Below are 114,403 nucleotides of genomic sequence, written 5' to 3' on the forward strand. Positions count from 1 at the left end.
CAAGGTTGGCACTATCGAATGGCCCCTTACGTAAGGAAACTGAAAGAACATAACATCACACAAAGTATGTCTCGAAAAGGCAACTGTCACGATAATTCTGTCATGGAAAACTTTTTTGGAATCCTGAAATCGGAGTTCCTTTATTTAAACGAATTTGATAGTATTGAACACTTCAAAGAAGAGTTAGAACAATACATCTATTACTACAACCATGTGAGAATTAAATCAAGATTGAACCGGAAAAGTCCAGTAGCTTATCGACTCAGTACCCAAAAAGCTGCTTAAAAAAGTGTCCAACTTTATGGGTCCAGTGCATTAGCCCGAGGAAGCTCACTGGCTCCCCACGAAAAGCGAGGCATATTTCAGGAGCGGTATCCACCGCCGCATCTGCAATAATTGAATTCAATACCCCCCAAAGACTTCATTATACCGCCCTATTTACTTGGTTTATTTCTTTCCAGGCGGTACGCTTATTGGTATACTTAAATTAGTCACCATGCTAATTGAATTTTTGGAGGTTTTATAATGAGTATCCCGAAACCACTTGTACAAGTTAACCAAGTGTTTCTTATCGTATTTGTACTATTAAGCTGGTTAATAAGCCCGCTTTTATTCGTCATCCCTTTAATTGTTGGAATCATCGCACTTGCATTCAGGCGCAACATTATCATGCGAGCATTCACACCTTTCTTAAAAAGGCCGGCTCAAGAATACGTACAAGAAGATGCAGCTCAGCAGCGATTTAATCAGTGGATTGCGACGATTTGTTTAGCTGTGGCCTTTATCAGCTATAGCTTTGGCTTTGAAATCATCATGTACATCATGTCTGGTATGATTGTTCTAGCTGCTGCTCTTGCTCTTTCCGGCTACTGTATTGGCTGTACGATCCGCTATCGTTATATGATGTGGAAATATAATAAAAAGAATAGTCATAGCAGCTGATAACGACAACAGAGCCTCATCTATTAGTTAGATGAGGCTCTGTTTATTATCTAGATACATAAGGATTACCCGTTTCCCAAAAACGCCAAGGATAGTCTTTCGCTTCCCCGCTGTTATCAATTCCAATTCGAGGACCCATCGAGATTTGACTCACTTCTTTTCCTTCCGCAATATATAGCGGCGGTTGAAAGAATGGCTTGCCGTAATCTGCTTTGGTAATATTGAGCGCCTTGGTTAATTTTCCAGGGCCGCTCGTCAAATCTTTGTCCCGTTTCGCTTTCTCTCGCCTTTTGTACATAAGATCAATCCCGCTAACTGGCTCTAAAGCCCTGATCAGTACACCTTCCGGCCGATCGACTCCACCACTTACGACATTAATTAAGCAATGAGTATGCATCACATGGGCATAACAGTGTCCGTTTTCACCAAACATTACTTCTGTTCGCTTTGTCCTCAAATTTTGATAACTATGTGCCGCTTGATCATCCGGCCCTCGGTAAGCTTCCGTTTCAACAATATAGCCTGAACAGATTCCTTCACTTGTTTCGTGTACCAACTGTTTACCTAAAAGCGATTTAGCTAAGTCGAGTGTCGGTTGATCATAAAAAGCGCGCGGTAAAATGGTGTGAGGCATCCTCTCACCTCCTTAGATCTTAAAAGCCTAAGCCTGAATAAAACAGACTTAGGCAAAGGATTACTTCAACTTTACAATTGTTCTGCCTCGTACCTCACCTTTTAAAATGCTTGATAACGTATCAGGCAGCTCATCTAGAGTGATCTCATTAACAATGCCTGCTGTTAAATGATTTGGCTTGTAGTCAGATGCAAGTCTGTCCCAAATCTTCTTGCGTACATCCATTGGACAGAAAACTGAATCGACACCGAGCCAGTTAATCCCTCTTAAGATAAACGGGAAGACGGTCGTCTCTACTTTATTACCGCCAGTCAGTCCGCTTGTAGCTACAGAGCCCCCGTATTTCAGCGTACTTAGAATATGTTCAAGAGTTCTTCCTCCGACTGGGTCAACTGCTGCGGCATACACTTCCTTCCGAAGCGGCTTCCTGTCTTCTGGTGTTAAATCTTCTCTATTTAAGATTTCAACAGCACCTAGCTCACGTAAGTAGCCATGCTCACTTTCTTTCCCAGTACTAGCATGCACTTCATAGCCATTCTTTGTTAAAATATCAACGGCTACACTGCCGACACCGCCTGTAGCACCTGTCACAAGGACTGGCCCAGCTTCAGGCGTGATACCTTGATCTTCAAGCTTTTGGACAGATAAAGCTGCCGTGAATCCAGCTGTACCAAGCACCATTGCTTCTTTTAGTGATAAACCGTCAGGCAAAGGAACAACCCAATCAGCTGGCACCCTAGCAATTTCACTAAAGCCGCCATGATGAGACACGCCTATTTCATAACTAGTGGCTATGACCTCATCCCCCTCTTTAAAACGGTCATCTTTTGATTCGATGACAGTACCTGATAGATCAATCCCTGGAATTAACGGATAGTTCCGGATAATCTGTTTTGGTAAAGTAGCTAGTCCGTCTTTATAGTTTACACTTGAATAAGCGACTTCAATCGTCACTTCTCCTTCACCTAAAAATTCTTCCGTTACCTGCTTGCGCTCAAGCTTTGTTTTTCCGTCTTCAAGATCAATCACAAACGCATCAAATGTACGCATAGCTTATTCCACCTTTCGATTGTATACACTAGATTATGTACTAACTTTTTATATTCACTTTATAAAGTAACATGTTACAGGGCTCTCTTCTATTCATCCGCATCCATAAATTTAGCAAGCTCGACGATCATGGCACCCATTCTCTCTCTTTCGGGCACAATGACTCTTGTCACTTGGGCATTAGTTAACGCTTCAGCTGTCACTTTACCAACTGCAACTGCTAAGACTTTTTTATTGAATTGATTGAGCAGCGTCTCTTCTTTCTTGATAGATTCCGCATACTGAAACAATGCTCTCACTTGCAGAAATGTAGTAAAGCAGACCGCATCAACTTTTCCTTCAACTACTTCTTCATAAAGTGTTTTAACTTCTTCTTCATCAGGAGCAATATGACGATATGGCAAGACTTCAACAACTTCTGCTTCCTCGTTTTCAAAAAATGTACGAAGGTTTGGAGAAGGGATACCATGAAGCTGCACCGCTACTTTACTACCTTTAAATGAAGTAGATTCCATTGCGTGGATCAGTCCATTTGTCGTTCCATCCTCGTCACTAATATCTGCTGTTAACCCAAGCTTTTTTAATGCATTTTTCGTTTTGTAGCCTCTTGCTGCAATCTTCGCATGAGCTAATCGCTCGATTAATTCATCTTTCAAACCAATCTCTTCAGCTAACTCAACGAGCTTCTCTGTCCCTATACCCGTTGTAAGGACAAACCAATCTACTCCTTGATCAATCATTTCTTTTAATTCTGAAACAATTTCCTCTTTCGCAACATACACCGTTCCTTGCATCGGCCGCACGATCACATTCCCGCCCTGTTTTTCAATCAGCGTGCTCATCTCCTCGACTTTACGCGACGCTGTCAATGCAATTGTTTTACCTGCTAATGGTTTCCCCATGTCATCATCCTCCAACTAATAAAATCCGTGTCATCTCCTAGTAAACATATCTATATCGTAGACAAATAGAGGGATTTTGTAAAGATAGTCAGAATTATATAACGATTACTGTTCCTATAAAGCTTCTCCATTTTTGTGTGCATTTCCTTGTGATACAATCATAACTATGGTGGATAATGGTAAACCTAATAAAAAAGGAGTGATCGTATTGAGCACATATTCTTCTCGCAAAGAGGTACCAGAACACGAAAAATGGGATGTTTCCGATATTTACTCTTCTTTAGATGAATGGAGAGAAGATGTAGCAGCCATTGAAGAAATGACAGTAAAGCTTAAAGAGTTTGATGGAAAGATTGAGGATGGACATTCCTTGTACGATTTTTTATCAATGCAGGAAAAACTAAGCTTTCATTTATCTAAAGTGGTCGTCTATGCCAGACTTCAAGTAGATGTTGATACTCGCGATAAGAAGGCTGAATCCTTACTTGATGAAGCGACTCAACTAAGTGTAAAAGCAAGTACTGCAGTCTCTTTTTTCAGACCTTTCATCTTAAGTCTTGATAAGTCCACCCTTCAAGAATACATATCAGAAGTAGAAGGGCTGACTTATTTTGAAGACGATTTAATGGATCTGTATCGCTATAAGCCCCATGTCTTAAGTAAAGAAAAAGAAGAGGTGTTAACTCAGCTCGGCGAAGCCCTGTCCTCTCCTAGTAAAACCTTTGGCATGATTAATAATGCAGATATTAAATTCGGTCTAGTGACAAAAGATGATGGCGAGAAAGTAGAATTAACGCGCGGCATGTATGAAAAACTGCTTAAAAACGAAGACCGCAACAAGCGAAAAGAAGCGTATCATGCGTATTACAAGCCTTATGTGGAGCTGAATAATACAATTGCTTCAACCCTGTCATCAGCCATTAAAACAAATGTCACCGTCTCTAAAATGAAGAATTATCCGTCAGCACTTGAAAAATCACTGTTTGCCGATCAAGTTCCAAAAGAAGTGTATGATAAGCTGATTGAAGCAACGAAAAATCACCTTGCGCCTTACCACCGCTATCAAAAGATTAGAAAAGAAATGCTCGGTGTGGATGAACTCCGTCAGTACGATTTATCCATTCCGCTAGTTAAAGGTGTAGATAAGGATATACCTTACGATGAAGCATATGATTTAATGCTTAAAGCCTTGGCTCCGCTTGGCGAGGAGTATGTAGAGACTTTAGCTGAATTTAAAGACAAACGCTACATTGATGTCCGTGAAACGCCAGGCAAACGTTCAGGCGCTTATAATATGGGGCTGTATGGGGTTCACCCATTCGTACTCCTTAACCATCAAGATAATTTAAACAGCTTATTTACACTCGCCCATGAAATGGGTCACGCAATGCACAGCTACCTGTCAGCGAAGCATCAGCCGCAAATCACAGCCGGCTATACGATCTTCGTCGCCGAAGTTGCATCAACAGTAAATGAAGTGTTACTCATTCATTACTTACTCAACCAATCGACAGACGATAAAACAAGAAAATATTTAGTGAATGATTTTATTGACAAGTTTAAAGGCACGTTCTTCACTCAAGTAATGTTTGCGAACTTCGAAAAGGATACTCACGAGTTAGCAGAAGCCGGCAAGCCGCTTACTGCTGAGGTGTTTAATGAGGTATATGAGCAGTTGTTCCGTGAATACAACGGACCTGATATGGTATTTGATGAGGAAGTAAAATACGGATGGTCTAGAATTCCGCATTTCTACCGCCCATTCTACGTGTATAAGTACGCTACAGGATTCGCAGCGGCTATTCAACTAGCCAACGGTCTCTTAGAAAATAAAGAAGGTGCAAAAGAAGCGTACCTTGAATTCCTGCAAAGCGGAAGTTCTGATTATCCGCTTGAGCTGCTTAAAAAGGCCGGTGTAGATTTAACGACATCTGAGCCAATCGAGAAAGCCTTAGCATTCTTTACGGAGTTAGTCGATGAATTTGAAGGAAAATAGAAAAAGGTTTGCCCGATTTGGGCAAACCTTTTTTTGGTGAGACACGCATAGTTTAGATTGACGCAATTATGTGGTGAAGCGGCGCAATATGAACATGAACAGACGCAATCAGACGCTGCATGGACGCATTTCCTCTGAACCAGCGCATATAGCAGCCGGAGCGACGCATTTACCGACCGAACTGACGCTATATTGCCTTAAATCCGCTCAATAAAGCTCCACAATGAAGCAATCTCTATACCACACTGCACCTCATACTACTTCTCTACTGCTTTTGTTAAAGCTTTAAACCCGGCACGCGTCAATTTGAAATCCTCATCAACATAGCCAGCCTTGCTTAAAGCCATGAGATCTTCCTCTGACATCGTCGCACGCTTTCTTTGTAAGTGCTCATTTAATAAATCAAGCGAATCTGCTTCAAGAAGCTCTTGATCGATTGATGTAGCAAGCTCCTTCATTGGGTCGTGCTTCACAAAATAATTTTTCGTATCTAGCACCACTTGCTGGATCTTCTCACCAGCATTCATTAATTCTTGGCGTAGTCTTGAAATCTCATTATCTTTTTGTTTAATTTTAGAGCGGTATTTTTGCTTTTCTTCATCATCTAATGACGCTTTCGCAAACAGCTCTTCAAGAAGCTCAGTACGATCTAAATCAATTTTCTGCAGCTGTGTAGTCTTTTCTAAAATGTCTTCATCTGTATGTTCATTAGTAAGCTCTGCCGCAGCAGCCGATTGGACTTTCACTTTTGCTGCTTCCTGTTCAATATCAGTCACTGGAACTTTCTCCATAGGACGACTTTGGATAAATCGGTTCACTTGCAGTAATAACCCTACTAAAAACAACATCACAAATAACCTAAATGCAAACGCATTAAATAAGCCAACGATAAATAATAAAACAAATAAAAAGGCCGTAAACCATTCAAACGCTGAAGCTGGCTTTTTAATACTAGAGAATAACGATGGATAGGTCCGTTGATTCATTTAGATCCCCTTCTTTACATAAATCTTTTATCTTATCTAGCTATCCTACGAAAGCTATAGCCAATATCATAGCATATTTTCTTAAAAGTAACCGTGTAATAACTTGTGAGAACCGTAAAAAATGAGTGATTTCCTAGTACCTTTCACACAGAATCTCGCACTCTTTATAGGATTGAGAGCTATTTAATGTAAGTTTATGCTAGAATATTAAAGGATTTAGGCATTTTTTGCTGAACTACATAACTATACTATTTATAAAGGACTGAAGATTATGGCTGAAGACAAAAAAGTAACGTTAAAAATTAATGATAATGGCTCAATACGAGTGACCGGAGATGTTGAACTACTCGACGGGGAGGGTAAGCCTTTTCCTAAAAAACCTGCCTTCTCTCTCTGTATGTGCGGACAATCAAAGTCCCTTCCATTCTGTGACGGCTCTCACAAAACGAATGGCTATCAAAATAAGATCCGCGTACCAGAATAAGAAAAAAGGCTAAGCTCTCATCTTTGGGCTTAGCCTTTTTATTCGTATAGCTCTTTATAAGCAATCACTTTTAACGCAAGTAATTCATCCTCTGTTAAACTCGATTCAAGCTCATTAATGATTTCTTGGTGGCTCGCCTTCCCTCTCTCAACCCGTGACTGCATCTCAAGCAGATCAGTAATGCCGACTTTTCTTATGAGCACTCTAGTCGCTTCTTCTTTCGTTGTAAACGGGAGCGCAGCACGATCTGCCTGCCTAGCTTCTTCTACATAGCGTTGTAAGTCAGGATCGTTTTCGATATATGCCCTTACTTCTTCCAATTGCCCGCTGTTATGTAGTTCTGCCGATAGATCATCAGTGATCTTCTTTGAAGCAATGTTAGTTCCAACATAGTAAACACCATACCCGATTCCACCTAGCAATAAAATGATTACGAGAAAAATGAGTATCCCTTTCTTCATTTGACCCTCCTGTTATCTATACTAATTATCTAGCTTACTTCCAATCGCTCAGGAAATCAATCCTGTAACCTTAACAATAAAGTACTACTCTTCTCTAAGCTATCCTTTATTTTTAGCAATCTAATCTTCAAAAGAAAAAAGGACCAACAAAAGTTGATCCTTAACCCCATAACTTCTCTTTATTTAAAGGAACATACACAGTATTACTTGTTATCGCCTTATGAATGAGAGGTTTCTTAAATTGTTCATCTAATTCCTTATGTACTTTTAAACGTCTTGATTCAGATTGAGCTGCATTCATTTCTTTGATTTCAGACTGTGTCATTTAGGTCATCCCCTTCTAAAAATGATTGATAAATAATTCAATATGATGCTAGATATTCCCTTCTAAAAAAAGAATAAAACCTAAAAATTAACAAAAATAAGACAAGTGCCGTGCACTTGTCTTATTTTTCATCTCTTATAGTTAAAGCTAACTTAGGGTGATCCGTAAAAATACCAGCACAGCCCCATTGAATGTACCTTCTCAGCATATCCTCTTCATTGACTGTATAAGGTCGAATGTGTACACCTGCATCTATAAGTACCCCTGCCTCTTCCTTCAGTAAGAGGGGCGACATATAGTGATACCCTTCTACGCCTAGGGAACGAAGATACGTTAAAGGCTCATGCAGGGCAGCGGTTACGATGGCTGCTGCTTCCATTTCAGGTGCCAATTTCTTAACTTCTTTTATACAAACGTGATCGAAGGATGAGAGAATTACGTGTCTTTCGAGTTGATAGGTCTGAATCATTGGGATGACTTTTTGAATAAGCGATTCACGTTGATTCACATGACCTTTTAATTCTATATTCAATTTAATAAACTTATCACTCGCCCAAACAAGCACTTCTTCTAAGGTAGGAATGGACTCATCTGCATATTGAGTGTCAAACCATGTTCCCGCATCCAGTGTTTTCAGCTGCTCTTTTGTGTGATCTGATACTAGGCCGTACCCCGTGGTCGTTCGATCGAGTGTTTCATCATGAATCACTACCGGTACTAAGTCCTTTGTTAATTGAACATCAAATTCAATTCCATCTGCTCCGATCTCATAAGCTGCCTGAAACGCAGCCATTGTATTTTCTGGATGATCTATTGAAGAGCCACGATGTGCAAAAATTTCACAGGTGTTGTTCATTCAAATCTGCCCCTTCTTTTTCATGTTATGTTCATATTCAAAAGTAGAAAGCAACAGCTCTCTTCAATATTTAAAGAGAGCCGCTGCTTAATCAGTTAATTAGCCGTACGATTATACACATCGATTGCGCGGTTTGTCCCTTCTGCTGCTTGATTTAATGCATCTTCCGGTGAAGTTCCTTGAAGCATAGATTCAAAATTTGTCACCATTTGTTGACGTGATTCAGGGAATACACTTATTAATGCCCCTTGTGTCGCAGTTGATGGAATTGTTTCTTGAAGCTGCTCGATTGGAACACGCAGCTGAGGATACTCGCTGTGTTCTTCTTCTACAATCGGCTGATTATAAGCTTCAGGATTAATCGCAAAATAACCAGTGTTAACATGCCACTCAGCTTGAATTTCAGGCGTTTGTAAATGCTTTAAGAAATCAAATGCAGCCGCTTGTTCTTCTTCTTCAATACCATTGGCCATCCAAATTGAGCCGCCGCCAATAATCACTCCATTACGCTCAATATCATCTGCATGAGGAATGTATGATACACCTACTTCAAAATCAGCATTGTTAATAACATCTTTAGTACCTGCAGACGAATCAAGATACATAGCTACTTGACCTGCTTGGAACGATGCACGAATATCATCCCAGTTTGTACCGAAATAGCCGAATGACCCTTCTTCATTCATATCATTAATCCAATTAAACACTTTTTGTCCTTCTTCTCCATTGAAAAGCGCCTCTGTAGCGTTCCCGGCACGACCATTATCCATATCAACATAATCTGCACCTTGTGTCGCGATCAACTGTTCAAAGAACCATCCGTGGCCAAGAATTGAGAATCCATAACGATCGTCTGTTGTTAATGCAGCCGCTGCTTCTTGGATTTCAGAGAACGTTTGCGGCGGATTTTCAGGATCTAAGCCAGCCTCAATAAATGCATCCTTGTTATAAAATAATGCAGGAGTCGATGAGTTAAACGGCATCGAATAAAGATCACCATCAACCGAGTAATAACTAAGAATATTCTCTTCAAGCTGAGATACATCATAGCCTTCTTTATCAATCCACTCTTGGACAGATGTTATGTATCCACTTTCAATCATGTACTTCGTTCCTACTTCAAATACTTGAACTAGTGCTGGAGCATCACCTGTTCCGCCAACACTGCGGAATTTAGTCAGCAATTCTTCATAAGAACCTTGATATTCCGGCTTGATGAATACTTGATCTTGGGATTCATTATACTGTTTTACAAGTTCATTTAACGTCTCGCCAAGTCCCCCGCCCATGCCGTGCCAGAACTCAATTTCAACCACATCATCACTTGCAGGTTCTCCGATTTCTTCTTCGGTCGGTTGATCGTCAGCATTCACATCATCAGGCTGTGCACCAGCACTCTCTTCACTTGTACCCCCGCAAGCAGCTAATAAAAGCACTAAAACAACTAAGCTAAGCATCCATTTCCAAGTAGATTTCATGTTCATCTCTCCCTCTTATTTGATGGCACCCTCTGTCAGACCTTTTTGTAATTGCTTTTGTCCAATGAACAATAATAATAGAGTTGGAATAATAACGATGACAACTCCTGCCATAACCACCCCCCATTCGGTTGCAACTTCTACGGTTTGCAATTGTTTCAGCCCAATTTGCACCGTACGTTTTGAATCATTCGTTGTGACCAACAGCGGCCATAAATACATGTTCCACGTCGTTAAAAACCCATAAATTCCAAGTGTCACTAAGCTTGTTTTGGAATAAGGAATAACGACTTTATAGAAAAATTGAAAGCGATTCAAGCCTTCAACTTGGGCTGCCTCGTACAATTCATGCGGAATCGTTTTAAAATGCTGTCTTAGTAAAAATGTTCCAAAGGCTAGAGCAAAAAACGGTACGGTTAGACTTAAATAGGAGTTCAACCAGCCAAACGACTGCACCGTTAAGAAGTTCGGAATCATCGCTGCTTCCCAAGGAATCATTAACGTGGAGACAAACAAAATGAAAATGACATTTCTTCCCTTAAAGGGAATGAAAGCAAATACAAAGGCTGCCATCGAACAAACAATCAGCTGTCCGATCATAACGGCTGTTGATACGACAAAGCTGTTTGTTATATATTGCAGTAACGGCACTGTTCGAAAAACACGCTCATAATTCTCGATGAAAAGTTGAGAAGGAATCAGCGAGCGGCTGAGCACCTCTGGGCCCGTCATAAAACTGACTAAAAAAGCATAGACGATCGGAAAGAACAGAACAAAACTACTCGCTATTAATAAGAAATAGCGGAAGGATGCTGTAAATATTTTCACTGGTAATGCACCTTCTTTTCTCCAAACTTAAATTGAATAAGAGTGAGCAGAAAAACGATTGCAAATAAGATGACTGCCTGCGCACTTGCTGTACCAAATTGATAATTAATGAAAGCGTCTTGATAGATTGAGTACACAATCAAGTTCGTTGACTCCGCAGGGCCTCCTCGAGTTAAAATATCAACTTGTCCAAATGACTGAAACGAATTAATAAATGTGATCGTAATGATAAAAAACATCGTCGGCGAAAGCATTGGCAAGGTAATTCGGAACAAACGATAGAAGTATCCCGCACCGTCAATTCTCGCACTCTCGTATAAATGCCGATCAATATTTTGCAGCCCGCCAAGTAAAATCAAAAATGAAAAACCTGTATTCATCCAAACGGTCGTTATCGCAATTGAAATTAAAGCCCATGTCGGATCAAGCAGCCAGGGAATGGAATTGATCCCAAACAGCCCAAGAAAGCTGTTTAATATGCCTACAGTCGGGTGGAACAGAAATAACCAAATAACAGATGAAGCCGCGACACTCATTCCTAAGGTTGAAGAAAATAAAGTCCTAAACAATCCAATCACCTTCATTTTCTCGTTTGCTAGTACGGCCAAAAATAAAGCGAGAATGACACCTGTAGGAACCGTATATAAGACAAACAGGAAGGTCGACATCATACTCTTTTGAAACTGGCTCGACTGAAGAATATATATGTAATTTTCAAGTCCAACGAATAATGCAGCTGTCCCTTGTGCATCTGTTAGAAAAAAGCTTAAATAAATGGTTCGAAGCATCGGATAAAATAAGAAGATTGAAAATAGCACAATGGATGGCAGCAAATAGAGCATCGCTACACGAACATTTTTTGATTCTCTCCACAGAGTGCTTTTTTTCTCCACTCGATATTTCTGTATTTTCTCTCTTACTACTTGTTCTGCTGTATTCACAAAATATGTACCTCCTTGGCCGCTTCGACCTTTTGTGGTGATTGGAGAATCTGTCCATTCCCTGCATCAAATAGGTGTAATTCCTGCTGGGCAAAAGCGACGTTGACCCGATTATTTGCAGGCATCGGCCATTGCCCTGCCCATTTGGCTCGCCATACTTCACCAGCTAAGTGAAACGAGATAATGCTCTCATTACCTAGCACTTCGCTGTTAACAACCTCAACCTCTACTGTTAAATCAGATCCTTTCACAGGCGCGTGACCAATATGCTCTGGCCTTAATCCAAGCTTTACGTGTCTGCCTGCATTTAACTCTTTTGAACTATATCCCACAGGAATAACCAGTTCTCTGTTCCCAACAACCACATTTCCGTGTTTATCCACCACACCGTCTATTAAATTCATTGGCGGAGCACCAATAAACGTCGCAACAAACTCATTGGCTGGATGATTGTAAATATCAAGCGGAGTGCCTACCTGTTGAACCTTTCCGTCTTTTAAAATCATCATCCGGTCACCCATCGTCATCGCCTCGACTTGATCATGTGTGACATAGATCATCGTTGTCCCTAATTTACGTTGAAGCTGTCTGATTTCCAGGCGCATTTGTCCACGAAGCTTTGCATCGAGGTTAGAGAGCGGTTCATCCATTAAACAAATCGGAGCTTGACTCACCACAGCTCTTGCTAATGCAACACGCTGCCTCTGACCTCCTGACAGCTCTCTTGGCTTTCTTTTCAAATAATCCGTTAAACCGAGCAATTCAGCCGCTTCAAGGCACCGTCTCATACGCTCTTCTTTTTTTATTTTCTTCACCTTAAGACCAAATAAGATATTTTCCTCTACACTTAAATGCGGGTAGAGAGCATAGTTTTGAAAGACCATAGAGAGCTCGCGCTTACTCGGATCTAAATGATTCGCTTCCTTCTCACCAAGCATAAGTCTGCCTGCTGAAATTTCTTCTAAACCCGCAATCATGCGTAATAACGTACTCTTCCCGCAGCCAGAAGGTCCAACAAGGATAAAGAATTCTCCTTCTTTAATTTCTACATTAATATCCTCAACTGCAAAAGATTTTTGATCATACGATTTGCATACATTTTCTAACTCAACTTTCCTCATGAATTGCACCCGCCTTTTTATAAAATACAAAAGAGTAACTGCCAGATACTGCTGCTGCACCAGCTTCTAATGCCTCTTCAACTTCTGCCTGATCTCTAATCAATCCCCCAGCAACAATAGGGAATGGCAGTTTCATAGTAAGCTCCTTAATCACTCTCGGCATTAATCCTGGCATCGCCTCGACTGCATCAGGCTTTGTTTTCAAGCATGCTTCAATGGATTTATTCATAGCATGACTATCTATTAAAAAGATGCGCTGTACCGTTTTTAAACCAAGCTTTTTCGCATGATTAATGGCCTGTGTTTTGGTACTAATAATACCGTCTGGCTGAATCACTTCAGCAATGTAGGTCATTCCTTCAATTGTCTGCGGCTGAATACCTGAAATGAGATCAACATGAAGGTATACCTCCTTTTGTTTTTGCTGCAGCTTAAATACTCTTTCAGGCAAATCAAGCATGGTTCCATTTAACAAAAATACGGTTTTAAAAGGTGAACTCATACAATCCTCATGCTTATTCCAATCGGTTAGTGCGGTAATATGGCGCTCCTTAAACATACGTAAGCTCCTTTATCTTTTGATAGAATTCATCAAGCGTTGAATACACATGTGTAGGTCGTTGACGAACCGTGTGCAAATCTTCCTTCTTGCTCACTCCGCTTAATAATAGAACGGTATCCATCCCTACTGCTTGTCCGATCGCAATGTCACTTGTTATCGAATCCCCAACCATGACAGCCTTAGAACGGATACTGCCTGCAAAGTCTAAAAGTACTTGCTGCATCCAGATAGACGGTTTCCCAATGACTTCTGGCTTAATAAAAGGTTTTGGCGACGCACTAGTGTATACGCGAGCTATCGCCCCTGTATCTAAGTACATGCCACTCTCAGCAGGGCAGCATATATCAGGATTTAATAAAATTAAACGCGCTCCTTTTTGCAATAAGAAGAAGCCTTCTTGCAGCTGCTCATAATTTAAATTAGGTGACATACCAAGAACCACAAACACTTCACCAATTGAGGTTTCCCTTGAATGGTCTAGTACATGAATATCCATTTTCCTAATTTCTTCTTTTATCAACTCAGACCCGACGACGTAGATACTTGATGAAGATGGTCTCGCGCTAAAATATCGTTTGATCGCTAAAGTCGGCGTAATCAATTCATCTACTTTAAGCTCCAACCCCATATTTATTAACCTCTCACATAACTCTTCTCTTGGCCTAGCTGGATGATTGGTTAAGAAAAAGACACTTTTTTTATTCCTCCTTAAACATTGAATCACTTCGTTTGCATGAGGAAACAAGGAATTTCCGTTGACTAACGTACCGTCTAAATCAAAGAAAAATAGTTTGTAATCTTTCACAGCAACCTCCAAATAAATATAAAAAACCCAAGATGATGCACATAAGACATACGAGCAGTAGGCCTCATTACGCAACAACTTGGGTTTTCTCAATGTGTTCTCCACCCGCTTGTTTAAGCTATGTAATTTGTTTTCATTTGAATCTCTTACAGCTTTAGAGTACCAGGTTTATATTAAGGAACGATAAACGAGCTGTTAAGTTTTATTAAGCAAATATTAAGATATTTATGAGCCCAGAAGAAAGGAGATATTTTTTGCTCGTATACACCAATGCCTAGTTTGTTTCATAAGATATCGTAGTTTGACAGATAGGAGGCTGCGATATGATTGAGCTTACGATGTCTCATTGGATGTATTTAGCTGGGACACTCTTAATCATTTTAACGATGTTATTTAGGCAAAATGTTGTCGTTCCGGCTATATTGATGACATTTTTAGTAGGATGGATCTTCAGCGGGTCATTATCTATCGGCTTGCAGACCATCTTCCAAGCCAGTTTGATTGCTGCTGGCGAGCTGTTTAATATCTTCTTAATTATTGCAATCATGACTGCTCTCTTGCATGCATTAAAAGATATAGGTGCCGATGAACAAATGATTACCCCATTTCAAAAAGTCATGGTCAATGGTCACATTTCGTTTTGGGTTATTGTTCTAGTTACCTATTCCATTTCATTGTTCTTCTGGCCAACTCCAGCGGTTCCGCTTGTAGGAGCTTTGCTCATTCCTGTGGCAATCCGTGCAGGCCTTCCGCCGATTGGTGCTGCCATCGCGATATCACTCGCGGGCCAAGGGATGGCTCTGTCATCGGATTACATTATTCAAATAGCGCCGATGCTTAGCGCTACAGCTGCTGGTGTTGATATTTCTCTAGTAGCAGACCGGGCGTTTGTTCTTTCCCTTGTAACAGGCGGTATTGCTATTACGACTGCCTACCTGCTGCTTAGAAAGTGGATTAAATCTCCATCAAAAAATCATTTAATTAAATGGGAGAAAATCACTTCAGCATCAACGGAGGAAACGAACCAAACGAGAAAACCTGTCACAAAGAAAAGCATGGTTTTTGCCTTACTCGTACCAGCTTCTTTCTTATTCATCATTGTGTACATGGTCATGGCTAAGTTTTCAGACGTGATTCCATCGATTGAAGGAGGAACCGGCGCGGCCTTAATCGGGGGAACAGCGGCCCTGTTATTACTCGCCTCTACCACTGCTGATAAGGCAAAAACCGCTCTTACAAAAGTAAGTGAACATTTAATTACTGGCTTTGTGTTTGCGTTTAAAGCGATGGGGCCCGTTATTCCGATTGCAGGATTCTTCTTTATCGGAAGCGGTGAACTAGCCGGTAAGATTTTAGGAGTTGGAAACGAGGCGTCTCCATCTTTCTTATTTGATCTTGTGCAAGCAGGTCAACAGCTCATTCCAGAGAGCGCTTTCCTTGCCGGGTTTGCGATATTAATTATTGGAATGATTACAGGTCTTGATGGCTCAGGATTCTCAGGGCTTCCGTTAGTAGGTGCCTTATCAAGTGCACTCGGCCCAACGGTCGGTGTAGATACGGCTACCCTTGCTGCTATTGGTCAAATGGGATCGATCTGGGTCGGAGGAGGAACGCTCATTGCCTGGTCCTCTCTTGTGGCTGTTGCTGGATTTGCCAAGGTGCCAGTGATGGAGCTTGTACGTAAAAGCTTCCTCCCTGTTATGTTGGGGTTAATTGCTGCCACTTTGTTCGGGCTTTGGTTTTTCTAGTAACATGCTAAAAAAGGTCACCATTCTTCAACGAATGATGACCTTTTTTGAATTTACTTTAAATTCTTATATACTTACTTTCCCTTCTACTGTAACAGGCTCATCCTGCCGGTTCTTAACTCTCAGGCTTAAAATGAACCCTGCTCCTAGACAAATCGATGAAAAGAGAAAGGCATATGTAAACCCGCCAAAGTCTTCAATCAGCCATCCCGCGATAACTGGTCCAATAAGCTGACCTACCGCAAAGTAAAAGGTTGCATAACTAAAAGCGACAGGCATATCACTCGGCTTCACTTGATCAAGTGTTGCAGCTTGAACAAGGGTGAATAAACCGGTTAATGTACAGCTTATTAAAATGATATGTGCAGTGAAACCAATAAATGTTGGATAAAAAACAGGGATCATCATCGCAATCAATGTTATAGCCATTGTGAGATTTAATGATTTTTTCCTGCCTATTTTATCAGAAAGATGCCCCCACACCGGCCCCGTAAAAATTGATAGAAATCCGTTTAGTGCCATGAATTGTCCTGCTGTTCTACTTGAGATCCCAGACTCTATCATAAAACTCATCACAAACACCATTTGAATAATATAGGCAACGCCAACGACACCGTAAATAAGACTGACATTGATGACACCTTTGTCTCTATAAATCTCTCGTACATTCACTGTTTTCTCATCTGCTGCTCCTCTTTTGATTACGGGAGGATTTTCAATAAAGAAAGCGATAATGAATATAACGATGATGCCGCATAATGCAAACAATCCCCAAGCATATCTCCAGCCAAACACAGGAAACATCGTACTTATAAAAGGAATAACAATACCGGATAAAAGAATACCTATCCCAACACCGCTTGTCGTTAATCCTATCACTAATCCTCTCTTTAAAGGAAACCATGCTACCAACAATGAAATCAGAGGTGTATAGGTGAAAGCCGTACCGACACCTAAAATGATCATAAAAACGAATGCAACCCAATACCCAGGTGTCATTGCAATCCCGATAAACCCCATGCTGACAAGGATAGTGCCAAAAATGATGGTTCGTTTACTTCCCCATTTTGATGCAGCAACCCCTGAGAACACAACCATACTCACATATCCAAAAGAGATCGCCGTTCCTAATATACCTGCTTCTTTATACGTAATGACCAGCCCTTCCCTCATAAAAGGAAGAATAACTCCAAAAGAAAGCCTGGCAAAAGCAAGAACAACAATCGTAGTAAGCATTCCAATTATTGAATACATCCATATTCTCTTCGTATCCACCTCTGCACCTCCATGATTTTAATACCTACCAGTCAGTATGTTAGTTAGTATATTCAGTTTATTCCTCTTTCTTAACCAGTACAAGGTATTTCTTTCTATTCTCAAAATAAAAACACAAGGAACCGTCCTTTGTATTTTAATGAACTAATTCAGTTATGTAAAAAATCCCTTTGGAGTGAAAACGCATCAAGGGATTAAACGTTAATCTTTATCCATTTTTTGTTCAATGCGGTCAATTCTTTTCTCAAGCGAATCTAGAGAATCATGCAGTTTCTCAAGGGTTATAACCATCTTTTCTTGTGATTCATTCGACCTGTCTAAATGCTTCATCAAATCTATTTCTCTTTGTCTAGAATGCTCTCTATGTTCTTTGTTTTCTTTTCTCATTTCGCGAATCACATAGTAGCCTAACAGAATACAAAGAATAGCCCACACATATTGACTTGTAGCGATTTCATTCGCTATGTTAAAGTCCATTTTTCATCCTCCTTCTACTACTAATGGATGCATATCAAAGAGGAATTGTAACGGCATAATGTCAACGTTCCTTAATTTATTTTATCTTTCATAGTAAGTGTGATGGAGCCATTCGATGGTTTCAAAATAGCTACTTAACAAAAAAAGTACTCAGCAGCTGCCGAGCACTTTTTTCTAGTTTTATAGCTGCTTTCACTCACTGTTCTCGTTTACAGCTTGGATAGCAGCTTGTAGATATGCTTTAAACGCTTCTTCCTTTTGATCGTCTACTTTCTCTTTGATCAAACGTTCAATTCGCTCGAAATTATCAATTAAATGCTGTTTGTCCATTCCATGTTTGACTAATATTCCATTTAACCAAAGCGCATAGTCGACAAAGATCTTTTCTTGTTTCATTTGATAAGCTGTTTCTAAGGAATGAAAGTGGTGTTGATTGTCCTCTCGGCACTTTCTCCGGCCAGCCTCTCCGTACTTTTCTTCAAGTTCAGGATAAGCTTGATAAATCTCTTCTGTAATGGCATCAATAATTGGATGGTATTCAGGATATGGAAAAGGTATCAATCAATCACCACCTCAAACTGCTTTACTTCTGGAATAACAGCAGCAAGCTCTTGGTCTGGATATTTCTTCTCCAGATCATGAATATGTTTAAACTCTGAACTGCGGACCCAGTTTAAATAGTCTTTTTTCGAATCCCATTCAATTTCAACCGTAATTTCTCCATCCCGCTTTGCATTCTGAAGCAGCCTGAAACGTTGAAATCCCGAGGCTTTATCAACCAGGCCAGATCTATTTTTATAAATATCAATTACTTCATCTGCTTTTTCATCTGGAACTTTAAACGTCGAATGGACGATAAACATAGTAAAAACTCCTAACCCATTCTTTATTTTTTGTTCATAGCCTTACATTCCTGAAGTAATGCTTTGAAAGCCTCTTTTGAGTTTTCAATCTGCTCAAGTGACACACTGTACGATAGACGGAAATGTCCCTCCCGGCCAAAGCCAGATCCAGGTACAAGTAAGATATTGAACTTTTCAGCTGCAAGCTTACAGAAAGCTGTATCGTCAGCTAAAGGTGATTTTGGAAAAATGAAGAATCCACCTTTAGGTTCCACAAAATCAAAACCGGCATCTGTTAACACTTCAACCATCGCATTACGTCTTTCTTTATAACCTGCTTGCTCTTGTGTAAGAGTCGGCAATTGACTGATCATACGCTGCACTGTAACGGACGCATTTCCAAATCCTAATGTACGGTTTGCAAATACGAAGGCAGCCATATATTCACCTGCGTCTTCCATGCGGCTGTCAATTGCTAAATAGCCAAGACGTTCACCGGCTAGTCCAAGATCTTTACTGAATGATGATACGTAAAATAATCGGTCAATTGCTTTAAATGGATTTGGCGCATCATAATCATAGATTAATTGACTATATGGATCATCATAAAGGACGTGAATCATCGCTTCATGCTCTGTTTCTTTTTCACGAAGAAGACTGTTAAATGCTTCAAGATCTTCCTGAGTCAAAAGCTGTCCTGTTGGGTTATGCGGGTTGTTTAAGATAACCGCTTTCGTTCTGCCTGTAATATGTTCAGCTAATTTATCTAAATCAATAGTAAAGTCTTCAGCAAGAGGAACATACACTGCCTTACCCTTTGCATTATTTACATAGAACTTGTATTCGACAAAGAACGGTGTAAAAATAATCACTTCATCATCTTCGTTAAGAATACTTCTTAACGCCACATTTAATGCACCTGCTGCACCAGAAGTCATAATCACGGACTCATGGCTTACTCCAATGTCACCGTAACGATCCCCTAAATGTCCAGCTACCTTCTCTCGCGCCTCGACTAGACCTTGGTTAGGAATATAGCTGTGGCCTCCTGAAATAGGGTTATGCGCATAATTTTTTAGAGCTTCGAAATATTCTTTTGGAGGATCAATCACAGGATTCCCTAAGGAGAAATCATAAACCTTATCCGCCCCGTGGATTGCTTTTAAGCGCTGACCTTCTTCAAACATTTTACGAATCCATGAGCTTTGAGTTAAATTTTGCTTAATTTCTTGTGAAATCATTTTGCTTTCCTCCCAGTTCTTAATGATTCAGGTTACAGTTGAGTTGCGTACATCTAAATACTTGGATATGTATTACTCCATTATAACGTTATTATTCGACTTTTTCCATCTGTCATTTTATTCAAAATAAGTCTTCCTTCCTGCAGGAAAACAATAAAAAAAGGTTAATAGAGTAAGTACTCAGTGCATATATTCACTTCTGTGCAGTTCATTATTATTAATACAAGGAGGTTATGCATGATTAAACACGTGTTGTTGATTCTTCTGCTTATTGTTATGTTAGTCAGTCCCATCCAAGTCCACGCTGGATCGTTTGGCGACAAAGGGACTCCAGGCGTTCCGGGCCAGTGGTATATTGGAGAATCACCTGAGAGTATTAATCCGACAAAAGCGCCGCTTATATTTATCCATGGGCTAAACAGCTCCTCTCGCACATGGTGGGAAGGAAATGACATGTATCAAGTCGCTCTGCAAGATGGATATGAAACAGCTTTTGTTGACCTTCACGGAACGGAAGATATGTGGACAAACGGCGCACTGCTTGCTGCGAAGCTGGCTGAAATTCATCAGCATTTCGGCAAAGATCTTGTCTTAGTCACACATAGTAAAGGCGGGATTGATACTCAATCGGCCTTAGTTCATCATGGTGCTCATGCCTATGTTTCAAATGTGATCACATTATCGACCCCGCATTATGGCTCACAGCTGGCTGATTTAGCTTATAGCAGCTGGGCAGGATGGCTAGCCGGCATTATAGGAGGAAGAAATGCAGCAACGAACTCTCTCCAAACGGGATACATGGCATTTTTCAGGAGTGAAACCGACCATCACCCTAACGCCAGAATCAACCCTTTCTTTACACTGGCAGGAACAAGCTGGGGGTCATTCGGTTCATCCCTTTACTGGGGCGGTGTATATTTAAGCTCATACGGTCAAAATGATGGAGCCGTAACAGTAGCTAATTCTAGACTTCCATACTCAAGAGAACTTGCCGTCGGACGCTGGAATCATACAACAGTTAAAGAAGGTCATGCGACATTCACGACATTTAAGCCTTATCTTACATCTGAGAAATCGCTGTTTTCAATGACTGCAAACGAAAACATTCAAAGTAACCAAGAAGCAAGCAGCCAAATTGTACGCGGCGGCCCTCTTCAAGCCTTTGGTAAAACGGATTCCTTTCATATTGAAGAAGACGTCACCTCCGTCACCATTGATTTCTTAAGTGATGAGCACTTTTCTGCTGCTACATTGCACGGACCAAGTGGTGAAGTTATCCCTGCTAATATCTCCTATTCAAATGACGAAATTTTTGAAGGCGCTTACCATCATTTATACAAGCTAAATCAGCCATCACCAGGAGAATGGCATATTCAAACGAATCATGCAAAAGGCAGCGCCTACTTAGTAACAGCATCAATTGACAGCCCTTATGATCAAGCGGTGACACTTGAAATAACAGGTACCGCTAAGCAGAAAATAGCTATTAAAGATAACCTCCAGCCTCCACCGTCCAAGAAAACAACCTATCGTGCAGAAGCAACCTATACAGATAAACACGGCAAACAGAAAAGCCGCAGCGTTCCAGTTACAATCAACTCAGCAGGCGAATTGTCCATTCCTCTAAAGAAAGAAGGCATCTATACGCTTACGATTGACATGGAAAGCGAAACGAAAAAAGGCTACCCTTTCGAGCGAACGTTGATAAAGAGCGTCTATGTGGATCAAAACGGCAAGCTATATGAGTAGAGGATGCTGCTAGTACCCGGTACCTGAAGCAATCATCTATTATATTTTTTCAGCCTCTTTATGGCGTCAGTCAGTAAGGGAATTGCGGGGATTGCTCTAAGGATAGCGCCAGTTGAAATAGTAATTGCGTCAATTTGCAGTTAATGTGCCGATTCAGCAAATATATGGATTAATGTAAAGCTGAATTGTATTAATTCACAGGTTTATTGCGTAAATTCTCATCACACATGAAAGAGCTGTCCACTTCTTAATAGCGGACAGCTCTCTTTATTCATTTAAATACTCTGCAAATCTTGTTTTCACTTTTTCAATTGGAACTGCCAGTCCTCTTGAAGGTTCTTCATCAAACAAACCAGGAACCGTTCTCGCATATACAACTCCAATGACTTCACCAGCTTCTGTCAGTACAGGACTTCCGCTGTGACCTCCATAGATTGGTGCAGAAATTCGTAAAATCTCAAAGCCTTCTTGTTGATCTAAGATTTCTCCTTCATTAACAATTTGCTGCTGGGTAAGCGGGTTTCCGATAACTAGAATTCGCTCATCACGCTCTGCCCCTACATCACTTAACGGCAAATATGGGAGCCCCTCCGCCTCAATTTCAAGCAGCGCTAGATCCAGCCCTTCATCAGAATCAACGATCTCTGCTACATACTGCTCACCAGAAGGTAACGTGACAGCTAATGGTCCTCCGCCATCGACAACATGATCATTAGACACAATAAGACCCTCGCTTGATACGATAAAACCAGTGCCGCGTGACTGCTGGTTCTGGATCAGAACGACTGATTCCATGCTGTTTTGTACCATCTCATCCTCTGAATATTGTTCCGTTCCACGAAGGAGCTTAAGGGAATCTAAACTAAACACATTCAGCCAGATGCTTAGCACATTGACTACTAATAATAAACTGATGCCTATAGCAATCGATCGAATGATAAACTGTTTTCTTTTGCGTTTCTGTTCAAGCAGCTCAGGATCTTCCTCTTCTGCTTCATCAAATAAGAAATCTTCTAGCGGTGGTTCTCCGTAAGGATCTTCCTTAGTATTATTTTCCATTATGTCTTTATCTAATTGATCATTTTTTGTTTCATCTGAATCATCTCGGTGCCTAGACACTATCTCAATAATCCCCCTTACTCTAGCTTCTCTAAATCACTTGTATACACAATCTTCGTTTTAAAAATAGATTCCATTTGCTGGATAAAAACATCTTGATTTTGTGTGAATGTTGCCATCTGATCATAAATCGCAACCGTTTTAAAGCCTCTTGCATAGGCCCCGTATACAGTAAGGAAATTGCAAATATCGGTGCATACACCTACAACATATACTTCACCAACATCCGCTTCAAGTAATTCCTCTTCTAAATTCGTGTTAAAGAATGCGTCATATTCAGGCTTTGGAATATAGAGGACACTCTTATTTTCTTTGTTTTTATCGTACCACGTCCCGAGTTCACCGTACAATTCTTGCCCCTTCGTTCCGATAACATTATGCTTCGGCCATAGTTCAAAATGGGGATCATCTTCTATATGGGCATCCATACAAACGACCACCACGTCTCCCTTTTCAAGAAACAAATCTGCTGTACGGACAATATCAGGCACAATGGTCTGTGCAGGAGTACCGACCGTTAATCCGCCATCATCCGCTACAAAATCATAACTCATATCTACGATTAATAATGCTTTTCTACTCATTTATCATCCAGCCCCTATTTTAAATGTTGATTATAGCCTTGCCTCCCTAGATTCGACAAAACACAATTGTATTCCTGTTTAAGCACACACATTAACGCGTTTTACTGTTATTACATTCGCTGATACATTATAATGAACGACATACTAAACTACATTTGGAGGACTGTTCAGTGAAACCAATAACAATTGAAGAAGTACAGCCTTTGATTAATCAATTTGCTAAGCAGCCCGTATACATACATCTTGAAACAACAAACGGGGCCTATGCGAGTCATTTTGATCAATCTTTTTTCTCAGCTAGTGCTTATATACGAAATGCAAATGTTACATACGAGCATGGAAAAATTATAGGCGAGGGTCCTTTTCGTGCCGGTCTCAAAATTGAAATCGGCTGGGTCTATGCAGAGGGATTGACTCACTTTGAATTAGATCAAGAAGGGCGTCTGCTGTTAGCTGGCCATGGCTTTGACGGAAAACTAGCCGTGGCGCTTGAAATCAGCAAAACACCATTCGAATAATCAGTAAAGGAGTGAATGTCCATGACTACAAGCAATGAAAGACATGTTCTTGTGATTTTTCCTCATCCAGACGATGAAGCGTTTGGAGTGTCAGGAACCATTGCGATGCACACATCTAGCGGAACGCCTGTTACATATGCTTGTTTAACACTAGGAGAAATGGGAAGAAATTTGGGGAATCCTCCTTTTGCCACACGTGAATCTCTGCCCCTTATCCGTAAAGATGAACTGAAAAAGGCTGCGGAAGCTATTGGAATCACTGACCTTAGAATGATGGGGCTGCGTGATAAAACATTAGAGTTTGAAGATGATGATCAAATGGTTCAGTTGGTAAGTGACCTTATTAGTGAATGTAATCCATCTCTTATTATCAGTTTCTATCCGGGATATTCCGTACACCCTGACCATGAAGCGACAGCTAGAGCTGTTGTACGTGCGGTTAAAAAGATGAAAAAAGAAGACCGTCCGACTCTCCACTGTGTCGCCTTCTCAAATGGACATGAAGAACATATTGGCAATGCAGATGTCGTTCACTCGATCAGCCCGTTTGCTAATCAAAAAATGGCTGCTTTAAGAGCACACATCTCACAAACTGCCTGGATGTTAAAAGACCTTGAAGAAACGTTAGTAAACGGAGATCAGCCAGATGCTGCAGTGAAATTTTTCACTGAACAATTTTGGACTGTGGATGTGGATCAATTAGAAGTGTAACTAAAAAAATCATTCTAAAAAAACATGCAGTCCAATTTGACTGCATGTTCTTCTTTAGAATATCCACCAGATGAATACAATAATAACCGTAATGATTGGCAAGATAATTAAGTAAACGAGTGACAGGTTCGTAATACTGCGTTTGCTTCCATACTGTTCATCCTCTTGCTTTGTTAGTGCAAGAGTAATTACTAGAGCTGCGATACATGTGATGATAGCGATTATAAATAAGACCGTCATACTGTGGAACTCCTTTTTTATCAATTCATTCCATTTTATCATTAAATGACTTCTCCATCTAATGAAATCTCTTTCCTAAAAGAATTGCTCATTTATGCATAAGACATGTTAAACTATAAGAACTTTCATTTTAAAGGAGACGTTATTTTGACACAGCCTACCTTATTATTAATTGATGGTTTTAATTTACTGAGCAGAGGATATTTTGCTACGTCTTATGGCAGAAGTGATGATCAGCTTAGTAAAAATAGTGATGGTTTATATACAAACGCACTGCGTGTATTCTTTCAAAAATTAATGAATTTAATTCATGAACATGATGTCACGCATGCTGCAGTAGCATGGGATGTTAAGCGTGAAGATTCGGTTAGACGTCAATATGCTCCGACTTACAAAGAAACACGTAATGACCTCCCTGCCCCGCTGATTGAGCAATATGAAACGTGTACTCGCATCTTAGAAGATATGGGAATATTGCAAGTAACAGTTCCGCCTTATGAAGCCGATGACGCAATCGGAGCTCTTTCCTGTCAATGGTCAAACAGAAACGATGGACGCTGCTTGATTTATAGTAATGACCGCGATCTTCTTCAGCTTTTAGATGAGCGCACGACTCAAATTATCGCAAGTAAAAAGGGAGAAATACTATACACTAATACCCACTTCGAAGAGGAATTTAGCATTACGCCAACTCAGTGGATTGATGTAAAAGCTTTGCTTGGTGATAAGAGTGATAATATTCCGGGCTGTCCTGGGGTCGGAGAGAAGTCCGCTCTTCCGCTTATTCAGCAATATGGATCCGTTGAAGGTGTTTATAATCAATTAGAAACTGGAGAATTTGACCCTGCATATAAACGATATCAGAAGAAGCTGATTGCAGGTAGGGAATCGGCCATCCTCAGTAAAAAACTGGCTACGATTATTTGCGAGATTCCAGACCTTGAAGACACTGATTTTACAACTTATACATTTGAAATGGACCATGAGCGTGTGGAATCTGTTTTCCAATCAGTTGAATTAAAGATCAAACTGCATACAACCTTATTATAATGTCTAAGCTATCCAATTGCTGGGTAGCTTTTTTAAAAGCAATAAAGGAGATGGCATCATGTGGCTGCGCAAACATTGGTGGAAGATTTTATTAGCGACCATCCTTATATTAATAGCATTAATCTTTTGGTTCCTAAGACCATACACGGCAAGTGAAGAGGCATTGTCACTCCTACACTCATCAGAACAAGTCGAAGTGAAAATAGATTCAAACTGGATTGAATTCTCTCCGCGCAAAACAGAGCTTGAAGCTAACGTGATTATGTATCCTGGCGGCCTTGTAGAGCATGAGAGCTACGCCCCTCTTGCTTACTCGCTTGCAGAAGAAGGCTTCCGTACATTTGTGATAAAAATGCCGGTGAATTTAGCTGTTCTTGGTGGGAACAAAGCTCAGGGTGTGATCAAAGATTTAGGCGATGAGCCGGTATTTATCGGCGGGCATTCACTCGGCGGGGTGATGGCCTCAAGATTTGCAGCTGACAATGAGGAAGTATTTAACGGGGTCTTTTTCCTAGCGTCTTATCCTGATGAAAAAGGAAGCCTTACAGATAAACAACTTTCCTCGATTTCATTTATTGCAACAAATGATTCTGTTTTAAATAAAGACCGCTACGATAAGGCTGAAGCATACCTCACTTCTGAACACCTTGAAATCATAATCGAAGGCGGCAACCATGCACAATTTGGATCTTACGGAGCTCAAAAAGGCGACACCCCAGCGTCCATTTCTACAGAAGAACAACTTAAACAAGTACGCGATGCATTATCTAAGTGGATTACTCGTCAATACTAGTAAGAAAAAGCTGAGCTGAGCTCGGCTTTTTAATTTGAAAAAATGATTAAGTTCCTTTATAATACTGAACTTGTGTGAGCCAAATTAACTAAGAAATATTAAATATAAAAGGAGTGGTTCGGTGGTACTCGCAACTCTCACGACTGATGAAGTCAAAGAGCCAGAGGAGCTGCAAAAAGAATTAAATGATTTGGAGTTTCAAATGTTCCGGATGCAAGAGAATTTGAAACAAATTGCTAAACGGTGGCAGGTACTCGGCATCGAGCAGACCAAAGAAGAAAAATGGGTGATTGTGTACATCTTAGATGATGGAGCTCAGTGTAAAATTATGCTCAATGAATGTGACTCTGCCTATAGAGGGGTCTGGGATTTTTCAATTCAAGCCACATATGCAGATGATCATACGATCCACATCGGTGATATAAAAGGGGAAGAAAACAAAGGATATGGTTCGATCTGCATGAATTACTTAAAAAACCATGCCATGGATCAAAATGTACAATACATTACCGGTGATATCGCACAACGCGATTGGGATCATCTTGACAGACTCATCCATTTTTATGAAAAGCATCATTTTGATGTAGAAGTAGATCATGACGACAAATCTGGAGACCTTGTATGGAATCCAGCCTCATAATGATCAGGTGAACAGTACTAACTCCCCGCTTACTGAATATGTTGATTTCCGCTGCAGGCACACGCTTTCCGCGGGCGGTCCGGGAGCTTCCTCGTCACTACGCTCCTGTGGGATCTCCCCTGGCCACGCGCATCCCGCAGGAGTCGGTGCCTTCCGCTACAATCAACGAGCGTCAAAAGAAGTTGATATTTAAACGTATAAATAAGCAGTCTTTTTTCCAAATAATATAAGCATGCTAGCGGTTATAATAGGCGAATAGGAACGCTAGCGTATTCTTGCAATTATCACAACTTCTTTAATGTTTCACCTCAAAATACCCCCTGAGCACCTGGCTCAAATAATCAAGCGGAGTCGTTTCAACCTGTCCATATCCCCTTTGTGTATAAAGGTGAGTTGCATTCGGGAGCTCTCTTTTTAACTGTTTTCTTAATTTCTCGCCCGCCTCATCTGCATCAACTAAAATGTAGACATCTTGGTCTTCAAAAGGTAGGATTTATTGTTCAAGCTTTTCATCGCTCAGGGTCCCATACGTACAAACGATATCAATGGATTCATTTAATACTTTCTTCACTCGTTTGCGGTCATTCGTCCCTTCAACGATCAAAATTTTCTCCTCCATGCTTCTCACACTCCTCAGGGCTTGTGTTATGTGTTATATCTTATTGATATGAGCGTATTATCTATATACTACTTATATTACCCTTCGCAACACGGAATTTATCTCTTTTTACAGTACCATAGTCTTCCTTCTGCTGTCTTTATTCACCACTATCTACCCTATAATAAAAAAGAACCATCCTGACTGAAATCAGAATGGTACGTCCCTTACTTATGGATGTACTGTTTCTAGCATAGCCAGCATGCTAGGAGCAACGCCTTCCTGTGCCTCTTTAGCAGGTAGAAAGACGGTCAATTGAAACAACTCCCCTTCTGCCTCTTTCGCCAAATGATAGATCGTCGTTCGCTCTCCACTAATCTCAACTGATTCCTTTAGGGCATATTGCAGGCCGCTCATTGGCAGGTCTTGAAGGTTTTCAATCTCTCCTTGGGCATGCTCTTCAATAGCACCCTTTAATTTCTCTGCCGAACCTTCATTCTTATGTGGGATAATACGTGTGAAAAAGTCTCCATCATTGTTGAAAACAAGGGCATCTCTGCCTGGCTCTTCACTATGAAGCGTATACCCTTCTAGCACATAGATCCCATATCCAAGTTCGCTGCGGTTAAACTGAGCAACACGCGTTTCTGTCTGCCCTTCTATTTCAAACGTCAATTCTTTTTCGTCTGCTAATTCAATTTCCCCTTCACCATTCTCCGCTTCCTCTGGCGATTCCACGTCGTTTCCGTCTTCATGTTCACCGTTTTCTCCCTGTTCACCATCTGTTTCTTCCTCATCAACCACTTCCTCTTCCACTCCACCCTCTTCATTCTCCTCAACAGGCTGCTCTTCTTGTGAATCTTCTACCGGCTGATTACAAGCTGTGAGCATAACTAAAAAGGAAATAATTAATACCCCGATTAACTTTTTCATTTTTGTGCACCCCTTATATTCTTTATCAATAAGACGCCTGTTAGTGAGTATACGTTTCATCTCAAAAAAAAGAATTGCCCACTTTCGGCAATTCCTCCATTAAAATATAAATGATTTCTTTTTTCTTCTGCCTGTCAATGCATAGCTAATTCCACCTGTAATCAGCCCTAAAAGAGCGCCTCCAACAACTTCTTCAGGCTGATGACCTAAACGTTCTCTTAATTTCACAGAGCGTTTCTCACTTTGTTTCGCATGAGAGTCCCCAGCCATTCGTTCAAGGTCTGCATTCATTTCATTCACTTTAATCGTTAATTCACCTGTTTGGCGTCTAATTCCTTGTGCATCATACATCACAATTAAGCCAAATACAGTGGAAAGAGCAAAATCTACGGATGATACCCCGCGCTCTAGTGCTACATACGTGGCAAGAGCTGTGACCCCTGCAGAGTGAGAGCTTGGCATACCTCCCGTTTCTAACAACGTATCCCACTCCCACTGGTCCGTTTGCATTTTTTTAATAGGAACTTTAAGGCTTTGCGCAAGCCCGATTGTTAACAGCGCAGTCAGCATTGGCCGATTCATCTTCTTCACCTCACGCTTAGCGTTTGATGAGTGAAGTGATTTTATTCTTATGCAAATTAATAATTAAAGATATCTTGAGGGATGGTGAATGAGTCGTTCAGATCAACATTGATACCGATATTTTCAAATGACAAGGTGATCTCATCTAGTTCTTCCACTTTTCTCTGATCAAGCAAAAGCTCAAAAGAATGTTCCGATGAACCGCTGCCCATATAAAGGTACTGAGGATCTAATTTTTCATTATCTGAGCTGAAGCTAAGGATATTAGCCCGTTCAAACTCCTCATTCTCTGACCATTGTGTATCTCCGTAATCAATTGATACATGCGATAAATCATAATGGTAAGAGGCGTCTTCATTCGGAATAAAACTGAACTCAATGTTGTAATGCTGATCCTGATTATAAGATACTTGCTTAATTAAAATGGTCCCATATTCCCCGCTATAAATTTCTGCATCCTTGACACTCTCAAATAATTCTTCATCTGTAGGAAGTTTAACATCTATACGTTCATTACTTATTAAATACATAGAGTTCATTGTAAATGTAAGATCATTAACAGGTTCGCTGTAAGTATCATAACTGATTAAATAGGTATAATTATCTTTCTTCATTCCCACTGAACTGTTTGAATCTCCAGCTCCTGTTAAGTAGCCCCAAAGTGAATCAAGCATTAAGTCTGGGTGCTCCATAAACTTAAATTGCAGATCAAATGATTCAGGATGAGCTCTGATCGAATCAACTTTAACGGATAAATCTCCTATATCCATAACAGATGAACCATTGATTTCATTATATGGAATATCATCATATTGATAATCCACATCCAACGTAATTGATTCGATTTGATGAATGTTTCCTCCCGAATGGACCGTGGTTGGAGTTAATTTGATCTCATCAAGCTCTACAATTTCGATATCCGGTGAAAAATACGGCAGGTAAAACATGGCCACACCATAATACCGCCCGTCTTTATAAACATGGTTGAATCCCGTAAACTCATTGTCTGAGTACACTTCATTATAATATTCAAAATCATGATCATCGAACTCAATCCGGCTTGTTAGTTTAGGGAAATCATGTATGCGTTCTGTGTCATCTGCTAAATCCACACTGTAAAAGAGGAATGAATGATGACTTTTACGAACCCACACCTCTTCTATGCGAAGCGTATCATTCGTATCACCTAACTCCCACTCTGTATCATAGGTTCTCGTCAACCCCAACTCTCTTGCCTTCGTAATACCAGGTGCGGCCTTCTCCATGACTTCGACTAAACCTTCTTCATCAACTTCATTTAAATAAGAATAAATTCTGTCCGTGACTTCTTCCTTATTGTTTTTGTCATCGGTACCAGCTGTTTCGTAACCAAGTGATTGGATATAAGCAAACAAGGTCAGTCCGGCTAATAGAAAGAGGATAATGATCCATTTTTGTTTATTCATATCTCTGTCTATGCCTCTTCTATCAAACGGATACGCTGCTGTTTGATTAGCTCTTTTTCTGTTTGGATTTCTGTTTGAAACTCAATCAAGGAGTCAATTGCTTCATCCACCTTATATTTCATCTTTTCGGTTTGTTTGAGTGAATCATTGATTTTCCCATGGACCATCCAATCAACGATAAAGCCGTCAAAGAAGTAATCAGCGAACGTAAGCATGTCACCGATATGAATGGAATATGAGGCAAACTTTTGTACGTCTTTCATTTCTTCTTCAAAATGGCGGAGCTTTCGCTGAGCTTGATGAATATCGCTTTTAGCATCATTGATCTTGCTATGCTTAATTGCTGTTGATACCATTCCGCCTCCAAACAAATCCCATGTTGACCAGCCCTTTGCACTGTTTAAAGAGGAGATTGCAATCGATAAGGCAGAACTGGCCTGATTACCTGCGCTGATTGCTTCTTTTAATTCGTTTAGAATCAACTTTTTGTTCGCTTCTTCTTCACTTAATTCATCAATTTCAACTGTTAATTTACTATTACTTGATTGAAGCTGCTTTTCTTTCTCATGCATGAGCTGCTCATATTTTTTAATAGGGGCGCCGAGATTGGTCAATTTTTGCTTGATCTCTTCTATTTCCCTCTCAAGGTCTGCTGCTGTCTCCTTAGCTTCTTCATACTTTAGCTGGGCAGCTGCCGCTTCTTGCTGCTCCTTTTCCATCTTTTCAAGCTTCTGACCGGTGATCGTATAAAATAGATTGGAAAACGATAATCCTTCTAATCGCTCAACATCTAGCTGTTCTTTCTTTAATTGATTTTTCAACTGTATGATTTTCGCTTGTTCTTCCCTCAAATAATCTTTTGCCCGCTTTAGATGATCCTCCCATTTTTCCTTTTGACGAATGTTTTCTTTACATGTCTCTAATAATTTCTGATTCATTTGAATATTCCCCCTCACCCTCTTTACGATATCATATCAAAAAATGTTTCAATTTCCTTTTTTTTAAATAGATGTAAATATTTTTAGTGAGTAATTATTTTTTGAAAACACTTAGTATTACAACTTTACTCTGTAGACGCTTTCACGTGTTGCAGTAAATGCTTTAATGAGATAGTATTTGATAGCACATTTGTATAATAGTTAGGAGTATGTCAATGGAAATCGTTCATCAGCTTTCACAGGTACAAGTTTTAAACCAGTTTTGGTTATTATTGTTTTTTATCGTTCCTATGGTGATTATCTCAAGGATGGTTGTTGCAGGATCTAGGTTTTCACCGATTTTAATTATCGTTATTTTCGGTTTGCTTTTAGGATTTTTGTTAGTTGAGGTCAATATTGCAACACCTGGTCTTCCAGAATTCCCGCTTGTTGATTTTATGGCGCGTACGACGATTATCGCTTTGATCGTTTCCTTCTTTGTAGGTGGTCAAGAATTACGTAAGATTCTTGGAAACAAAGAGATGGAAGTGAAGGATATTGTCGTCCCTATGAATGAAGAAGTGGTACTAGGTACAGGCCGTACTCATTTCATCTTCATCCTTCGTTCGTTCTTCTTATTAATTGGGATTGAAGGATTCATGAGAATGTTCTTGCAGCCAGGATCGCTTGATACAGTAGCTGGCTTTTACCCGCTTATTGCGTTTATCGGTTTGATTGCCTCTGTTATTTTAGTCGATAACAAAGCTCAAGTTGGCAATAAGCATATCTACATTCGTAAAGGGCTTCTTGAGACAGCTCTTATTATCATCGTTTTATTTATTTCATTTGCGATTGCCCAAGCAGTACAGCCAATCATTGCCCTGCCGCAAATTTTCTTTGCTATGATGATCTCAGCAGCGATCGGAGCTATTTTTTATAACTGGACATTTGGTCCGACCGTTCGTGCTTTACTATTTGCCGGTATTCCTGTTGTCCTTGCAGCGAACTTCATGGTCGGAGGTTCACGAATTGGGGATGCATTTGCCATTGAAGGTATGAATGCCGTTCTATTCTATGGCTTCTTTGGTCAATTGTTCTGGATGTTTGGCGGTATTGCCCTTGTGATGTTTATTGCTAAAACAGCTCACACACGCAACCTAGCACCAGGAATGGCAGGTTCATTGTCCCACTCAGGTCTGACAGGCGCTTGTACAGCTGGAGACTTTGGTAAGGTGGCGGCTCAACGTGCACCAATTATGATTAATATTCCGTTTTTCGGACATATTTTCGTATTCTCTGTTCTTGCGATTAGTGCAGAACAAGGCTCATTATGGTTCATTCCAACAGCCATTATCGTAACAATTGGTATTGTTTTAACAGCGCTGGCACTTAAAAATTTACGCAATGCAAATGGTGAGGATCGTAAAGAGGTAAAAGCGTTAATGCAATTCTCATTTGGATGGCAGATCTGTGCAGTATTCGGTGGTCTTGCCCTGCTAAGTATGAGTTCAATGTCATTTGAATACGGAGCAATGGCGCAAACTTCAGCTATTTCTCACTTTGGTTTATTTGCAGCGATTCAAGGTGAAATGTTTGGGGTTGAATCTTCACTCCTTATTCCATTCATCTTCTCTATGCCGTTTCTAGTTCACCCTGTCGTGTTCTTTATGTTCGGTAAAGCAATGGAAAATAACGGAGAGATGCCTAAGCTGCCGGTTTATATCATGGCAATCATCGGTTTGATTGGTATCAGTTTCGCTATTTTTGCTCTATAAATAAAATGAAAACAGGTCGTCCACTAGCGGATGACCTGTTTTTTATTAGGATACTTCTTTATATTCTTTTACTAATTGCTGCAGTTTCATCGCCAGTCCCATACTGCCGTCTACTTTTAATTTACCGCTCATAAAGGCCATCGTCGTATTTAAATCATCATTCAACATCTTTATGAATGATTCATCATTCATTTTAAGGGTGACATTAGGCTCTTCTGTGGCCTCTTCTATCATATATGCTTTTCCATCTTTAAATTGCACTTGAATGCTTCCTGACTCCTTTAAATCAAATTGAAATACGCGGTCTTTCTCCTCAGCAATAGGTGCTGGTTCACGGTTCATTTTTTCTACTAATGCTCTTAGCTGCTCTTTAGCGTTCATTTTGAGTTCCCCCTTTTATTTGTTACTCTGACAAAGATTCGACAATGATTGCCGAACTCCTCCCTCAAATAAAAAAAGTTATAAATTCCTCTGCAATATTTTACACATTTTTGCATAATTCGCCTCTTGCTCGTGCATTCTATAAGTAGGAGGCGGTTTTAATGGAGTTTATGAGGATCTTACAATACATCTGTTCATTTGGCGGGGCAAGTTGTTTAATATTCACTTATATTCAAATGGCTCGAAAGAAAGTAAAAAAGCCGCTTCAAAAATGAAGCGGCTTTCAGATTGTTGAGAACTCTATATTTAAGCAAGTGCTTTTTCAATTTTCTTTTTTGTAATCGAGAAATGTGAATCAACCCATTTAACTTGTTTCTTGTCTAAAATAAATAGTTGTGGAGATTCATGCTTCACACCTAGTTCTTCTGAAATTAGATTAGATACAGGTCGTGACTCGATGACTTTAACCATAGCATACGTGTGAGCATTCTCGTTCGAAGAATTTATAAATGATTGAAATTCATCATATGCCTCTGCACTAATAGGACAAGTTGTACTATGCTTCAATAATAAAACAGGACCATCATCTGATTGCTTAAATAAATCATGCCACTCTTGGTCTGTTGTTATTTCTTTCATGCTCATCACTCCTCTTTTTAGTTTGATTCAGAATAATACATTAATGCAATCGCACCAGGTCCGGTGTGAGTGCTGATAATCGGTGAAGTTGGGTAAATGGTGATATCAACTGACTCATTAATTGATTCAACGGATTGCTTTAATTTTGCAGCAAGTGCTTCTGCATCTGCATGAGCAATACCCACTTTTTTTACGACTCTTCCTTTTGTCTCATCAGCAAACGTCTTCGTTAGCGTCTGAATCATCTGCATATGAGTACGTACCTTTGTAACAGGTGTATACACTCCATCCGCTAAAGAAGCAATCGGTTTAATTTTTAGTAAAGAGCCGAGTAATGCCTTCCCACGTCCAATTCTTCCGCCTTTTTTTAAGTACTCTAATGTATCAACCATTATAAATAATGATGTACCCTCACGTACCTTATCAATGGCTTTAATAATCTCCTCTACAGACTTCCCTTCCTTTGCAAGTTCAGCCGCTTTAACTACTTGAAAGGCTAAAGCCTGAGAAATAAATCGTGAATTAACAACGGTTACATCAGCATTACTCATGTCTGCTGCAGTTTGTGCTGCATTCATCGTTCCACTCATACCTTCTGTTATATGAATCGAGATGATCTTCACATCATCACCACTTGCTGCTAAGCGGTTATAGGTTTCTTCAAATACCCCAACTGCAGGCTGTGAACTTTTTGGTAATTCCTCACTCGCTCTCAGTTTATCCATAAATTCAGAAGCTGTTATATCAACCCCGTCTAAAAACGTCTCTTCTCCAAATGTTATCGATAAGGGAACAACCTCTATTCCATGCTTTGCAGCTAGCTCTGCAGGTAAATCACAAGTTGAATCCGTAACAATTTTTATCGTCGTCATATTCACATTCTCCTTTATCTTCCCGTTCGCTTGTCCCATTCCCGAAATGGGCAAAAAACTTCTCTCTAGCCCCTATCATACCACATTTCTGACACCTTATCGGCCCTTAACCATGAATTATCTATGATCAATTAAGTGAATTTTTATTTAAATCACTTCTCTATTGTAAAGCGGATCTCTTGATATGTTATATGATCTCCGAGTGCTTCTTTTATCGGTCGAAGCCTATCTGTTCCGATTTGTTCAGCAGCCTTTTCAATTTCCTTTCGAACCTCTTCTTCCACATAAGTTGGCAGCTTAAGATCGATGCCCTCATCTTTTGATTTAAGAATGTGGTTTAATACCGTTTGTTCGCTCAGCCCTCGCTCTTTTGCAATATCCTCTACCTTCTGACCATCTTGAAACATCTTAATTGTGATGAGGTGGCTTCCTTTTGTTGCTTTCGTGCCTTTAGAACTTGAGCTTAATCTAGTTGCTGTTTCATTAATCATTGTTGTTTTTTGATCCTTAAACGAACTGAGTACATCCAAGAAAGTCTCTCCATACCGCTCAAGTTTTTGTTCGCCCACTCCCTGTATCATGGATAATTCCTCTTTAGTTAATGGAATATATTGACTCATCTGCTTGAGCGTTTTATCAGAGAACACCATATAAGGAGGGATATTTTCTTTTGCTGCAAGATTTTTTCTGCAATCCCGTAATGCTTCAAATACTTCATCATTTTCTTCTGCCTCTTCTTTTTGCAAAGCAACAAATTGATGAACTTGCTTTTCCCCTTTAAGAACAGGCAGAGCTAAATCAGTCAGCTGAAGTGTTGGATACTGTGAACCAGTGGGTTTAATGTATTTCTCGGCTGTTAAATAGTCAATAAACTCTGCCACATACTTTGCCGTATACCCGCTCATAATGCCATAGGTCGGAAGAGTATAAAGCTGCAGCTGTTTTATTTTTTGATTTTCAGAGCCAGCTAATACTTGAGCCACCATCATTTTTCCGAAGCGTTCCCTCATTCGTTTTATACAAGAGAAAACCATTTGTGCCTCTTTCGTTCGGTCCACTTTTTCTCCTTCACGGACACATGATGAGCACCTGCCGCAATCCGCTTTAGACACATCCCCAAAATAGCTTAAGATGTACGTCATTAAGCAGCCTTCCGTATGAATATAAGACGTCATTTGTTGAAGCTTCTCATACTCTTGAGCTTTACGGTCTTCTGTCAGCTCAGATTGTTCAATTAAAAAGGATTGAACACGAATATCTTGAGGGCTGAACAAGAGTACACATTCACTATCTTCTCCGTCTCGTCCGGCACGACCAGCCTCTTGGTAATATGATTCGATTGTACGCGGCATATTGTAGTGGACAACGTACCTGACATTACTTTTATCAATCCCCATCCCAAACGCATTGGTCGCTACCATCACACTTACTTGATCATGCAAAAAAGCTTCTTGATGTCGTGCTCTTTCATTTTCATTCAGTCCACCGTGATACATTGCTGCCTGAATATCGACCTCTTGTAACTTATGATACAGCTGTTCCACTTCTTTACGTGTATTTGCATACATAATCCCGGCTTCGCTTTTATGGGTTTGTACATACTGTTTCACATAACGCCATTTATCTATTCCCTTTAATACCTTTAACGTTAAATTCTCACGATTAAAACCGGTGACAACCGTATTCTCGTTTTGGATGTCTAGATGATTTTGGATGTCTTTTTGTACTGCCTTAGTGGCTGTAGCAGTTAAAGCTAAGACTGGCGGCCTTTGATTAAAATTGTTGAGCCACGCTGAAATCCCTAAATAGCTCGGTCTAAAATCATGCCCCCATTGAGACAAACAATGGGCTTCATCAATAGCTACTAATGAAAGCGGAATTGAAGCTAGCAGTTGTTGGAAGAATGGCTGCACTAATCGTTCGGGCGCAACATACACCAGTTTATACTCACCTGTCTGAATAAGACTGATCCGTTCTTCTTCCTCTTCTCTTGTTAATGTACTATTTAAATATGTAGCTGCTATATCAAGCTGATGAAGGGCATCTACTTGATCTTTCATTAATGATATTAATGGCGAGATCACCAATGTTACTCCTTCAAGAGTAAGCGCTGGAATTTGATAACAAAGAGATTTCCCCCCGCCTGTAGGCATAATCCCAAGCGTATCTTTTTGGGCTAACACCTGTTCAATAATTTGTTGTTGACCATACCTAAAGGAATCATAGCCATAATACGTTTTTAGAATCTGTTCTGCCTCATGCATTTTCTCTATACTCAACAGCCTCTCCCCTTTTCAAATGGATGATAAAAATGAATATTATGGGCACATTATACGTAATAACCATACGTTAGAAAGGTGTGTTCCTGATGAACTTTACGTTAAAACAAAAGAATACCATCGGATTGATTATTGTTGCCTTGATTTATTTAGCTCCTGTCTTGATTATGATTGCAACAAGAGATACATTTCTTCATTCAGTCGAACGTTTCCCGCTTGACTTCTCATTATACTTTGCTGTTTTACTTGGGGCAATCATTGTCAATTACTCTTTAAAATCAATGAAATTTCTTGCTGTGGTGATGCTCGCAGCTGGTGCAGGCCTTGCTGTATATGCTTTTTATTACTTATTGTAATCATTTTTCGAATCGCATTTTATGATGTTTTTTTGAGAAAACAGCTCTTTGGCTATCCTCTTGTTGTTAGGAATGGTATAATTCATACGATTACAGACATTGGAGGCATATAGCTACATGATTACAGTAACAAATGTTGGTCTACAATATGGGGACCGTAAACTATTTGAAGAAGTTAATATTAAATTTACACCTGGTAACTGTTACGGCTTAATTGGTGCGAACGGCGCAGGGAAATCAACGTTCTTGAAAATTTTATCTGGTGAAATTGAACCACAACAAGGCGACGTGCATATGAAGCCTGGCCAGCGTCTCGCTGTGTTAAAGCAGAACCACTTCGAATACGAAGAGTATGAAGTGCTTCAAACAGTTATTATGGGACATGCACGCCTTTACCAAGTGATGCAGGAGAAAGATGCTATTTACATGAAGGAAGATTTTTCTGATGAAGATGGCATTAAAGCAGCGGAGCTTGAAGGTGAATTTGCAGAGTTAAATGGTTGGGAAGCCGAGTCTGAAGCTGCGATCCTACTAAAAGGATTAGGCATTCAAGAAGATCTTCACTCAAAGAAAATGGCTGATCTAACAGGTAGTGAGAAAGTAAAAGTATTACTTGCTCAAACGTTATTTGGTGAGCCCGATGTCCTTTTACTAGATGAGCCGACTAACCACCTTGACTTACAAGCGATTCAGTGGCTAGAAGAATTCTTAATTAACTTTGAGAATACTGTCATTGTTGTTTCCCATGACCGTCACTTCTTAAACAAAGTATGTACTCATATCGCAGACCTTGATTTTGGCAAGATTCAAATTTATGTAGGTAACTACGATTTCTGGTATGAGTCCAGTCAGTTAGCTCTTAAAATGGCTCAAGACCAAAATAAGAAAAAAGAAGAAAAAATTAAAGAGCTTCAAAACTTCGTAGCTAGATTCAGCGCGAATGCTTCTAAATCGAAACAAGCAACGTCACGTAAAAAGCTGCTTGATAAGATCTCTTTAGACGATATTAAACCTTCTTCCCGTAAATATCCATATGTACACTTCCAACCGGAACGTGAAATCGGGAATGATTTGCTTCGTGTTGAAGGATTAACAAAAACAATTGATGGCGAAAAAGTTCTAAACAACGTCAGCTTTACAATGAATAAAGACGATAAGATCGCTTTAGTTGGTACAAATGAAATTGCGAAAACCGTTTTATTCAAAATTTTAGCTGGTGAAATGGAGCCTGACAGCGGTTCGTATAAGTGGGGAGTAACCACCTCTCAAGCTTACTTCCCTAAAGATAACTCCGAATACTTCGAAGGCTGTGACTTAAACCTTGTCAACTGGCTGCGTCAATACTCTCCGGAAGACGATAGTGAAACATTCTTACGCGGCTTCCTTGGAAGAATGTTGTTCTCTGGTGAGGAAGTATTGAAAAAAGCAAGCGTGCTTTCAGGGGGAGAAAAAGTTCGTTGTATGCTGTCTAAAATGATGTTAAGCGGTGCAAATGTATTGCTGTTAGATGAGCCTACTAACCACTTAGATCTTGAATCAATTACAGCTGTAAATAATGGCTTAATTGCCTTCAAAGGCTCCATGATCTTCTCGAGTCATGACCATCAATTTAATGAATCCATTGCTAACCGTATTATTGAACTTACGGAAGATGGCTTAATTGATAAGCAAATGACTTACAATGAATTCCTTGAATACAAAAAGTAATAAGTTAAGCCGCTAGTTATTCACTAGCGGCTTTTTTATATTGAATTATTTTGTGTTTTTAATTCATTACGTGAAATTATAATTGAATCAGCCCGATTGCCTTCCTCACTTTAGCAATCGTTACCTGCGCTGATTCTTGCGCTTTTTTAGCCCCTTCTCGTAAAATGTCATCCACATCGATATCACTGTAGGCCAGAGCGCGCTTTTGCATCGGTTCTGTCAGCTCAATGATAGATTCACTAAGCATTTGCTTACACCTTACACATCCTATATTTGCATCGCTGCATCTCTTCTCTATATCTTTCCTCACTTCTTCATTGGAAAAATAGGAATGGAGATGATATACATTACAGCCACCTACTGTCGGGTGGCCGGGATCGCTTAGATGGGTACGTGTTGGATCAGAATAAGCTCTCTTCACTTTATTTTCGATTGTTTCTTTTGAATCTTGCAGAGAAATATAGGTTTTCGCCCCTAATGATTTACTCATTTTTCCTTTTCCGCCTAATGAGGGTACCCTCGCCTCTTTTTCAACCATTCCGTTTGGCAAAGTCAATATTTCTCCATACATAGAATTAAATTTGCGTGCGAGATCTCTTGCAATTTCGATGTGCACAAGCTGATCTGCTCCAACAGGCACCTTATGAGCTCCATGAATAAACATATCAGCTGCCATTAAGACCGGATACCCTACTAACCCATAACTAACGTGATCAGCATGCTGTTTTGCTTTTTCTTTAAATGTGGGACATCTTAACAGCTCACCAATAGGCATAACCATACTCAAGTAAAGATGTAATTCACTTATCTCAGCAGCCAATGATGATTGGGCGTAAATCGTTGCCTGATTTGGGTCAAGGCCGGCTCCTAAATAACTTCTCACTGCATCACGTGTCCTTGATTTTATTAATTCGGGCTTAGGATGTGTCGTTAATGCATGCAAATCAACTATAAAATAGTAAGCCTCATATTCTTTTTGCAGCCTATGAATTTCCTTCATCGCTCCTATATAATTTCCAAGGTGGAGATCGCCTGTTGGTCTGATCCCTGATACTAAAGTTTGTTTTTGAGTCATCACTATCTCTCCTTATTTGTTTTATTCATGTCGGAAAAAGTCTTTGCCACCACCAATCAGAATCCATGACGATCACCCCCTTTAATAAATAAAAAAAGCCCTCCACATCCTATACAAGGACGGGAGAGCCCGTGGTACCACCTTTATTGGTTTATATGCACAACTTAATAAACCCGCTTAAACCGTCTCATTTTTATGAAACAGCATCCCCTGATAACGTCGGGACCAACACGATACAGCCTACTTGTTATGTTCAGCCTACAGCTCAAAAGTCCATTCCATACACAGCCAGCACTCGTTTCCACCTGCCACGAGCTCTCTTAAGAAGGCTTTAAGTATGTACTCCTCTTTCTCATCGCTTTTTTTATGTACGTACATGTGTCATCTTTTAAGAAAGTATATGCTACTATTGGCATTTCTGCAATCTCTTTTACTAATTCTTACAAAATACATGTACCCTGCTTACAAGCTATATGAGTCGTGATATGATAATAGGAATGGATGTGTGGAGGGATGATGGATGAGCGTTAAAGAAGCCTATCTTTATGCTGTCTTAGGCGCAGCTCTTTGGGGGATTATTGGTTTATTTGTGCAGCCCCTTTATTCGTATGGCTTTACAGCTTGGGAAATAGTCGCAATACGAGCAATCTTTTCTGCGCTCTTGCTAGTGGGCTATTTGATTATTACAAATAGAAAGATGCTAAGGATTCACATTCGCGATCTGCCTTTATTTATTGGTACCGGTATTATCAGTATTGTATTCTTTAATTGGTGCTTCTTTACCGTGATTGATCAATCAAATCTATCGCTGGCAGTTGTCCTTTTATATACGGGCCCATTTTTTGTAACGCTGTTATCTCGAATATTTTTTAAAGAATGGTTAACACCAAATAAAGTAACAGCCCTAGTACTGACAATTATAGGCTGTGCGTTTGTCGTTGGTCTTCTCCCAAGCTTCAACACAGTTATTACTCCGTATATACTGCTAGTTGGTATTGGATCTGGGTTCTTTTATGCCTTGTACAGCATATTTGCTAAAGTGAGTTCGAAACGATATTCTTCAATGACCATTACTACGTATTCGTTTATTTGTGCAGCTATGTTTATGATTCCTACATCAGGGTTATGGAACAAAGCTCATTTATTCACTCAGATAGATGTAGTCGGTTATGGACTCGGGCTGGCCTTTTTCCCCACTGTTTTAGCTTACTTGCTTTATACACGTGGCTTAGCCGAGATCGAATCCAGCCGGGCTTCTATTTTATCTACGATTGAACCTGTGGTAGCAATCGGCATCGGATTTCTCATTTTCAAAGACCAATTATCGCTGATTCAATGGTTCGGAGTAGCTCTTGTTCTCTTCTCTATCTTTTTAGTTTCAAAGCCGGATAAAGCACGCTCTATAAAAAAACAGACACCCAAGCATGCCGTGTAGGGTGTCTGTTTTCTTATGATTTGCGTTTTATATCAACATACTGCATAATCTCTTTACTGTTTCTATACTTCGGATTGTTCGTGCGCGTTGAATCTCTTAATTCAGAGGCGTACGTAACCTCGAAGTTCTGAAGCTTCTCAAGGTCTTTCATAAAATCAACTAATTCTTTTTGATCTCTCCCGCTGACTCTCACTCTCATTTTGCATTCCCCTTTCGTACGTACGCTATCATAGATCAAAAGATGAAAATTGGCAACAAAAAAATACCTGATAAACCTTCAGGCATTTTCATTGATCATTAGGCTGCTGCTTTCTGTGACGTTCTCTTCTGTATTTAATAAAGGTATAAATGCCAAATAAGATCGCAATTCCTATTAATGTGTAAATTAATTGTTGAACAAATGAGGACCAGTCTTTAATCGAACGGCCGTAATGAAATCCAATCCAATAGTAAAGGTTCATCCAAACAAAAGCAGAACTAAATCCGATCGCCGCAAAACGTTGATAGGAAATAGCTGACAACCCTACACTAAATGGCACCGCATGCCTGATAAAAGGAAAAAAGTAACTAAACGATGCTGCCTTTAATCCATAACGATCAAGCAGCTCTTTTCCCTTTAATGCCCGCCTATACCAAATCGACCGTTCTTCTTTAATAGGAATGGATTTAGTACCTAAGAAATGACCAACGATATAAAGGGATGTCCCGTGCACAAGAATGCTTGCATAAACGACAAACATAGCTGGGATAGGATTTACATAAGCAGTGGTAGCAATCAGTCCTCCACTCATCAGGAGGATTTCATTTGGGACTGGAAAAAAGAATAATCCGATTGAAAAAATCAGAAACAAGGCCATATAACCATGACTTTGGATAAAAGAGATCATTTCAGTAAAAGCAACCATCATGGCCCCCTCTCATTTTTCCCTATATATCTAGTTTAGTAGAATGACCATGTTGAAGCAATCAATACGTCTTTCTCAATCGAACATAAAAAAGACAGTGATCCCACTGTCTTAATTCTTAAAATACTCTTTGTAATACCCACCCATTTTACCAGTGTTATCAATGACAAAATAAAATTCATCCGTTTCATTTTTAAGCTCGTATGTTTTGCCTTTCGTTAAAGCACGATTGACCATGTATTTTTTTGCATCCGTATGTACACATTCCACTGTACGAATCGTTTCTTTATCCATCCACGTTTTGTGAAGCATAATATCCCCTCCTTTTTCTGCTTATTTCATTATAAATAGAATTGTTAGTTGAAGCAAATGATTTCAAAAAACAAGGCCTTGAGAGAATAGCTTTTGTGCTTTATTAGAATGCTAATAATAAGGCTCGTCCTACAGTGATTAAAATTTAAGTATTTTGCCTATTAATGATACGTTTTACCCAGCTTTATTTATATGGTAGGGTAATAAAGTTATTTTTATTTCGGATAGTTATATAGGAGGTAATATTTTTGAATAAACAAACGATTGATTGGCCGGTCTTTATCATTAGCGGCGGGGCTTTGATCTTATTCGTACTAGCTTCATTTATATCAGCTGAAGGGGTTGCCAATTATGTAGATGCTACGTTCAATTGGTCTGCAACCTATTTCGGTGCCTTTTGGCAAGTATTTATGCTTCTAACGTTCTTGATTGCACTAGGGTTATTGTTTTCAAAGTACGGGTCTGTTCGTCTCGGAAGAAGTGAAAAACCAGAAACAAGTACATTTAAATGGATCTCCATGATAATGTGTACGTTACTCGCAGGCGGAGGAGTATTTTGGGCTGCTGCTGAGCCGATCTATCATTTTCTAGAGACGCCGCCTATGTACGGTGATATTCCGCCTGGTCAGCAGGAGACAATCGTTCCAGCTCTTGCTCAATCTTTTCTTGATTGGGGATTCTCTGCTTGGGCGATTTTAGGTACATTAGGTGTAGTAGTACTTATGTATGGCTATTCTAAGGGATTGCCTTTTAAACCTCGAACTTTGCTTTACCCTCTAGTAGGTAAAAACATCATGAATAAAAACAATGTATTAGGTATTGCGGTAGATTCATTCTCCATTATTGCCGTAGCTGCTGGTACCATCGGCCCGATCGGTTTTCTTGGATTACAAGCAGCATATGGGTTAGATTCCTTATTTGGCATTCCAAATACATTTCTCACTCAGTTATTGATTATTTTTGGATTAGTTGCGATTGCAGGGATCTCTGCAGTAACCGGGATTCATCAGGGAATTCAATGGCTAAGCCGATTTAATATAATCTTTACTCTCGTCCTCGTCGTCATTGTATTATTAGTAGGACCAGCTGGCTTTATTATTGATTCATTTGTTGGAACATACGGTGTTTACCTGCGCGATTATTTTGAACTGAGTTTATATCGAGGTGATACAGGCTGGTTATCATTTTGGACGATTTTCTTTTGGGGATGGTTTATCGGGTATGGTCCAATGATGGCTATTTTTATCAGCCGTATCTCTCACGGCCGTACGATTAGAGAACTATTTATTGCCGTAATTGTTATTGCCCCTCTTGTGACGAACTTTTGGTTCACTGTTGTAGGAGGCTCCGGAATCTTCTTTGAACTCCAAAATCCTGGTTCAGTCAGCGAACCGCTTTATGAAGCCGGGCTGCCCGCTTCCATGATTGCTATTGTCACACAATTGCCGTTTGGTTTTTGGATCGCTGCTGCGTTTTTATTAGTAACCATTGTGTTTGTTGCGACTACTACAGATTCGATGTCTTATACAATTTCAATGACAGTAACAGGAAGCAGTACACCAGCTAAATCGATTCGATTGTTTTGGGCGCTTTCTATGGGTGCTGTAGCTGCAGTGCTATTATATTTAGGAGAAGGCAGTATTAATGCTCTTCAATCATTTATTGTCTTTACTGCAGTTCCCGTCTCACTGATCATGCTCCCAACATTGTGGCTTGCCCCTAAAGTGGCGAAGAAAATGGCTAAAGATCAAGGAATTCTATAGCAAAATAAAGCAGCCTATCAATGAGATAGGCTGCTTTTTGTATTATCCTTCAAGTAAAAGTTGTTCTGGATCTTCAAGAAGTTCCTTCACTTTTACAAGGAAGCTGACTGCTTCTTTACCATCAACGATACGGTGATCATAAGATAAAGCAATGTACATCATTGGGCGATTTTCAAAGTTTTCTTGATCAATCGCAACCGGACGCCATTGTACCTTATGCATGCCAAGGATACCAACTTGTGGTGCATTAAGGATTGGTGTAGACCATAATGAACCGAATACACCACCGTTTGTAATTGTGAACGTTCCGCCTTGTAAGTCAGAAATCGCAAGCTTATTGTCACGAGCTTTCTTACCAAGTGAACCGATCTCACGCTCGATACCAGCGAATCCTAGACGATCTGCATCACGTACGACAGGGACAACTAAGCCCTCATCAGTAGATACTGCAACACCGATGTCGTAGTACTTCTTCATTAGGATTTCATCGCCTTGAATTTCAGCGTTTAGTAATGGGAACTCTTTAAGAGCACCAATAACTGCTTTTGTGAAGAATGACATAAAACCAAGTTTCACACCATTTTTCTCAAGGAAGCCATCTTTACGGCGTTTACGTAAATCCATAACAGCCGACATATCCACTTCATTAAACGTAGTCAGCATCGCAGCTGTTTGTTGAGATTCAACAAGACGTTTTGCAATCGTCTGGCGGCGGCGTGACATTTTAATACGCTCTACAGGCTTGCCTGGCTGGTCTGCAGCTGCTGCTTGCGGCTTCTTAGCAGGTGCTTCCGATTTTGCTTGCGGCGCGGCCTTTGGTTGTGACTGATGAGATTCCACATCTTGTTTGCGGATTCGTCCTGTCGGATCATTTGTTGCCACTTCTTTTAAGTCAATTCCTTTTTCACGAGCAAGCTTGCGAGCAGCAGGTGAAGCTAGAGGACGATCTGTAGATGACGTCTCTTCTTGAGTTTCTTCGGCAGCTTCTGCTTTAGGAGCTTCTGCTTTTGGCTCTTCTTTAGGCTCTTCCTTAGCAGCTGGTGCTTCAGTTGATGCAGAAGCATCTCCTGATTCATCGATCACAGCGATAACTTCTCCTACTTCAACTGTATCACCTGGCTCTTTTTTAAACTCTTTAATCACACCAGAGTGTTCTGCAGTAATTTCTACGTTAACCTTATCCGTTTCAAGTTCAGCAATATATTCCCCTTGGTTTACTTGCTCACCAACTTGTTTTAACCATTGTGCAATCGTTCCTTCAGTAATCGATTCAGCTAGTTCTGGTACTTTAATTTCAATCACGGCGATGGCCTCCTTATTATTTGCGAGTCAATGATTCTGTGATGATACGATCTTGTTCTTTCTTATGTGCAACCGGGTCACCTTCAGCAGGACTTGAACGATGAGTACGTCCAATGTATGAAACCGATGCCTCGCTAGGTGTAATCTCACGGATGCGTGACTCGATAAATGGCCAAGCACCCATATTCTTAGGCTCCTCTTGTACCCAAACAATTTCTTTTAAATTTGAGTATCTAGCAAATAATTCACGAATTTGCTTTTTCGGGAACGGATACAGCTCTTCAACACGTGCAATGTGAAGCCAATCCCAGTTTTCGTCAGATTTCTTCACACGGTCTGCAAGGTCAATCGCTACTTTACCGCTGCAAAGGACAATACGTTCTACTTTATCTGCAGCCTCACCTAAGCCAGCTTGTTCAAACACAGGCTTGAATTCTCCTTCAGTAAATTCAGCATGCGTGGAAGCAACAACTGGATTACGAAGCAGACTTTTTGGGGTCATAATTATTAACGGACGAACCGAATCTTTTTCAAGGATAGCCGCTTGACGACGTAAAATGTGGAAATATTGCGCTGCTGATGTACAGTTAGCAATTGTCCAGTTATTTTCAGCCGCAAGTACTAAGAAGCGTTCAACACGGCCGCTTGAGTGCTCAGGTCCTTGCCCTTCATATCCATGTGGCAGAAGACATACAAGTCCTGATTTTTGGCCCCACTTAGCACGCCCTGCAGATACCCATTGGTCAAATATAACTTGAGCTCCGTTGGCGAAATCTCCAAATTGAGCTTCCCAAAGAACAAGAGTCTCAGGTGCAAATACGTTGTAGCCATACTCAAATCCGACTACAGCCATTTCAGAAAGCGGGCTGTTATGAACAGAGAACGACGCGTTCGCATCATCAAATTCTTTAAGCGGCGTATGTGTCTCGTTCGTTTCACGGTCATGCAGCACTAAGTGACGATGTGCAAATGTACCACGTTCTGAATCCTGACCTGAAAGACGAATTGGTGTGCCATCATGTAAAATTGAAGCAAATGCAAGTGTTTCCGCTAATGCCCAGTCAATTTTACCTTCCCCTTCAAACGATTGAAGACGACGCTTAAGAATTTTCTCGAGCTTTTCATTTGGTTTAAACTGTTCCGGCCACGTCAGCAATTGTTCATTGATAGACTTTAGTGTATTAAATTCAACTGAAGTCTTTACTTTTGGAAGTCCGCTTACAATGAAATCAGGTGTAACGATTTCTTTTGCTTTATTAGACTTATTGCCTGCAACCGCATCATATTGTGATTGAAGGTACTCTTGGGCTTCTTTATCTAGCTGCTCGCCGTATCCTGACTCAATTTCACCGCTAGCGACTAGTTGGTCTGCATACAGCACACGTACCGTTTTGTGCGCTCTGATTTTTTGATAAAGTCCTGGTTGAGTAACAGCCGGCTCATCCATTTCATTGTGACCGAAGCGACGATATCCGATTAAGTCAATCAAGAAATCCTTTTTGAAACGCTTTCGATATTGAAATGCAAGATGCATAGCAGCAAGACAGGCTTCAGGATCGTCTGCATTGACATGGACGATCGGAATTTCAAACCCTTTAGCTGGGTCACTTGCATATGTAGTAGAACGTGAATCATACGTTTCTGTAGTGAACCCAATATTATTGTTAGCAATAATATGAAGTGATCCACCCGTTTGATAACCTGTTAGACGAGAGAGGTTTAGAGTTTCAGTAACAATCCCTTGTCCTGGGAAAGCAGCGTCTCCGTGGATCAAGATGGAATATGCTTTTGAAACCGTTTGCTCTGGATCACCTTTTTTCGTACGTACTTCTTGAGCAGCACGTGCATAGCCTTCTACAATCGGGCTCACAAACTCAAGGTGAGACGGGTTGTTTGCAAGAGAAACCGTTGCTTCTACTGTATTCTCTTCTTTAATTTGACGATCAGCACCTAAGTGATACTTCACATCTCCTGTCCAACCGTAGTTAATGCCAGTTGATCCTTCTGAAGGCACTAAATCTTTGTTAGGAGCATGTAAAAACTCAGAGAAGATCATTTTGTAAGGCTTGCTTAGTGTGTGCGCTAAGACATTCAAACGTCCGCGGTGCGCCATACCAATCATGACATGCTCTGTTCCTTCATGGACAGATTCACGAACAACCTCATCAAGCATCGGCACCATAATATCAAGTCCTTCGATAGAGAAGCGCTTTTGCCCAACGAACGTACGATGAATAAATTTCTCAAATCCTTCAACTTGTGTTAAACGCTTAAGTAATGCAACTTTTTGTTGTTTTGATAGATTCGGCAAGTAGATACCGGATTCCACCATCTTATTTAACCATTGACGCTCTTCCTCATCATGTACATGACCAAATTCGAATGCAATTGTCTTTGTATAAACATTTTTTAAGTGTTTGATTGCATCTAAACCGTCCTTAACATGTGAAGGGGCATCTGGACAAATTAAATCAACTGGTACTTGTTTCAGATCTGCTTCGGTTAAACCGTAGCGAGAAAGTTCAATTAACTCTTCATTCTTCTTATCCTTATGAATCGGGTGAACGTCGGCTGCTAAATGGCCCTTCGTTCTAATCATGTCGGCAAGCTTTGTTGCTCCGACAAACTTCCTCATCATGTCCGCTCCTGCAGCTTGGTTTGCTGAAGGGGCATTTGTCGCTTGAACAGGTTCAGTTTGAGTAGAAGAAGGCGGTGGACCCCATTGTTCAAATAATTCGCGTAGGTCTTCCTCTACAGCTTCTGGGTCTTTAGTGAATTCTTCATACAACTCAATTGCGACGCCAAGGTTCGGACCATGAAATCCTTGCCATGGCTCTTCCGGTTTGTGCTCCTTGCTGGACATGTGACAAAAACCTCCTAGTAACTTTTAAGTCGGACACTAGTTGACTCTAGTGAGAGACTGGAAATTATAACGCTTTCATTCCCATTTTAACATGATTGTCACATTTGCTCAAAGGTTATCTGCAACATTCATAGATTTGTTTACTCTTGTCGGATAAACTCGGAACGAATATAGTTAAATGTGTTGGGAAGTATCAATTCGCTATACTGCTTTCCTTCACTAAAAAGTGTAAAACTTTTTATTCAGAAAATCTAGTTATTTCGAAAGATTTATTGCTTTTTTTCAATATTTTTTATAAAAGGACGTTTTCAGATGATAAATTTTGACAAAAAGAACCGCCAGCTGCTTACAGATGCCTGTTTTTCTTGCAGTGACCCTCATTTCAGGAGGCCGATTGCAGATCTTCCACAAGTTGGATGCTGCTCCTATAGTCCCGTTTTTACGTTATTTGAATTGGCAAAAATGGCACAATCCAATCCTGCTTTCTACTTCAACCTGCTAAAGGACGAGCATGCTATGATTTTTGATTACACAATTTGTGTACATGCTTTTGTCCACCCAGTGTTTTTCGAAGTTTCTAAACACACATCATTATCATCATTAGAATTTGACGACTTAAAAACATCTTATTCTGTCTGTCGTTATTTTGAAGACGGCAAAGGCTGCACACTGCCTCCCTCATTTAAAAATGCTGTGTGCCGCTCTTTTATATGCACCACTGTTGAAGAATCTTTGACAACCTCTGCACAAGAAGAATTAGCTAGTCATGTGAAGGACATTCACGTAGAATCTTGGTTATTCAATAAAAAACACCAAGCTGTCTTAACTGCGGAAGGATACACACTTAAAGATCATTCACAGGAAATCTTTACTTACTTGAAATCCATTTCAACCAACTAGCACCAAAGCCTATTCAATAAATTGGATAGGCTTTTATTGTTGACGCATGTGTAACAATCCTTTACCATGTTCATATCCTATTAAACAACTAAGAATTAGAGGTGTTTATAAATGAATTTACAAACAAAAGCGGAGCCGCTAGATTCACGCTCGCTTGAACACCCTGCACTCCCGCCCGTGCAGACCATCTTTTTGGCAGCGGGAATCACAGCAGCTATTTTGTTAAGTATTGCAACTTTTACGATTGCAGATGCTAACCTGCTGATCCAGCTTTGGATCGGTTTATTACTCGGATATACTTTATTTCATGCTCGCTTTGGTTTCACGTCTGCTTTTCGCAGACTGATGTCCGTTGGTAATGGCGAAGGGCTAAGAGCTCATATGCTGATGCTTGCTGTAGCCTCTTCCTTATTCGCTCCGATATTAGCTTATGGAGCAAGTTTTTATGGGCATGATCCAACTGGGTTTGTATCACCAGTCGGTACGAGTCTATTAGTCGGTGCCTTTATCTTTGGAATCGGCATGCAGCTGGGAGGCGGCTGTGCCTCTGGTACTCTCTACTCGGTTGGAGGCGGACGCTCTTCGATGTTTATTACGCTATTTGGCTTTATTGCAGGTTCCGTTATCGGGGCTGCTCATTTTGATTTTTGGATGAACGAAACACCAACGCTTCCTGCTATTTCATTAGCTACAGATACTGGACTCGGATACGGCGGTGCTTGGCTTTTACAATTAGTGATTTTTGCGGGCATCATTTTTCTAACGTATTATATTCAACGTAAGAAAAATCCGCCTAAAATGGCATTAGTACCATCCGCACAAGGTATGAAACGTATTTTCCGAGGCTCATGGCCGCTCCTCATCGCAGGTGTAGTACTCGCCGTACTAAATGCGGTAACACTTTTAGTCAGAGGTCAGCCATGGGGAATCACAAGTGCTTTTGCTTTATGGGGATCAAAAGCTGCTCAATTTATCGGCATTGATGTGGCAAGCTGGGGCTATTGGTCCGGTGAGCGTGCACAAGAGTTAAACCAATCGGTCTTTCTTGATTCAACAAGTGTCATGAATTTCGGAATTATGGCTGGTGCCTTTATTGCCGCAGCAGCTGGCGGCGTGTTTGTACTAAAGAAAATTCCTCCCAAAGTGATGATCGCTTCTCTCATAGGAGGAATTATGATGGGATACGGTGCACGTCTTGCATTTGGCTGTAACATTGGAGCATACTTCAGCGGTGTGGCATCATTCAGTTTACATGGCTGGGTTTGGGCTGTTATGGCTTTAGCCGGCACATACTTTGCTCTTTACCTGCGCCCGCTGTTTGGCCTTTCTGTTCCAAAACCCACTGATTCAAGTTGTTAATCTCGCTCATTATATCTTAATAATAGAAAAGGGAAGACAGCCTGGCTGTCTTCCCTTTTCTATTTCGTCCAATTTTCATTAAACCACTTTTCCAGCTGACTTTTTTCATTTTCAGTAAATTGAAAGAGCGGAGAGTCACAGCCTTCTTCTCGCAGCACTATTTGAAGGATGTTCCCTTCATGATTTGTAATAATAAGAGCTTCAGGGTCTATAAGATTTTCCGGAATTCCACTCCCCTCAAACTTGATGACATGATGAAGCCAGTTTTGCATCTCATAAGTCTCTACAAGGGTCATTGAGGAAAACGCTGCTTCTGTATACGTTTCAAACGTCAAATCAATCATGATTACTATTCTCCAATCTTACATTCTTTCTTTACGAACATGTCAGTTTTATAGTTTATACACCACAGAATAGGGTGCTGCAGAAAGCTGCAGCACCCAGACGACCTTAAAAAGAATTTTTAATTGTTAATTCCTCAAGAGGTTTTCTTGAAGATCGGTGAGCTGGGATTGCTGCTTTACCAAGCGTAATCAGCATAACCGGAGTGAAACGATCTGGAATATTAAATGCTTTAATGAACGCTTCTTCATTAAAGCCACCCATAGGGCATGTATCATATCCTTTTGCTTTGGCTGCAAGCATTAATTGCATGGCAGCTAGAGATGCGTTTGTTAAAGCTAGTTCACGCGGATAGGCTGGGTCTTTCTCGTATGCTCGATTAATTTGACTGACTAACGTATCTTTAATCTGTTCAGTCATGAAGCCTTTTTCTACAGCTTCACCGTATACATTTTCAGCTTCTTTATTAGCTTCTACATCTCCTAATACTGCAATCGTTACACAGCTTTCTACCACTTGCTTTTGGTTATAGGCGATAGGCAGCAATTCCTCTTTTTTCTTCGCGTCCTCAATGACAAGGAAGCGCCAGTGCTGTAAATTCCAAGAAGAAGGAGCCAATGCCGCCGCTTCTAAAATGGCCGTTAGGTCCTCTTCTGGCATCTTATAATCAGCCTCATATTTTCTTACTGAATGACGTTCTTCTATCGTTTGAAATAATCCTAGATCCTCTTGATGTGTAGTACCATGCATGTAAAACTCTCCTTTTCTTGCCATAATACTTTTATTGTAGCGAAACTAAGGTTGAACGTAAAATGATATGCATACCCTTTGCTGCAGTTGAGTCTATTGACCTGTATCATTTATTCCTGTATACGGCTGTCAAAAGGTATAATATGCTGCCTCCTTTAACAATGTAACGGCTGCATCATTGCTTATTTATTAGATTACTCATCCCGCGGTACATTCATACTCCTGCACTTATGTTAAGGATTATAAAGTGAGTGGCTTATTTTATTTACAATATGGTTACACTACACCTATATACCACCTTAACCTTCTTACTTAAGGAGATGATGACTATGGAATACAGCCTGCAAAGTTTAGAGTGTGCAGACCCTTGTACAGTCACTGTAGACCCTGATAATCAGATCTATACACTGAAGACCTTTGACACGAGCGGCAGAGTGTTTAATGAACCGATGGAACTTGTAGCATGGATCAAAAAGAATTGGAGTCCTTCTCAATTTAGGGAGCCAAAAGAGTATCAAGCACTGCTCAACGCAATCAAACAAGAATTGCATTAATTGAAGAGTTTACTTTTTAAACACCATCATGTACCATCCGCCTTCTTTCACTACAGGGGTTGTTTTTTTGAATTTAAATCCTGCTGCTTTTGCATATTGTTTTAACTCACGCTCAGATGGAACGGGATACATGTTTTCATGCGCGGACATAAAGCTGTTAAATGCTGATGCAAATGCTTGTCCGTGCTTTGATTGAACAAGCGGGGAAATCACAATCAACGTCCCTTTTCTCCCAGCAATTTCACTAGACTTTTTAAACAGCTCTGCACGATCCTCTTTTGAAAAGTAATAGAGCAGATTATTCATCATCACAAGATCAAACTCTTCATCTGATTTATATTGCTTGATATCGCCTGCAACAATGTCGATATTACTGTTTTCAGTCTCCTCTTTTGCTTTCTTTGCTACACCTTCGTCAGCTTCAAGACCCTTCAACCTTAACTTAGGCTTTTTCACTTGAAGACGCTTCAAATATCCTCCGTATGCACACCCTACATCAAATACTGATTTTATCTTTTCTTTCTTTACTACCTCTAAAACTTTAGGGAAAGCAATAGTTTCAAGCAGTGCTGAAGTCTGCGCAACCGTATCACCATAATCCGTTTCAAAAAAATTCACTTCTTTTCCTTGCATCAAATCCCTATATGACAACATCGTAGGGATATGTAACTCCATCATCTCTTTAATTAATATCCCTACTGAGGAGTCACTATCTTTAGATACATATTTTACAAGCGACCTTTTTGGCTTTATTATCCCTTTGCGTTTTTGCTTTAAATGCCCTAAAACAATGCCTACATCAACCCAGCGCTGCAGCAGGTCTTGATTTAGTTCATTATTTATTGCTACTTCTTCAACAGTCGCCCCTTTTTTAAAATGTTTAAATAAGTCTAGACTGTAGCCAAGGTGTGCATGCCAAGTCGGTAAAAATGGTTCGTTTCGTTTCATCCACTTTCTAGCATTCCATAGCTTTTTGTATTCTGTCAGCTGCATGCTCTTCACCTCTTCTTTTTATATCTCCAGGGAAAATCATCTTTTTTATTGAACATATGTTTATTCAGCACTTTCTCTGATAACTCTCTTTTCCCAAAGCCAAATGCTGATAAACCATCTGTAAGTCCAAACTTCCACAATCCAATTCCAGCAATATTCATCATTTGTTTATCATGAAGGCGCTTGTTGAGTGCGAGCCGTTTGATTGCTAACACTCGCAGCTTTTGTGGAATATGTCCGCGCAAATTATAGATCAGTGCAGATTGATGCGAGAGCCATGACAAATACTCCACTCTCTCTCCACGAACGTCTTCGAACCATTTTAATAACTCATAATCTGATGGGAGCCCCACTTCATACATCCAAGAAATAAGATCTCCTAACACATACGCATCTTGAATCGCTAAATTCATCCCTTCACCTGCCATTGGGTGAACGCTGTGTGCTGCATCACCAATAATAACCACATTACCTTCAGTGTAATGTGTGACAGTATGCCTGATCGGTACCATCAATTGAATATCTTTCCAAGATTTTATTTGATTCACATAGCCTTCAAGCTCAGGTTTCAGTTGAATATAAGCTTCATAAAATGCTTCTAACCCTTGTTTTTTCATTTGTTTATATTCATCGCCCCTGATTAATAAAACAGACCGAACTTCCCCGTCTGGGAGCGGGAAAAGTCCAAGAAAACGCTCATGATTACCAATCATCTCTCCATCGACTAAAGAAGGAGGTGAGGGAAAAGTCACGGTTAGAAATTGGTGCGTGTATGTGGATTGTTTTAACGGTATATCAACAGATTTTCTCACTTTAGAGCCTCTGCCTTCAGCCCCAATAATTATATTTGCCTCAATCACCGACTCTAGGCCTTCTCTTTTTATGACGACTTGATTCGTGCCTTCTTTCCTAAGGAATGCCGCGGGTTGAAGCAGATGAAAATGCGGATAACGACTCGCCTCATTTAAGAGAATTTCTTTTAATGTGTTATGTGGGATCATGGCTGCCGTATTATTCTCGATCGGCAGTCTAGAATAATCCATCACCACTTCAAGTAGTTGTCGATTCTTCTCATCCACTTCTTTAGTTACAATTTTTTGAAGAGGATTAATTTCTTTGTTGATTTGTGTCGAAATTTCAAGCTCTTCAAAGATTGATAAGGTTTTTGGCTGAAGCAGCTCACCTTTATACACATTCCCCATGCCCTTTTGCTTCTCAACTACAGTGACATCAATTTGATGTTTAGCAAGCTTTAGGGCAAGAGTGAGTCCTGCAACTCCTCCACCGGCAATAAACACTTCTGTCTTTGTCTTCTTCGACATATTCCAATCACCACCTGTCAGTCACCACTTGTATCATCCTTTATTCCCATCCTTATCGTACTTGAAACAAGAACACTGCAAGCTTCGAGCTACTTTGTGAAAAGTTGTCGAAAATTGTTTTCTGACTGGTTGTTTTTGTTTATAATAAATAAAGCTATAAATCTCGGTTTATTAAATAGATTACAAGTTAATTACATCAGCTCATATTACAGATCCTTAGCAGCTGATACATGATACGATTTTCTTAAAAAAGGATGGCTGCATGTGAAGAAATTCTTTACGTTTTTATTTTTTATGTCATTCATCATTTTAATCATTGGTGTATGGTCCTTTGAGAAGAATGATCAAGTAAGACAGCTTACCTATAAGACGCTGATCGGACAACATCATATACCAGAAGAATATGTCCCTATTTATCAAGATGCAGCAGATGAATATGATGTCCCGTGGGAACTTTTAGCATCCGTACATCGGGTGGAGACCATTTTTTCAACAATGGATCCCCTCATCAGCCCTGTGGGGGCAGTTGGTCACTTTCAGTTCATGCCTAGAACATGGGTCGGCTGGAGTTACCCCGGAGGAGATCTTGGGCAGATTGAGGATGAAATAGACATTACAGATGTAGCCTTGATTGAAGAACATCGCGGATATGGCGTCGATGCGACAGGTAACGGGGTAGCAGATCCTTTTGATATGTATGATGCGGCTTATTCTGCTGCGAGGTATTTAGCTGATCACGGTGCAAGTGACGGCGAGTATGAAGAGGCATTATTTGCTTATAATCAAAGTCAAGAGTATGTTAATCAAGTAATGGGTTACTTCAATTCTTACAAACAGCATTACGAGTTAGTATCATTGCCATTTGCATATGGCAAAAAATAAGCATGGAGTGTTTGCTCCATGCTTATTTTAATCCAGTCATATATGTATTCAGTCGCGCTTATACTTTAATTTGGATTTGTTCTCGAACTCGATCTCTATTTCAATTTTTTTAACGTTTGATTTCTCTACTTCAAGTTTGTCTAACAGCTGCTCTACTACTGCATCAGTTAGTGATTCATTTTCAACATATAACTCAGCAAGTAAAGCTTCCGTATATTGTACAGCATCGTTCCCTTTTATTTCGTGCTTACTTTTCCCCTTGCCTTTTTGCTTCATTTTGACTTTGGCTTTAGGTTTATCTTTTTTGACCTCATATTCGATTTCTACCTCTCCGCCATCTTCAAATTCCACATCAAGTTCAAATTCCTTTACACCTGATGCTAAAACGCTCATACTTTCTGCCTCTTCACTTTTTTCATCCGGTGTTTCTTCTAAATCTTTAGTTGTTGACGTACTTTCTTGTGGTGATTCCTCTGCTTCAATGGTTTCATCCTCATGATGTTGAGGTTCTTCCCATTGTTCTAGATCACTTTCTTCAATCACTTGCTGGTCATCAAACTCATCTTGCTCAGCTGATTCACCTTGCTCATCTCCTCTAGCAATCTCGCTTACTGCTACTGCATCCTCCGTTTCAAAAGTAACAGCATCGGAAGTATCTGTATTGACAGAGTCGGACTCAACAGAATCAGAATCAACAGAATCATTTCCTGCGCCTTGGTTACACCCAGCAAGGACAAATAAAGAGATAAATAAAATGACGATGTATGAATGCTTCAACTAATTCACCTCATTGTATTGGTTACATATTCCGTAGCCACTTTATCACAGTTTAAAGTCTTATTCTAGAGGCATGAGTCATAAGCTGTCATATATCATGTACAAGGAGTTGTATAAATGGGCTTTCTCTTTTTAGTGTTGCTTGCCTTATTAGTCAGTATAGATGGATTTGTGATCGGCTTTATGTTCGGGCTTAAACGAATTAAAATCCCATTAATCGTTCTAATTTTTATCTCTATCTTCTCAGCTATTGTCATTTTTCTTTCAATGGGTGTCGGCCGCCTGCTTGGAGAGGTCATCCCATCCTCCATGATTCAAACACTTGCAGCGATTTTAATGATTGGTGTAGGGGTGTATAACCTGTTTAATGAACTTCCTCTATACCGTCAATCGTATTTCGTCATTATCGCATTATTAATTAATGTCGACAGTGTCGGTTATGGTATACAGGCTGGATTTGCAGAGAGACCATTTTGGTTCGCCCCGCTCGCAGGAACGATTCTTTTTCTTGCGCTTATATTCGGAATTATAAGAGGATACGAAACGAAAAATCCATTTATCTTGAAATATATTGCCTCACTTCCCGGCCTTTTGTTTATTTGTTTAGGAGTGATGAAGCTGATGTTTTAATCTATAAAAAAGAAGCGGCTGGAAGAATGCAAGCCGCTTCTTTGATGGTTATTAAGACCCTTCCTCTTTTAGATAGGAATGATTTTTGACTCTATACACAATAAATAAATAAGCAAGTGATACAATAAGCATCGCTGTACCGACGAATTGATAAATAAATCGGATCGAAGGTTGGTTAGCTATCATTCCAATCCCGTCTAATATGATAGGTGAAGCGAATTGACCAAGAAATAAGAGACTCGTTACGAGAGCCATCGCCTGAACAACTTGGATTCTAGGTACCTCTCTTGTTACTCGGTCAAACACTATCGGCATGATGATTCCAAAGCCAAACCCCATACACGCAACACCAGCAGCTAAAAATGCCAAATGAGATGAGAAACCAACCAACAGAAAGCCTGCAGCCATTAAAAAGAGCTGGATCGGGATCACATATGCGTTCAATAATTGGTTCACTTTATTTAACACTATACCGGCTACTAACCCAGTGGCTGTAGCTATGGCAATGATGATTCCTGCCATTTGTGAAGACCCGATGCCTTCCTCATGGATAAATAATGCCATGTTCGCAGGGATTGAATAAAAAGCTAGTATTAAAAAGAACAAGCCTCCCCCTAAAAGATAGACCTTCTTAGGTAAAGGGGACAGGGAGGTGCCGATTGGAATCGTTTCAGGACTGCGTTTTGGAAGAAACCAAACGACAATTAATGCAACGACCAAAGCAACCAAATATACACTAAACGTCACACGCCAGCTTATCGCTGCAAGCATCCCTGAAGAAAGAAATAAGATAATGCCGCCTAGGTTATTAGATGCACTTACCTGTCCCATCACTGCTGTTCTTTCTCTGCCGTCAAAGAAATCAGAAACGAGCGACGTTGAAATTGGCATTAAAAAGCCGACTCCAATCCCTAAGACAGCACGGCAGACAAGCAGCCACTCAATAGAAGCCGCAAGCCCCCCGCCTGCTCCTCCAACCACATAAAAGCTAATCCCAATCAATACAATGGTTTTCTTAGCTATCTTTTTTGTTAAGTAACTCGAAATAAATGTGAACGGAATAATAAATAATGATGGTAAAGTAAGGATGAGTTTAATCGTCGTTTCACTTGAATTTGGAAAAGCCGCTTGAATATCTGCAAGTGCAGGCGAGACGGCAGCACCAGCCATAACGGTCAGTATCGAAATGGAGAGAATGGCGGCTTTGATAAGATGTTTATTCATTCTTTTCCTTCTTTCTACCATTTAAACTAGCTGCTACATGCTGTACGATTTAGCACAATGTATATACATGATTAACAGCCACTAATCTATTATATAACCTGATAATTGATTTCAGCAGTAAAAACGCTCAATTCGAGTCTTCCCAAAAAAGAACATCCGCTAAAATAGCGGATGTATTAGTTCATTACGTATGTGGCAATCGCTTTTTGAACATCAAAAATGCTTTTATCTTTTTTAAATTGTTTCTTGATCGGCTCTGCCGTACTTGAGACCCAGATTTTCAGTTCTGCATCAAGATCAAACGTACCTGCCGTCTCTACGCTGAAGTGCGTTATGCTTTTATAAGGAATCGAGTGATACTCAATCTTTTTCCCTGTAACTCCTTGTTTATCAACTAAGATCAATCTGGCATTTGTAAAAATAAACAGGTCTCGAATGAGTTTGTAGCCTCTCTCGATTTTTTCTCCATCAATGAGAATCACTTCTAACTCTTTCTCTACTTCGGCAAGGTTAATTTCTGATGCATTGCCCATTAAACCGTCAAGTAAGCCCATAATTGATCCCTCCTGCAAATTGTGACTACCCATTCTATTCAATAGATGTATTCAACAAGGATTGCGCTATTCCTTTATCGGTTATCAATCGTCTCCGGGTATAAGTCATGATTCATTAAACGGTATTCAGCCATTTTCTCATACTTTGTTCCTGGCTTGCCGTAGTTTGTATAAGGGTCAATTGAAATACCGCCGCGCGGAGTAAATTTACCCCACACTTCAATATAGCGTGGATCCATTAATTCGATTAAATCATTCATAATAATATTCATACAGTCTTCATGAAAATCTCCGTGATTTCTAAAGCTGAATAAATAAAGCTTTAACGATTTACTCTCTACCATCTTTTCACCAGGAATATAGCTGATATAAATCGTTGCAAAATCTGGCTGCCCTGTTTTAGGACAAAGAGAAGTAAATTCCGGACAATTAAATTTAACAAAATAATCTCTATTTGGATGCTGGTTATCAAACACTTCTAGAATCTTCGGATTGTATTCAAAATCATATGTTGTCCCTTGATTTCCAAGCAGTGTTACACCTTGCAAATCTTCATCTTTACGTCCACCCATATTCAAATCCTCCTTAGACGCCTCGTTTATTTCCCCATACCAACGTATGGAGCTGCGGTAATACTTTTACGTCATTTAATGTTTCTGATGCTACAGCTTGATCAATTAACCACTCATAACGATCTAATAAATGAGAGATTAATGAATCATTTTCAACAGACTCTACTTCATCATTCCCAACTTGAAGATACATTGGAATCTCCGGGTACCTCTCATGGATATGCTTGGCATATTCCAGATCTTCTTCGGTAAAAACAACAACTTTCAAACTGACATGCTGGTCTTTAAGCCGGTCGATATAATAGTCGAGCTTATCATAGTCTGTTTCCATTTTTGAACTAGGCGGTTTCGGGGAGATCGTTACATCACTAACCTCCATCATCCACTCCTGCCAAAGAGATCCTTGCGTTTCAACCGCAGTTTTAATTCCCAAGCTCTTCAAAGAAGACACGAGCTTTCCAATTCCTTGATGAATAGCCGGATTTCCCCCAGAAATAGTTACATGAGAAAATCTGTCTCCGCCAATTTCTTTTAATTGCTTAATAATCTCCTCTGCGGTCATTAGATTACTTTTACCGGTACCGTCCCATGTAAACGCAGAATCGCACCACGAACAACGGTAATCACAGCCGCCCGTTCTGACAAACATTGTTTTTTGACCGATAACCATCCCCTCACCTTGAATGGTCGGTCCGAAAATCTCCATTACCGGGATCTTTTTCATGCTAGTTCCTCTGGTTTCGGACGATAGACGACATAGCTTGTCGGAGTTTCTCGCACGAGTACTTGAATACATTTCGGCTGATTTGAAAGCGTGTCTAGGTGAGATTGAATCGTTTCCCAAATCTGCATAGCAACTACTTCGGTCGTAGGGTCAAGATCTTCATACTCTTTATGCTCATTTAATAAGGAGTGATCATACCTTTTATGAACTAACGTTTTAATGTCTTTAAAGTTGATAAGAAAGCCTGTTGAATCAAGCTCATCTCCAGCAATTGTTACATTAATAAAATACGTATGTCCGTGCATGTTTTGGCATGCCCCTGCTGATTCGTCATTAATAAAATGAGCTGCAGCGAGATGCATATCTTTATTTAATTCAAACCGATAAGAATGCGGGACTTGAGGATAGAACTGCTGAATCATGATTCTTCACCCGCCTCAGTCGATGCCAAGTAATCATCTAAGCCTTTTTTACGCAGTACACACGCCGGACATTCCCCGCAGCCATCACCAATGATGCCATTATAGCAAGTAAGTGTTTTCTCTCTGACAAATGAAAGAGCCCCTAGATCATCAGCAAGCTTCCATGTTTGTTCTTTATTTAACCACATCAATGGCGTGTGAATCACAAACTGATCATCCATTGATAAGTTCAAGGTTACATTTAATGATTTCACAAAAATATCTCGGCAGTCTGGATAGCCGCTGAAATCCGTCTCACATACTCCTGTAATAATATGTTTAGCACCGATTTGCTTACCGTAAATCGCTGCAAATGATAAAAATAAGAGGTTACGCCCTTCGACAAAAGTAGATGGCAGCTCACCATCATCGCCTGCTTCTACTTCAATATCAGCTCTAGTCAGGGCATTAGGTGACAACTGGTTCAAGAGCCCCATATCTAACACATGAAAGGAAACACCTAATTCGTCAGCGATTTTTCTTGCACATTCAATCTCTTTGGAGTGCCTTTGCCCATAATCAAACGTTACAGTAGCTACTTCCTTAAATTCTTTCAATGCCCAAAACAGGCACGTTGTACTGTCTTGGCCGCCGCTGAATACAACGACTGCTTTATCTTGTTTCATGACTCTAGTTCCCCCTTCACAGTTGAAGAAGAACGAGCATTCGTTAAACTCCTCGCAGCATTAAACTGCGACTGCTAAAAACCGTATGTCTCACAGAGAGAATACGGTCCGTTCTCATGTTCATAAAGTACCCGATTTAGGGTCATTCTATAGATGATGAACGAAAGAAAACGACATCTCATTGATGCTGTTTTCATTTATAGTTTTTTATAGAGGGAGTTTGCGAACCTCTTTCACGTAATCGTGAATCTTCTTTATTCTACTTTTTACTTTTTTGCGTTTACTATCGTACCATAAAAACCAAAATAGTGCTTATTCTTTTAACTTAAGTACCGTTTCTTTCCTTTGAGTCATAATGTTGGTAAAATAGTGAAGAATAAAATAATAATACATAAAAGAAATGAGGATGACTCTATGACAACTTTTCAAGACAATTTAGAGAAGTATGCTGAACTTGCTGTTAAAGTCGGCATTAATATCCAGCCAAATCAAACGTTAATTGTTCGTACACCGCTAACAGCTGTTGATTATGTACGACTTGTCGCAAAAAAAGCATATGAAGCTGGCGCTAAGCATGTACAAGTCATTTGGGATGATGAACAGATTACAAAGACTAAATATGAACTAGCTCCTGATGAGGCATTTAACGAGTTCCCTGAATGGCTTGCAAAAGGATATGAAGAACTTGCAGAGAGCGGTGCAGCTTTCTTAAGCATCACGGGTTCTAACCCTGACCTACTGAAAGATGCGGATCCTGAGCGTGTATCGAATGCTGCTAAAGCAAGCGGGAAAGCGATGGCCGGATTCCGTTCGTATGTAATGGCTGATAAAATCAGCTGGTCAATTGTAGCCGTACCTTCTGTGGAATGGGCAGAAAAAGTTTTTCCAGATGCGAAAGGTGAAGAAGCTGTTCAGAAGCTTTGGGATGCAATCTTTGCAGCTACTCGCATTCACAATGAAGACCCAGTAGCCGATTGGAAATCACATCTTGCTAATTTAGATGAAAAGATGGTCGCTTTAAATGAGAAGCATTATGAAGCGCTTCACTATACTGCTGAAGGAACAGACCTTACGATCGAACTTCCTGAATCGCACCTATGGGTAAGCGGAGGAAGCACAAATAAAGATGGTGTAGATTTTGTTGCCAATATGCCTACTGAAGAAGTGTTTACTTCAGCTAAGAAAACAGGCGTCAATGGTACGGTATCAAGTACAAAGCCGCTTAACTACGGCGGAACGATTATTGATAACTTTTCACTTACATTTAAAGATGGAAAAGTGGTCGACTTCAAAGCAGAACAAGGGGAAGCAACATTACAGCGTTTGCTAGACTCTGATGAGGGTGCCCGCTATATTGGTGAAGTGGCTCTTGTCCCTCATAAGTCACCTATTTCTGATACGAATATTTTATTTTACAATACGTTATTTGATGAAAACGCATCAAATCACTTAGCAATCGGCAGTGCTTACGCATTCTGTATTGAAGGTGGAAAAGAGATGTCTAAGGAAGAGCTTGAGAAAAACGGCTTAAACACGAGCAATACTCACGTTGATTTTATGATCGGTTCGAGTGATATGAATATTGACGGCATTAAAAAAGACGGAACACGCGAACCCGTCTTCCGCGACGGAAACTGGGCGTTTTAAAATAAAACTTCTACAGCGGAAATCAACAATTAGCGTTACGATGAAGCTTTTAATACCTCAATAACAAAAGCTGATGAGATGATCTCATCAGCTTTTTTCTAAATTTCTTCTTTTACTGTTACCTTTACCTTAGCATCAGCGGCTTGTCCTTTTCTTTTCTTGTTTGCTTTTCTTAAGTAATACATAAGAGCGACGCCGCGTACAAATCCTTTTAGGTTCTTCTGTCTGCCGACTTCAGCTCCAGTCCTTACTTCATCCATTTTTGCACCGGTATAATCAGCTAATGTTTCAGTGAGATGATGCGTTGCTTGCCCTGCATCTTCTACCACATCAAACAGTGGATCAAGCTTGCTTACTTTATGGTTAACATCCATTAACGTTTCGTTCGCATTGTACAAGACTAATTTTGTTTCACTTGTAATATCATCCAAGCTTTTTTCTGCTTGTGAAATCGTTTTTGCCGTATTATCCAATGTTTCTGTAAGTTTTTTAAGTACCGGGATTAGTAATGCGACTAATACCGCAAAACCAATAGCTAAAATTAATACTCCAATTCCTAACCAATCCATATGTATCACCTCGTCATTTAGTTTATCCTTTATAGCTGCTCACGATACTGATCGACCATCTCTAAAAATTCAGCTACCCATTCTCCTACAATCGGAAGTGAGATCATTTGAGTTAAAATGAAAATGAATAACCCAATAAAAATAGCGGTTCCTATTGTCAATCCAACACCTCTAGCAATCCCTGCTAAAAGATTGGTTTTAATCACTTCTTTTTTGTCGGTGAAGTGATAGGCCATATCCTTTAAACGACCATTTGTTGTCATGTCTTCGAGTTTATCTAATAATTTTTCAAAGCGTTCATTTTCATCATGACGCTTTTCATCGGATCGATGCTTAGGAGGCAGCTTTCGTTGTTCCTGTTCTTTGCGTAACCCCATTCGGTATCCTCCCTTCTTGCATATTCGTTCAATAATACGCTTATTAAATACATACCCAGCTATTTCTGCTCATAAACCAAAAACTCCCTGCCTAAGTACATTGGCAGGGAGTTCTTCTTACGCCCATTTACGATCTTGAGTAAATGAAACGGTCAACCACTTTGTATAATGAATATCCTTCATTTTTAGATTAATTTCTTCTCTGATCTCATCATGCTCTCGTACCGTTTGAGCTTTAGAAGATGGATCTAAAATAAAGTCAATCTCAATATATAATTTTTCCCCTACTTTCGATGTGCGGGTGACTGATTCTACGAAACGATATTTCGTTTCCGTTTCTTCCACTAGTTTTAATATGTGAGTTTGCAAAGGTTGTGCAGGGGACATTTCTAACACTTCTCGAATGTTATCTCTAATCATCACATATGGAAGCTTCAAGCAATATAGGGACACTAAAAGTACCATCAGCGGATCAATATAAGCCACATATGCTGCATACTGAGTATAAGATACAATCGTTGCCCCTAAGAAACCTACAAGGACAGCCCCACTTAACAATGTATCCATTAACCACTGCTTTTGTTCAGCTTCAATAAATCCTGATTGACTTGTTTTCTTTTTCTGAGACAAGAAATACAAGACAACAGCACAGCCGACGGTTGAAAGAATAGAGTACACAAGCGCATACCCGGGATCTACAGCTCTCCCCCCTGTAAATAGGTCATATCCTGATGATGCGAGTGCCACTATACACAACACTAAAATGATACTATATTTAACAATAATAATAATCGGCTCAAGCACTTCTTTTCCAAATGGGAAACGTTTTTCATCCTGCTTTTTAATGTATGCTGCACCGAGTAAAGACATCAGAGATAAGACAACACTTATAAAAGAATAAGCCCCGTCAAATAAAATCATCTGTGAGTTGATGATTAAGCCCCAAACTACTCCAATAACAGCAAAAAGCAGCGCACCATAAACCGATATCATTAATACGCGTTTTTCACTCATGTTAGCACCTCATTAATAATTTATGACTGAACGTCAGTCATTTTTAGTCCACAAAAAGCCAATGAATGCATCAGCTTATTGCTCGTTCGATAAAATCATATAATTCTTTTTTGTACAAAGTTAATTCTTCTGCACTCTTTTTTGCATCTGTGAAAAAGTACGTTTCTGCAGATTGTTCAATCAACCCGATAATAAAACTCGCCAAATGAGTGATCGAACGTCCCATTGGAATGTGGCCAGCTTCCATCGCGATGTTTAATTTCGACTCCAGCCACTCATAGTAAGGCCGGTAAATATCTTCCCATCTTTGAAACGAGTGATAATAAGCAATCCCTGAGTAACAAAACTTAATCACTTCTTTATGCTCCTCAGTTACTTGATAGGTTTGATCTATCAACACTTGCACAATTTGAAAGATCGAATCATCTTTCTTTACTTCTTGTTGAATAGCTTCTAATTGTTCATTTAGAATTCGTTCTGCGATGGCAGGTACAATGGCTCCCTTTGAATCAAAATATAAATAAAATGTTCCTTGAGCCACTCCCGCATGTTTTACAATTTGTGATATAGAAGCTTTCTCAAATCCCTTCTCTTTCATTTGTTCAAATGCGGCATTTAATATAAGTTCATATTTTGTTTCCTGTTTGTTATTCATTAACGCCTCCAAAACCGACTGACTGTCATTCATTTTATTGTATCTTATTCACTTCCTTTTTTCAATAGAACCACTCTTCTACATAAAAAGCAAAAAAGTAATAGGACTCCACCTTCTGACACATAATAAACGATAAGAAAATTGAAGAGGAGGCTTTTTAATGAGTTCACCCTATCTATGCCCAAGCTGTAAAACAAATCGCTCTCGTTTTAATTTGATCGAGCAAGTAGCGACCCCAGTAAAATTAAATCCTCAAGATGGCTCACTCGTTGAACAATACTCAAACGATCAGTTAGACCCTTTTCATACTCCATACCGCGGACCGGAACTAAAAGTACAATGTGGTGCGTGCGGTCTGATTGAAGACGAAAGAATGTTCATTAAGCGTGCTCAAACGTAAAAAAGGCGAAGCCTCTGCTTCGCCTTTTTATTGTGTGAATGGCATCATTGATAGTGCCTGCCTCCCTAAAAGAAAGCTTCCAATGGCATACGCCTCTGCTTCTTCTCGGAACTGATTTGTTTGTTCTACACCCTCGTACACATGCAAGTGATAGGGTTCATATAGAGGAGCTTCCTCAAAAACTTGGTTAAGAAAGGCAGCCGTTTGATTCAGTCCATGATTCCCTCGGTACATGACTTCATAAAAAGAAATAAACCCATGCATTACACCGTTATATCTTAGAGTACGTACAGAGACACCATGTTCAGCTAACCGCTTCGCATAAGCTTCTCCTTCATCACGAAGCGGGTCAAACTCAGCCGTAATCACTAGCGCTGGGGGCATTTTATATAAATCATCTGCCTCAAGCGGGGATGTGTAAGGAAGCTTCCACATCTCCTTTTCAGGGGTATACGTATCTCTAGCTCTTAACATAACGTTTCTAGATAATAGATAATACCCGCTGTCATATACTCCCCTTGAGTCAAACTCAACATCTTGAAAGGTCGTTAACGGATAAAGAAGTGCCTGCGCAGCAATATCAGGCCCATTACGGTCTCTAGCCATCAGCGAGACAACGGTAGCTAAATTCCCGCCTGCACTATCTCCTACTACAGCTACTTTAGAAGGGTCTCCTCCTAAGTTTTCCGCCTCACTAACAGCCCACACAAAGGCATCATAGCTGTCTTCAATCGCTGCAGGAAAAGGATGTTCTGGCGCCACTCTGTAGCCCACGGCAATTACAATACTTTTTGTCCTAGCAGCAAGTGAGCGGACAATATTGTCATGAGTATTAATATCGCCGTAGCCTTTCATAAATGCACCGCCATGATAATAGAGAATAATCGGATGACCCTCTCCTTTAATCGGACGATACATTCTGGCTGGAATTTCACTTCCGTCAGTAACTGGAATAGAAATGTTTTCTCTAGTAAATGAAGGACTGCCGCCTTGCACAAAAAATTTCGGCGGTTTCATATCTGCAGGAACTAAATTATGATGTACAGCATGCAGCAAAACAGCGGTTTTTGGAGGAACTTTTCCCGCTTCCGTATAAGTCCAAGCGTGAACAGAGAGGACTACAATAAGGGCTAACATATTTATCGTTAAAATGGAGATCAACACTCCATATTTACATTTTTTAAGGATAGATAACACGAAAAGACACGCCCCCTTTTGTCTGACTTTTTTAACTCTTTTGTTTTATTATATCAGAAAAAGGTCGTTTTGTTATATAATTTTATATATTTATAATAGATTTTTACATATTTAAACCACATTTACACATTTATTAAAAAACCCCCGCTGTAAAAGCGAGGGTCGTCTCATTATTTCTTCCAGTTTGCTTCTATAAATTCATCCCGGCCAGATTGCTTGCGATCCTGTTTATATTCTTCTTTATGTGTTTTATAAAACTTTTGATGCTTTTCTTCAGCTAAATAAAATTCCTTTGCAGGGAGTATCTTAGTTACAATCGGTTTATTAAATCTGCCGCTTTCTTCGATTTCTTTTTTTGATTTCAGTGCCAATTCGCGCTGCTTTTCGGTATAGTAAAAAATAGCTGTACGGTATTGAGTGCCTCGATCTTGAAACTGCCCTTCGTCATCAGTTGGATCAATTTGCGGCCAGTATAAAGATAGCAGCTTTTCATAAGAAAATTGTTCGGGGTCATATGTAATCTGAACCACTTCATAATGACCTGATTCACCTGTTTTCACTTGTTCATATGTAGGGTGATTGATCTCTCCCCCGCTATACCCTGATAATACATCTCCAATTCCTGGCTGTTCGTCAAAAGGCTGTACCATACACCAAAAACATCCCCCAGCAAACATGGCTTTCTCTCTTTTATTAGACATAGCTGCACCTCTCTTTGTGATTTGTTTTAGTAGTATAGCACACAGACGATTTCTAACGCCTCATTCATGCTCACTTACCTCTTCCCATAATTGCAGCAGAGCTTTTTCCTTGGCTTTTGCTTCTAGCATAATATCCACTTCATACGGTTCAGTAAGAACGATTAACCTCTTAAAATCTTCCGGTCTGATAAAGTCTGCATGAGCTGGGTCCTTCATGCTTCTCTTACCTGAACTTAAGTGCATTTTTGGAACTAGTGATATATGGTCCCATGTCTGAATGACTTCTTCAATCAGCCTTTCTAGTTCTGGCATTGTGCGCTCAAAGCACAGCTCATGATGAATATCAAAACAAATGGGTACTCCGCACTCTTTCGATATAGCTAATACATCTGCCGTGTGAAAAGTTTTATCATCATTTTCTAACCTAAGATACCTACGAACGTTTTCAGATAAGTCATGATAGGCTTTAATAAACGTCTGTTTTGCCTTTTCCTTATCTCCATAAGCCCCTCCAGTATGCAAAATCATATCACTTCCTCCGATAAAATGCAGCAAATCTGCGTGATACTCTAAATCTTTTATCGCATTATGTACGACATGCTCTTTAGGTGAATTTAAGACCGTATATTGTCCAGGATGCATAGAAAGGCGAAGATCATGCGCTTGCTGTAATTGATGAATTTCATCTAAGTTCTCCCGCAGGTCCGTATCTTCTTGCCATCGCCAAGTCATTTTGGGATGAGTGGCAAAGGGAATCATATCACTGCTTACTCTAAAGAAGTAAATATTTTGTTCAATATTCCATGTAATGACTTTCTTTAACATTTCAATGTTTGATAAAGTTAATTCTTTGATTTTCTCCATACCTTCTTTTTCCATCGTTATAAGCCGGCATGTCCGAAAAGTAGTAGGCAATGTTAAGTTTTGGCAGGCATATCCCATTTTCATCTAATCACCTTCTCATGTCCTTTTTAGAGGCTACTGCGAAAATCCCTTCTACAGTAGTTGTTGATTTCCGCTGCAGGCACACGCTTTCCGCGTACGGTCCGGGAGCTTCCTCGTTGCTTGGCTCCTGTGAGGTCTCCCTTCTTTTCCACATATTTGAGGCAATTGAAGAAAACACCTTCCTGCAGTAGTTGTTTGTTGTTAAGTGATTTAAGCAAACGAAGACTCGAAGTTGTAATTTGAACTAAGTCATTAATATATCACTCCTCTAATTAATTACATAAAGCAATAACCCAGCGGATGAACGATACGTAGACTCCTGTGTGGACTAGAGCAGGGGTGAGATCCCACAGGGCAAAAGCCCGAGGAAGCTCACCAGCTCCACACGGAAAGCGAAGTATCGTTCAGGAGCGGTAAGCCTGCAATAACCCATGTTTGCGGTACTTTAAATTTAGAATCTATAACTACATCATTCCACTACATTTCTAAAAAAAAGTAATATAACAGCGGATGAAATATGCGAGACTCTACGTGGCCTAGAGCAGAGGTGAGATCCCACAGGGCAAAAGCCCGAGGAAGCTCACCAGCTCCATGCGAAAAGCAAAGTATGTTTCAGGAACGGCGAGCTTACTCTTACCTCCGATGTTTCCCAGGTTTTCAGCGGCCTACCTTTTTTTGAATAAGTCTTACAGAGCGAACACATATATTAGGTAAATGCATAGGATGAGATTGATATAAAATTAGAGGAGGCGCACGACTATGAATAATCAAAATGACCATCAAGTACCTCAAATGATCAGTTCTGTGGACCCTTATGTGGTTCAAACCCTTCAATCTGTGACAGGAAGTGAAGTTGTCATAGAAACAACTCGAGGGAATGTAAGGGGTACAGTCGCAAATGTGCTGCCAGATCATGTAGTCATTGAATCGAGCAATTCTACTTTCTTTGTCCGTATTCAGCAAATTGTATGGATTATGCCTGTCTAATATTTGCTAAAAGGATCTTCCCATCATATGGGAAGATTTTTTGTGTCCCTGCATTAGGCATTTGCATAAACATGTTATAAATACCAAATGTTGGTGATAACTATGAAAAAGATACTCGTATTTTGTGATCCCGGAATTGATGATACAATCGCCCTAATCTACGCCTTTCAAAATCCAGAAATTGAAGTGGTTGGAATCGTGGCTGAATACGGAAATACTAACAGACGGTTCGCTGTTCGTAATGTCCAATACTTGCTATCTTTACTTGGAAAAACAGATGTGCCTGTATTTAGCGGGGCTGAGCGCGCATTAAGCGGAGAAGAGCCTGTCGCACACCCGACCATTCACGGTGATTTTGGCCTCGGCCCTTTTACACCTCCAGATACGGATGAGACCCTTCGTGAAAACTTTTGCGATCTCATCCAACTATTAGAAAAATATGGGGATGAATTAACGATTGTCACACTCGGCCGTTTGACTTCACTAGGAATGTTATTTCTTCTATACCCTAATTTAATGAAAAGAATCACTAATTACCACATAATGGGCGGAGCTTTTTTTGTTCCAGGAAATGTCACACCTGTGGCTGAGGCAAACATTTATGGTGACCCCACTGCAGCACTCATTGTAATGAAATTCGCAAAAAACATTACCTTATTTCCACTTAATATAACCGATCATATTTATATTACTCCAGAGCTTGCAGAACAATTAGACGTTGTAGGCTGCGAAGACATTTTGTATCCGATTCTTGATTTTTATTATTCGTTTTATCAGAGTCAAATTCCGGATATTGAAGGTAGTCCCGTGCATGATTTAATACCGATGATTGCCCTGACGAATCCAGATTGGTTTACACTTAAAAACTATTTAATCTATATCCAAAATGAGGCTGGAATTGCGCGCGGACTAACAAGTGCTGACATGCGCCATTATGAAACACTGCCCCCTGCTCCAATTCACAAAGTGGCAACAAAAATGGATAACACACATTTTGAAGAACATTTACTAGACATTATGACAAGGAAACCAGACTAAACCAAAAACCAGCACTCAGGTGCTGGTTTTCTAGTTACGTTTGCTCTTCATACACAAATTCAATTTCATCAAATTTGCGGCTGTATTTCACTTTAAGATCGAGGTTTTTAAAATACCATAAGTCCTTTTCTTCAATATAGAAAATAATACCGTCTACTTCTGCCTTTGTACCAATTTTAACCGGGGGATCTTGGCTGATCCCAAGTGAGAACCCGCTTTGAATATTACCGCACCCTCCATATCTTGCAAAAAACCGGATATATTCTCCCTCTCCCTGTAATTGAAATTCTTCTTTAAACCAAGCTAGTGCCGGCTTTGTAATTTGGATGTCCAACTGCCTCACTCCTACTCAAAATGCGTATATGTATTTCATGTAGTGTAACAAGAAACAAGGAGCCTTGTCTATCTTTTCAGCAAGCGGCTAAATCCGCCTAAAAAGTTTCCCAGGAGAAACTTTTTTGCTGCTTGTTGAATATATTGTAGTAAAGAAAAATAAAATCCATAAGGAGATGATAAAGATGAGCTATAAAAAAAGGATTGTCCAATATGCCTATTTACTTACGAAAATGGGAGCTCTTTCGGAAGCTCAAAAATCACAGCTGCTCAATGATTTTAAACAAAAAAAATAACGTGAAGCTGTTTGCTTCACGTTATTTAAATCCTTTTCCTTTTGTTAAATGACACGGAACCCCCTTACCTACTGCCCCAGGCTCCTTCATTTTTTCAACATAGGCCATGCCTCTTGCACATGGCGTGCTGCATTTGATACAGGTTTCTGAAGTGACCATTTTTTGTGTAAACGCATATTTTTCACTAGGGGTTTTCTTAGGAGCGTGCTTTGCCTTTGATGATTTCTTTTTAGCAGCCATCTTATCGCCTCTTTTTTGCTAAGATGCTGTATCTTATGCAAAGGAGGCAAAACGGTGAGAGGGTTATTTTACAAACATATCAATCGTTTGAACAAGCTCTACGATCTCAGGCTTACTTATTTGTTTATCTGCTCCTACTTTCTCACCTTTATGATGAAGATCACTCGTAATTAAAGAAGAGAAAATAAGAACAGGAAGCTGCTTTAAGACTGGGTCCTGTTTAATGCGCCGAGTTAGATGGTGTCCATCCATTTGCGGCATTTCAATATCGGTAATGACTAAATCGACAGGAAGATCACCATCACTTTGTTTATATTCTTCAAGAACATCCCACGCTTGGCGGCCATTTTCATAGAAAGAGAGCTTTTCATACCCTGCTTCTTTAAGTGTATCAGATAAGAGTTTTCTTAAAATAGCAGAGTCCTCTGCAATCATAATCCTTTTTTCTGAACGTTCTCTTTGACCGAGCTTCTTAATTTGCTCAACACTTAATCCCGTTTTTGGATTAATATCTACTACGATCTTCTCAAAATCAAGCAGCAAAGACATCTCTTCTTCAAGTTTAACAATACCGATTGTATGACTTTCGGCATTCAAGGATAGCTCACTTGGTTTTTCAATTTGTTCCCATGATATACGATGTATTCTTGATACACTGTTGACATGAAAAGCTACTTTCATCTTATTTAATTCAGCGACAATAAATTTATCTTGCGTGGGATCGACTGAAGCAGGAAGGTTTAACACCTTAGCTAGGTCAACCACTGGAATGACCTCTTGTCTCAGGCGGATCACTCCTTCTACATGCTTATGAGCATTAGGCGTTAACGTAATAGGAAGAGGATTAATAATCTCTCTTACTTTCAAGACATTAATCCCAAAAGTCCCGTTTGCAACTTCAAACATCACTACTTCTAATTCATTGGTGCCGCTATCTAATAAAATATCTGTCTGATCGTTCATACACCCTCCACCTTCCGAGGCAACTGTTATGTACCTATACCATCTCTATGAGACTTCTATACTGTTAGTGTATAGGATAAAAGAATGATCCGGCAACTTTTTTATTAAAAAAGCCTGCGATTATATCGCAGGCTTACTTTATTATACGTTTGTTTCAATATCACTTTGTTCTTGTAATTCAGCAACAATTTGATCGCGTTGAGCCATTCTTGCTTCTTGAATTAACTCAGCTTCAATTGAATCACGCTGCTCTTCAAATGAAGGAATTTCTTCCGCACCGCTTTGTTCTGCCATTTCTACTTGCTGGTCATACGCTGATTGGATTTCTTCTTCAGAAACCTCTGGAGCTTCTGTTTGTTCTTCAATGAATTTTTGAACTCTTAATTGCTTTTCAAAGTCTTCACGAAGATCTTCAACTGTAAAGCCCTGTTCAGCTAAAAGTTCTTCAAGCTGCTCTTGGGATTCGATTTGTGATTGAGCCATTGCCATCTCAAGCTCTTGGTCGATCTCTTCATCTGTTACTTCAACATCTTCTGAAGCTTGAATGAGAAGGCGGTCCTCAATTAACCCTTGCAACACACCATCTTTTACTTCTTCAAGCATTGCTTGTCCTTCTTCATCGTTAAAGTCAATCCCAAACTGAGTATACATCATTGCTTGAGATTCAACAGCACGTACATAATCATCTCTCTCGATGTCTTCGCCGTTTACTGTAGCAACAACTTCAGGAATATCCTCAGTATCTAAAGAAAACTCACTTGGAGCTTCTGTTTCTGGATGTTCTGCTGTTTCTTCAGTTTCTGTCTCATCTGTTTCGACTTCTGTCTCTTCGTTGTCTCCACACGCTGCTAGTGTAACAGCTAGTGCAATAGCTGCCATACCTAGTCCTAGTTTCTTTTTCATACATAAACCCCTTTCTTATCTTAAAGCATGTGATGATTGTAACATAATTCAATCATCACTACATACCACATGCATTCCTCCCAAGCTATTCACCTATAAAAAAAGATCATTTTTAGGGAAATTTGTGAAAGCAAGGCTTTATTAAACCCTGATATTTCAGGGAATTGAAATGGACAAACATTAGAAGGTAAAAAATTATGTAATTCATTTCCTCCTAAACAAAAAAACATTATGAGGTAGTTCCACCTCATAATGCTTAATCCATTAACAGCAATCTTGCCCGCCGCCAACCATCACAAGACCCTCGCCTTGTTCAGTTGCCTGCATATCAAGCGTAAGACTAGCTACTTGATCATAAATGCCTTCTTCAAAAGCAACATCGATACCGTTAATGACTTCACGTTTATCAGATTCTGCCGGCTCATCCAGAGCCAGACCAAGCTTAGGGCCTCCTCAGCCCATGCCTGCAAAAACCACGCGAATCGTTTTTAATCCGTGTTCTTGCATCGTTTCTTCTAAAAATGCTTTTGCACTATCAGTAATGTTCATTAGATTCACCTCACTTCGTAGCCTAGTATACTCTATCCCCTATATTTTTTCATCTCTTTATAATGATTAAAAGAAAATTACCCTTTAGGTACAATTCGCTTAAAGTTCTCGCTTGCAAATCCTTTAACCATATCTTCTGGGTAATACTTTAACAGCTCTTCAATTAATGCAGGAAACTTACCCGAGTGCTCTAATTGATTGATATATACATTAATTCCATCAAAGTCAGATCCAAAACCGATATGACCTGCTGCACCTAGGCTGCATAAATAGTCAATATGAGTAAGCAGATCTGCTATCTCAGCAGTGTCTCTGCCGGTTGTAAATAAGGGATGAAAGACAACGCCGATATAGCCGTCTTTTTCAATCAAAGCTTTAATTTGGTCATCATTTAAATTTCTTGGATGATCACATAAGCTGTAAGCATTAGAGTGGCTGGCAATTGGATATCGAGCTAGCTCCATCACATCCCAAAACCCTTTTACACTTAAGTGAGAAACATCTGTAAGTACATTATGCTCATTATTCATCTTTACAACCTCACGTCCTAAAAGGGTCAGCCCAGCTCCGCGAGGTTCACCTACTCCATCTGCACATAAATTTGCTTGATTCCAAGTCAGCCCAACTGATAATACCCCTAGCTGATACAACGTTCTAAGTTTGGTTAAGTCATCTCCAATTGGATCAAGCCCCTCAAGAGTTAACACCGCTCCAACTTCGTCACTTTTTAGTTCATCCAATTCAGACCAACGTTTAATCCATTTCATACCGCTTGTTTTCATTACTTTTTGATGAAAAAGATCTGCTTGTTCAAGCGCTGCCTGAAATTTTTGATCACTATTAATAAAGGGTTCAACAAATATAGCAAATAACTGAGCTTCCACACCTCCAGCCAATAAGCGGCTGGCATTTGCCTCGATCTCCGGATCATCAAGAAATGTTCGATCATGATTTTCCCATAATTTAAGCAGAGCATCACAATGTGTATCGATAATTTTCAAGGTTATCCCCCCTAGACATTTACTCACCTTTTACATAGGCATGACATAGATATAATACAGAAAAACAATTGCATAATTGGAGGGATTTTCAGTGTCTGAGAAAGAATCATGGTCCAGAAAGCTCCCTCAAGGCTATCAGGACATATTAAAATCAATTGACGATTTTTTTCAACAAACTCATGAACGGTTAGTTGATTACCCTTTATTTACACCCACGATCCCTATTCGATTTAGCAGGGGAACATCTGAGTTAAAGATTGAAGCTGAGCTTCCGGGAGTTGATCGTAAGCAAATTACGATTGATGTGTATAACCAAGGCATTCATATAAAAGTTCAGGAAAATGAAATCATAGATGTAACAAACGATCATAATCAGATTCGGAGACGCTCTGAAACACACCGAATTCGGGAACGTTTTATTCCACTAGGGTTTCATCCAACAGAATCTGAGATCCATGCTAGATATAAAAATGGGCTGCTCATTATTACCGTTCCCTTAAGGTCAGAACGAATAGATATTCAATAAGGAGGAAATCCAAATGATGAATCATCCTCATTGGAACCACTACAGCCAGCCGCATCCATATCAACATACGCCGCATCACCCGCAACGTCGTCAAATGGGCTACATGCAGCAGCCCCCGATGGCAAAAAAACGGGGATTTAATCAACAACTGCCTTATCAAAGCTCTTTAAACCAATACCCAAAACAACAACAACAACAACCACAATCGTTTAACAGCAAAAAGCCTTCTTTAATTAAGTCGGCTTTTACTGGGGAAGATGGTAATTTTGATGTCGGAAGGACGTTTCAAACCGTGGATCAAGTCGTTAAGACGGTGCAGCAAGTCTCACCAATCGTCAAACAAGTATCCCCTCTTGTTAAACAAGTCAGTGCATTTTTTGTTAAAAAGTAATTTACAACCCTTTTAACCTTAACCCATACGCTAATGTTTGGTTCGAATTGATTAACTTCAACCCTTGTGAACCAATAAAGTCAACCTTTAAATATGATCCAATTTCATCTAGAGCTTTATGATCATAAATAAAAGGAATGTTATCTACAATAACAAAAGTATCCTCTAAGCCTCGCTCATCCAGAGCGAGGTAAAACTCTATCATCGTGCTTCATTCATATGTATCTCGTGCAACAATTCGAACTGCTTTTTTTGCTAATTCTAGAGACTTTAAATACTCTCTTGATGTATCAGTTAATACGATGTTCACTTTTTACTACCTCCTGCTGCCATTAAAGTTCTTATCAGTTTATCTGATTATCACGAGCTTGTAAAATACAAAAAACAACCCATAATGATTTGTATAATGAGTTGTTTAATGAGTTGTTTAATGAGTTGTTTAATGAGTTGCTGATGAATTCACTTTCGTTTTCTGGTTAAAAATCATCAATCCCGCTACTCCGATTAAAGCACTAACACCTAAACAGAAATATAGCGCTTTAAGGCCAAATCCATCAATCATCCAGCCCCCAAAAAGCGAACCGAAGATGCCGGATAAACCAAAGAATGTTGTAATAAATAAGACATGCCCTGTTGCTTGAAGATGCTCAGGGATTAATTTATTCACATATTGGAATGCGGCAATATAAAACATCCCAAATGAAATTCCATGAGTTAACTGCAGCGGCAGAACCATCCAAGGTGAAGTAATCATACCCATCAATACCCATCTAATGCTGTAAATGAAGCCAGCAATCACAATAAAGCTTAAGGGGTTAAACTTTCTAAACCATAAAGGACTCGTTGCAAAAACAAGCGCTTCAGCTGATACTCCGACAAACCAAGCCCAGCCGATCAAAGATTCTGCTCCTCCAAGATCAACAATATACAATCCTAGATAACTGTCATTTGCTCTATGAGTAATTGAGATAAAAACGACACATAAAAGAAAGAACATCAGCTTTTTATTTAAACCAATTTTCAGTGCACTAATGATCGTTACTGGCTTATTTGTCCCTTTAACATCCTCGATTGTAAGCGCCATAACGAGTGCTAATACCGCCATTATAATCATTGGGATCATCACACGTTCTACCCCAATAGTTGTCAGCACATAGCCGGTTAATAACGAAGTAGTAGCAAACCCTAGCGACCCCCACATCCGAATCCGTCCAAAACTGACTCCTTTTAAAGTAGCCGTTTTTTGAGACAAACTATCTCCCAATGCCGTCAACGGTGATAAAAAGAGAAAGAGTACAAACATCATTATTAGATAGCCATAAAATTGCCCCATCAGCATAAACCCTGCAGCGGCTATTACGACGCCAATGGCACTTATAACAATCATTCTTTTAATCGTTTTATATTTATCACTCATAAACCCCCAAAAAGGTTGAGCAATAATCGTCGCAAAAGGACCTATTGCCATTAATATTCCTACTTCATTGCCAGATAAGCCATCAGCCTGAAAATATAAGGGAATATAGCTCATCACAATCGTCATCGTAGAATAAGCAAAAAACAAATAGGCCATCAAGCGGTACACGGAACGATACTCCATTCAAACCTCTCCTTACCTGCTTTCCAATAAAACATCCACTACTAAGAATACTCCTATTACACTTAAAAGACTAGGCATATATTAAATATCACTATATTCAGTATTTATCCAGTCTAAAAAGCAGCCTCTGAATGAGAGGCTGCTTATGATATATCAATATTTTGCTTAACTTACACTGTAATCACTATACTGTTATCACTTCTTCTAATTCATGATTCCCATCATATAAAGATATTTTACTAGGCTGGTCTTCCTTAGCTAATTCTTTCGCCTTTTCAATGGCTTCCATTTTATTGTTATAAGAATGGACGGGGGATACGTCTTCTACTTTAACCATCCATGCAGAACTATCTTTATTCGGTACAACACTAAATTCTTTCATCAGAAACAACTCCTTTAAAAGATTTCGCCAGTTGATTTACCTTCGTTTAATAAAATACTTGATCCTAACATTAAGATGCTAACACTTCACTGACAATTTCATGCCCTTTTATTTTTGTGAAGTTTTTAGGAATGACTGTCACCTCTCGGAAAGTGAGGTGCTTTTCAAACTCTCCGGCCGCTTCATTAGAACCTGACACGTATATCTCCTGCCATCCTGCGTCTTTTGCCTTTTTCTGAATATCTTGGGCCAGCTGTTTAAACCATCTCTGTTGATTCGCTTCAAAGCGTTGGTCATATTGATCTTTATGTGTAGCACCAGAAGCTGTCCTGTCAGCTGATGCGATTCCTTCATATTCTTTCCAATCTTCATCTTCAATGTCCCAGCTGTAAGCAAATTCCCTATCTACTTCGCCTAAGCTCGTCTCAATGACAAACACATCTAATTTTTGAATTACTAATACGCCTACTTTTGGATAGTCACGTTGAATCTTCTCTAGCTGTTCAATTGCTGGATTATTCTCCCATCTGAATTCGTTTTCAACCGGCACATTTAATTTTTTTATTTCCCATTCACCATCAGCTGACCCTAAAAAAATAAGACTGCGCGACAGTGAAGTTTGCATGTCTGGAATTTCTTTTGAAGCTATTTTCTTCAATTTTTTAAATGATTGAAGCTCACTTTCATTACTTGCCTGAATATACTCCTCTATTTTATTTAGGCCATTTTTAAGGCGGATTTTCCATTCTCCTTTTTTCTGGTCGACACTGGATTGATCGGTATTTAAATAAATTGTAAGACAACCTTCCGCGCATTGTTTATCCCTTAATTTCTGGAGTTCTTTTTCTAGTGGCATGTACATAGTCCTCCTTTAAAATGGGAGAGTATATTCTCCAATGTTAGAAAACTATAACCTGTATACAGATAGAATAAACCTTCTTTTTCAAGAAAAACAAAAAAGAGGACAAATGCCCTCTTTTTACCTTTTACAGTAATTCATCTTGTTCAAATAAATACGTATACGGTATATCAACAAAAACAAATGCTTCTTCAGCAATTGGGTATGAATACGTTCGAATATGCTCTTCCCGTTCAATATCGGTGTATAAGTCAGATAGAATACCTCGTTTTTCAACATTCATTCTGACAATGTTCTCTAGAAAATACGGGCGCCAGCTCCAGTTTTTATATCTGCCCTCACTCCTCAGCGTCCATTGATCTGTTTCATCCTTTTCAATATTTGAAGATAATTGAAACCCTTCTTGATCACATATATAGATCCTAAATGCATACTCTCTGCAATCTTCTGCAATCTTTGTTATTATCTCATCATATGTATCTTCTGCTTGAATACGTTTAATTGCTTGCTTAATTTTCACGCTCAGTTCATTTGTTAAACTAAGCTGCGCTTGCATTTTCTTTCTTTCAAAGGTAATAAAATGGTGGAATTCTTTTTGTATCCGTTCTTTGCAAGAATCCTCTTCAATAAAATCAGCCTTTGGCATTTGCATATAGTAGCCCTGATAATATCTGCCGCCATTTCTCCAAGCATAATTTAGTTGGTTAAACGTTGATATGCCTTCAAATAACAGAGTTGCTCCTATTTTTCTTGAAAGCATTGTTAATGAATGGTGAACGTCTCGATAAAGATGAGGCAGTGAATTATTCTCAAGAAAACTCGTATCAACTTTCACAATATTAGGACTCACCATCGCAAGGCGCTCCAAATTCCCATTAGATTGCCCCACGTTATCTATGGCAATCCGGATACCCAGGCTTTGAAGATAGGTTAAAAGATGCTTCCCCTCTTCCACTTTATCAAGGATCTGCGACTCCTTAAACTCTATAGCAATTCGATCTGCTGGCAAGCCTTGATTAATAAAAGGCATTATTCGATTTAATAAATTTTCCCCATCGTCCTTTAACACGATATCTATGTCATTATTTAAAAATAAAATGCTTGTCTGAGCTTCTTCCATATATTTAGTTAGCGCAAGCCTTTGTACATGGTCTTCAATCTCAAGCCTGTATTCATCAGGGATCGACTTATCTTGAAAGAACCAGCCAAGGCTTTCCGCTCCATTTTCACCTTCAAAACGCGTCAGCACCTCATATCCTACAACGAGCTGTTTATCAGCACTAACAATGGCTTGGAAATACGGTTTTATCTTCTCTTTATTCATCATGACATCTAATGGATCCATTCCTCTACCCCCAATACCGCTCATCAACTATTATTATAGCATATAATGAGAACGGGGTTAGCTGCGCATTAAGCCTTCTGATTTTTGCGTAAAAAAGAAAGCATTTTATCTGCAACTTCATCCGGTTTTTCTTCCGACAATAAGTGTCCTGTCTTTCTAAAACAATAAAATTCTGCACAAGGGAGGTCTTCCGATAAGCGCTTGCCAATTCTCGAAGGAATAATCGTGTCTTCATCTCCCCACAGTATTAAACAAGGCTGCATAATGTGTTGAAGGTCCTTTTTATCAAGGTCTCCCTCACGCTGGCGCATTAAGCCAATTAACCCATCACAAAAAGATGGGTCTGTTAAGGGCAGACTGTATTCCTCAATTGCTTCTTTGGTTATTGTCTTTTCGTTATGCACCACCTGAGTAAACATTTTCTGTACATTTCTCTTCCCTATCCACCATTTCATTGCATGCTTAGCAAAAGGAATATATGAAGCATAAATAAATCGTTTTTTCACTCTCTTTAAATAACCTGAGCTTGATAATAAAATGATGGAGGAAATTAAATTCGGCCTCGTTTTGGCTATATATAATGCAACTTGTCCTCCCATTGAATGGCCAATAATTGTAATGTTCTCCACTTTTAGCAATTCAAGCAGGGCAATCACTAAATCAGCGTAACCCTGAAATGAATAACAAAACGTTCGCTGCTTCCCGCTTCGTCCAAATCCTGGAAGGTCTACACAGATGATGTCATAGTGTTTTTGTAAAAAAGGGATTAAATATCTGAAGCTATAGCTCGATGACACAAAACCATGAATGAAAACCAGCGTGCCTCGTTTAGTTTTTTTGGATTGATAGCGTTCATAATACACATCCGTCCCCATTAAATACACAATAGATTTCAAAGAATGTTCGTTTTTCATGACTATACCTCTCATTTTTGTCATCTTTGTATTGTTTATCCAACCATTTAACCGTAATATAGTAGGTAAAAAGACCCTTAGGTTTTAGGATGATTAAAGGGGGATCCGTTTTTGTTAACGTACCAAAAATTTGTTAAAAACTTAGCTTTATATTACCTTTTTGGGTCATTCATAGCAGTCATAGGTGTAGGAGTAGTATTAATCCCTACCACGTTAGCACTTGAACCAAGAGACCTCCTGCCTCTCGCAATAATTGTCTTTAGTTCCATTTTGTGCATGATGGGTGTGGAATGGTTCTTTTTTAAGCGTCATGCCAAACCAATTAAAAATGTCTGCATGGCTGAAGCGCCGTCTTATGAAGAGTTAAAAACTGCTTATTATCAAGCTCATCAATTTCCTAAATTAACTGGATACCGGATACTCGGGCCTCATTTATTTGGTTTAAGTATACCGGCAGTTATCCTTACCATTTTCTTTATACGAATAGAGCTTGTGCATATACCTTATGCATACATATTATATGGAATAGTGTGCGCGGTATTAATTGCCGGTATGCATGCGATGATAGAGTACTACCATACATCAACTGCGATCATTCCGATCCTTGAGCATATACAGAAAAAGTCGAACCATCTTTATCAAAAAAAGCTCACTTTAGAAGGAAAGAAAATCATTTCTTTAAAAACAAAATTCCAATTAAGTGCTTTATTATTCGGAGCTTTCCCTCTTCTATTATTTAGTTTAGCGACACAAATGAGACTCAGCCAAGGTGAAGCGCTGTTAATAGAAGTGTATTGGGTATGGTCTCTCCTTGTTTTGCTTGTCGGCTGCGGACTTTCCTTGTATGGTGCGAGGTTATTATTTTCGATCGTTGCCGAACCACTAAATCATCTCCATGATAAGATGAAAAAAGTTCAAGAAGGCAACTTTGATGTACGTGCAGCAGAGTATTATTCCGATGAATTCTCACAAACCATTAATGGATTTAATCATATGGTGAAAGGACTAAAAACGCGTGAGGTCATTAATAATCAATTGTATGAAAGCTTTTTTGAGACATTAGCAACTACACTTGATGCGCGTGATTCCTATACAGCAGGGCACTCAGTCCGTGTTGCTGAGTATGCGGTTGAAATTGGAAAAAAGGCGGGATTAACAAAAGAACAGCTTCAGACCTTGAGAAAAACAGGACTGCTTCATGACATAGGGAAAATTGGGGTCCCTGATGATGTCCTGCTTAAAGACGGGAGATTAACAGAAGAAGAGTTTAAAGCAATTCAGCTTCATCCTGTTTTAGGTGAAGAAATTCTCCGAACGATTCAGCCAGCAGACTTAATGGAAAAACTAATACCTGGAGTTCGCTCTCATCATGAAAGGATAGATGGCGGTGGTTATCCTGACAGGTTAATGGGTGACCAAATCCCTCTATTTGGTAAAATCCTTGCCGTTGCTGATGCATTTGATGCCATGACATCAGACCGTCCTTACCGGCTTGGAATGAGTCAAAAAAAGGCTTTGCAGATCCTTAAAGAAGGATCAGGAACGCAATGGGACCCGCAATTTGTGAAGTATTTTATAGAGTGGTGCAATGAGAATAATCAAGCCAATCATGAGCATAAAGAAAAACCTGCAGCGATGCTGTAGGTTTTTCAAATGCACACTTTCCCGTTTATTCTTCACTTAAATCATATGGCGTTTCTTGGTACACATAGTAATTAAGCCAATTTGAAAATAATAAGTTAGAATGAGCACGCCATTTGAGCTTAGGCTTAGCTTCAGAGTTGTTATCCGGAAAGTAATTCTCTGGCAAGGAGATATCTAATCCTCTTTCAAGATCACGGCGGTACTCTTCTTCAAGCGTACAAGTATCATATTCTGAATGACCTGTGACAAAGATTTGTTTGCCATTTTTAGCAGCAACTAAATAAACACCTGCATCCTCTGAGACACTTAATACATCAAGTTCAGGAACATCTTCTAGGTCTTCCAGTCTAATATCTGTATGTCTAGAATGCGGGGCTAAAAATTCATCATCAAACCCTCGCAGCAATTTAACATTCGGCTGTTCAATGCTGTGAGTAAAAACACCAAATATTTTTTGATCTAGTTTATATTTTCTAACACCGTAATGATGATACAAGCCAGCTTGAGCTCCCCAGCATATATGAAGAGTGGACGTCACATTTTTGACACTCCAATCCATAATACGCTTTAATTCATCCCAATAGTCAACTTGTTCAAAATCAAGCTTTTCAATGGGGGCGCCCGTTATAATCATTCCATCGAACTTTTTGGATTCAATTTCTTCAAATGTTTTATAAAACGACTGCAGGTGTTCATGTGGTGTATTTTTAGAGACATGAGTATCAGGATATAGAAATGAAACATCGACTTGCAGCGGGGTATTACCAAGTAAGCGAAGCAATTGTGTTTCAGTTGTTTCTTTAATGGGCATCAAATTTAATATAATGATCTTAAGTGGTCTAATATCTTGTGAGTAGGCACGGCTTTCATCCATGACGAAAATATTTTCGCTATTTAATACTTCTTTTGCAGGTAAGTGATCTGGGATCTTAATAGGCATAACATTAGGGCTCCTTTACTAATAAATATATGTAAATATATCCGTCACTACATTAAACTGTTAAACTGAATTTAGTAGATTGTTTTAAATTATCATAAAATTCAACGTTAATCAATCGTTCGGAGGGTTGAAAATGAAAATAAGAATCGAATGGTATTACCAGCTTCCTAAAGGTAAAATGACATACTTTATGAAATCAGAGTTTATGCTGCTTAAAGAGGTATTGCTCCTTTCTGATGATTTAGAGAAGAGTGGACGATTAAAATCCATTGAATATTATGATGAAGATGACCGGAGCTGGACAAAAAAAGAGTTAATCAAGCTATCAAAAATCCACGAGACAGAACCACAAGATGTAAGGATCTATGTAGACGGCGGCTTTGATAAAAAAAGCAAATTAGCAGGCTTGGGGATTGTCATTTATTTTACCCAACACAAAAAAAATTGGCGTATTAGAAGAAATGAACAAATTGAATATATAGCTGATAACAATGAAGCAGAGCTTGCAGCCATGCATTTAGCGCTTCAAATGTTAGAAGAGGAAGAAGTCAGGCATCAAACGATTACATTTTATTCTGACTCGCAAGTTGCAGTGAATCAAGCATCGGGAGAATGGCCGAGTTATGAAGATCATTATAACCTTTGGCTAAATAAAATAGACGAACTGAAACAAAAACTTAAGCTTACATGTGAATTTATACAAATTGACCGCAAAGAAAACAAAGAAGCAGACCAGCTGGCCAACCAAGCATTAGCCGGAATCGAAATTTCAGGTAAAAAGGAAACTTCTTCATAAAAAGCGGCTCATTCTCATGAGCCGCTCTCTTCTATACGTTCTAATAATGCTTCTGCATAACGGTTTTCAAGCCTTGTCACACCAAGTGGCTCTGGGACCCTTCCATATTCCTCGTCATGGAAATCTGAGCCGCCAGTGAGTAAGAGCCGTCTTCCACTGCGCCCTTCAATTGAGCGTGCTAAGCTTGAATATCTCTCAACTGCTGATCGGTTGTGATCACGATGGAAAGCTTCTATTCCATCTAGCCCCCATTCTATTACCCAAGACTCGATTTCTTCATCTAATCCGTAATAATCGGGATGAGCAACAATCGCCACGCCCTCATACTTATGGATGAACTCAATTGCTTCTTTGACAGTCATTTCTTTTTGTTTTTCAACAAACCCTGGCTTGCCTTCTGCTAAAAATTCATCAAAAGCCTCACTTACTGAGTTTACATATCCTGCATCAATCATCGCTTTGGCCACATGAGGCCTGCCTATGCTTCCCCCATCTACATGCTTTAACACTTGCTGACGGTTTAGCTCAATACCAATTCTTGAAAGCTTAGCAATCATCTCATCTAAACGCTCACTGCGATACTGCTGCTGCGTAGCTAAAAAACTTTTCAAGTTATTGTTGGTATAATCAATGCCATAGCCAAGAATATGTACACTTTTGCCATGAATCTTTGTAGAAAGTTCAATTCCAGGAATAACCGCCAGTCCAAGTGCTTGTCCGGCTTCGATAGCGGCCTCTACCCCCTGAACAGTATCATGGTCAGTGAGTGCTACTATTTCAAGCCCCGCCTCCTTGCATTTATCCATCAAATCTTTTGGAGTGTAATTTCCGTCTGAAGCAGTGGAATGCATGTGAAGATCACTATTTTTGATGGTGCTCATTTCCGGAACTCTCCTTTACTTATCTACCCTATTGGTCTAATGTGATCGGCCATGTTACTTGGCCCGTTCTAAGATGGTCTGTATAAATCATCTCATATTCTTCATGCACAGGTACTTCAAATGCAATTTCACCGCGATTTTTACGTTCAGGGTGAAGCTGCCCGCCCAAGATTCCTTTTGTTTCTACGCGTGAAGAGTGCGTATAGGCATAACCTTCTGGGTCAGCTAAACTCATTTTAAACAATGAAAATTCTTGAACTGTAGAACTTGCATTTTCAAGAGTAATGTCAATGATGACATTGTGCATTCCTTCTTGTTCTGATTCTTCTGTGCGGACATTGTTAACCGTCATTTTTAACCCGTTAATCTCTTGGGTCTGCTCGCCTCTTTCCACTGTACCCATGCTCTCTTGGTCATCTAAACTAGAAGAAGCGGGCTGGCTGCTAAAAGCGTATCCCCCTACTAAAACAAGCAAAATTAATAAAGCTGATAATAAAACAACTTTTCCTTTCATCAAGCTTTTCCTCTCCTTGATCCTAATCATTTCAATCTGTTTGTTTCATTTCATATTATTTGTCTATTTAGACCATATGATGGAGTGAAAAGGTTCATGACTAACTTCCTTTTTTATTTCCACCACTCGTCATAGATCGTTACAGGCAGCTGACGCTTATGTTCTGTTAATTTGTAACGCTGTTCGATTCTTCTCTTTATATCTGAATCTACTTCCCTGCCCTCTAAGTAATCATCTAAATTTTCATACGTCATTCCAAGTGCCACTTCATCAGGAATGCCAGGTTTATCATCTTCTAAATCGGCCGTAGGCACTTTTAAGTATAAACGCTCATCAGCTTCAAGAACTCTTAACAAGTCTTTGCCTTGTCGTTTATTTAATCCAAATAAAGGAGCAATATCACAGGCGCCGTCTCCGTATTTTGTAAAGAACCCAGTAATCGCCTCTGCAGCATGATCAGTACCGATTACTAAGCAGCCATAATGAGCAGCTAAGTCAAATTGTACTTTCATTCTCTCACGTGCCTTTGTATTCCCTTTATGGAAGTCAGACATTTCTTCTCCTGTTGCTTGGTTAAATGCAGCCTCGCTTGCATCGACTGCTGCTTTAATATTTACCGTTTTGATCACACTTGGCTTAATGAATTCTAAGGCAAGCTGGGCATCATCTTCATCATGCTGAATGCCATATGGGAGTCTAACAGCAATAAATTGATACGAATCACCTTTTTCATCATTTAATTCATCAACAGCGATTTGTGCCAATTTACCAGCTAAGCTGGAATCTTGACCACCAGAAATCCCTAACACGTACCCTTTTGTACCTGTTTTCAATAAATAATCCTTTAAGAAGTCCACTCTTGTTCTGACTTCCTTTTTCGGGTCAATAGAAGGTCTTGTATATAGTTCCTCTTGAATTTGCTGTTGTGTTGTTGTCATAATTAGCCCTCCTCTAAATGATCAGTTTGTATAAGTATTCCTATTATACCAAGAACTCAAACTTAAAGTTTGTCTAAAACACGAAAACGAGATAGCTGTGACAGCAATCCCTCTTGTTTTAGAATGCGATATTGAGTTTCCCCGAGCAAATCAAAATGAGGGTAGTCATCATGCCAATGAAGCCACTCACGCTTCAAGCCATAATTCCTACCCCAGCTTACTAACTTTTCAATATCAGCACAAGCGACTTTGGTAACAGACGTACATCCCGGAAAACGATCATCGATCCAAAAGTGAGTGAGGAAGGATATTTCATTTTGTTTTGCACGATCTTTCCACTCACGAAGTTCAGTCCTTGTAATCCCAAAAGCCAAATTCAACGCACCTCTTCATCATTTTTCCTTATCATAGCACAGCAAACCATTTTTTTCTTCGTTGCTGCTTCTTTTCCTTATCTTTTTGAAGCAATCTAATTTTATGCATCACATCTTGTTTATCTTTTTGCGGCGACTTAGACTTAGAACTTTTGACTTCTAGATTAATACCAGATACTTCAGTGTCCACCATGCGGTCTAAAGATTGGACAGCCATTTCACGGACCCTTGGATTATCAGACTGCATCTGCTTCACAACATAGGAAAATTTCTTCCAGTTCATTTCATTCTGATAACTCATACCCATCATCCTCACTAAGTTTATTTTCTTGCTAAAGAATTCTACAAAACCCACACTCCTCCCTTTGAGAGATCTTGTAACAATTCGTCTAGTTTTACTGCCGAAAAAAAACGAAAAGCGGAAGCGACTGTCCTGGCATGCGGTAAAATTAGGAGAAGCGATTAGAAGCGCTTTTTGCTTCGTTCGATTCACCGTTTTTACCCGCAGGACAAGGAGCCGCAGCTAGACACGAAAAGCTGAGTGATTCGTTTAGATATGAGGGGGATGGAGGTTTGACAATAAGAAGCTGTTCTTGCTTCGTTTGGCAAAGTGAAGCCACCGATTATCTGAATCATGAAGCTAGACACGAAAAGCTGAGACGACTGTTCTGGCATGCGGTAAAATTAGGGGGATTCATACACACAAAAAAAAGCAAGGCGCTGTGCCTTGCTTTTTATCTATTACTGTTGGTACCCGTTTTCTCTTGCTTGGGATTCGTCTTGGATTTCAGATTCGAATGATTCGATGCTTTCTTGACGATTCGCATTCTTTTGTTTGATCTGCTGTTTTTGTTCTGCAGTCATATCCGTATTTGCCATAGACTCCTCAGCAGCTTCAATATTGTGCTGTGTGTTTTCTTTCATCTGTTGTAGCTTTTCAACATTATCTGCACGGTTATCTGGCTTTGCCATAGGTAATCCCTCCGTATGAGTAAGATGTGGTACCTCTTTTAGTATGGAAGTTCCGCATCATTTCATACGATGAAATTATTTTTTTATTTTTTCGTAAACCTCATGCCACTCTGGCAATTGCTTTCTAATAGAAATCGGTCTAAATGTATCTTTCTTTACGCAGCAATGTGAACTTTCACCAGTCACACATATCTGCCCCTTGCTGTTTATTACTTCATAGCCATAGGCCACCCTAATTCCATCGTAACGCTCAACCCAGGTTTTAACAATTACTTCTTCCCCGTATGTCGCCGGGTGTTTATATGACACTTGAATATCAGTGACCGGCGAAAGAATTCCTTCTGCTTCCATCTCGGCATAATTAAAGCCTATTTCTTTTATTAGATGGGTACGCCCTAATTCAAACCACACGACATAATTGGAATGATGAACAATACCCATTTGATCTGTTTCAGCATAACGGACTTCTACTTTTGTTTCAGAAATGAACATGATTTCTACCCCTCCATTTTTTGCAGGAACAACATATCTTCTTTCGTGATCGTTGTAAGCATGTCTTTATCTATATGTGCTTGTCTCTCTGCTGCTAATCGCGTTGCTTGTGCTTGTATTAAGGATTCGAGTAACCCTGCAACAAAACGGCCGTTGCCTGGATGTCCTTCTTTAGGGATGAGCTCAGAAAGGGAATTCATCGCCTCTTGATTAAATTGATATCCATGAAGATGTGCTCGTTTTAATAAGATCTCTTTTAGCTCGCTTACCGTATAATCACTAAACTCTACTTCATTTTTAAAACGTGAACGCAGTCCGGGGTTCACTTCTAGTAATTTTTGCATCTCCATTTTATAGCCCGCCATGACTACAACCAAATTTTCATCGTGCACAGTCATCTCTTGAACGAGGGTCGCAAGAGCTTCTGCACCGAAGTCATTTTCTCCTTTGCCAAGCAATGAGTAGGCTTCATCAATAAATAAGACACCGCCTAGGGCATCGACAATCTTTTCTCTCGTCTTGATAGCCGTCTGCCCCACATAACCTGCAACAAGGTCAGCACGGCTCACTTCGACCATATGCCCTCTTTTAAGAAGTCCAAGCTGATGAAGTGCTTTAGCATAAATTCTTGCGACCGTCGTTTTTCCTGTTCCAGGGTTTCCGGTAAAGACCGCATGCAGCCCAATAGGTTTGACTTCTAAGTGATGCTCCCTTCTTAACTGCTGTACTTTAACAAATGAAGTGAGACGTTCAATCGTTTTTTTCGCTTCTGTTAGGCCAATGAGTTCATTTAATTGTTCGAGCGGATCGTTTTCTTCAGTTGTTTTGGAAGAGACTTCTGATTTGAAATCTCCTGCTTCTAAGAGAAGAAAATCATTCGACTCCACCTTATCTAATTGAACAGATGCTCCTTTTTGAAAGATAGCATCTAATACAATGTTTTTTACAGTGCGTCCGTTTCCAAAGGATTCGTCTACTTGTTGTTTTTCGATTCGCTCTTTTAAGGCCATAATGGCTTCTTCTGTTATCACAAAATCATTTTCAACTGCCACATTCTTGGCCATCTCGATTAATTCATCTGTAGAATAATTTTCAATCTGCACATGGTTTTGCTCGGGAAAGCGGCTTCTAAGCCCCGGGTTTGCACGAAGAAAGTTTCTCATTTCTTCTGGATATCCAGCTAAAATGACAGCGAATTTGCCTTGATACTTCCCGCTCGTCATCGCTGAGACCAAGGTATCAATGGCCGCTTGACCATAATCTTGAGTTGATTGTCCTTGGCGCTTTAAACTATAAGCTTCATCAATAAAAAGAACACCGCCTAAAGCTCGTTCAATTGCTTGAGTGGTCTGCTCCTCTGTTTGACCAACATAACCTCCGACAAGCTGAGAGCGGTCTACTTCATATACTTCAGGCCGTTCTAGCAGACCAAGCTCATAATAAATTTTTGCAATCAATCTTGCTAAACGAGTCTTACCTGTACCTGGGTTTCCAGTCAATATCATATGTAAGCTTAATTCATCTTTAAAGCGAAACCCTTGCTCTTTACGTGCTTTTTGATAATGCAAAAATTGATACAGTTTAGCAATTCTTTTTTTTACATCATGAAGTCCGATCATTGAATCAAGCTCTTCAAGAGCACTTAATTCAGTATTGCCTTTTGAAGCGGCCGCTTGATCTAATTGCTCTTCCCACTCTTTTTTAGTCTGTTCAATTTGTTTTACCGCTTGGTGGATTTGACTGAACTGTGCTGCTGAATAATAAATACCTGTTAAAGAGTTTGCATATTCCCTCGTTGCTGCTTCAATCATTTCAAAAGGTTCTACAAATAAGTCGTAAATGCGCTGAAGCGAACGGATCACTTCACCGTACTCCTCGTTATCAGCATATTGAAGTGATTCTTCTGCTTGTGTAAAATACGTTTTCATCTGCTCATCTAGTCTGCCGAACTCTAGAGCTATATCGTAATACAGCTCAGCCGTCTTTTTCTTAGCGCTGCCATGGTCTGTTTCCCTGATGGGCGGGAATTTAGATGGGATCGGCAAGTGTCTGCATTGCTCTACGATTAGTTTCAATCTTACAGAATGAGCTTTTTCATTTGAGTGATCTGATTTGAGAGCCTTATTGATCCATTCATGTAACAAATGATCATTTAAAGAGTGTACTCGGCTTTCTCTTTCTACAGCAAGCCTTGCATAGAGCTCTCCACGAATCTTATTTGTTTCACCTATAGTAGAATTTGCCTCAAGCTGGTTGATAAGCTGCAAAGCCGTTGCTTCCTGAAAGTTTTGCTCACCCAGGTCCACTGACTTTAGCCATTGCTCAATTTGTTCTTTTGTCCATTGTTCCCGTAACATACATTCACCTCGTTCTTATGGCACACATTTTAACACTAATGACACTAACTTGCATGCCTCAAACGCTTTATCCTTTTTTTATGCACATAGGTTCCAACATACACGCCGCTTAAAACAAATAATGCTCCAATCATCGAAGAAGCGGTGAACGTTTCGCCTAAGAAGATTGTCGCCATGATTACTGCTGACAACGGCATCACATTAATAAAGATCGAAGCCCTTGCTGCCCCAATTTGTTGAATACCGTAATAGTATAGGATAAAGCTGACAACCGTAACCAAAACACTCATATGAGCAATCGAAAGCCACGCTGCCGGTGTGGCCGTGCCTATGGCATTCCAAGGCTGTTCAACTAACGAGAATGGTAATAAAAAGACGGTGCCAAAAGCTACTGCATACGTAGTGGAGACGATCGGACTGTATTTTTTCAGAACCACTCTGCCTAAAACACTGTATAGAGCCCAAGTAATCACAGCTCCTAATAAAACAAGATCAATCATTTCAAATTGAAATTGAGTGATTACACTCGCATTCCCCTCCGTCACAATCAAGACAACGCCAGTTAATGCAAGGAACAACCCAATGATCTGCTTTTTAGTGATCACTTCTTTTAGAAAGAGACCAGATAACAAAACAATTAACATCGGATTTGCCGCTATAAACAAAGAGCTTTTAATCACTGGCGCATGCTTGCTGGCCAAGAAGAAACAAATATTATAGATTGCAATCCCTGTCAGGCCTAATAAAGCAAACATCCCCCAATCCTTAATAGTTGGTTTTGGTCTATTTTTCTCGAAAAACCACATAATTGGAAATAATAAAATAGCTGCTCCTAAAAATCGCAAGAAAGCAATTGTCGCTGGTTCAAAGCTTTCAATCGCAAATTTCCCTGCAATAAAAGCACTTCCCCATGTGGCTGTTGCTAGCGTCAGCATGCCATAGATCAACCATAGCTTTTTTCTCTCCACTTTATGCCCCTCCTTTTTTCTCTCATTGTACTCCTTTTCTTCGCAAAACGAAATAATAATTCGCTCAAAAAAAAAACGCTTATTGCCTAATGACAATAAACGCCTTCCTCCATTACCTGTCTTGCATAGGTTTCGATGACGCTTCCATCATCTGATAAGAAATCAATAGGATGCTGATCATTCCATAGTTCTTGACTTGAAACTTTATTAATGAATACATGGTTTTCAAGTTCAGCAATATACGAGCCGCCTTCATAATGAATTTGAACTCTTGCTACATCAACAGGTTCTTTAATCATTCCGAATGTTATATACGTGTATTTATAAGCTTCGTCATGCCAATTCCCATGTTGAACACGGAACGTTCTAATTTTCTGATCTTCATCAGTGACAGCAGTTCCGCCAACCGTTAACATAGCTGCTGGTAATCTTTTATAGCCATCAGCTGTTGCTTCTAGTACTTCGGCGACAAGGTCCTGATCATTAACCGTATAAATAGTCATCACACTGTGTTCATCAAGCTCTTCAGCTGCTAAGAGGCTGACAATCGAATCACTAGCATAGCTCGCTTCGATTGCTTCAATTTTCGTCTCGTAAATTGTCTCGTCAACAGCTGTATCTACAGCTAAGACACTCTGCATTAGTCCCGCATAAAAGAGAAAGCAGAAAACGAACAAAGAAGCCATTGCAGACCATACCTTCACTCTGCCTGTTAACCATCTGGATGCAGTCAAAAGAAATACAAAGCTTAAAGCGATCAAGCTAACAGAATGCATATTCCATTCTAATTGCAGCATCTGATTCACTAGCAGCGGCTGCTGTTGAAATAACTCAAACAAAAACGATGTATTTTCCGTTTGCAGCGTTTGAATCACTTCATGCGGTGGTGTCTCCTCCGTCATAAAGGCAGAGATCGCGATGATAATAAAGGCAATAAGTGCTTCGATTCGAAATGTCATTTGCAGCTTTCCAAGATTTATTTGATTATTAGATTTTCGAATCAACCATATATGGTGCGCCCCAAACAGTAATAAAGGAATAAATAGAATATGTTTGATTAGTAATAGTTGACCGTACGTTAACATCCAAGCATTTACATATTCAGGTACGATCTCACCCATCAATAAAAATCCTGATCCAATGATGAGAGTTACACTAACCAACGCCAGAGGTGAAAACCACGCACTAAAGGCTTTCGCATCAGTAAGATGCTTCCCAAACCATCCCAATACAAACAAGACGCCGATCCAAGCAGAAACACCAAGCAGATGACCAGTGTTTGCAATAAATCCAGATAGACCAGTTAAAGATGCAGCGTGACTTGCCCAGCCTGATAATGCAATTAAAATGAGGACTAAAAGTAATGCGCTGACTTTCATATAGACCGAGCCGCTATTTCGTATCGTAAGGACAAATAAAACTACAGCTGTCAAAATACTTAACCATGCCGCCTGGCCTGATGAGTAACTGAGGAATACTGTATACAGTGCTTCAACCCAGCTCACTTGAAATTGTGTTACTAACACCGTTAATATATTCCACACAGGCGCTAGCAGCATAAAGGGTATGAGTCCCGTCAACAAGAGAAGAAGCCACCTCGGAACATCTATGGCCGCCCTTTTCCCCTCAGGTATTAAGGCTAATAAGTGATATCCCGTTAAGATAAGAAATGCAAAGCTTAAGACGACATTACTTAAAGAAATCATTTCTTACGTCCTCTTAGTCCAATAACTCCTATTATGATCATTGTAATCAAGGCTAGGGCACCGATCATCAAGAGGGCATTTTCTTCATTGACATCAGTGTTTTCTGCAGCATTACTTTCTTCGGCTTGTTCGTTATCTAAAACCGTTTCTTCAGTCTCCACATCATCGATAATTTGTCTTTCCTCGGCTGGTTCCTCATCCTCAGGTGAAGCATTTACCGATTCATCAACATTAAACGAATATTGTCCCTCTGTAAGGTGAGTATCCGAACCAATAGCCTGCCACTCCACTTCATACGTGCCCGCCGTTAATGATTCACTCATTTCTACATACATAGAAGGACTGTCAATAATTATTTCACCAGTTTCTATTTCTTCTCCATCTTTTTTAACAGTTACCGTGCTAAATGGTTCAATACCACCACTAAATAAAAGATGTAATTCATCCACAGCTTCCATTACCGTTTCTCCGTCCGCGGGCGATGACTCACTCACATAAGAATGGGCAAAGCCTTTTAAAGGAAGCAATAAAATGAGACTGCATATGACCATAAACAACCACTTTTTCATCACAGACCCTCCATTCCCTAGTATTCTACTATGTTTAATATACTATTTATTTGTATGAAGGTAAACCATTTAGTGTGACATTCGCGATAAGCTTTGGACCATTTAAGTGATTTGAGGAAACCTTTTCCCTTTACGTATGCCGAGATTATTATAAAATAGAAACGATGACGTTTTGCGGAGGCTTCAGGAATGATCAAAAAAATAGGTATTATTAGTATGTATGTTTTGCTCGCTTTAGTGATTTATTATTACGGAGAGTCACTCTTACTATGGATTCGCGAAGGCGGCGCAAATTATATCTTGTTAACTGCTGTACTTGCTACACTTTTTGCTTTATTTCCTATTATTCCATATCCGATTATCGGAGGAGTTTTGGGAGCCGCCTACGGACCTGTATTAGGCAGTTTTATGACGTGGGTAGGATCATCATTAGCATCAATCATTATGTTTATTTTCGTAAGATATGGTTATCAAGATTGGGGACTTCAATTACTTAAGCGCTATAAGGCACTAAATAAAGTAACAAGTTTGTTTGAAAGAAATGCATTTATGACGATTTTTCTCACACGCCTGATCCCAATAATCCCCTCTATTATTGTTAATATTTATTCAGCGCTAAGCAGAGTCAAATTTTTATCTTATGCGATTGCTTCTTCGCTAGGAAAAGTCCCTTCAATGATTTTATTTGCCGTTGTCGGGAACTCTGTTGTCAACGACCCTGGCCAATTAGTCATAATAGCTGGCTTTTATCTCCTGTTTTTATTAGTCGTTTATGTACTTTATAGAGTTTGGCAAAGAATAGCTGAATCAAAAGAAAAGCTCCCTGAATTATAGGGAGCTTTTTTGGCTGCTTGAATACACAATGATTCTTTTTCGTGCCTTAATGATCGTCCAAGCAATAACTGCGCCTATAAGTGCGCCTGCAGTGTTTAAAATCAGATCATCAATATTGGCTACTCGGTGGGTAAACAAAAACTGGCTCACTTCAATCATGGATGAAGTGCAAAAGCCTAATAATGCAACCAACCCTATACTTCTTAATTTTGAGAATAACGCATATAAAAAGAATCCAAAAGGCACAAACATGACGATATTCCCTAATAAAATTCGAATCGGATCCATAATATCTGGGCTGAAAACGGCAATTCGGTAAATGCTTCTAAATGGAATGAGGTTATAATTCCTTCCCCCAGGAGCCGCAGACCCTAGAGAAGCACCGTAATTCCAGGCAAGCAGTGTCACATAAAACAGAGCCCCTAAATAAAGAAAGAAAACTATGTACATTAAATTTTTTCTATTTGCCACGGTGCCAACACCCCAAAACTAATCTGTTATCTTCATTATTAGTCGTATACCCGATTTTGACAAGCTCTTTTCATCGACAACATTTTTCTCACGATTAACCGTCATTTTAACAAACTAAAACAGATAAAAAAAGCTTAAGGATTTGTATAATCCTTAAGCTTTATCTTTGTTTTATTCCTACCCTTTAGGAGGAACGTAATCAGGCTGTTCATTGCCTTTAGTATTCATTTTTTTGCCTTTGTTCGTAGGTTCTTCACGCGGCTGCGTTCCGAGATGGTTAGGTCGGTATTGGTTAAAAGCTGTCGTTTTTTTCAATGAAATCCCCTCCTCACCTTAGGATGGCACGGAGATCATTAAATATGACTGGAAACATCTTTATATCACTTACCTATCTCTATTTATTAATTGCGTGACGCTGCTCCCACTTTTCTTCAAGCTGTTCTAATAATACCTTACTTTTTAAGATTTCTTCTTTATTCTCTCTCACTAATTGCTCAAATGACACTTTTCTGACTTTTCTCATTAGAAACACTCCTCTTGTTTTTTATCCAGTTTGGCAACGGAGGAGGTTTTTTATACATGTTAACGCCCATTTTTTATTTGATCTTTCGTATCTGTAGGACTAATATATACTTTTCCTGATTCATCTATTGTCATTAAGAATATCTCTTTAGGGTTTTTGTACCCTTCTTTGTGAATTAATTCTCGCAGCCATTCAATGGTTCCAAGATTTTTTAAATTCGCATGAATAATCTGTCCATCCTCAATAATGACAGAAGGATACCCTTTATTTGGGGTTTGTTTATTTAAATCATTCGGTGTGGCACTATCATAAGCAGACTTTTTAATGACGCTGATTTGCCCATTCATTTCTAGAACAGCATAATCCACCTCACTTAAATCGCTTGCTCCATTTAAGCGCATATCCATCATAAATGACTCAAGTGTAACCTTTACTTTTCGTAATTGCTGATGAAGAATAACACCATTCCTTGCTAATATAATTGGTTCATCTTCAATAACCCTTCTAAAACGAGGGGTTTTCAGTGCAATCATACTAAGTGTTAAATGGAGACCGGCAATGGTAGCAGCTGCTGTAATCGGTCCTTGCAGTGCAAGAGATCCATCTGTTAAAGGTTCTCCTAAAATATCACCTATAACGACTCCAAATATAAAATCAAGCGCATCAATAGAACCCATGGAACGCTGTCCTACTACCTTTACGATTAAAAAAATATATACATACACAATAATGGCTCTTATTAAGAATCCGTGAATCGGTAATGTTTCAGATCCTAACCAAATGTCCACTTTGAATCCCCCTATTCCGCATTCATGAGATAAAACCGAAGAGCAACATCTTCGGTTTTATCTCTTAAAAACGCCTATGAATGAGTGTTGTTAATTACTTTGTTGATTTTTGTTTTGAGCCTGATTTTGATTAGCCTCACCTTGATTGGACTCACTTTGACTAAACTGCGGTTCTTCATTTAATACTTGAGCATATCTTCCTTCAAGCAATGTAAGAATATTCTTTTGCTGTTCGGCTAATTGTTCAAACATTTGCTTTGCTTTTTGATTTTCGGTTTCTAAACTGAATTGCGTTAAGCTCGATTGAACAGATTGCGCAGCTGCAATCGCTTGCTGCATTTGTGTTTGGACAGTCATTGAATCACCTACGAACGTTGATTTTTGTTCATCTTTTTTGCTTCTACTTCTGCATAAGACGCAAACTCTGTATCATAATGATTCTCTTTCCCTTGCTGTTTCGCATTATTGTTACGTTGTGCATTGGCATTGCCTTTCTTTTGACGACCCATTTTCTCATCTCCTTTAAAGTAAAATAAACGTACATTTCATATTGTGTACGTTTGATTTAAATTTATGTTGGTAAAATACAATCAAAAAACCCCACTCGCAAACTAACCTGCAAGTGGGGTTTTTGAATTATTGATCTATATCTTTTTTATTTTCTTTTGAGGTATGAACAATTTGTTCTAACAATTTCAAAATGTCATCTTTTGATAAAGAATCATCCTGAGTGGTTTGATCTTTTGGATTTTCATCCTTTGACACATTTGAGATTGATTGTTCAGTGTAGCCATACTCACTTACTCGTTCTGTTTCAACGATTGGTGGAAGAGATCTTGCACGATCATCCACTTCACTAAATTCCCCTTCGACTGTCACATAACGCCTTTTTCTCGTTTGTTTATCAAATAAACTGTAAACAACCGGTATGACAAACAATGTAAGGAACGTGCTACTGATTAACCCGCCAATAACAGCAAGAGCCATCGGCTGCTGCAGCTCGGCTCCCTCGCCTAAACCAAGGGCTAATGGAACCATCCCTAAAATGGTGGTAAGAGAGGTCATTAAAATTGGTCTAGTACGATCTTTTACAGATACAACCAACGCTTCAAACGTACTCATTCCGCTTGCTTTACGCTGATTAACATAATCAACTAACACGATGGCATTATTAACGACTATACCTATCAAGACGATAAGCCCAATAAATACCGTTACACTTAATGCTGTTTGCGTTGCAAGTAGAGCAAGTGCCACACCGATCACAACAAGCGGTACTGTGAACATAATAACAAACGGCATTTTAAAGGATTCAAATTGAGCTGCCATGACAAGATAAATGAAGATGATCGCAAGAACAATAGCCAAAGCCATGCTGCCAATCGAATCTTCTAATAGCTCTTGTTCCCCGCCGTAGCTGAATGTCGTCTGCTCATCTAATTCCACTTCATCTACAGCCTCTTCGACAAGCCTGCTAATATCACCAAGTGTAGTAGAAGTTGAGTAATACACAGTAAACTCTACAGCCTCTTCCTGCTGCATGCGCTGAATTGTTGCCGGGCTCTCTCCCTCCACTATTTCAGCTACTTCACTTAAAGCAACAAATTCACCATTTCCGTTTTGAAGCTGCAGATTTTCAAGAGCTTCAATATCCTCGGTGAATTCAGGATCTAATTGCACAAAAATATCGTATAGATTATTATCATCTGTCTGCAATGCAGAAGCTAATTGTCCCCTTGTTAAATCATGCACCTGCTGGGCAATTTGCGCTGGTGCTAATGCATTTTCCCGAGCAAGCGTCCGGTCCACTTCAATTTGAATTTCAGGACTTGTTTCTTCAATACTTAATTCTAAGTCACGGACTTCACGTATTGATAATAACTCTTCTTCTAATTCTTGGGCAGATTCATATAACCGTTCAGAATTTGGGTCACTGATCGTAAAGACTAATGTATTAGCTTCCGTACCTAGTGAACCTACCGTTGATAAAGAAATTTCTGCATCACGATCAACTCTCGCTACTTCAGTTTCAATCGATTCAATAAAATCACTTGTTGAGATCTGGCGCTGGTCAAGCGGTGCCATATTGACAAAAATTTGAGCCTGATGACTTCCCGAATTCCCCATCATCACATTTTGTTCACTAGATCCCGCTGTTGAAACAAAGTCAGAAATTTCTCTGTAATCACTTAAGACGTCTTCAATTGCATTGACTGTCTCTTGAGTGCGGTCAACCGTCGTTCCTTGCTCTAGCTCGACATCAACAGTAAATGTTCCTTGATCGCTGTCAGGAATTAATTCAGTGCCGACGTTCATTAAACCTAAGCCACCTACAACAAGTAAAATAAACGTAATGAAGAGTACAGCTAGGCGATGCATTAATACCCAGCGAATCGAGCGGTCCATCCCTTTCATAAAGGAAGACTGCATCCGTTTTGCTTCACGATCTTCATTCGGCTTCTTCAGTATTCTGCTTGCAATCATTGGTACGACTGTTAAAGCCACCAATAAGGAGGCAAGCAAACTGAAGGAAACAGCTAATGCAAATTCTCTAAATAAGTTAGCAACAAGTCCGCTGATAAACACGATAGGTAAAAAGACCGAAACGGTGGTCAGCGTAGAGGCAATAATCGCACTTGAAACTTCTTTTGTTCCATCAAGCGCTGCTTGTTTTGGTTTTTTATTCATTGATAGATGCCTGTATATATTCTCGATTACCACAATGGCATTATCAACGAGCATTCCAATTCCTAAGGCTAAACCACCTAAGCTCATTAGATTTAAGCCGATTCCTGCAAAATATAAAAAGGCAAACGTAACAATAATTGAAAATGGTATCGCAATCCCGACAATTAAAGGCGTCTTCAAATTACGAAGGAAGAAGAACAAGACCAGCATAGCTAGAATCCCCCCGAAAATAAGGGCATTTGTTACACTAGCAATCGCTGAATTAATATAACTTCCTTCATCGTATAACATGACAGCATTCAGCTCATCATATTTTGAATCATCCAGCAGTTCATCCATCCGGTCATTTACGGCATTAGATACTAAAACCGTATTTGATTCCGATTCTTTCATGATGGTGAATTGAATAGCTGGTTCTTGATTAGCTCTAGTGATCACTTCTGTATCACCAGTAGTCACCTCAACCTCAGCTACATCGGTTAACGTGAGTTCACTGCCGTCAGCAGAAACACCCACTACTAATTCTTCAATCTCTTCCACTGTAACAAGCTCACTGATCACACGAGTTGTTAAGCTTAAGTCACCATTTGAAACCGTCCCACCTGGCATGGAGGTATTGTGAGATTGAATCGTTTGAATAATGTCTTGCTGTGTTAGATTATTGGTTGTCAGTTCATCTTGATTTAAATTAATCTGTACTTCTTCAATCATGCTTCCAGCTTCATCAATACTTGCTACACCTGGAACTTTCTCTAACTCAAGTCTTAGGTCATCAACTAAATCTTGAATAGCTAGAATATCGTCATCACCCGTAATGGCAAGCTGCATCATCGGCATCATGGATGGATCGAACTTTAAAAAGCTCGGTTCGTTTGCATCATCAGGAAGAGGTGTTTGACGGATCGTATTTATAATGTCTAGTTCTACATCATCAATAGATGTAGTCCAGCTGAATTCAAGCAAAATCAGCGTCATACCCTCACTGGTCGTTGAACTAATTTTATTCAGCCCAGAGGTGGTGGCAAGCTGACTTTCAAGAGGCTTAGTCACTTTATCTTCTACTTCTTCTGGACTTGCCCCTGAATAACTCGTTACAACAGCCGCTACAGGAGGATTGATATTAGGGAAAAGCTGCAGGGGTAAATTCGTAACAGAGACAAAGCCGAAAATTAAAAACAAAAGCATTGCCACAATTGTAAATTTAGGGCGTCTGATTGAAAAGTTTGTCATTTGTGCGTTTTCTCCTTTGTTTATGCGCGATTTTCTATAAGTTAACAAGAAGACATACAATAAAACGTATATGTACTTGTACTTTTCATTTCGAATGAGTTAACTGTTTAATGTCTTACTGTTTAATTTCTTAACTGTTTTCATACTAAATGATTTCAAAATAGTTGGCAATTACTTTCACTTACAAGTCATAAATGTTCACGATTTGTCCTTTTTTTCTTTTAATATGATCTCATCGAGCTTTTGAAGTGTGTCTCTGACATGATATAAGTCTTCAATTGGTAATTTCGTTAAATAGATATTCATCATTTTTTGTTCGAGCTTAAATAATTCATGTTGAATTCTCTGACCATTGTTCCCTAATATTAGATTCATTTCTCTTCGATTTTCATGATTTACTTCTCTGATTACAATGTCTTCCTCTTCAAGTTTTGTCATCGACTGACTAACAGCGCTCTTAGAGATTTCAAAGTACTGGGCTATTTCTGAAATGGTTGTTTCCGGTTTTTTCAGAATAAGAAATAAAATTGCCACCTGTCTTTTTGTTAAATGAAATTCATTTAATATTTCTAAATCAGGGATGAAGTGCTTTCCAATACTTCTCATTAGATCATCTAGTTCAATTAATACTTTTTTATATTCTTCCATTCTCACCATCTCCAGCTTTCTAATCCATTTCTAGAAACTTTCTAGGTTGATTTTAACAAGCTTTCAATAAAAAAGATAATCATATCAAAAAACAGCCTGCCGCACAGGCAGACTGTTTTCTTATGATTGCTTCAATTCGTTTATGCTTCGATTTGAGCAAATTTACTGCGTAGTACCATCTGAAGGATACCGCCATGACGGTAGTAATCCATTTCAACTTCACTATCAAAACGAACAAGTACTTCAAATTCTTTTTGGTTGCCATCTTTATCTGTTGCAACAACCTTCACCATATCACGAGGTCTAACATCGTTTGTGATTTGTACATCGAATGCTTCTTCTCCAGTTAATCCAAGAGACTCCGCGCTGTCGCCTTCTTTGAATTGAAGTGGAAGAACACCCATTAGTACTAGGTTACTGCGGTGAATACGCTCATAGCTCTCAGCGATAACTGTTTTTATGCCAAGAAGGTTTGTACCTTTAGCAGCCCAGTCACGTGAGCTTCCCATACCGTAATCTTTACCAGCTAGGATCGCAAGACCTGTATTTGTTTCTTTGTATTTCATAGCTGCATCATAAATTGACATAACTTCGCCTGTTGGCCAGAACGTTGTGAAGCCGCCTTCTGTACCAGGAGCAATTTGGTTGCGGATACGGATGTTAGCAAATGTACCTCTCATCATGACGTCATGGTTACCACGACGCGAACCATAAGAGTTGAAATCACGAGGCTCAACGCCTTTAGAGATCAAGTATTTACCAGCAGGTGTATCTTTACCAATTGCACCAGCAGGTGAAATATGGTCAGTTGTTACCGTATCACCAAACTTACCAATTACACGCAGGCTTGATAATGGTGCGATATCTTTAGGATCTTTTGAAAGACCTTCAAAGAACGGAGGATTGGCAATGTAAGTAGACTCATCATCCCACTTATAAAGCGCATCATCAGTTGTTTTGATATCGTTCCAACGATCGTTGCTGTCGAATACATTATTGTATTCACGACGGAACAATTCAGGTGTAACTGTTTTGTTCACAACGTCTTTTACTTCATCAGCTGTAGGCCAGATGTCTTTGAAGAATACATCTTTACCATCTTTATCTTGACCGATTGGGTCATTTTGAAGATCAATATCTACCGTACCAGCAAGCGCATAAGCCACAACAAGCGGTGGTGATGCAAGGTAGTTAGCTTTTACTAGAGGGTGAATACGTCCTTCAAAGTTACGGTTACCAGAAAGTACAGATGTCACTGTAAGGTCATTTGCCCCAACTGCTGCTTCAACCTCATCTTCTAGTGGACCAGAGTTACCGATACATGTCGTACAGCCGTAACCTACGATGTTAAAGCCTAATTGCTCCATGTATGGAAGTAATCCTGAATCTTTTAAGTAACCTGTAACAACTTTTGAACCAGGTGCTAAAGATGTCTTAACAAATGTAGGAACATCTAGACCAAGCTCAACAGCTTTTTTCGCTACAAGACCAGCCCCGACAAGTACGTATGGGTTAGAAGTGTTCGTACAGCTTGTGATTGCTGCAATAGCGATTGAGCCCGTTGTCATTTCTGCTTCACGGCCATCTTTAAAGCTTACTGCAACTTTCTTATTGAATTCATCTTCTGTTAATCCTAGACCTTGAGTTCCTTGTGGTGCCACAACTGCATCACGGAAAGATTTTTGCATTTGTGAAAGTGGAACTAAATCTTGCGGACGCTTAGGACCAGAAAGATTCGCTTCGATTTGAGAAAGGTCAATTTCTACTGTATCTGTATAAACTGGATCTTCTGTTTCACCAGCTACATAGAATAAGTTGTTTGCACGGCTGTACTCTTCAACAAGCTTGATTTGTTCTTCAGAGCGACCAGTTAGTCTCATGTAGTTAAGAGCTTCCTCATCTACAGGGAAGAATCCGCATGTTGCACCGTATTCTGGAGCCATGTTAGAAATAGTTGCACGGTCAGCTAAAGGCATTTCAGCTAGTCCTGGACCGAAGAATTCAACAAATTTACCAACAACTTTTTTCTCACGAAGTACTTGTGTTACTTTAAGTGCTACGTCTGTAGCTGTTGTTCCGCTTGGAAGAGATCCGACAAATTTACATCCGATAACTTCTGGAACTGGGAAGTATGAAGGTTGTCCAAGCATTCCAGCTTCCGCTTCGATACCACCAACACCCCATCCAAGGACACCAATACCATTGATCATCGTTGTATGAGAGTCAGTACCTACTAATGTGTCAGGGAATGCAACTGTTTCGCCGTCTTGTTCAACAGCGTGAACAACATTCGCTAAATACTCTAAGTTAACTTGGTGAACGATCCCTGTTGCTGGCGGTACAGCATTGTAGTTGTTAAATGCTTTTTTAGCCCAGCTAAGGAATTGATAACGCTCTTCGTTACGTTGGAATTCAAGATTCATATTAAAGTCAAGTGAATCATTTGTACCTGCTTTGTCCACCTGTACAGAGTGGTCAATAACAAGGTCTACTGGGATTTCAGGGTTGATTTGGTCAGGGTCTCCACCCATATCAGCCATTGCTTTACGTAGAGACGCTAAGTCAACAACTGCTGGTACACCTGTGAAGTCTTGTAGGATTACGCGTGATGGTTTGAATGGAACGTCGATTTCTTTTAATTCGTTTGTTCCCCATTTCGCAAGGTTCTCAACATGCTCCTTTTTGATTACATAGCCATCATGTTGACGAAGCACCGATTCAAGTAAAACCTTTACTGAATATGGAAGTTTCGTCACATTACCTACTCCAGCATCTTCTAATGCCTTTAGTGAGTAGTAGTTATACGTCTTTCCGTCAATTGAAAATGACGAACGTGCATTAAAAACATCCTGTTTGTTTGACATATGTATACCCTCCTTCTCCAGACTATCATACCGCAAACTGTCAAAATTGTCTAAATGAATGATCGGCAGTTTTTAAACGGTATGTTGATAAAAATAGTAAGCGCTTTAATTTATGTACGCGCACTTCCTTCTTTAGAATAGCAAAAGTTGTCTTAAGAATAAATGGATTTTTGAAATTTTGTAGACAATTTAGCAAAAATATTTCGATTGCTGTCAAAACGCATATGAAAATCTGTTGAATGTACACACTAAGAGCGGAGGTGAGATCAATGACAAAGAAGAAGTCAAACCACATTATTCCGGGTATGAACCATGCTTCAGGTCAAGGCAAGGGCACTGGGTACAACTCGCAATTTAATCAAGAATCTGCTAACGAGCCATTAACTGAAATGGAACGTCAGAATAACAAAAAGACGAAGAAACGCCAGTAAGCGACTGATGACGGATACGATTGCCCTAGTTGAAATAGAACACTATAAAAAAGCACTAGTTCCTCACTAAAACTTGAGGAGCTAGTGCTTTTTTTACATTTGAGACCGTAATTGCTCGATTTGCTGCTGGTACTGCTCTAATTGTGCGCGCTGGTGTTCAGAAGCCACTTCAAGTGCTTTCTGAATTTGCTGCACGGCTTCTTCTACCTCTTGTTCAGCTCGTTTAGTGTGAACTCCAACCTCTGCAGCATGGCTGTTTATATTCCCTACAGCTTGTTCTGCCTGGACTACAGCTTGCTGTGCTGCTTGAAATGCTTGTTGTTTATTTTTTTGATATGGCATGATTCATACCCTCCTTAAAATGACTGCGTACAAGCTTAGGTTTCGAAAATTCCTTTTAATTATTCGTATAGCACTAAGGTATTTTCCCATACTAACGGTGAGGAGGGATGATCTATGACTGAACGCAACACTTATAAAGACCAGCGTAAAAATGCGCCAAAAGAAAATAACCCTGGACAGCCAGAGCCGATGAGTGGTTCTAAGAAAGTAAAAAAAGCCAATCATGTTGGGCAGACAGACGGCGAAGGTTAAACAACAATACGCTCGACAAAAGGCCTTTCACCTATAATGTGAAAGGCCTTAGCGCTGCTATTTTTCACGTTCACGCGCTTCTTTTCTGCGCTTTTTTCTTATTTCGTAGCGTTCTGTCGCCCCTTGGTAATGCCACTTCTCTTCCTCTGTTTCCGGTATGATTTCAGGTACTTCCTTTGGCTTTCCAGCTTCATCTAGAGCAACAAAGGTTAAGTAGGATGTAGCGGTTAAACGTCTTTCTCCAGTAATCAAATCTTCTGCCTCAACCTTTACAAACACTTCCATCGATGTTTTTCTAGTATACGAAACATACCCTTCTAAACAAATCGCCTCCCCTGTACGAATAGGAGAGATAAAGTCAAGGCTGTCACTCGAAGCTGTCACTACTTGACTTCTTGCATGCCGCATAGCTGCAATGCTGGCTACTTTATCAATATAAGCCATTACATTTCCGCCAAATATCGTCCCGTGATAATTTGTATCCGGCGGAAGGACAATATCAGTTAAGGTAGTTTTTGAACTTGCACTTGTTTTTTGATTTGAATTTGTCATTATTACACTTCCTTCACTAGTTCTAACCGAGTTAGTAATTCATCGTAATCATTTGAGGAAATGGTCCTGAAATCGATCGCTATTTTATCATCTTTCACTCTCGTTACAACAGCAGTCTCCCCTAAACGGAGCGCTTCAATCATCTCTTGTGTTTTTTTATTTGGGTGGCTCAATAAGAGAAGCCACGTCTCTAGCTGTACATCAGGCATTGTGCCTCCGCCTACCATCGAGAAGTCTTCAATTAGTTCACTATTCCATTCCTTACTAAGCATTGATGTAAACTGTTCTGACTCCTGTTTTATCTCTTCTTTACTCTTAACAATCATTTTAAGGGTAGGGATTTCTTTGAGTGCGGTGTTTGAATCAATATAAGACTTTAATGTAGCCTCTAGTGCTGCCAATGTCATTTTATCAACCCTTAATACTCGAGCAAGCTGATGTTTTTTCAGGCGATCAATCAACTCTTTACTGCCTGCAATGATTCCTGCTTGCGGACCGCCAAGTAACTTATCACCGCTGAATGTGACCAGATCTACACCTTGTGCGAGAACTTCACTCACATGCGGCTCATCACCTATCCCGTGCTGACTGAGATCATATAGTGCTCCGCTGCCAAGATCCTCATATAAGATGACTTCTTTTTCTTTCGCTAGCTTTGTTAAGTCTTTTGATTCTACCGCACTCGTAAATCCAATCGTCTTAAAATTACTCGTGTGAACTTTCATCAACATAGCTGTTTCGCACGAAATAGCTGCCTCATAATCTTTATAATGTGTTTTATTAGTAGTCCCTATTTCTTTCAGATGAGCGCCGCTCTCTTCCATAATGGAAGATACGCGAAAAGAACCCCCGATCTCAACCAGCTCGCCTCGTGAGACGATGACTTCTCTGCCTTTAGCAAAAGCTGTAAGAACAAAATAGACAGCAGCAGCATTATTATTTACAACCATAGCCGCCTCCGCACCGGTCACCTCTTTAACGATATCTTCAATCAAGGCATGCCTAGAACCCCGCGCACCTTCCTCTAATCGGTATTCCAAGTTTGAATAGGACGTTGCTGCAACAATCACTTGTTTGATTGCCTGCTCACTCAAGATGGCTCTGCCGAGGTTTGTATGCAATACGGTTCCAGTCCCGTTTATCACCTTTTTTAACGTATAATCAAAATGCTTACTTAGTCGCGCTGATACAGCTGTGAATATCGATTCCTTAATCGAAGCCTCTTCTGTCCAAATCTCATTAAGGATTTGGGAACGCACTTCAGCAACCGCCTCTTGTAACCATTCTGTTAAAAGATCATCCGATACATCCCCAGACTTTAACAACGTTATGTATGCCTCATCTTTTTGTAACTCATGAATGGGTGGAATTTGTCTTAGCAATCGTTGTTTCATTTCAAAGCTCCTTTTGGTGCATATTCACCTTCTATTTTGAAGGAGAAAAAGCACCAGAGAGGTGCTTTTTCTCTTTATTGATCCAACTCTTTCATTTTCTTAATCATATCTTCTGCTTTTGGAAAAACACCGGTTTCTTTCTTAGAATGCAAGGTTTCTCCATTTACCACAACTTCGAATACACCGCCCGAACTTGTTATAAGCTTGACTTCTGCAACCTGACCTCTAAAATGGTCTAATATGTCATCCGTGAGACTCACGGCTTTAGGTGCAAAGTTTCACATCATGCAAAATTCAACAGAAACTGTATACTTCATCAAATCAAACTCCTTTACAGTTTTTTCTTATCTATTGTAGGATAAGATGTGGTCTGATGCAAAACAATATGCGCATCAATGATTGTTGTTTTTACTTAATAAAGAAAGAAGGAGGGTTCCTTTGATGGACAAAAGAGAGAACATCCGTTTAACTACTTTCTCGACAAAAGCTGGTTGAGGATGCAAAATTGGTCCTGAAGACCTGACGCAAGTTTTGCGTCACTTACCTAAACAAACAGATGATCCAAATTTATTAGTTGGACTAGAAACTTCAGATGATGCAGGAGCCTATCGTTTAACAGACGATCTTGCAATGATTCAAACAGTGGATTACTTTACTCCTGTCGTTGATGATCCATATATGTTCGGTCAAATTGCAGCAGCCAACGCATTAAGCGATGTATATGCGATGGGTGCCAAACCTACAACAGTATTGAATATTGTTGGGTTTCCAATTAAAAAACTTCCACCTGAAATGCTTGCGGATATTCTCAGAGGAGCAGCAGATAAAGTGAAAGAAGCCGGCGCAGTAATAGTTGGCGGACATTCTATCGATGACCAAGAGCCGAAATTTGGTTTATCTGTTACTGGTCTTGCGCACCCTGACCGCATTTTCAAAAATGTCGGAGCAAAGCCTGGTGATGTTCTCGTTTTAACAAAGCCGATTGGCGTAGGCATTTTAACGACCGGCATTAAGCGCGAAGCTGTCACTAAAGAGCAAGAAGAAGCGGTGACTCGCACAATGGCTGCTCTTAATAAAGAAGCTGCAGAAGCTCTTGAAGGATTAAACCCTCATGCGGTTACTGATGTGACGGGCTTTGGTTTATTAGGCCACAGCCTGGAAATGGCTAAGGGCAGTGAAGTGAGCTTTGAAATTCAAGCATCAAGTGTACCTATGTTAGAGGGTACAAAAGAATTGGCTCGGCAAGGAATAGTTCCTGGCGGCTCAAAAGCGAATGAGCGCTGGATCGCTCCTGATGTGGAGTATCAATCCTCCATCACAGAAGTTGAAAAAAGCATCTTATGTGATGCGATTACTTCTGGCGGTCTTCTTGTAAGTTTAACCGAAGAAGAAGCACAGCAGTATGTAGAAGACATGCATAAAAGAGGACTCACGGCTTCTATTATTGGCCGCGTGGGTGAAAAATCAGATTATCCTCTTTACGTTCAATCATAAAAAAACGATTCAGCTTTTAAGAAAGCTGAATCGTTTTTATTTATAAATCTTAGCAAACACATCATTCGTAAGCGCTTCGGGCTTGTTATCAAAGATTAATGTCCCTTCTTTAAAGCCGATAATCCGTGTAGCATACTTTTTGGCAAGCTCAACATCATGCACATTAATGATAGTCAAAAGACCTCTCTCATCATGAATTTGCCTTAGCAAGTTAAAAATCCGCTCAGAAGTCGTAGGATCTAGACTGGCTACCGGCTCATCTCCTAAAATGATACTAGGCTTTTGCATCAGGGCCCTTGCAATACCTACTCGCTGCTTCTGCCCGCCGCTTAGGGCCTCGACACGCTTATCCCTAAAACGATCCAGCTCAACTTCTCTTAATGCTTGATCAGCCTGTGCTTTTTCAGAAGCTTTGAAAAGTCCTAGCAGGTTTTTATAAGCAGGACGCCCCCCAAATGAGCCAGTTAATGTATTTTGATATACAGACATCCGAGGAATAAGATTAAAATGCTGAAAAATCATGACCATTTCTGCCCGAATTTCACGCATTTCTTTTTCACGAAGACCAACGAGCTCTCTCCCATCAAAACGTATCGAACCTGAAGTAGGTCGAATAAGCCGGTTAATACAACGAATAAAGGTCGACTTACCTGCTCCGCTCCGTCCTAGAATACAAATAAACTCTCCCTTATTCATCGTAAGGCTTATTTGATCTAATGCGTTTTCCTTCGCTTTTGGATACCTGACTGATAAATTTGAGATCTCTAGCATAAGGTTTCTCTCCTAAATAACTCTAGCTCTGATTCGCCCGCCAATAACATCAACGAATATGACTAATATCATAATACAAATGATGTCTAGGGCAACGGCTGTATAATAAAAGCTTTGAAAGTGATTAAATAATTGCTGCCCGATTCCGCCGCCTCCAATAAAACCTAAAATTAGCGACGTTCTGATCGCCACTTCAAACCGATAAAAATAATGAGATAAGATATTTGGCCAAATCTGCGGAATGATCGAAAAAAGATGGCCTACCCACCTAGTCGCGCCAACAGATTTCATCGCTTCTTGAGGCCCGTCATCTGCTGCTTCAATTAATTCAGAAATCAGTTTGCCAAGCACCCCGATATTATGCAGAATAATCGCAAGCACAGCTGCAAAAGGTCCAAGCCCAAATGCCGTGACAAAAATTAAACCGAACACAATCTCAGGAATGGACCGCAGGCCGCTTAAGAACGATCTGACAGAGCCATATATGACTCTAGAGCCGCTCGTATTTCTTGCTGCTAAAAAACTTAAAGGCACGGCTACGATTAATGCAAAAAAAGTCCCTAAAAATGCCATAGCAAGCGTAACTAAGCTTTCCCTTGCCATGCGGGGGAACAATGACCACTCAACTGGAAAGAAGCGATTGCTTATCATTTCAAAAATATTCGGGATTTGAGCTAATTTTCTCCACTCAAATCCCGTCATATTCATACTCCACCAAGTTGCTGCTATAATCAGCAGCAAATAAAAGAGGTATCTACGTCTGAACCAGACCATTCATTAAACTCCTATTCTTCTAGCTTAAGCATGTCAAATTCACGAGCAGCCTCAAGTACATCGGCATATTGAGTATCATCGGCCTCTACAAATGAAGATGCACCGCCAAAGATGCGTAAGATCTCTTCATCAGTAATTTCATAAAATGCCGCCCGAATGTCTTCAATTTCTTCTTCTGTCATCTCACTTGGAACGACCCAAGGGTACTGATATAACTTATCTGACTGCCAGATTACTTTAATATCCTCACGCAATGTCCCGCCATTCGCTTCATCATCTTTCATTAATGCTTCTAAAATTGCACTGTCAACCGCTCCTGCTTGTACCGACTGATCTTGAACAAGAGTTGTTACAATGTCATGCGAACCTGCAAATTGTACTTGAGCAAAATCATTATTCAAATCATCTTCATAATGACCGCGATTACGTAATTCAAGTCCTGGAATTAGATGACCGGATGTCGAAGAGTTGCTCGCAAAGGCAAAATTAACTTCTTCACGGTCGGCAAGCATATCTTCAAGAGTTTCCCATTTTGAATCAGAATGTGTAATGATATAGGAATAGTAATAAGGTTCCCCGTCAATTTCTTGAGTAATGATTGCCTGCGCTCCGCTTTGTTCGTGGGCAATTAAATACGTTAAAGGCCCAAGAAATGCAAGGTCAATGTGATTGTAATTTAATGCTTCAACTACCGCATTATAATTAGGATATTGATTCACTTCTACTTCACGGCCGAGCGCATCCGTTAAATGTGATTCTAAATTAGAAAGTCCTGTTTCCATTTCGCCTGTAGACTGAGACGGAATAACCGCCACTTCAAACACCTCATCTGAAGTTTCGCCTCCAGAAGATGTATCCGCCTCATCTGTAGATGGTGCATCTTCTCCCGAGCCGCAAGCAGATAGGGTAAGAGCTAGTCCAATTGATAAAAGCCACTTTTTCATATGATCTCTCCATTCATAAACATCACTATTTCTACTTTTTTACATGAAATGAATCTACCACTTTCACAAGGCACTTGTAAAGCAATGTCCTTTTGTGAAAGGGTAGATTCACTTGTTTTGTTCTTCTATTCTCGTTTTAGCTGCCTTCTTGAAAGAATAAAGAAAGGAAGAGGAATCAGCACCCAGGCGATGTTCTTTAATAATTGATTCATTGCTTGAGTGCGCTGCATTTCCATTTGTTCTTCTTTTTGTTCGAGGTAGATCTCGCGAATTTCTTCTTCTGTTTTATCAGAATCAGGCATCGATTCTTGATTCATCTTAAAATCTTGAAATGAGTAATAATACGGAGACGGCACCACTAAGTCAGATACATTCATGGCCATCGCCACACCTCCGCCAATCATCATCACGAGGGTTACAAACATCACTGCATAATAATAGATGGTCCGAACCATACATACTCCCCCTTCATTCAATTGATTACTTGCTTAAACAATGATTGAATACATTCACATAAGCTTTTATTTCAGCATCAAATTGATGATGATGACTCACGTATTGAAAAGCCTTTTCTGCGATCTCCTGTTGTTGCTTCGGGTTTTTTATTAAAGATTCCACCTTCATAATAAAATGCTCTGGTGAATCGAAAGTAAACCCATTTTCTCCATCTATGACCACACTGCAATTGCCGGGATTCCTCCTTGCCGCTACGACTCGTTTTGAATACATCGCTTCAAGTAATGCTGTTGGCTGACCTTCTGAAATCGAAGTGTTGATCACGATATCTGCTTGCTTAAATATATGAGCCATTGCCTCTAAAGATACTTCCCCAATATACGTAAACCATTCCACTTCATCTTCTTTCATTTCTACTTGTTTAAGAAGACCATGCTCAAGAGCTGCACCGACAAATACCACTTTCATTTCTGGATACCGTTCAGCTAAGGAAGTAAATGCCTCCCATAAATAAAAGATATCCTTAACCTTTCTCAATCCTGCAGGTAATAAAATCACAGGATTTCCTTTAGGCAAAAGAATAGACTCATCAGTCTCTGCTGGCAGCCATATACTTTGCGGAATCACATGAGTCCGGTCGCTCAGGTCTGGATAAGAAGCTGCCACTTTTTCTTTCCCATCATCCGTAAATACGGTAACAGCACATGAGTCATCAGCTACATTCCCCATCAAAAGCAATGCATTTGGATCAGCTAAGTCTTCGTTAATATCTGTCCCTCCTGATGTAAGGACATATGGCTTGTTGAGGCTAACATCATGCTTATTCTTCCAGTTGGCAAACCTCCGTAAATGTAGAATGTGGTAAAGATCCACTTCATCAAAAATTTCCTGCCAACGATCATTCCACGTCATTTCCTCATAAGCGAAAACAACTACTTCTATATCCATTAGACGCAGTCCGTGCACGATACGTTTCGCAGTAGTCGCATTTCCTCTGTTTTGTTTAAAGTAAGGAGTAAAAAACAACACTCTCACGATTGTCTCACCCACTGCTCTATATGTTCAGTAATCCACACTCTTTTTTGGTCATCCCGTTTTGTGAGCTTTAGAGAATCTAGTTTTTCTAAAAAAGGAACAAGATATTTTCGTGAAAGTTCAGTATGATCTTTTGCTTCCTGTAATGTAAAACTCTCACTCGAACGCTCCCATAATTCCTTTACCATCATTTTAAATGGCTCATAATGAACAACTAATTTTTCATCTAAACGGTAAATAAGCTCTTCTTGTTCAAAATAGTGAATAAGCTCCGGTCTTAAATTCTCAGGCAGCTGCTGCGCCTCTAGATGATCGATAAGAGGCGAAACTTTAAACCCTTCTTTCCGAAGAGCCCCTAACACATGCTCAACCCTTTTTTCCCATTTCTTTGGAGGGTGCGGGTGATGAGAGACAAGAGCAATGCTTGGACCAATGCGGCGGACTGAACCATTCTCAATTTCATTTTCAATTACAGATTCAAATAAAACGTTCGGGAATGCTGATTTATTTGCCTGAATCAATTCTGCTTTTGCCATCCCTTTTCTCATTGGATGGTCGTTATGATATGTCGTAAGATCTTGTATAACTGTTCTCACAGCAAGAGCTGACACTTCTTTTGAGGTGACAATTGAATTGCTCAAGGGTATAAATTCTTTTTCTTTAATTGCTGCTTCTACTATTTCTGCTTGTAATCCGGTATGTGAAATTATTTCGTCTATTGATAATGCTTTTCTTTCCGACAATAGGTTTATGATTAATTCT

The 114,403-nt window shown here is 39.7% G+C and carries 127 protein-coding genes, 3 pseudogenes, 1 riboswitch and 1 other annotated feature (2 of these 132 cut by a window edge); of the genes and pseudogenes, 33 read left to right on the plus strand and 97 right to left on the minus strand.

From position 1 onward, the window contains the following. A pseudogene (locus PQ478_RS12635) lies at window positions 1–285 on the plus strand (IS3 family transposase); it begins 1,071 nt to the left of the window's first position. Between the two features lie 240 nt (window positions 286–525). After that, on the plus strand, window positions 526–942 hold the full coding sequence (locus tag PQ478_RS12640) for a DUF4395 domain-containing protein (RefSeq protein ID WP_289234496.1): 417 nt from the start codon (window positions 526–528) through the stop codon (window positions 940–942). Between the two features lie 46 nt (window positions 943–988). Here the strand turns inward: PQ478_RS12640 and PQ478_RS12645 are convergent, their stop codons facing one another. The 3 genes from PQ478_RS12645 to PQ478_RS12655 all read right to left on the minus strand — a co-directional run bounded on the left by PQ478_RS12645 (window position 989) and on the right by PQ478_RS12655 (window position 3,528). Further along, a complete protein-coding gene (locus tag PQ478_RS12645; protein WP_289234497.1) occupies window positions 989–1,576 on the minus strand; it encodes a DNA-3-methyladenine glycosylase in 588 nt (195 codons plus the stop codon). Window positions 1,577–1,636: 60 nt separating this feature from the next. Beyond that, window positions 1,637–2,626, minus strand: a complete 990-nt coding sequence (locus PQ478_RS12650; RefSeq protein ID WP_289234498.1) for an acrylyl-CoA reductase family protein — start codon at window positions 2,624–2,626, stop codon at window positions 1,637–1,639. Window positions 2,627–2,715: 89 nt separating this feature from the next. Next, complete coding sequence (locus PQ478_RS12655) at window positions 2,716–3,528, minus strand: uroporphyrinogen-III synthase (protein ID WP_289234499.1); 813 nt, start codon at window positions 3,526–3,528, stop codon at window positions 2,716–2,718. Between the two features lie 202 nt (window positions 3,529–3,730). On the opposite strand from PQ478_RS12655, the gene pepF reads away from it, so the two are divergent. Continuing rightward, window positions 3,731–5,524 (plus strand): oligoendopeptidase F, encoded by a 1,794-nt coding sequence (gene pepF, locus PQ478_RS12660; protein WP_289236979.1) that lies wholly within the window; start codon window positions 3,731–3,733, stop codon window positions 5,522–5,524. Window positions 5,525–5,781: 257 nt separating this feature from the next. Here pepF and PQ478_RS12665 read toward each other — a convergent pair whose 3' ends face one another. After that, a complete protein-coding gene (locus tag PQ478_RS12665) occupies window positions 5,782–6,510 on the minus strand; it encodes a hypothetical protein (protein ID WP_289234500.1) in 729 nt (242 codons plus the stop codon). A 271-nt stretch (window positions 6,511–6,781) separates the two neighbouring features. Between PQ478_RS12665 and PQ478_RS12670 the strand changes: the two genes are divergently transcribed. Further along, complete coding sequence (locus tag PQ478_RS12670) at window positions 6,782–6,994, plus strand: CDGSH iron-sulfur domain-containing protein (RefSeq protein ID WP_012959148.1); 213 nt, start codon at window positions 6,782–6,784, stop codon at window positions 6,992–6,994. 38 nt (window positions 6,995–7,032) lie between these two features. Here the strand turns inward: PQ478_RS12670 and PQ478_RS12675 are convergent, their stop codons facing one another. The 9 genes from PQ478_RS12675 to PQ478_RS12715 form a co-directional block, all read right to left on the minus strand. Next, window positions 7,033–7,455: a hypothetical protein gene (locus PQ478_RS12675; protein ID WP_289234501.1), complete on the minus strand. Its 423-nt coding sequence runs from the start codon at window positions 7,453–7,455 to the stop codon at window positions 7,033–7,035. Window positions 7,456–7,615: 160 nt separating this feature from the next. Further along, window positions 7,616–7,780 (minus strand): hypothetical protein, encoded by a 165-nt coding sequence (locus tag PQ478_RS12680; RefSeq protein WP_012959150.1) that lies wholly within the window; start codon window positions 7,778–7,780, stop codon window positions 7,616–7,618. Window positions 7,781–7,901: 121 nt separating this feature from the next. Next, entirely contained in the window at window positions 7,902–8,636 is a 735-nt protein-coding gene (locus tag PQ478_RS12685) for a glycerophosphodiester phosphodiesterase (RefSeq protein WP_289234502.1), read from the minus strand. Window positions 8,637–8,731: 95 nt separating this feature from the next. Next, window positions 8,732–10,114, minus strand: a complete 1,383-nt coding sequence (locus PQ478_RS12690; RefSeq protein WP_289234503.1) for an ABC transporter substrate-binding protein — start codon at window positions 10,112–10,114, stop codon at window positions 8,732–8,734. Window positions 10,115–10,129: 15 nt separating this feature from the next. Beyond that, on the minus strand, window positions 10,130–10,942 hold the full coding sequence (locus PQ478_RS12695; RefSeq protein WP_289234504.1) for a carbohydrate ABC transporter permease: 813 nt from the start codon (window positions 10,940–10,942) through the stop codon (window positions 10,130–10,132). Next, window positions 10,939–11,850, minus strand: coding sequence for a carbohydrate ABC transporter permease (locus PQ478_RS12700; protein ID WP_435521084.1), 912 nt, complete (start codon window positions 11,848–11,850; stop codon window positions 10,939–10,941). The genes PQ478_RS12695 and PQ478_RS12700 overlap by 4 nt, the downstream gene beginning before the upstream one ends. Window positions 11,851–11,879: 29 nt before the next feature. Next, window positions 11,880–13,004: an ABC transporter ATP-binding protein gene (locus tag PQ478_RS12705; RefSeq protein ID WP_289234506.1), complete on the minus strand. Its 1,125-nt coding sequence runs from the start codon at window positions 13,002–13,004 to the stop codon at window positions 11,880–11,882. Beyond that, on the minus strand, window positions 12,991–13,563 hold the full coding sequence (locus PQ478_RS12710; protein WP_289234507.1) for a glycerol-3-phosphate responsive antiterminator: 573 nt from the start codon (window positions 13,561–13,563) through the stop codon (window positions 12,991–12,993). The genes PQ478_RS12705 and PQ478_RS12710 overlap by 14 nt, the downstream gene beginning before the upstream one ends. After that, window positions 13,556–14,371: an HAD-IIA family hydrolase gene (locus PQ478_RS12715; protein ID WP_289234508.1), complete on the minus strand. Its 816-nt coding sequence runs from the start codon at window positions 14,369–14,371 to the stop codon at window positions 13,556–13,558. Before PQ478_RS12715 ends, PQ478_RS12710 begins: the two co-directional genes overlap by 8 nt. 323 nt (window positions 14,372–14,694) lie before the next feature. Between PQ478_RS12715 and PQ478_RS12720 the strand changes: the two genes are divergently transcribed. Further along, on the plus strand, window positions 14,695–16,119 hold the full coding sequence (locus PQ478_RS12720) for a hypothetical protein (RefSeq protein ID WP_289234509.1): 1,425 nt from the start codon (window positions 14,695–14,697) through the stop codon (window positions 16,117–16,119). 66 nt (window positions 16,120–16,185) lie between these two features. Here PQ478_RS12720 and PQ478_RS12725 read toward each other — a convergent pair whose 3' ends face one another. The 5 genes from PQ478_RS12725 to PQ478_RS12745 all read right to left on the minus strand — a co-directional run bounded on the left by PQ478_RS12725 (window position 16,186) and on the right by PQ478_RS12745 (window position 19,954). Next, window positions 16,186–17,394 carry an MFS transporter gene (locus PQ478_RS12725; protein ID WP_289234510.1) on the minus strand — a complete coding sequence of 403 codons (1,209 nt, stop codon included), beginning with the start codon at window positions 17,392–17,394 and terminating at the stop codon, window positions 16,186–16,188. Window positions 17,395–17,595: 201 nt separating this feature from the next. Then, window positions 17,596–17,871 carry a BhlA/UviB family holin-like peptide gene (locus PQ478_RS12730; protein ID WP_012959153.1) on the minus strand — a complete coding sequence of 92 codons (276 nt, stop codon included), beginning with the start codon at window positions 17,869–17,871 and terminating at the stop codon, window positions 17,596–17,598. A gap of 192 nt (window positions 17,872–18,063) precedes the next feature. Beyond that, on the minus strand, window positions 18,064–18,432 hold the full coding sequence (locus tag PQ478_RS12735; RefSeq protein WP_012959154.1) for a hypothetical protein: 369 nt from the start codon (window positions 18,430–18,432) through the stop codon (window positions 18,064–18,066). Next, window positions 18,429–18,734, minus strand: coding sequence for an antibiotic biosynthesis monooxygenase family protein (locus tag PQ478_RS12740; RefSeq protein WP_289234511.1), 306 nt, complete (start codon window positions 18,732–18,734; stop codon window positions 18,429–18,431). The genes PQ478_RS12735 and PQ478_RS12740 overlap by 4 nt, the downstream gene beginning before the upstream one ends. A gap of 23 nt (window positions 18,735–18,757) precedes the next feature. Beyond that, complete coding sequence (locus PQ478_RS12745) at window positions 18,758–19,954, minus strand: pyridoxal phosphate-dependent aminotransferase (protein ID WP_289234512.1); 1,197 nt, start codon at window positions 19,952–19,954, stop codon at window positions 18,758–18,760. Between the two features lie 237 nt (window positions 19,955–20,191). Between PQ478_RS12745 and PQ478_RS12750 the strand changes: the two genes are divergently transcribed. Continuing rightward, window positions 20,192–21,703, plus strand: a complete 1,512-nt coding sequence (locus PQ478_RS12750; protein WP_289234513.1) for an esterase/lipase family protein — start codon at window positions 20,192–20,194, stop codon at window positions 21,701–21,703. Between the two features lie 267 nt (window positions 21,704–21,970). Here the strand turns inward: PQ478_RS12750 and PQ478_RS12755 are convergent, their stop codons facing one another. Together PQ478_RS12755 and PQ478_RS12760 are read right to left on the minus strand one after the other, a co-directional pair. Then, a complete protein-coding gene (locus tag PQ478_RS12755) occupies window positions 21,971–22,822 on the minus strand; it encodes a S1C family serine protease (protein ID WP_289234514.1) in 852 nt (283 codons plus the stop codon). A gap of 17 nt (window positions 22,823–22,839) precedes the next feature. After that, window positions 22,840–23,406 (minus strand): cysteine hydrolase family protein, encoded by a 567-nt coding sequence (locus PQ478_RS12760; protein ID WP_289234515.1) that lies wholly within the window; start codon window positions 23,404–23,406, stop codon window positions 22,840–22,842. A 170-nt stretch (window positions 23,407–23,576) separates the two neighbouring features. Between PQ478_RS12760 and PQ478_RS12765 the strand changes: the two genes are divergently transcribed. Next, a complete protein-coding gene (locus tag PQ478_RS12765) occupies window positions 23,577–23,924 on the plus strand; it encodes a YojF family protein (protein ID WP_012959160.1) in 348 nt (115 codons plus the stop codon). Between the two features lie 21 nt (window positions 23,925–23,945). Then, complete coding sequence (gene bshB2 / locus PQ478_RS12770) at window positions 23,946–24,635, plus strand: bacillithiol biosynthesis deacetylase BshB2 (RefSeq protein ID WP_289234516.1); 690 nt, start codon at window positions 23,946–23,948, stop codon at window positions 24,633–24,635. A 54-nt stretch (window positions 24,636–24,689) separates the two neighbouring features. Here the strand turns inward: bshB2 and PQ478_RS12775 are convergent, their stop codons facing one another. Further along, complete coding sequence (locus PQ478_RS12775; RefSeq protein ID WP_041822857.1) at window positions 24,690–24,875, minus strand: hypothetical protein; 186 nt, start codon at window positions 24,873–24,875, stop codon at window positions 24,690–24,692. Between the two features lie 147 nt (window positions 24,876–25,022). Here PQ478_RS12775 and PQ478_RS12780 point away from each other — a divergent pair, with 147 nt between their 5' ends. From PQ478_RS12780 to PQ478_RS12790, 3 genes are all read left to right on the plus strand, one after another. After that, window positions 25,023–25,925, plus strand: a complete 903-nt coding sequence (locus PQ478_RS12780; RefSeq protein WP_289234517.1) for a 5'-3' exonuclease — start codon at window positions 25,023–25,025, stop codon at window positions 25,923–25,925. Between the two features lie 58 nt (window positions 25,926–25,983). Beyond that, window positions 25,984–26,718, plus strand: a complete 735-nt coding sequence (locus PQ478_RS12785) for an alpha/beta hydrolase (protein ID WP_289234518.1) — start codon at window positions 25,984–25,986, stop codon at window positions 26,716–26,718. Window positions 26,719–26,839: 121 nt separating this feature from the next. After that, complete coding sequence (locus PQ478_RS12790; RefSeq protein ID WP_289234519.1) at window positions 26,840–27,358, plus strand: GNAT family protein; 519 nt, start codon at window positions 26,840–26,842, stop codon at window positions 27,356–27,358. 295 nt (window positions 27,359–27,653) lie between these two features. Here the strand turns inward: PQ478_RS12790 and PQ478_RS12795 are convergent. The 5 genes and pseudogenes from PQ478_RS12795 to PQ478_RS12815 all read right to left on the minus strand — a co-directional run bounded on the left by PQ478_RS12795 (window position 27,654) and on the right by PQ478_RS12815 (window position 31,854). Then, window positions 27,654–27,977: pseudogene (locus PQ478_RS12795) on the minus strand (toprim domain-containing protein). Window positions 27,978–28,187: 210 nt separating this feature from the next. Then, window positions 28,188–28,889 (minus strand): DUF8580 domain-containing lipoprotein, encoded by a 702-nt coding sequence (locus tag PQ478_RS12800; RefSeq protein WP_289234520.1) that lies wholly within the window; start codon window positions 28,887–28,889, stop codon window positions 28,188–28,190. 99 nt (window positions 28,890–28,988) lie between these two features. Then, window positions 28,989–29,471, minus strand: coding sequence for a divergent PAP2 family protein (locus PQ478_RS12805; protein ID WP_012959168.1), 483 nt, complete (start codon window positions 29,469–29,471; stop codon window positions 28,989–28,991). Between the two features lie 56 nt (window positions 29,472–29,527). Further along, window positions 29,528–30,916, minus strand: a complete 1,389-nt coding sequence (locus PQ478_RS12810; RefSeq protein ID WP_289234521.1) for a hypothetical protein — start codon at window positions 30,914–30,916, stop codon at window positions 29,528–29,530. Window positions 30,917–30,924: 8 nt separating this feature from the next. Next, window positions 30,925–31,854 carry a hypothetical protein gene (locus PQ478_RS12815; protein ID WP_289234522.1) on the minus strand — a complete coding sequence of 310 codons (930 nt, stop codon included), beginning with the start codon at window positions 31,852–31,854 and terminating at the stop codon, window positions 30,925–30,927. A gap of 215 nt (window positions 31,855–32,069) precedes the next feature. On the opposite strand from PQ478_RS12815, the gene PQ478_RS12820 reads away from it, so the two are divergent. Next, window positions 32,070–33,608 (plus strand): hypothetical protein, encoded by a 1,539-nt coding sequence (locus PQ478_RS12820; RefSeq protein ID WP_289234523.1) that lies wholly within the window; start codon window positions 32,070–32,072, stop codon window positions 33,606–33,608. Window positions 33,609–33,653: 45 nt separating this feature from the next. Here PQ478_RS12820 and PQ478_RS12825 read toward each other — a convergent pair whose 3' ends face one another. From PQ478_RS12825 to recQ, 4 genes are all read right to left on the minus strand, one after another. Beyond that, the gene (locus PQ478_RS12825) at window positions 33,654–33,989 is read right to left on the minus strand and encodes an SCP2 sterol-binding domain-containing protein (protein WP_289234524.1); all 336 of its coding nucleotides are present in this window, start codon (window positions 33,987–33,989) and stop codon (window positions 33,654–33,656) included. A 306-nt stretch (window positions 33,990–34,295) separates the two neighbouring features. Beyond that, window positions 34,296–34,628, minus strand: a complete 333-nt coding sequence (ytxJ, locus tag PQ478_RS12830) for a bacillithiol system redox-active protein YtxJ (protein ID WP_012959174.1) — start codon at window positions 34,626–34,628, stop codon at window positions 34,296–34,298. Between the two features lie 17 nt (window positions 34,629–34,645). Beyond that, window positions 34,646–35,500, minus strand: coding sequence for a DegV family protein (locus PQ478_RS12835; RefSeq protein WP_289234525.1), 855 nt, complete (start codon window positions 35,498–35,500; stop codon window positions 34,646–34,648). Between the two features lie 152 nt (window positions 35,501–35,652). Further along, window positions 35,653–37,779, minus strand: a complete 2,127-nt coding sequence (gene recQ, locus PQ478_RS12840) for a DNA helicase RecQ (RefSeq protein WP_289234526.1) — start codon at window positions 37,777–37,779, stop codon at window positions 35,653–35,655. A gap of 89 nt (window positions 37,780–37,868) precedes the next feature. On the opposite strand from recQ, the gene PQ478_RS12845 reads away from it, so the two are divergent. Then, window positions 37,869–38,135: a hypothetical protein gene (locus tag PQ478_RS12845; RefSeq protein WP_012959177.1), complete on the plus strand. Its 267-nt coding sequence runs from the start codon at window positions 37,869–37,871 to the stop codon at window positions 38,133–38,135. Between the two features lie 117 nt (window positions 38,136–38,252). Next, window positions 38,253–39,842 carry an ABC-F family ATP-binding cassette domain-containing protein gene (locus PQ478_RS12850; RefSeq protein ID WP_075682780.1) on the plus strand — a complete coding sequence of 530 codons (1,590 nt, stop codon included), beginning with the start codon at window positions 38,253–38,255 and terminating at the stop codon, window positions 39,840–39,842. A gap of 76 nt (window positions 39,843–39,918) precedes the next feature. Here PQ478_RS12850 and trpS read toward each other — a convergent pair whose 3' ends face one another. Beyond that, complete coding sequence (trpS, locus tag PQ478_RS12855; RefSeq protein WP_289234527.1) at window positions 39,919–40,917, minus strand: tryptophan--tRNA ligase; 999 nt, start codon at window positions 40,915–40,917, stop codon at window positions 39,919–39,921. A gap of 112 nt (window positions 40,918–41,029) precedes the next feature. After that, window positions 41,030–41,282: a binding site (T-box leader), on the minus strand. Window positions 41,283–41,437: 155 nt separating this feature from the next. On the opposite strand from trpS, the gene PQ478_RS12860 reads away from it, so the two are divergent. After that, window positions 41,438–42,352: a DMT family transporter gene (locus PQ478_RS12860; protein ID WP_289234528.1), complete on the plus strand. Its 915-nt coding sequence runs from the start codon at window positions 41,438–41,440 to the stop codon at window positions 42,350–42,352. Between the two features lie 13 nt (window positions 42,353–42,365). On the opposite strand, the gene PQ478_RS12865 is transcribed toward PQ478_RS12860, so the two are convergent. From PQ478_RS12865 to PQ478_RS12875, 3 genes are all read right to left on the minus strand, one after another. Further along, complete coding sequence (locus PQ478_RS12865) at window positions 42,366–42,551, minus strand: DUF3970 family protein (RefSeq protein ID WP_289234529.1); 186 nt, start codon at window positions 42,549–42,551, stop codon at window positions 42,366–42,368. Between the two features lie 88 nt (window positions 42,552–42,639). Next, a complete protein-coding gene (locus tag PQ478_RS12870) occupies window positions 42,640–43,260 on the minus strand; it encodes a DedA family protein (RefSeq protein ID WP_289234530.1) in 621 nt (206 codons plus the stop codon). A gap of 108 nt (window positions 43,261–43,368) precedes the next feature. Continuing rightward, window positions 43,369–43,569, minus strand: a complete 201-nt coding sequence (locus tag PQ478_RS12875) for a DUF6501 family protein (protein ID WP_075682775.1) — start codon at window positions 43,567–43,569, stop codon at window positions 43,369–43,371. A 242-nt stretch (window positions 43,570–43,811) separates the two neighbouring features. On the opposite strand from PQ478_RS12875, the gene PQ478_RS12880 reads away from it, so the two are divergent. Beyond that, window positions 43,812–45,332, plus strand: a complete 1,521-nt coding sequence (locus tag PQ478_RS12880) for a BCCT family transporter (RefSeq protein ID WP_411810033.1) — start codon at window positions 43,812–43,814, stop codon at window positions 45,330–45,332. A gap of 42 nt (window positions 45,333–45,374) precedes the next feature. Here PQ478_RS12880 and odhB read toward each other — a convergent pair whose 3' ends face one another. Then, window positions 45,375–46,634 (minus strand): 2-oxoglutarate dehydrogenase complex dihydrolipoyllysine-residue succinyltransferase, encoded by a 1,260-nt coding sequence (odhB, locus tag PQ478_RS12885; RefSeq protein ID WP_012959185.1) that lies wholly within the window; start codon window positions 46,632–46,634, stop codon window positions 45,375–45,377. 16 nt (window positions 46,635–46,650) lie between these two features. Further along, a complete protein-coding gene (locus PQ478_RS12890; protein WP_289234532.1) occupies window positions 46,651–49,497 on the minus strand; it encodes a 2-oxoglutarate dehydrogenase E1 component in 2,847 nt (948 codons plus the stop codon). A gap of 312 nt (window positions 49,498–49,809) precedes the next feature. On the opposite strand from PQ478_RS12890, the gene PQ478_RS12895 reads away from it, so the two are divergent. Both PQ478_RS12895 and PQ478_RS12900 read left to right on the plus strand, forming a co-directional pair. Next, the gene (locus PQ478_RS12895; protein WP_289234533.1) at window positions 49,810–50,397 is read left to right on the plus strand and encodes a hypothetical protein; all 588 of its coding nucleotides are present in this window, start codon (window positions 49,810–49,812) and stop codon (window positions 50,395–50,397) included. Between the two features lie 111 nt (window positions 50,398–50,508). Next, window positions 50,509–51,756 (plus strand): YeeE/YedE family protein, encoded by a 1,248-nt coding sequence (locus PQ478_RS12900; RefSeq protein WP_289234534.1) that lies wholly within the window; start codon window positions 50,509–50,511, stop codon window positions 51,754–51,756. Between the two features lie 59 nt (window positions 51,757–51,815). Here PQ478_RS12900 and PQ478_RS12905 read toward each other — a convergent pair whose 3' ends face one another. Next, window positions 51,816–52,100, minus strand: a complete 285-nt coding sequence (locus PQ478_RS12905) for a hypothetical protein (RefSeq protein ID WP_022628006.1) — start codon at window positions 52,098–52,100, stop codon at window positions 51,816–51,818. A 106-nt stretch (window positions 52,101–52,206) separates the two neighbouring features. Further along, window positions 52,207–52,848 (minus strand): nitroreductase family protein, encoded by a 642-nt coding sequence (locus PQ478_RS12910; RefSeq protein ID WP_289234535.1) that lies wholly within the window; start codon window positions 52,846–52,848, stop codon window positions 52,207–52,209. 329 nt (window positions 52,849–53,177) lie between these two features. Here PQ478_RS12910 and PQ478_RS12915 point away from each other — a divergent pair, with 329 nt between their 5' ends. Next, the gene (locus PQ478_RS12915) at window positions 53,178–53,402 is read left to right on the plus strand and encodes a hypothetical protein (protein WP_012959191.1); all 225 of its coding nucleotides are present in this window, start codon (window positions 53,178–53,180) and stop codon (window positions 53,400–53,402) included. Window positions 53,403–53,411: 9 nt separating this feature from the next. Here PQ478_RS12915 and PQ478_RS12920 read toward each other — a convergent pair whose 3' ends face one another. Then, complete coding sequence (locus tag PQ478_RS12920) at window positions 53,412–54,395, minus strand: class I SAM-dependent methyltransferase (RefSeq protein WP_289234536.1); 984 nt, start codon at window positions 54,393–54,395, stop codon at window positions 53,412–53,414. A gap of 5 nt (window positions 54,396–54,400) precedes the next feature. Beyond that, on the minus strand, window positions 54,401–55,717 hold the full coding sequence (locus PQ478_RS12925) for an FAD-dependent oxidoreductase (protein ID WP_289234537.1): 1,317 nt from the start codon (window positions 55,715–55,717) through the stop codon (window positions 54,401–54,403). Between the two features lie 264 nt (window positions 55,718–55,981). Between PQ478_RS12925 and PQ478_RS12930 the strand changes: the two genes are divergently transcribed. Next, window positions 55,982–56,599 carry a lytic transglycosylase domain-containing protein gene (locus PQ478_RS12930; RefSeq protein ID WP_289234538.1) on the plus strand — a complete coding sequence of 206 codons (618 nt, stop codon included), beginning with the start codon at window positions 55,982–55,984 and terminating at the stop codon, window positions 56,597–56,599. A gap of 48 nt (window positions 56,600–56,647) precedes the next feature. On the opposite strand, the gene PQ478_RS12935 is transcribed toward PQ478_RS12930, so the two are convergent. Continuing rightward, complete coding sequence (locus PQ478_RS12935) at window positions 56,648–57,376, minus strand: YusW family protein (protein WP_289234539.1); 729 nt, start codon at window positions 57,374–57,376, stop codon at window positions 56,648–56,650. 117 nt (window positions 57,377–57,493) lie between these two features. On the opposite strand from PQ478_RS12935, the gene PQ478_RS12940 reads away from it, so the two are divergent. Beyond that, on the plus strand, window positions 57,494–58,006 hold the full coding sequence (locus tag PQ478_RS12940; protein ID WP_012959196.1) for an MntP/YtaF family protein: 513 nt from the start codon (window positions 57,494–57,496) through the stop codon (window positions 58,004–58,006). Window positions 58,007–58,057: 51 nt separating this feature from the next. Here the strand turns inward: PQ478_RS12940 and PQ478_RS12945 are convergent, their stop codons facing one another. The 6 genes from PQ478_RS12945 to queC all read right to left on the minus strand — a co-directional run bounded on the left by PQ478_RS12945 (window position 58,058) and on the right by queC (window position 62,167). Then, window positions 58,058–59,230 (minus strand): MFS transporter, encoded by a 1,173-nt coding sequence (locus PQ478_RS12945; RefSeq protein ID WP_289234540.1) that lies wholly within the window; start codon window positions 59,228–59,230, stop codon window positions 58,058–58,060. A 176-nt stretch (window positions 59,231–59,406) separates the two neighbouring features. After that, window positions 59,407–59,784 (minus strand): PH domain-containing protein, encoded by a 378-nt coding sequence (locus PQ478_RS12950; RefSeq protein ID WP_012959200.1) that lies wholly within the window; start codon window positions 59,782–59,784, stop codon window positions 59,407–59,409. Between the two features lie 74 nt (window positions 59,785–59,858). After that, window positions 59,859–60,356: a preQ(1) synthase gene (gene queF / locus PQ478_RS12955; protein WP_012959201.1), complete on the minus strand. Its 498-nt coding sequence runs from the start codon at window positions 60,354–60,356 to the stop codon at window positions 59,859–59,861. Between the two features lie 13 nt (window positions 60,357–60,369). Continuing rightward, on the minus strand, window positions 60,370–61,080 hold the full coding sequence (gene queE, locus PQ478_RS12960) for a 7-carboxy-7-deazaguanine synthase QueE (protein ID WP_075682763.1): 711 nt from the start codon (window positions 61,078–61,080) through the stop codon (window positions 60,370–60,372). Continuing rightward, on the minus strand, window positions 61,077–61,502 hold the full coding sequence (gene queD, locus PQ478_RS12965; RefSeq protein WP_289234541.1) for a 6-carboxytetrahydropterin synthase QueD: 426 nt from the start codon (window positions 61,500–61,502) through the stop codon (window positions 61,077–61,079). Before queD ends, queE begins: the two co-directional genes overlap by 4 nt. Then, window positions 61,499–62,167, minus strand: coding sequence for a 7-cyano-7-deazaguanine synthase QueC (gene queC / locus PQ478_RS12970; protein ID WP_012959204.1), 669 nt, complete (start codon window positions 62,165–62,167; stop codon window positions 61,499–61,501). The genes queD and queC overlap by 4 nt, the downstream gene beginning before the upstream one ends. Window positions 62,168–62,360: 193 nt before the next feature. Further along, a riboswitch (PreQ1 riboswitch) is annotated at window positions 62,361–62,404 on the minus strand. A gap of 177 nt (window positions 62,405–62,581) precedes the next feature. Between queC and PQ478_RS12975 the strand changes: the two genes are divergently transcribed. Beyond that, window positions 62,582–63,814, plus strand: a complete 1,233-nt coding sequence (locus PQ478_RS12975; RefSeq protein ID WP_289234542.1) for an aminopeptidase — start codon at window positions 62,582–62,584, stop codon at window positions 63,812–63,814. A gap of 98 nt (window positions 63,815–63,912) precedes the next feature. On the opposite strand, the gene PQ478_RS12980 is transcribed toward PQ478_RS12975, so the two are convergent. The 4 genes from PQ478_RS12980 to PQ478_RS12995 all read right to left on the minus strand — a co-directional run bounded on the left by PQ478_RS12980 (window position 63,913) and on the right by PQ478_RS12995 (window position 66,429). Next, a complete protein-coding gene (locus tag PQ478_RS12980) occupies window positions 63,913–64,383 on the minus strand; it encodes a DUF948 domain-containing protein (protein ID WP_012959206.1) in 471 nt (156 codons plus the stop codon). Window positions 64,384–64,412: 29 nt separating this feature from the next. Next, window positions 64,413–64,760 (minus strand): DUF5665 domain-containing protein, encoded by a 348-nt coding sequence (locus PQ478_RS12985; protein WP_289234543.1) that lies wholly within the window; start codon window positions 64,758–64,760, stop codon window positions 64,413–64,415. Window positions 64,761–64,877: 117 nt separating this feature from the next. After that, window positions 64,878–65,774 carry a cation diffusion facilitator family transporter gene (locus PQ478_RS12990; protein WP_075682759.1) on the minus strand — a complete coding sequence of 299 codons (897 nt, stop codon included), beginning with the start codon at window positions 65,772–65,774 and terminating at the stop codon, window positions 64,878–64,880. Between the two features lie 70 nt (window positions 65,775–65,844). Then, complete coding sequence (locus tag PQ478_RS12995) at window positions 65,845–66,429, minus strand: TetR/AcrR family transcriptional regulator (RefSeq protein ID WP_012959209.1); 585 nt, start codon at window positions 66,427–66,429, stop codon at window positions 65,845–65,847. 160 nt (window positions 66,430–66,589) lie between these two features. Here PQ478_RS12995 and PQ478_RS13000 point away from each other — a divergent pair, with 160 nt between their 5' ends. After that, window positions 66,590–66,829, plus strand: coding sequence for a DNA alkylation repair protein (locus tag PQ478_RS13000; RefSeq protein WP_289234544.1), 240 nt, complete (start codon window positions 66,590–66,592; stop codon window positions 66,827–66,829). Between the two features lie 27 nt (window positions 66,830–66,856). Here PQ478_RS13000 and PQ478_RS13005 read toward each other — a convergent pair whose 3' ends face one another. From PQ478_RS13005 to uvsE, 3 genes are all read right to left on the minus strand, one after another. Next, a complete protein-coding gene (locus PQ478_RS13005) occupies window positions 66,857–68,026 on the minus strand; it encodes an alpha/beta hydrolase (protein WP_289234545.1) in 1,170 nt (389 codons plus the stop codon). A 170-nt stretch (window positions 68,027–68,196) separates the two neighbouring features. Next, window positions 68,197–68,727, minus strand: coding sequence for a peptide-methionine (S)-S-oxide reductase MsrA (msrA, locus tag PQ478_RS13010; protein WP_289234546.1), 531 nt, complete (start codon window positions 68,725–68,727; stop codon window positions 68,197–68,199). Between the two features lie 60 nt (window positions 68,728–68,787). Next, window positions 68,788–69,675, minus strand: a complete 888-nt coding sequence (gene uvsE / locus PQ478_RS13015; protein WP_289234547.1) for a UV DNA damage repair endonuclease UvsE — start codon at window positions 69,673–69,675, stop codon at window positions 68,788–68,790. Between the two features lie 756 nt (window positions 69,676–70,431). Between uvsE and PQ478_RS13020 the strand changes: the two genes are divergently transcribed. Beyond that, window positions 70,432–70,659 carry a YuzF family protein gene (locus PQ478_RS13020; protein WP_012959214.1) on the plus strand — a complete coding sequence of 76 codons (228 nt, stop codon included), beginning with the start codon at window positions 70,432–70,434 and terminating at the stop codon, window positions 70,657–70,659. A gap of 102 nt (window positions 70,660–70,761) precedes the next feature. Then, window positions 70,762–71,697, plus strand: coding sequence for a nucleoside hydrolase (locus PQ478_RS13025; protein ID WP_289234548.1), 936 nt, complete (start codon window positions 70,762–70,764; stop codon window positions 71,695–71,697). Between the two features lie 34 nt (window positions 71,698–71,731). Here the strand turns inward: PQ478_RS13025 and PQ478_RS13030 are convergent, their stop codons facing one another. From PQ478_RS13030 to PQ478_RS13050, 6 genes are all read right to left on the minus strand, one after another. Further along, window positions 71,732–72,031, minus strand: a complete 300-nt coding sequence (locus tag PQ478_RS13030; protein WP_012959216.1) for a HesB/YadR/YfhF family protein — start codon at window positions 72,029–72,031, stop codon at window positions 71,732–71,734. 316 nt (window positions 72,032–72,347) lie between these two features. Then, the gene (locus PQ478_RS13035) at window positions 72,348–72,566 is read right to left on the minus strand and encodes a hypothetical protein (RefSeq protein WP_012959218.1); all 219 of its coding nucleotides are present in this window, start codon (window positions 72,564–72,566) and stop codon (window positions 72,348–72,350) included. Window positions 72,567–72,629: 63 nt separating this feature from the next. After that, window positions 72,630–73,529 carry a chemotaxis protein gene (locus PQ478_RS13040; protein WP_289234549.1) on the minus strand — a complete coding sequence of 300 codons (900 nt, stop codon included), beginning with the start codon at window positions 73,527–73,529 and terminating at the stop codon, window positions 72,630–72,632. 141 nt (window positions 73,530–73,670) lie between these two features. Beyond that, window positions 73,671–74,432 carry a SurA N-terminal domain-containing protein gene (locus PQ478_RS13045; protein WP_012959220.1) on the minus strand — a complete coding sequence of 254 codons (762 nt, stop codon included), beginning with the start codon at window positions 74,430–74,432 and terminating at the stop codon, window positions 73,671–73,673. A gap of 264 nt (window positions 74,433–74,696) precedes the next feature. Next, complete coding sequence (locus tag PQ478_RS21940) at window positions 74,697–74,981, minus strand: iron-sulfur cluster assembly accessory protein (protein ID WP_336623224.1); 285 nt, start codon at window positions 74,979–74,981, stop codon at window positions 74,697–74,699. 77 nt (window positions 74,982–75,058) lie between these two features. After that, window positions 75,059–75,982 (minus strand): dipeptidase, encoded by a 924-nt coding sequence (locus PQ478_RS13050; RefSeq protein ID WP_012959223.1) that lies wholly within the window; start codon window positions 75,980–75,982, stop codon window positions 75,059–75,061. Window positions 75,983–76,073: 91 nt separating this feature from the next. Between PQ478_RS13050 and PQ478_RS13055 the strand changes: the two genes are divergently transcribed. Beyond that, complete coding sequence (locus tag PQ478_RS13055; protein WP_289234550.1) at window positions 76,074–76,508, plus strand: Hsp20/alpha crystallin family protein; 435 nt, start codon at window positions 76,074–76,076, stop codon at window positions 76,506–76,508. A 13-nt stretch (window positions 76,509–76,521) separates the two neighbouring features. Then, window positions 76,522–76,899, plus strand: coding sequence for a YppG family protein (locus PQ478_RS13060; protein WP_289234551.1), 378 nt, complete (start codon window positions 76,522–76,524; stop codon window positions 76,897–76,899). A 1-nt stretch (window position 76,900) separates the two neighbouring features. Here PQ478_RS13060 and PQ478_RS13065 read toward each other — a convergent pair whose 3' ends face one another. From PQ478_RS13065 to PQ478_RS13090, 6 genes are all read right to left on the minus strand, one after another. Continuing rightward, entirely contained in the window at window positions 76,901–77,104 is a 204-nt protein-coding gene (locus PQ478_RS13065; RefSeq protein WP_289234552.1) for a hypothetical protein, read from the minus strand. A 234-nt stretch (window positions 77,105–77,338) separates the two neighbouring features. Further along, entirely contained in the window at window positions 77,339–78,499 is a 1,161-nt protein-coding gene (locus tag PQ478_RS13070) for an MFS transporter (RefSeq protein WP_289234553.1), read from the minus strand. Between the two features lie 184 nt (window positions 78,500–78,683). Continuing rightward, window positions 78,684–78,881 (minus strand): DUF2188 domain-containing protein, encoded by a 198-nt coding sequence (locus PQ478_RS13075; RefSeq protein ID WP_012959229.1) that lies wholly within the window; start codon window positions 78,879–78,881, stop codon window positions 78,684–78,686. A 70-nt stretch (window positions 78,882–78,951) separates the two neighbouring features. Then, window positions 78,952–79,737: a VLRF1 family aeRF1-type release factor gene (locus tag PQ478_RS13080; RefSeq protein ID WP_289234554.1), complete on the minus strand. Its 786-nt coding sequence runs from the start codon at window positions 79,735–79,737 to the stop codon at window positions 78,952–78,954. 130 nt (window positions 79,738–79,867) lie between these two features. Next, window positions 79,868–81,085 (minus strand): EAL domain-containing protein, encoded by a 1,218-nt coding sequence (locus PQ478_RS13085; RefSeq protein WP_289234555.1) that lies wholly within the window; start codon window positions 81,083–81,085, stop codon window positions 79,868–79,870. A gap of 68 nt (window positions 81,086–81,153) precedes the next feature. After that, on the minus strand, window positions 81,154–81,999 hold the full coding sequence (locus tag PQ478_RS13090) for an alpha/beta fold hydrolase (protein ID WP_289234556.1): 846 nt from the start codon (window positions 81,997–81,999) through the stop codon (window positions 81,154–81,156). A 111-nt stretch (window positions 82,000–82,110) separates the two neighbouring features. Between PQ478_RS13090 and PQ478_RS13095 the strand changes: the two genes are divergently transcribed. Continuing rightward, the gene (locus tag PQ478_RS13095) at window positions 82,111–83,643 is read left to right on the plus strand and encodes an HD-GYP domain-containing protein (RefSeq protein WP_289234557.1); all 1,533 of its coding nucleotides are present in this window, start codon (window positions 82,111–82,113) and stop codon (window positions 83,641–83,643) included. Window positions 83,644–83,668: 25 nt separating this feature from the next. On the opposite strand, the gene metA is transcribed toward PQ478_RS13095, so the two are convergent. Next, entirely contained in the window at window positions 83,669–84,583 is a 915-nt protein-coding gene (gene metA, locus PQ478_RS13100; protein WP_075682745.1) for a homoserine O-acetyltransferase MetA, read from the minus strand. A gap of 133 nt (window positions 84,584–84,716) precedes the next feature. Here metA and PQ478_RS13105 point away from each other — a divergent pair, with 133 nt between their 5' ends. Next, window positions 84,717–85,379, plus strand: coding sequence for a ribonuclease H family protein (locus PQ478_RS13105; protein WP_012959236.1), 663 nt, complete (start codon window positions 84,717–84,719; stop codon window positions 85,377–85,379). A 14-nt stretch (window positions 85,380–85,393) separates the two neighbouring features. Here PQ478_RS13105 and PQ478_RS13110 read toward each other — a convergent pair whose 3' ends face one another. From PQ478_RS13110 to PQ478_RS13160, 11 genes are all read right to left on the minus strand, one after another. Then, window positions 85,394–86,260: a PHP domain-containing protein gene (locus PQ478_RS13110; protein ID WP_012959237.1), complete on the minus strand. Its 867-nt coding sequence runs from the start codon at window positions 86,258–86,260 to the stop codon at window positions 85,394–85,396. 28 nt (window positions 86,261–86,288) lie between these two features. Continuing rightward, entirely contained in the window at window positions 86,289–86,774 is a 486-nt protein-coding gene (locus PQ478_RS13115; RefSeq protein ID WP_289236980.1) for a DUF4352 domain-containing protein, read from the minus strand. Window positions 86,775–86,887: 113 nt separating this feature from the next. Then, window positions 86,888–87,712 (minus strand): NAD(+) synthase, encoded by an 825-nt coding sequence (gene nadE / locus PQ478_RS13120; RefSeq protein ID WP_289234558.1) that lies wholly within the window; start codon window positions 87,710–87,712, stop codon window positions 86,888–86,890. Between the two features lie 62 nt (window positions 87,713–87,774). Further along, complete coding sequence (locus PQ478_RS13125; RefSeq protein WP_012959240.1) at window positions 87,775–88,086, minus strand: hypothetical protein; 312 nt, start codon at window positions 88,084–88,086, stop codon at window positions 87,775–87,777. Between the two features lie 31 nt (window positions 88,087–88,117). Further along, entirely contained in the window at window positions 88,118–88,387 is a 270-nt protein-coding gene (locus PQ478_RS13130; RefSeq protein ID WP_289234559.1) for a hypothetical protein, read from the minus strand. 440 nt (window positions 88,388–88,827) lie between these two features. Further along, window positions 88,828–89,058, minus strand: coding sequence for a small acid-soluble spore protein Tlp (gene tlp / locus PQ478_RS13135; protein WP_012959242.1), 231 nt, complete (start codon window positions 89,056–89,058; stop codon window positions 88,828–88,830). A gap of 75 nt (window positions 89,059–89,133) precedes the next feature. Beyond that, complete coding sequence (locus tag PQ478_RS13140; RefSeq protein ID WP_289234560.1) at window positions 89,134–89,550, minus strand: acyl-CoA thioesterase; 417 nt, start codon at window positions 89,548–89,550, stop codon at window positions 89,134–89,136. A 5-nt stretch (window positions 89,551–89,555) separates the two neighbouring features. Beyond that, window positions 89,556–91,907, minus strand: coding sequence for an AAA family ATPase (locus tag PQ478_RS13145; protein WP_289234561.1), 2,352 nt, complete (start codon window positions 91,905–91,907; stop codon window positions 89,556–89,558). 44 nt (window positions 91,908–91,951) lie between these two features. Continuing rightward, entirely contained in the window at window positions 91,952–92,875 is a 924-nt protein-coding gene (locus PQ478_RS13150; protein WP_289234562.1) for a DMT family transporter, read from the minus strand. Between the two features lie 86 nt (window positions 92,876–92,961). Beyond that, window positions 92,962–94,581 carry a copper resistance D family protein gene (locus PQ478_RS13155; protein ID WP_289234563.1) on the minus strand — a complete coding sequence of 540 codons (1,620 nt, stop codon included), beginning with the start codon at window positions 94,579–94,581 and terminating at the stop codon, window positions 92,962–92,964. Next, a complete protein-coding gene (locus tag PQ478_RS13160) occupies window positions 94,578–95,150 on the minus strand; it encodes a copper resistance CopC family protein (protein ID WP_289234564.1) in 573 nt (190 codons plus the stop codon). The genes PQ478_RS13155 and PQ478_RS13160 overlap by 4 nt, the downstream gene beginning before the upstream one ends. A 189-nt stretch (window positions 95,151–95,339) precedes the next feature. On the opposite strand from PQ478_RS13160, the gene PQ478_RS13165 reads away from it, so the two are divergent. Next, complete coding sequence (locus PQ478_RS13165; RefSeq protein WP_289234565.1) at window positions 95,340–95,984, plus strand: TVP38/TMEM64 family protein; 645 nt, start codon at window positions 95,340–95,342, stop codon at window positions 95,982–95,984. Here the strand turns inward: PQ478_RS13165 and PQ478_RS13170 are convergent. From PQ478_RS13170 to acnA, 9 genes are all read right to left on the minus strand, one after another. After that, a complete protein-coding gene (locus PQ478_RS13170) occupies window positions 95,979–96,455 on the minus strand; it encodes a VanZ family protein (RefSeq protein ID WP_289234566.1) in 477 nt (158 codons plus the stop codon). The genes PQ478_RS13165 and PQ478_RS13170 overlap by 6 nt on opposite strands. Before the next feature lie 177 nt (window positions 96,456–96,632). Then, window positions 96,633–96,770 (minus strand): acid-soluble spore protein N, encoded by a 138-nt coding sequence (locus PQ478_RS13175; protein ID WP_012959250.1) that lies wholly within the window; start codon window positions 96,768–96,770, stop codon window positions 96,633–96,635. Between the two features lie 79 nt (window positions 96,771–96,849). Continuing rightward, window positions 96,850–96,978, minus strand: a complete 129-nt coding sequence (locus PQ478_RS13180) for an FbpB family small basic protein (RefSeq protein WP_012959251.1) — start codon at window positions 96,976–96,978, stop codon at window positions 96,850–96,852. 59 nt (window positions 96,979–97,037) lie between these two features. Then, the gene (locus PQ478_RS13185; RefSeq protein WP_012959252.1) at window positions 97,038–97,766 is read right to left on the minus strand and encodes a DUF421 domain-containing protein; all 729 of its coding nucleotides are present in this window, start codon (window positions 97,764–97,766) and stop codon (window positions 97,038–97,040) included. Between the two features lie 90 nt (window positions 97,767–97,856). Further along, window positions 97,857–98,123, minus strand: a complete 267-nt coding sequence (locus tag PQ478_RS13190; protein WP_289234567.1) for a DUF1657 domain-containing protein — start codon at window positions 98,121–98,123, stop codon at window positions 97,857–97,859. Window positions 98,124–98,131: 8 nt separating this feature from the next. Continuing rightward, entirely contained in the window at window positions 98,132–98,275 is a 144-nt protein-coding gene (locus PQ478_RS13195) for a hypothetical protein (protein WP_012959254.1), read from the minus strand. A 127-nt stretch (window positions 98,276–98,402) separates the two neighbouring features. Next, window positions 98,403–101,684 carry an efflux RND transporter permease subunit gene (locus PQ478_RS13200; protein ID WP_289234568.1) on the minus strand — a complete coding sequence of 1,094 codons (3,282 nt, stop codon included), beginning with the start codon at window positions 101,682–101,684 and terminating at the stop codon, window positions 98,403–98,405. Between the two features lie 198 nt (window positions 101,685–101,882). Next, the gene (locus PQ478_RS13205; RefSeq protein WP_075682731.1) at window positions 101,883–102,332 is read right to left on the minus strand and encodes a MarR family winged helix-turn-helix transcriptional regulator; all 450 of its coding nucleotides are present in this window, start codon (window positions 102,330–102,332) and stop codon (window positions 101,883–101,885) included. Window positions 102,333–102,472: 140 nt separating this feature from the next. Then, window positions 102,473–105,196, minus strand: a complete 2,724-nt coding sequence (acnA, locus tag PQ478_RS13210; protein ID WP_289234569.1) for an aconitate hydratase AcnA — start codon at window positions 105,194–105,196, stop codon at window positions 102,473–102,475. 269 nt (window positions 105,197–105,465) lie between these two features. Between acnA and sspO the strand changes: the two genes are divergently transcribed. Further along, window positions 105,466–105,627, plus strand: coding sequence for a small acid-soluble spore protein SspO (gene sspO / locus PQ478_RS13215; protein ID WP_012959258.1), 162 nt, complete (start codon window positions 105,466–105,468; stop codon window positions 105,625–105,627). A gap of 93 nt (window positions 105,628–105,720) precedes the next feature. On the opposite strand, the gene PQ478_RS13220 is transcribed toward sspO, so the two are convergent. Further along, window positions 105,721–105,969 carry a hypothetical protein gene (locus PQ478_RS13220; RefSeq protein WP_012959259.1) on the minus strand — a complete coding sequence of 83 codons (249 nt, stop codon included), beginning with the start codon at window positions 105,967–105,969 and terminating at the stop codon, window positions 105,721–105,723. A 114-nt stretch (window positions 105,970–106,083) separates the two neighbouring features. Here PQ478_RS13220 and PQ478_RS13225 point away from each other — a divergent pair, with 114 nt between their 5' ends. Beyond that, window positions 106,084–106,221, plus strand: a complete 138-nt coding sequence (locus PQ478_RS13225; RefSeq protein ID WP_289234570.1) for a small acid-soluble spore protein P — start codon at window positions 106,084–106,086, stop codon at window positions 106,219–106,221. Window positions 106,222–106,278: 57 nt separating this feature from the next. On the opposite strand, the gene PQ478_RS13230 is transcribed toward PQ478_RS13225, so the two are convergent. The 3 genes and pseudogenes from PQ478_RS13230 to PQ478_RS21945 all read right to left on the minus strand — a co-directional run. Further along, the gene (locus tag PQ478_RS13230; RefSeq protein WP_012959261.1) at window positions 106,279–106,773 is read right to left on the minus strand and encodes an acyl-CoA thioesterase; all 495 of its coding nucleotides are present in this window, start codon (window positions 106,771–106,773) and stop codon (window positions 106,279–106,281) included. A 2-nt stretch (window positions 106,774–106,775) separates the two neighbouring features. Beyond that, window positions 106,776–108,167 (minus strand): L-seryl-tRNA(Sec) selenium transferase, encoded by a 1,392-nt coding sequence (gene selA / locus PQ478_RS13235; protein ID WP_289234571.1) that lies wholly within the window; start codon window positions 108,165–108,167, stop codon window positions 106,776–106,778. Window positions 108,168–108,241: 74 nt separating this feature from the next. Then, a pseudogene (locus PQ478_RS21945) lies at window positions 108,242–108,430 on the minus strand (Rdx family protein); the annotation flags it as partial. Window positions 108,431–108,608: 178 nt separating this feature from the next. Between PQ478_RS21945 and selD the strand changes: the two are divergent. Continuing rightward, window positions 108,609–109,661, plus strand: coding sequence for a selenide, water dikinase SelD (selD, locus tag PQ478_RS13240; RefSeq protein WP_289234572.1), 1,053 nt, complete (start codon window positions 108,609–108,611; stop codon window positions 109,659–109,661). Between the two features lie 36 nt (window positions 109,662–109,697). On the opposite strand, the gene phnC is transcribed toward selD, so the two are convergent. From phnC to selB, 6 genes are all read right to left on the minus strand, one after another. Beyond that, window positions 109,698–110,432, minus strand: a complete 735-nt coding sequence (phnC, locus tag PQ478_RS13245) for a phosphonate ABC transporter ATP-binding protein (protein WP_289234573.1) — start codon at window positions 110,430–110,432, stop codon at window positions 109,698–109,700. A gap of 12 nt (window positions 110,433–110,444) precedes the next feature. Then, window positions 110,445–111,206: a phosphonate ABC transporter, permease protein PhnE gene (gene phnE, locus PQ478_RS13250; RefSeq protein WP_012959266.1), complete on the minus strand. Its 762-nt coding sequence runs from the start codon at window positions 111,204–111,206 to the stop codon at window positions 110,445–110,447. Between the two features lie 11 nt (window positions 111,207–111,217). Next, on the minus strand, window positions 111,218–112,150 hold the full coding sequence (gene phnD, locus PQ478_RS13255; RefSeq protein WP_289234574.1) for a phosphate/phosphite/phosphonate ABC transporter substrate-binding protein: 933 nt from the start codon (window positions 112,148–112,150) through the stop codon (window positions 111,218–111,220). 125 nt (window positions 112,151–112,275) lie between these two features. Continuing rightward, complete coding sequence (locus PQ478_RS13260; RefSeq protein WP_012959268.1) at window positions 112,276–112,605, minus strand: hypothetical protein; 330 nt, start codon at window positions 112,603–112,605, stop codon at window positions 112,276–112,278. A 25-nt stretch (window positions 112,606–112,630) separates the two neighbouring features. Next, on the minus strand, window positions 112,631–113,641 hold the full coding sequence (locus tag PQ478_RS13265) for a glycosyltransferase (RefSeq protein ID WP_289234575.1): 1,011 nt from the start codon (window positions 113,639–113,641) through the stop codon (window positions 112,631–112,633). Further along, window positions 113,638–114,403: the 3' end of a selenocysteine-specific translation elongation factor gene (gene selB / locus PQ478_RS13270; protein ID WP_289234576.1), read on the minus strand. The gene runs 1,187 nt beyond the window's last position; the window shows 766 of its 1,953 coding nt (coding positions 1,188–1,953); its start codon lies off the right edge, out of view — the gene reads right to left on this strand; the stop codon is at window positions 113,638–113,640. The genes PQ478_RS13265 and selB overlap by 4 nt, the downstream gene beginning before the upstream one ends.

The organism is Alkalihalophilus pseudofirmus (assembly GCF_029094545.1).
Classification (GTDB): domain Bacteria; phylum Bacillota; class Bacilli; order Bacillales; family Bacillaceae_D; genus Alkalihalophilus; species Alkalihalophilus pseudofirmus.

What these genes read in the sequence shown, in the direction of transcription:
- PQ478_RS12640 (WP_289234496.1), top strand. Translation starts at nt 526, where the DNA reads ATGAGTATCCCGAAACCACTTGTACAAGTTAACCAAGTGTTTCTTATC.
- PQ478_RS12645 (WP_289234497.1), bottom strand. Translation starts at nt 1,576, where the DNA reads ATGCCTCACACCATTTTACCGCGCGCTTTTTATGATCAACCGACACTC.
- PQ478_RS12650 (WP_289234498.1), bottom strand. Translation starts at nt 2,626, where the DNA reads ATGCGTACATTTGATGCGTTTGTGATTGATCTTGAAGACGGAAAAACA.
- PQ478_RS12655 (WP_289234499.1), bottom strand. Translation starts at nt 3,528, where the DNA reads ATGGGGAAACCATTAGCAGGTAAAACAATTGCATTGACAGCGTCGCGT.
- PQ478_RS12665 (WP_289234500.1), bottom strand. Translation starts at nt 6,510, where the DNA reads ATGAATCAACGGACCTATCCATCGTTATTCTCTAGTATTAAAAAGCCA.
- PQ478_RS12670 (WP_012959148.1), top strand. Translation starts at nt 6,782, where the DNA reads ATGGCTGAAGACAAAAAAGTAACGTTAAAAATTAATGATAATGGCTCA.
- PQ478_RS12675 (WP_289234501.1), bottom strand. Translation starts at nt 7,455, where the DNA reads ATGAAGAAAGGGATACTCATTTTTCTCGTAATCATTTTATTGCTAGGT.
- PQ478_RS12680 (WP_012959150.1), bottom strand. Translation starts at nt 7,780, where the DNA reads ATGACACAGTCTGAAATCAAAGAAATGAATGCAGCTCAATCTGAATCA.
- PQ478_RS12685 (WP_289234502.1), bottom strand. Translation starts at nt 8,636, where the DNA reads ATGAACAACACCTGTGAAATTTTTGCACATCGTGGCTCTTCAATAGAT.
- PQ478_RS12690 (WP_289234503.1), bottom strand. Translation starts at nt 10,114, where the DNA reads ATGAAATCTACTTGGAAATGGATGCTTAGCTTAGTTGTTTTAGTGCTT.
- PQ478_RS12705 (WP_289234506.1), bottom strand. Translation starts at nt 13,004, where the DNA reads ATGAGGAAAGTTGAGTTAGAAAATGTATGCAAATCGTATGATCAAAAA.
- PQ478_RS12710 (WP_289234507.1), bottom strand. Translation starts at nt 13,563, where the DNA reads ATGTTTAAGGAGCGCCATATTACCGCACTAACCGATTGGAATAAGCAT.
- PQ478_RS12720 (WP_289234509.1), top strand. Translation starts at nt 14,695, where the DNA reads ATGATTGAGCTTACGATGTCTCATTGGATGTATTTAGCTGGGACACTC.
- PQ478_RS12730 (WP_012959153.1), bottom strand. Translation starts at nt 17,871, where the DNA reads ATGGACTTTAACATAGCGAATGAAATCGCTACAAGTCAATATGTGTGG.
- PQ478_RS12740 (WP_289234511.1), bottom strand. Translation starts at nt 18,734, where the DNA reads ATGTTTATCGTCCATTCGACGTTTAAAGTTCCAGATGAAAAAGCAGAT.
- PQ478_RS12745 (WP_289234512.1), bottom strand. Translation starts at nt 19,954, where the DNA reads ATGATTTCACAAGAAATTAAGCAAAATTTAACTCAAAGCTCATGGATT.
- PQ478_RS12750 (WP_289234513.1), top strand. Translation starts at nt 20,192, where the DNA reads ATGATTAAACACGTGTTGTTGATTCTTCTGCTTATTGTTATGTTAGTC.
- PQ478_RS12760 (WP_289234515.1), bottom strand. Translation starts at nt 23,406, where the DNA reads ATGAGTAGAAAAGCATTATTAATCGTAGATATGAGTTATGATTTTGTA.
- bshB2 (WP_289234516.1), top strand. Translation starts at nt 23,946, where the DNA reads ATGACTACAAGCAATGAAAGACATGTTCTTGTGATTTTTCCTCATCCA.
- PQ478_RS12775 (WP_041822857.1), bottom strand. Translation starts at nt 24,875, where the DNA reads ATGACGGTCTTATTTATAATCGCTATCATCACATGTATCGCAGCTCTA.
- PQ478_RS12785 (WP_289234518.1), top strand. Translation starts at nt 25,984, where the DNA reads ATGTGGCTGCGCAAACATTGGTGGAAGATTTTATTAGCGACCATCCTT.
- PQ478_RS12800 (WP_289234520.1), bottom strand. Translation starts at nt 28,889, where the DNA reads ATGAAAAAGTTAATCGGGGTATTAATTATTTCCTTTTTAGTTATGCTC.
- PQ478_RS12805 (WP_012959168.1), bottom strand. Translation starts at nt 29,471, where the DNA reads ATGAATCGGCCAATGCTGACTGCGCTGTTAACAATCGGGCTTGCGCAA.
- PQ478_RS12810 (WP_289234521.1), bottom strand. Translation starts at nt 30,916, where the DNA reads ATGAATAAACAAAAATGGATCATTATCCTCTTTCTATTAGCCGGACTG.
- PQ478_RS12815 (WP_289234522.1), bottom strand. Translation starts at nt 31,854, where the DNA reads ATGAATCAGAAATTATTAGAGACATGTAAAGAAAACATTCGTCAAAAG.
- PQ478_RS12820 (WP_289234523.1), top strand. Translation starts at nt 32,070, where the DNA reads ATGGAAATCGTTCATCAGCTTTCACAGGTACAAGTTTTAAACCAGTTT.
- PQ478_RS12825 (WP_289234524.1), bottom strand. Translation starts at nt 33,989, where the DNA reads ATGAACGCTAAAGAGCAGCTAAGAGCATTAGTAGAAAAAATGAACCGT.
- ytxJ (WP_012959174.1), bottom strand. Translation starts at nt 34,628, where the DNA reads ATGAAAGAAATAACAACAGACCAAGAGTGGCATGATTTATTTAAGCAA.
- PQ478_RS12835 (WP_289234525.1), bottom strand. Translation starts at nt 35,500, where the DNA reads ATGACGACGATAAAAATTGTTACGGATTCAACTTGTGATTTACCTGCA.
- PQ478_RS12845 (WP_012959177.1), top strand. Translation starts at nt 37,869, where the DNA reads ATGAACTTTACGTTAAAACAAAAGAATACCATCGGATTGATTATTGTT.
- PQ478_RS12850 (WP_075682780.1), top strand. Translation starts at nt 38,253, where the DNA reads ATGATTACAGTAACAAATGTTGGTCTACAATATGGGGACCGTAAACTA.
- trpS (WP_289234527.1), bottom strand. Translation starts at nt 40,917, where the DNA reads ATGACTCAAAAACAAACTTTAGTATCAGGGATCAGACCAACAGGCGAT.
- PQ478_RS12860 (WP_289234528.1), top strand. Translation starts at nt 41,438, where the DNA reads ATGAGCGTTAAAGAAGCCTATCTTTATGCTGTCTTAGGCGCAGCTCTT.
- PQ478_RS12865 (WP_289234529.1), bottom strand. Translation starts at nt 42,551, where the DNA reads ATGAGAGTGAGAGTCAGCGGGAGAGATCAAAAAGAATTAGTTGATTTT.
- PQ478_RS12870 (WP_289234530.1), bottom strand. Translation starts at nt 43,260, where the DNA reads ATGATGGTTGCTTTTACTGAAATGATCTCTTTTATCCAAAGTCATGGT.
- PQ478_RS12875 (WP_075682775.1), bottom strand. Translation starts at nt 43,569, where the DNA reads ATGCTTCACAAAACGTGGATGGATAAAGAAACGATTCGTACAGTGGAA.
- PQ478_RS12890 (WP_289234532.1), bottom strand. Translation starts at nt 49,497, where the DNA reads ATGTCCAGCAAGGAGCACAAACCGGAAGAGCCATGGCAAGGATTTCAT.
- PQ478_RS12895 (WP_289234533.1), top strand. Translation starts at nt 49,810, where the DNA reads ATGATAAATTTTGACAAAAAGAACCGCCAGCTGCTTACAGATGCCTGT.
- PQ478_RS12900 (WP_289234534.1), top strand. Translation starts at nt 50,509, where the DNA reads ATGAATTTACAAACAAAAGCGGAGCCGCTAGATTCACGCTCGCTTGAA.
- PQ478_RS12905 (WP_022628006.1), bottom strand. Translation starts at nt 52,100, where the DNA reads ATGATTGATTTGACGTTTGAAACGTATACAGAAGCAGCGTTTTCCTCA.
- PQ478_RS12910 (WP_289234535.1), bottom strand. Translation starts at nt 52,848, where the DNA reads ATGCATGGTACTACACATCAAGAGGATCTAGGATTATTTCAAACGATA.
- PQ478_RS12915 (WP_012959191.1), top strand. Translation starts at nt 53,178, where the DNA reads ATGGAATACAGCCTGCAAAGTTTAGAGTGTGCAGACCCTTGTACAGTC.
- PQ478_RS12920 (WP_289234536.1), bottom strand. Translation starts at nt 54,395, where the DNA reads ATGCAGCTGACAGAATACAAAAAGCTATGGAATGCTAGAAAGTGGATG.
- PQ478_RS12925 (WP_289234537.1), bottom strand. Translation starts at nt 55,717, where the DNA reads ATGTCGAAGAAGACAAAGACAGAAGTGTTTATTGCCGGTGGAGGAGTT.
- PQ478_RS12940 (WP_012959196.1), top strand. Translation starts at nt 57,494, where the DNA reads ATGGGCTTTCTCTTTTTAGTGTTGCTTGCCTTATTAGTCAGTATAGAT.
- PQ478_RS12945 (WP_289234540.1), bottom strand. Translation starts at nt 59,230, where the DNA reads ATGAATAAACATCTTATCAAAGCCGCCATTCTCTCCATTTCGATACTG.
- PQ478_RS12950 (WP_012959200.1), bottom strand. Translation starts at nt 59,784, where the DNA reads ATGGGCTTACTTGACGGTTTAATGGGCAATGCATCAGAAATTAACCTT.
- queF (WP_012959201.1), bottom strand. Translation starts at nt 60,356, where the DNA reads ATGGGTGGACGTAAAGATGAAGATTTGCAAGGTGTAACACTGCTTGGA.
- queE (WP_075682763.1), bottom strand. Translation starts at nt 61,080, where the DNA reads ATGAAAAAGATCCCGGTAATGGAGATTTTCGGACCGACCATTCAAGGT.
- queD (WP_289234541.1), bottom strand. Translation starts at nt 61,502, where the DNA reads ATGATTCAGCAGTTCTATCCTCAAGTCCCGCATTCTTATCGGTTTGAA.
- queC (WP_012959204.1), bottom strand. Translation starts at nt 62,167, where the DNA reads ATGAAACAAGATAAAGCAGTCGTTGTATTCAGCGGCGGCCAAGACAGT.
- PQ478_RS12975 (WP_289234542.1), top strand. Translation starts at nt 62,582, where the DNA reads ATGACAACTTTTCAAGACAATTTAGAGAAGTATGCTGAACTTGCTGTT.
- PQ478_RS12980 (WP_012959206.1), bottom strand. Translation starts at nt 64,383, where the DNA reads ATGGATTGGTTAGGAATTGGAGTATTAATTTTAGCTATTGGTTTTGCG.
- PQ478_RS12985 (WP_289234543.1), bottom strand. Translation starts at nt 64,760, where the DNA reads ATGGGGTTACGCAAAGAACAGGAACAACGAAAGCTGCCTCCTAAGCAT.
- PQ478_RS12990 (WP_075682759.1), bottom strand. Translation starts at nt 65,774, where the DNA reads ATGAGTGAAAAACGCGTATTAATGATATCGGTTTATGGTGCGCTGCTT.
- PQ478_RS12995 (WP_012959209.1), bottom strand. Translation starts at nt 66,429, where the DNA reads ATGAATAACAAACAGGAAACAAAATATGAACTTATATTAAATGCCGCA.
- PQ478_RS13000 (WP_289234544.1), top strand. Translation starts at nt 66,590, where the DNA reads ATGAGTTCACCCTATCTATGCCCAAGCTGTAAAACAAATCGCTCTCGT.
- msrA (WP_289234546.1), bottom strand. Translation starts at nt 68,727, where the DNA reads ATGTCTAATAAAAGAGAGAAAGCCATGTTTGCTGGGGGATGTTTTTGG.
- uvsE (WP_289234547.1), bottom strand. Translation starts at nt 69,675, where the DNA reads ATGAAAATGGGATATGCCTGCCAAAACTTAACATTGCCTACTACTTTT.
- PQ478_RS13020 (WP_012959214.1), top strand. Translation starts at nt 70,432, where the DNA reads ATGAATAATCAAAATGACCATCAAGTACCTCAAATGATCAGTTCTGTG.
- PQ478_RS13025 (WP_289234548.1), top strand. Translation starts at nt 70,762, where the DNA reads ATGAAAAAGATACTCGTATTTTGTGATCCCGGAATTGATGATACAATC.
- PQ478_RS13035 (WP_012959218.1), bottom strand. Translation starts at nt 72,566, where the DNA reads ATGGCTGCTAAAAAGAAATCATCAAAGGCAAAGCACGCTCCTAAGAAA.
- PQ478_RS13040 (WP_289234549.1), bottom strand. Translation starts at nt 73,529, where the DNA reads ATGAACGATCAGACAGATATTTTATTAGATAGCGGCACCAATGAATTA.
- PQ478_RS13045 (WP_012959220.1), bottom strand. Translation starts at nt 74,432, where the DNA reads ATGAAAAAGAAACTAGGACTAGGTATGGCAGCTATTGCACTAGCTGTT.
- PQ478_RS13060 (WP_289234551.1), top strand. Translation starts at nt 76,522, where the DNA reads ATGATGAATCATCCTCATTGGAACCACTACAGCCAGCCGCATCCATAT.
- PQ478_RS13065 (WP_289234552.1), bottom strand. Translation starts at nt 77,104, where the DNA reads ATGATAGAGTTTTACCTCGCTCTGGATGAGCGAGGCTTAGAGGATACT.
- PQ478_RS13070 (WP_289234553.1), bottom strand. Translation starts at nt 78,499, where the DNA reads ATGGAGTATCGTTCCGTGTACCGCTTGATGGCCTATTTGTTTTTTGCT.
- PQ478_RS13075 (WP_012959229.1), bottom strand. Translation starts at nt 78,881, where the DNA reads ATGAAAGAATTTAGTGTTGTACCGAATAAAGATAGTTCTGCATGGATG.
- PQ478_RS13080 (WP_289234554.1), bottom strand. Translation starts at nt 79,737, where the DNA reads ATGCCACTAGAAAAAGAACTCCAGAAATTAAGGGATAAACAATGCGCG.
- PQ478_RS13085 (WP_289234555.1), bottom strand. Translation starts at nt 81,085, where the DNA reads ATGGATCCATTAGATGTCATGATGAATAAAGAGAAGATAAAACCGTAT.
- PQ478_RS13090 (WP_289234556.1), bottom strand. Translation starts at nt 81,999, where the DNA reads ATGAAAAACGAACATTCTTTGAAATCTATTGTGTATTTAATGGGGACG.
- metA (WP_075682745.1), bottom strand. Translation starts at nt 84,583, where the DNA reads ATGCCTATTAAGATCCCAGATCACTTACCTGCAAAAGAAGTATTAAAT.
- PQ478_RS13105 (WP_012959236.1), top strand. Translation starts at nt 84,717, where the DNA reads ATGAAAATAAGAATCGAATGGTATTACCAGCTTCCTAAAGGTAAAATG.
- PQ478_RS13110 (WP_012959237.1), bottom strand. Translation starts at nt 86,260, where the DNA reads ATGAGCACCATCAAAAATAGTGATCTTCACATGCATTCCACTGCTTCA.
- PQ478_RS13115 (WP_289236980.1), bottom strand. Translation starts at nt 86,774, where the DNA reads ATGAAAGGAAAAGTTGTTTTATTATCAGCTTTATTAATTTTGCTTGTT.
- nadE (WP_289234558.1), bottom strand. Translation starts at nt 87,712, where the DNA reads ATGACAACAACACAACAGCAAATTCAAGAGGAACTATATACAAGACCT.
- PQ478_RS13130 (WP_289234559.1), bottom strand. Translation starts at nt 88,387, where the DNA reads ATGAGTTATCAGAATGAAATGAACTGGAAGAAATTTTCCTATGTTGTG.
- tlp (WP_012959242.1), bottom strand. Translation starts at nt 89,058, where the DNA reads ATGGCAAAGCCAGATAACCGTGCAGATAATGTTGAAAAGCTACAACAG.
- PQ478_RS13140 (WP_289234560.1), bottom strand. Translation starts at nt 89,550, where the DNA reads ATGTTCATTTCTGAAACAAAAGTAGAAGTCCGTTATGCTGAAACAGAT.
- PQ478_RS13145 (WP_289234561.1), bottom strand. Translation starts at nt 91,907, where the DNA reads ATGTTACGGGAACAATGGACAAAAGAACAAATTGAGCAATGGCTAAAG.
- PQ478_RS13155 (WP_289234563.1), bottom strand. Translation starts at nt 94,581, where the DNA reads ATGATTTCTTTAAGTAATGTCGTCTTAAGCTTTGCATTTCTTATCTTA.
- PQ478_RS13160 (WP_289234564.1), bottom strand. Translation starts at nt 95,150, where the DNA reads ATGAAAAAGTGGTTGTTTATGGTCATATGCAGTCTCATTTTATTGCTT.
- PQ478_RS13165 (WP_289234565.1), top strand. Translation starts at nt 95,340, where the DNA reads ATGATCAAAAAAATAGGTATTATTAGTATGTATGTTTTGCTCGCTTTA.
- PQ478_RS13180 (WP_012959251.1), bottom strand. Translation starts at nt 96,978, where the DNA reads ATGAGAAAAGTCAGAAAAGTGTCATTTGAGCAATTAGTGAGAGAGAAT.
- PQ478_RS13190 (WP_289234567.1), bottom strand. Translation starts at nt 98,123, where the DNA reads ATGACTGTCCAAACACAAATGCAGCAAGCGATTGCAGCTGCGCAATCT.
- PQ478_RS13195 (WP_012959254.1), bottom strand. Translation starts at nt 98,275, where the DNA reads ATGGGTCGTCAAAAGAAAGGCAATGCCAATGCACAACGTAACAATAAT.
- PQ478_RS13200 (WP_289234568.1), bottom strand. Translation starts at nt 101,684, where the DNA reads ATGACAAACTTTTCAATCAGACGCCCTAAATTTACAATTGTGGCAATG.
- PQ478_RS13205 (WP_075682731.1), bottom strand. Translation starts at nt 102,332, where the DNA reads ATGGAAGAATATAAAAAAGTATTAATTGAACTAGATGATCTAATGAGA.
- acnA (WP_289234569.1), bottom strand. Translation starts at nt 105,196, where the DNA reads ATGTCAAACAAACAGGATGTTTTTAATGCACGTTCGTCATTTTCAATT.
- sspO (WP_012959258.1), top strand. Translation starts at nt 105,466, where the DNA reads ATGACAAAGAAGAAGTCAAACCACATTATTCCGGGTATGAACCATGCT.
- PQ478_RS13220 (WP_012959259.1), bottom strand. Translation starts at nt 105,969, where the DNA reads ATGCCATATCAAAAAAATAAACAACAAGCATTTCAAGCAGCACAGCAA.
- PQ478_RS13225 (WP_289234570.1), top strand. Translation starts at nt 106,084, where the DNA reads ATGACTGAACGCAACACTTATAAAGACCAGCGTAAAAATGCGCCAAAA.
- PQ478_RS13230 (WP_012959261.1), bottom strand. Translation starts at nt 106,773, where the DNA reads ATGACAAATTCAAATCAAAAAACAAGTGCAAGTTCAAAAACTACCTTA.
- selA (WP_289234571.1), bottom strand. Translation starts at nt 108,167, where the DNA reads ATGAAACAACGATTGCTAAGACAAATTCCACCCATTCATGAGTTACAA.
- phnC (WP_289234573.1), bottom strand. Translation starts at nt 110,432, where the DNA reads ATGCTAGAGATCTCAAATTTATCAGTCAGGTATCCAAAAGCGAAGGAA.
- phnE (WP_012959266.1), bottom strand. Translation starts at nt 111,206, where the DNA reads ATGGTCTGGTTCAGACGTAGATACCTCTTTTATTTGCTGCTGATTATA.
- phnD (WP_289234574.1), bottom strand. Translation starts at nt 112,150, where the DNA reads ATGAAAAAGTGGCTTTTATCAATTGGACTAGCTCTTACCCTATCTGCT.
- PQ478_RS13260 (WP_012959268.1), bottom strand. Translation starts at nt 112,605, where the DNA reads ATGGTTCGGACCATCTATTATTATGCAGTGATGTTTGTAACCCTCGTG.